The 109,924-nt window shown below is 54.8% G+C and carries 126 protein-coding genes, 3 tRNA genes and 1 pseudogene (2 of these 130 running past the window's edge); 32 read left to right on the forward strand and 98 right to left on the reverse strand.

Annotation, left to right across the window (positions count from 1 at the left end):
- On the reverse strand, window positions 1-723 hold the 5' portion of the coding sequence (aspS, locus tag RTN40_RS02485) for an aspartate--tRNA ligase (RefSeq protein ID WP_312209306.1). Its footprint begins 1,050 nt before the window's first position; only the first 723 of its 1,773 coding nucleotides appear in the window; the start codon lies at window positions 721-723; its stop codon lies beyond the left edge, outside the window.
- A gap of 266 nt (window positions 724-989) precedes the next feature.
- Here aspS and RTN40_RS02490 point away from each other — a divergent pair, with 266 nt between their 5' ends.
- Window positions 990-1,556: a hydrolase gene (locus tag RTN40_RS02490; protein ID WP_312227047.1), complete on the forward strand. Its 567-nt coding sequence runs from the start codon at window positions 990-992 to the stop codon at window positions 1,554-1,556.
- A pseudogene (locus tag RTN40_RS02495) lies at window positions 1,553-1,651 on the forward strand (hypothetical protein); the annotation flags it as partial. The gene RTN40_RS02490 and the pseudogene RTN40_RS02495, both read left to right, overlap by 4 nt.
- A 161-nt stretch (window positions 1,652-1,812) precedes the next feature.
- Here the strand turns inward: RTN40_RS02495 and RTN40_RS02500 are convergent.
- The 27 genes from RTN40_RS02500 to RTN40_RS02630 all read right to left on the reverse strand — a co-directional run bounded on the left by RTN40_RS02500 (window position 1,813) and on the right by RTN40_RS02630 (window position 23,557).
- Complete coding sequence (locus RTN40_RS02500) at window positions 1,813-2,118, reverse strand: hypothetical protein (protein ID WP_312227048.1); 306 nt, start codon at window positions 2,116-2,118, stop codon at window positions 1,813-1,815.
- A gap of 75 nt (window positions 2,119-2,193) precedes the next feature.
- On the reverse strand, window positions 2,194-3,543 hold the full coding sequence (locus tag RTN40_RS02505) for a phage tail protein (protein WP_312227049.1): 1,350 nt from the start codon (window positions 3,541-3,543) through the stop codon (window positions 2,194-2,196).
- Window positions 3,544-3,611: 68 nt separating this feature from the next.
- Window positions 3,612-4,580: a hypothetical protein gene (locus RTN40_RS02510; protein ID WP_312227050.1), complete on the reverse strand. Its 969-nt coding sequence runs from the start codon at window positions 4,578-4,580 to the stop codon at window positions 3,612-3,614.
- Window positions 4,580-8,386: a DUF1983 domain-containing protein gene (locus tag RTN40_RS02515; protein ID WP_312227051.1), complete on the reverse strand. Its 3,807-nt coding sequence runs from the start codon at window positions 8,384-8,386 to the stop codon at window positions 4,580-4,582. Before RTN40_RS02515 ends, RTN40_RS02510 begins: the two co-directional genes overlap by 1 nt.
- 51 nt (window positions 8,387-8,437) lie before the next feature.
- Entirely contained in the window at window positions 8,438-9,025 is a 588-nt protein-coding gene (locus RTN40_RS02520) for a tail assembly protein (RefSeq protein ID WP_312227052.1), read from the reverse strand.
- Window positions 9,025-9,735 (reverse strand): C40 family peptidase, encoded by a 711-nt coding sequence (locus RTN40_RS02525; RefSeq protein ID WP_312227053.1) that lies wholly within the window; start codon window positions 9,733-9,735, stop codon window positions 9,025-9,027. Before RTN40_RS02525 ends, RTN40_RS02520 begins: the two co-directional genes overlap by 1 nt.
- A 2-nt stretch (window positions 9,736-9,737) precedes the next feature.
- On the reverse strand, window positions 9,738-10,496 hold the full coding sequence (locus RTN40_RS02530; protein WP_312227054.1) for a phage minor tail protein L: 759 nt from the start codon (window positions 10,494-10,496) through the stop codon (window positions 9,738-9,740).
- Window positions 10,493-10,831, reverse strand: a complete 339-nt coding sequence (locus RTN40_RS02535; RefSeq protein ID WP_312227055.1) for a phage tail protein — start codon at window positions 10,829-10,831, stop codon at window positions 10,493-10,495. The genes RTN40_RS02530 and RTN40_RS02535 overlap by 4 nt, the downstream gene beginning before the upstream one ends.
- Before the next feature lie 2 nt (window positions 10,832-10,833).
- Window positions 10,834-13,290 (reverse strand): phage tail tape measure protein, encoded by a 2,457-nt coding sequence (locus tag RTN40_RS02540; protein ID WP_312227056.1) that lies wholly within the window; start codon window positions 13,288-13,290, stop codon window positions 10,834-10,836.
- 37 nt (window positions 13,291-13,327) lie between these two features.
- Window positions 13,328-13,792, reverse strand: coding sequence for a hypothetical protein (locus RTN40_RS02545; RefSeq protein WP_312227057.1), 465 nt, complete (start codon window positions 13,790-13,792; stop codon window positions 13,328-13,330).
- A 51-nt stretch (window positions 13,793-13,843) separates the two neighbouring features.
- Window positions 13,844-13,999, reverse strand: a complete 156-nt coding sequence (locus RTN40_RS02550) for a hypothetical protein (RefSeq protein ID WP_312227058.1) — start codon at window positions 13,997-13,999, stop codon at window positions 13,844-13,846.
- Between the two features lie 5 nt (window positions 14,000-14,004).
- On the reverse strand, window positions 14,005-14,493 hold the full coding sequence (locus tag RTN40_RS02555) for a phage tail assembly chaperone family protein, TAC (protein ID WP_312227059.1): 489 nt from the start codon (window positions 14,491-14,493) through the stop codon (window positions 14,005-14,007).
- Window positions 14,494-14,496: 3 nt separating this feature from the next.
- Entirely contained in the window at window positions 14,497-14,994 is a 498-nt protein-coding gene (locus tag RTN40_RS02560) for a phage tail tube protein (protein WP_312227060.1), read from the reverse strand.
- A gap of 47 nt (window positions 14,995-15,041) precedes the next feature.
- Complete coding sequence (locus RTN40_RS02565; protein WP_312227061.1) at window positions 15,042-15,407, reverse strand: DUF3168 domain-containing protein; 366 nt, start codon at window positions 15,405-15,407, stop codon at window positions 15,042-15,044.
- Entirely contained in the window at window positions 15,404-15,889 is a 486-nt protein-coding gene (locus tag RTN40_RS02570; protein WP_312227062.1) for an HK97-gp10 family putative phage morphogenesis protein, read from the reverse strand. Before RTN40_RS02570 ends, RTN40_RS02565 begins: the two co-directional genes overlap by 4 nt.
- On the reverse strand, window positions 15,882-16,214 hold the full coding sequence (locus RTN40_RS02575) for a phage head closure protein (protein ID WP_312227063.1): 333 nt from the start codon (window positions 16,212-16,214) through the stop codon (window positions 15,882-15,884). Before RTN40_RS02575 ends, RTN40_RS02570 begins: the two co-directional genes overlap by 8 nt.
- A gap of 2 nt (window positions 16,215-16,216) precedes the next feature.
- Complete coding sequence (locus RTN40_RS02580; protein WP_312227064.1) at window positions 16,217-16,396, reverse strand: hypothetical protein; 180 nt, start codon at window positions 16,394-16,396, stop codon at window positions 16,217-16,219.
- A 60-nt stretch (window positions 16,397-16,456) separates the two neighbouring features.
- Window positions 16,457-16,762, reverse strand: a complete 306-nt coding sequence (locus RTN40_RS02585; RefSeq protein ID WP_312227065.1) for a head-tail connector protein — start codon at window positions 16,760-16,762, stop codon at window positions 16,457-16,459.
- Complete coding sequence (locus tag RTN40_RS02590) at window positions 16,731-16,964, reverse strand: hypothetical protein (RefSeq protein WP_222890230.1); 234 nt, start codon at window positions 16,962-16,964, stop codon at window positions 16,731-16,733. The genes RTN40_RS02585 and RTN40_RS02590 overlap by 32 nt, the downstream gene beginning before the upstream one ends.
- 36 nt (window positions 16,965-17,000) lie before the next feature.
- On the reverse strand, window positions 17,001-18,164 hold the full coding sequence (locus RTN40_RS02595) for a phage major capsid protein (RefSeq protein ID WP_312227066.1): 1,164 nt from the start codon (window positions 18,162-18,164) through the stop codon (window positions 17,001-17,003).
- Between the two features lie 11 nt (window positions 18,165-18,175).
- Entirely contained in the window at window positions 18,176-18,844 is a 669-nt protein-coding gene (locus RTN40_RS02600; protein WP_312227208.1) for an HK97 family phage prohead protease, read from the reverse strand.
- 38 nt (window positions 18,845-18,882) lie between these two features.
- On the reverse strand, window positions 18,883-20,133 hold the full coding sequence (locus tag RTN40_RS02605; protein ID WP_312227067.1) for a phage portal protein: 1,251 nt from the start codon (window positions 20,131-20,133) through the stop codon (window positions 18,883-18,885).
- Between the two features lies 1 nt (window position 20,134).
- Window positions 20,135-21,667 (reverse strand): terminase TerL endonuclease subunit, encoded by a 1,533-nt coding sequence (locus RTN40_RS02610; protein ID WP_312227068.1) that lies wholly within the window; start codon window positions 21,665-21,667, stop codon window positions 20,135-20,137.
- Window positions 21,668-21,676: 9 nt separating this feature from the next.
- Entirely contained in the window at window positions 21,677-22,111 is a 435-nt protein-coding gene (locus RTN40_RS02615; RefSeq protein WP_222890225.1) for a hypothetical protein, read from the reverse strand.
- 120 nt (window positions 22,112-22,231) lie between these two features.
- Entirely contained in the window at window positions 22,232-22,441 is a 210-nt protein-coding gene (locus RTN40_RS02620) for a serine acetyltransferase (RefSeq protein WP_312227069.1), read from the reverse strand.
- 12 nt (window positions 22,442-22,453) lie between these two features.
- On the reverse strand, window positions 22,454-22,744 hold the full coding sequence (locus RTN40_RS02625; RefSeq protein WP_312227070.1) for an HNH endonuclease signature motif containing protein: 291 nt from the start codon (window positions 22,742-22,744) through the stop codon (window positions 22,454-22,456).
- 6 nt (window positions 22,745-22,750) lie between these two features.
- On the reverse strand, window positions 22,751-23,557 hold the full coding sequence (locus tag RTN40_RS02630; protein ID WP_312227071.1) for a DUF1983 domain-containing protein: 807 nt from the start codon (window positions 23,555-23,557) through the stop codon (window positions 22,751-22,753).
- Window positions 23,558-23,899: 342 nt separating this feature from the next.
- Between RTN40_RS02630 and RTN40_RS02635 the strand changes: the two genes are divergently transcribed.
- The 3 genes from RTN40_RS02635 (at window position 23,900) to RTN40_RS02640 (ending at window position 24,636) form a co-directional block, all read left to right on the forward strand.
- A complete protein-coding gene (locus RTN40_RS02635; RefSeq protein ID WP_409418505.1) occupies window positions 23,900-24,031 on the forward strand; it encodes a YnfU family zinc-binding protein in 132 nt (43 codons plus the stop codon).
- Between the two features lie 99 nt (window positions 24,032-24,130).
- The gene (locus tag RTN40_RS20980; RefSeq protein WP_409418497.1) at window positions 24,131-24,307 is read left to right on the forward strand and encodes a YnfU family zinc-binding protein; all 177 of its coding nucleotides are present in this window, start codon (window positions 24,131-24,133) and stop codon (window positions 24,305-24,307) included.
- A gap of 59 nt (window positions 24,308-24,366) precedes the next feature.
- Window positions 24,367-24,636, forward strand: a complete 270-nt coding sequence (locus RTN40_RS02640; protein WP_312227073.1) for a hypothetical protein — start codon at window positions 24,367-24,369, stop codon at window positions 24,634-24,636.
- A 107-nt stretch (window positions 24,637-24,743) separates the two neighbouring features.
- Here the strand turns inward: RTN40_RS02640 and RTN40_RS02645 are convergent, their stop codons facing one another.
- The 16 genes from RTN40_RS02645 to RTN40_RS02720 form a co-directional block, all read right to left on the reverse strand.
- On the reverse strand, window positions 24,744-24,980 hold the full coding sequence (locus tag RTN40_RS02645) for a hypothetical protein (protein WP_312227074.1): 237 nt from the start codon (window positions 24,978-24,980) through the stop codon (window positions 24,744-24,746).
- A gap of 344 nt (window positions 24,981-25,324) precedes the next feature.
- Window positions 25,325-25,690 (reverse strand): hypothetical protein, encoded by a 366-nt coding sequence (locus RTN40_RS02650; protein ID WP_312227075.1) that lies wholly within the window; start codon window positions 25,688-25,690, stop codon window positions 25,325-25,327.
- Entirely contained in the window at window positions 25,680-26,177 is a 498-nt protein-coding gene (locus tag RTN40_RS02655; protein WP_312227209.1) for a lysozyme, read from the reverse strand. Before RTN40_RS02655 ends, RTN40_RS02650 begins: the two co-directional genes overlap by 11 nt.
- A gap of 6 nt (window positions 26,178-26,183) precedes the next feature.
- A complete protein-coding gene (locus tag RTN40_RS02660; protein ID WP_282984726.1) occupies window positions 26,184-26,414 on the reverse strand; it encodes a class II holin family protein in 231 nt (76 codons plus the stop codon).
- Between the two features lie 122 nt (window positions 26,415-26,536).
- Complete coding sequence (locus RTN40_RS02665) at window positions 26,537-26,689, reverse strand: DUF3927 family protein (protein ID WP_312227076.1); 153 nt, start codon at window positions 26,687-26,689, stop codon at window positions 26,537-26,539.
- Window positions 26,689-27,117 carry a tellurite resistance TerB family protein gene (locus RTN40_RS02670; protein ID WP_222890592.1) on the reverse strand — a complete coding sequence of 143 codons (429 nt, stop codon included), beginning with the start codon at window positions 27,115-27,117 and terminating at the stop codon, window positions 26,689-26,691. Before RTN40_RS02670 ends, RTN40_RS02665 begins: the two co-directional genes overlap by 1 nt.
- 174 nt (window positions 27,118-27,291) lie before the next feature.
- Window positions 27,292-27,699 (reverse strand): type II toxin-antitoxin system HicB family antitoxin, encoded by a 408-nt coding sequence (locus RTN40_RS02675; protein ID WP_312227077.1) that lies wholly within the window; start codon window positions 27,697-27,699, stop codon window positions 27,292-27,294.
- Between the two features lie 48 nt (window positions 27,700-27,747).
- Window positions 27,748-27,924, reverse strand: a complete 177-nt coding sequence (locus RTN40_RS02680; protein ID WP_312227078.1) for a type II toxin-antitoxin system HicA family toxin — start codon at window positions 27,922-27,924, stop codon at window positions 27,748-27,750.
- Window positions 27,925-28,200: 276 nt separating this feature from the next.
- Complete coding sequence (locus RTN40_RS02685; RefSeq protein WP_312227079.1) at window positions 28,201-29,244, reverse strand: ParA family protein; 1,044 nt, start codon at window positions 29,242-29,244, stop codon at window positions 28,201-28,203.
- 221 nt (window positions 29,245-29,465) lie between these two features.
- Window positions 29,466-30,263 carry an antitermination protein gene (locus RTN40_RS02690; protein WP_312227080.1) on the reverse strand — a complete coding sequence of 266 codons (798 nt, stop codon included), beginning with the start codon at window positions 30,261-30,263 and terminating at the stop codon, window positions 29,466-29,468.
- Window positions 30,260-31,120 (reverse strand): helix-turn-helix domain-containing protein, encoded by an 861-nt coding sequence (locus RTN40_RS02695; RefSeq protein WP_312227081.1) that lies wholly within the window; start codon window positions 31,118-31,120, stop codon window positions 30,260-30,262. Before RTN40_RS02695 ends, RTN40_RS02690 begins: the two co-directional genes overlap by 4 nt.
- Window positions 31,120-32,052, reverse strand: coding sequence for a toprim domain-containing protein (locus RTN40_RS02700; RefSeq protein ID WP_312227210.1), 933 nt, complete (start codon window positions 32,050-32,052; stop codon window positions 31,120-31,122). The genes RTN40_RS02695 and RTN40_RS02700 overlap by 1 nt, the downstream gene beginning before the upstream one ends.
- Window positions 32,053-32,089: 37 nt before the next feature.
- Window positions 32,090-32,587 (reverse strand): HNH endonuclease, encoded by a 498-nt coding sequence (locus tag RTN40_RS02705; protein WP_312227082.1) that lies wholly within the window; start codon window positions 32,585-32,587, stop codon window positions 32,090-32,092.
- Window positions 32,584-34,194 (reverse strand): DEAD/DEAH box helicase, encoded by a 1,611-nt coding sequence (locus RTN40_RS02710; RefSeq protein WP_312227083.1) that lies wholly within the window; start codon window positions 34,192-34,194, stop codon window positions 32,584-32,586. The genes RTN40_RS02705 and RTN40_RS02710 overlap by 4 nt, the downstream gene beginning before the upstream one ends.
- Before the next feature lie 426 nt (window positions 34,195-34,620).
- The gene (locus tag RTN40_RS02715; protein WP_312227084.1) at window positions 34,621-34,917 is read right to left on the reverse strand and encodes a hypothetical protein; all 297 of its coding nucleotides are present in this window, start codon (window positions 34,915-34,917) and stop codon (window positions 34,621-34,623) included.
- The gene (locus RTN40_RS02720) at window positions 34,901-35,134 is read right to left on the reverse strand and encodes a helix-turn-helix transcriptional regulator (RefSeq protein ID WP_312227085.1); all 234 of its coding nucleotides are present in this window, start codon (window positions 35,132-35,134) and stop codon (window positions 34,901-34,903) included. Before RTN40_RS02720 ends, RTN40_RS02715 begins: the two co-directional genes overlap by 17 nt.
- A gap of 119 nt (window positions 35,135-35,253) precedes the next feature.
- Between RTN40_RS02720 and RTN40_RS02725 the strand changes: the two genes are divergently transcribed.
- The 13 genes from RTN40_RS02725 (at window position 35,254) to cmoB (ending at window position 43,224) form a co-directional block, all read left to right on the forward strand.
- Entirely contained in the window at window positions 35,254-35,943 is a 690-nt protein-coding gene (locus RTN40_RS02725) for a helix-turn-helix transcriptional regulator (protein WP_312227086.1), read from the forward strand.
- Between the two features lie 180 nt (window positions 35,944-36,123).
- On the forward strand, window positions 36,124-36,444 hold the full coding sequence (locus tag RTN40_RS02730; protein WP_312227087.1) for a hypothetical protein: 321 nt from the start codon (window positions 36,124-36,126) through the stop codon (window positions 36,442-36,444).
- Window positions 36,445-36,808: 364 nt separating this feature from the next.
- Window positions 36,809-37,033, forward strand: a complete 225-nt coding sequence (locus tag RTN40_RS02735) for a hypothetical protein (RefSeq protein WP_312227088.1) — start codon at window positions 36,809-36,811, stop codon at window positions 37,031-37,033.
- Window positions 37,034-37,411, forward strand: coding sequence for a hypothetical protein (locus tag RTN40_RS02740; protein WP_312227089.1), 378 nt, complete (start codon window positions 37,034-37,036; stop codon window positions 37,409-37,411). It abuts the gene before it with no gap.
- A complete protein-coding gene (locus RTN40_RS02745; protein ID WP_312227090.1) occupies window positions 37,395-37,970 on the forward strand; it encodes a hypothetical protein in 576 nt (191 codons plus the stop codon). The genes RTN40_RS02740 and RTN40_RS02745 overlap by 17 nt, the downstream gene beginning before the upstream one ends.
- A gap of 51 nt (window positions 37,971-38,021) precedes the next feature.
- Window positions 38,022-38,243 carry a hypothetical protein gene (locus RTN40_RS02750; RefSeq protein WP_312227091.1) on the forward strand — a complete coding sequence of 74 codons (222 nt, stop codon included), beginning with the start codon at window positions 38,022-38,024 and terminating at the stop codon, window positions 38,241-38,243.
- Window positions 38,236-38,448 (forward strand): hypothetical protein, encoded by a 213-nt coding sequence (locus RTN40_RS02755; RefSeq protein ID WP_312227092.1) that lies wholly within the window; start codon window positions 38,236-38,238, stop codon window positions 38,446-38,448. The genes RTN40_RS02750 and RTN40_RS02755 overlap by 8 nt, the downstream gene beginning before the upstream one ends.
- A gap of 210 nt (window positions 38,449-38,658) precedes the next feature.
- Window positions 38,659-38,904: an excisionase family protein gene (locus tag RTN40_RS02760; protein WP_312227211.1), complete on the forward strand. Its 246-nt coding sequence runs from the start codon at window positions 38,659-38,661 to the stop codon at window positions 38,902-38,904.
- Window positions 38,905-38,959: 55 nt separating this feature from the next.
- The gene (locus tag RTN40_RS02765) at window positions 38,960-40,273 is read left to right on the forward strand and encodes a site-specific integrase (protein ID WP_312227093.1); all 1,314 of its coding nucleotides are present in this window, start codon (window positions 38,960-38,962) and stop codon (window positions 40,271-40,273) included.
- Window positions 40,255-41,025: a DUF72 domain-containing protein gene (locus tag RTN40_RS02770; protein WP_312227212.1), complete on the forward strand. Its 771-nt coding sequence runs from the start codon at window positions 40,255-40,257 to the stop codon at window positions 41,023-41,025. Before RTN40_RS02765 ends, RTN40_RS02770 begins: the two co-directional genes overlap by 19 nt.
- A gap of 51 nt (window positions 41,026-41,076) precedes the next feature.
- Window positions 41,077-41,472, forward strand: coding sequence for an MAPEG family protein (locus tag RTN40_RS02775; protein ID WP_312227094.1), 396 nt, complete (start codon window positions 41,077-41,079; stop codon window positions 41,470-41,472).
- Window positions 41,473-41,512: 40 nt separating this feature from the next.
- Window positions 41,513-42,256: a carboxy-S-adenosyl-L-methionine synthase CmoA gene (gene cmoA, locus RTN40_RS02780; protein ID WP_312227095.1), complete on the forward strand. Its 744-nt coding sequence runs from the start codon at window positions 41,513-41,515 to the stop codon at window positions 42,254-42,256.
- Window positions 42,253-43,224, forward strand: coding sequence for a tRNA 5-methoxyuridine(34)/uridine 5-oxyacetic acid(34) synthase CmoB (cmoB, locus tag RTN40_RS02785; RefSeq protein ID WP_312227096.1), 972 nt, complete (start codon window positions 42,253-42,255; stop codon window positions 43,222-43,224). The genes cmoA and cmoB overlap by 4 nt, the downstream gene beginning before the upstream one ends.
- 123 nt (window positions 43,225-43,347) lie before the next feature.
- Here cmoB and cutC read toward each other — a convergent pair whose 3' ends face one another.
- Entirely contained in the window at window positions 43,348-44,094 is a 747-nt protein-coding gene (cutC, locus tag RTN40_RS02790) for a copper homeostasis protein CutC (RefSeq protein ID WP_312227097.1), read from the reverse strand.
- Between the two features lie 16 nt (window positions 44,095-44,110).
- On the reverse strand, window positions 44,111-44,677 hold the full coding sequence (locus RTN40_RS02795) for a VOC family protein (protein ID WP_312227098.1): 567 nt from the start codon (window positions 44,675-44,677) through the stop codon (window positions 44,111-44,113).
- A 245-nt stretch (window positions 44,678-44,922) separates the two neighbouring features.
- On the opposite strand from RTN40_RS02795, the gene argS reads away from it, so the two are divergent.
- The gene (gene argS, locus RTN40_RS02800; protein ID WP_312227099.1) at window positions 44,923-46,656 is read left to right on the forward strand and encodes an arginine--tRNA ligase; all 1,734 of its coding nucleotides are present in this window, start codon (window positions 44,923-44,925) and stop codon (window positions 46,654-46,656) included.
- A 47-nt stretch (window positions 46,657-46,703) separates the two neighbouring features.
- Here argS and RTN40_RS02805 read toward each other — a convergent pair whose 3' ends face one another.
- The 22 genes from RTN40_RS02805 to flhD form a co-directional block, all read right to left on the reverse strand.
- A complete protein-coding gene (locus RTN40_RS02805) occupies window positions 46,704-47,843 on the reverse strand; it encodes a glycoside hydrolase family 105 protein (protein ID WP_312227100.1) in 1,140 nt (379 codons plus the stop codon).
- Entirely contained in the window at window positions 47,844-49,430 is a 1,587-nt protein-coding gene (locus RTN40_RS02810) for an MFS transporter (protein WP_312209290.1), read from the reverse strand.
- Between the two features lie 242 nt (window positions 49,431-49,672).
- Window positions 49,673-50,056, reverse strand: a complete 384-nt coding sequence (locus RTN40_RS02815; protein WP_409418506.1) for a flagellar protein FlhE — start codon at window positions 50,054-50,056, stop codon at window positions 49,673-49,675.
- Between the two features lie 11 nt (window positions 50,057-50,067).
- Window positions 50,068-52,146, reverse strand: a complete 2,079-nt coding sequence (gene flhA, locus RTN40_RS02820) for a flagellar biosynthesis protein FlhA (RefSeq protein ID WP_312227102.1) — start codon at window positions 52,144-52,146, stop codon at window positions 50,068-50,070.
- Window positions 52,139-53,293 carry a flagellar biosynthesis protein FlhB gene (flhB, locus tag RTN40_RS02825; protein WP_312227103.1) on the reverse strand — a complete coding sequence of 385 codons (1,155 nt, stop codon included), beginning with the start codon at window positions 53,291-53,293 and terminating at the stop codon, window positions 52,139-52,141. Before flhB ends, flhA begins: the two co-directional genes overlap by 8 nt.
- A 145-nt stretch (window positions 53,294-53,438) precedes the next feature.
- Window positions 53,439-54,083, reverse strand: a complete 645-nt coding sequence (gene cheZ / locus RTN40_RS02830) for a protein phosphatase CheZ (protein WP_312227213.1) — start codon at window positions 54,081-54,083, stop codon at window positions 53,439-53,441.
- A gap of 13 nt (window positions 54,084-54,096) precedes the next feature.
- A complete protein-coding gene (cheY, locus tag RTN40_RS02835; RefSeq protein ID WP_312227104.1) occupies window positions 54,097-54,486 on the reverse strand; it encodes a chemotaxis response regulator CheY in 390 nt (129 codons plus the stop codon).
- Window positions 54,487-54,502: 16 nt separating this feature from the next.
- On the reverse strand, window positions 54,503-55,552 hold the full coding sequence (locus RTN40_RS02840; protein ID WP_312209280.1) for a chemotaxis response regulator protein-glutamate methylesterase: 1,050 nt from the start codon (window positions 55,550-55,552) through the stop codon (window positions 54,503-54,505).
- On the reverse strand, window positions 55,549-56,415 hold the full coding sequence (gene cheR / locus RTN40_RS02845; protein WP_312227105.1) for a protein-glutamate O-methyltransferase CheR: 867 nt from the start codon (window positions 56,413-56,415) through the stop codon (window positions 55,549-55,551). Before cheR ends, RTN40_RS02840 begins: the two co-directional genes overlap by 4 nt.
- A 19-nt stretch (window positions 56,416-56,434) precedes the next feature.
- The gene (tap, locus tag RTN40_RS02850; protein WP_312227106.1) at window positions 56,435-58,033 is read right to left on the reverse strand and encodes a methyl-accepting chemotaxis protein IV; all 1,599 of its coding nucleotides are present in this window, start codon (window positions 58,031-58,033) and stop codon (window positions 56,435-56,437) included.
- A gap of 42 nt (window positions 58,034-58,075) precedes the next feature.
- Complete coding sequence (gene tar, locus RTN40_RS02855; protein WP_312227107.1) at window positions 58,076-59,734, reverse strand: methyl-accepting chemotaxis protein II; 1,659 nt, start codon at window positions 59,732-59,734, stop codon at window positions 58,076-58,078.
- 98 nt (window positions 59,735-59,832) lie between these two features.
- The gene (locus tag RTN40_RS02860) at window positions 59,833-60,801 is read right to left on the reverse strand and encodes a spore coat U domain-containing protein (RefSeq protein WP_312227108.1); all 969 of its coding nucleotides are present in this window, start codon (window positions 60,799-60,801) and stop codon (window positions 59,833-59,835) included.
- The gene (locus tag RTN40_RS02865; protein WP_312227109.1) at window positions 60,801-63,185 is read right to left on the reverse strand and encodes a fimbria/pilus outer membrane usher protein; all 2,385 of its coding nucleotides are present in this window, start codon (window positions 63,183-63,185) and stop codon (window positions 60,801-60,803) included. The genes RTN40_RS02860 and RTN40_RS02865 overlap by 1 nt, the downstream gene beginning before the upstream one ends.
- Entirely contained in the window at window positions 63,161-63,922 is a 762-nt protein-coding gene (locus RTN40_RS02870; protein WP_409418498.1) for a molecular chaperone, read from the reverse strand. The genes RTN40_RS02865 and RTN40_RS02870 overlap by 25 nt, the downstream gene beginning before the upstream one ends.
- Before the next feature lie 21 nt (window positions 63,923-63,943).
- Window positions 63,944-64,453, reverse strand: coding sequence for a spore coat U domain-containing protein (locus RTN40_RS02875; protein WP_409418499.1), 510 nt, complete (start codon window positions 64,451-64,453; stop codon window positions 63,944-63,946).
- 55 nt (window positions 64,454-64,508) lie between these two features.
- Window positions 64,509-65,078, reverse strand: coding sequence for a spore coat protein U domain-containing protein (locus RTN40_RS02880; RefSeq protein WP_312209272.1), 570 nt, complete (start codon window positions 65,076-65,078; stop codon window positions 64,509-64,511).
- A 319-nt stretch (window positions 65,079-65,397) separates the two neighbouring features.
- Entirely contained in the window at window positions 65,398-65,901 is a 504-nt protein-coding gene (cheW, locus tag RTN40_RS02885; protein WP_268107556.1) for a chemotaxis protein CheW, read from the reverse strand.
- A gap of 21 nt (window positions 65,902-65,922) precedes the next feature.
- The gene (gene cheA, locus RTN40_RS02890) at window positions 65,923-67,959 is read right to left on the reverse strand and encodes a chemotaxis protein CheA (RefSeq protein ID WP_409418507.1); all 2,037 of its coding nucleotides are present in this window, start codon (window positions 67,957-67,959) and stop codon (window positions 65,923-65,925) included.
- 10 nt (window positions 67,960-67,969) lie between these two features.
- Window positions 67,970-68,899: a flagellar motor protein MotB gene (gene motB, locus RTN40_RS02895; protein WP_312227111.1), complete on the reverse strand. Its 930-nt coding sequence runs from the start codon at window positions 68,897-68,899 to the stop codon at window positions 67,970-67,972.
- Complete coding sequence (gene motA, locus RTN40_RS02900; protein ID WP_103819271.1) at window positions 68,896-69,783, reverse strand: flagellar motor stator protein MotA; 888 nt, start codon at window positions 69,781-69,783, stop codon at window positions 68,896-68,898. The genes motB and motA overlap by 4 nt, the downstream gene beginning before the upstream one ends.
- A 126-nt stretch (window positions 69,784-69,909) precedes the next feature.
- The gene (gene flhC, locus RTN40_RS02905) at window positions 69,910-70,488 is read right to left on the reverse strand and encodes a flagellar transcriptional regulator FlhC (protein ID WP_312227215.1); all 579 of its coding nucleotides are present in this window, start codon (window positions 70,486-70,488) and stop codon (window positions 69,910-69,912) included.
- Window positions 70,489-70,490: 2 nt separating this feature from the next.
- Complete coding sequence (gene flhD / locus RTN40_RS02910) at window positions 70,491-70,844, reverse strand: flagellar transcriptional regulator FlhD (RefSeq protein ID WP_312227112.1); 354 nt, start codon at window positions 70,842-70,844, stop codon at window positions 70,491-70,493.
- Between the two features lie 793 nt (window positions 70,845-71,637).
- On the opposite strand from flhD, the gene uspC reads away from it, so the two are divergent.
- Complete coding sequence (gene uspC / locus RTN40_RS02915) at window positions 71,638-72,066, forward strand: universal stress protein UspC (protein ID WP_312227113.1); 429 nt, start codon at window positions 71,638-71,640, stop codon at window positions 72,064-72,066.
- A 31-nt stretch (window positions 72,067-72,097) separates the two neighbouring features.
- On the opposite strand, the gene otsA is transcribed toward uspC, so the two are convergent.
- From otsA to RTN40_RS02945, 6 genes are all read right to left on the reverse strand, one after another.
- Window positions 72,098-73,522, reverse strand: coding sequence for an alpha,alpha-trehalose-phosphate synthase (otsA, locus tag RTN40_RS02920; protein ID WP_312227114.1), 1,425 nt, complete (start codon window positions 73,520-73,522; stop codon window positions 72,098-72,100).
- Window positions 73,497-74,303, reverse strand: a complete 807-nt coding sequence (otsB, locus tag RTN40_RS02925; RefSeq protein ID WP_312227115.1) for a trehalose-phosphatase — start codon at window positions 74,301-74,303, stop codon at window positions 73,497-73,499. The genes otsA and otsB overlap by 26 nt, the downstream gene beginning before the upstream one ends.
- A 182-nt stretch (window positions 74,304-74,485) precedes the next feature.
- Window positions 74,486-75,466 carry an L-arabinose ABC transporter permease AraH gene (gene araH, locus RTN40_RS02930; RefSeq protein ID WP_312227116.1) on the reverse strand — a complete coding sequence of 327 codons (981 nt, stop codon included), beginning with the start codon at window positions 75,464-75,466 and terminating at the stop codon, window positions 74,486-74,488.
- A gap of 14 nt (window positions 75,467-75,480) precedes the next feature.
- The gene (gene araG, locus RTN40_RS02935; RefSeq protein ID WP_312209259.1) at window positions 75,481-76,995 is read right to left on the reverse strand and encodes an L-arabinose ABC transporter ATP-binding protein AraG; all 1,515 of its coding nucleotides are present in this window, start codon (window positions 76,993-76,995) and stop codon (window positions 75,481-75,483) included.
- Between the two features lie 86 nt (window positions 76,996-77,081).
- Window positions 77,082-78,071, reverse strand: coding sequence for an arabinose ABC transporter substrate-binding protein (locus RTN40_RS02940; RefSeq protein ID WP_312227117.1), 990 nt, complete (start codon window positions 78,069-78,071; stop codon window positions 77,082-77,084).
- 330 nt (window positions 78,072-78,401) lie between these two features.
- Window positions 78,402-78,959 carry a DJ-1/PfpI family protein gene (locus tag RTN40_RS02945; protein ID WP_312227118.1) on the reverse strand — a complete coding sequence of 186 codons (558 nt, stop codon included), beginning with the start codon at window positions 78,957-78,959 and terminating at the stop codon, window positions 78,402-78,404.
- A gap of 208 nt (window positions 78,960-79,167) precedes the next feature.
- On the opposite strand from RTN40_RS02945, the gene RTN40_RS02950 reads away from it, so the two are divergent.
- A complete protein-coding gene (locus RTN40_RS02950; RefSeq protein WP_312227119.1) occupies window positions 79,168-79,671 on the forward strand; it encodes a non-heme ferritin-like protein in 504 nt (167 codons plus the stop codon).
- Between the two features lie 156 nt (window positions 79,672-79,827).
- On the opposite strand, the gene RTN40_RS02955 is transcribed toward RTN40_RS02950, so the two are convergent.
- Together RTN40_RS02955 and azuC are read right to left on the reverse strand one after the other, a co-directional pair.
- A complete protein-coding gene (locus tag RTN40_RS02955) occupies window positions 79,828-80,079 on the reverse strand; it encodes a DUF2766 family protein (protein ID WP_312227120.1) in 252 nt (83 codons plus the stop codon).
- A 66-nt stretch (window positions 80,080-80,145) separates the two neighbouring features.
- Window positions 80,146-80,229, reverse strand: a complete 84-nt coding sequence (gene azuC / locus RTN40_RS02960; protein WP_312227216.1) for a stress response protein AzuC — start codon at window positions 80,227-80,229, stop codon at window positions 80,146-80,148.
- Between the two features lie 215 nt (window positions 80,230-80,444).
- Here azuC and RTN40_RS02965 point away from each other — a divergent pair, with 215 nt between their 5' ends.
- The gene (locus RTN40_RS02965; protein WP_312227121.1) at window positions 80,445-81,866 is read left to right on the forward strand and encodes an MFS transporter; all 1,422 of its coding nucleotides are present in this window, start codon (window positions 80,445-80,447) and stop codon (window positions 81,864-81,866) included.
- 42 nt (window positions 81,867-81,908) lie between these two features.
- On the opposite strand, the gene RTN40_RS02970 is transcribed toward RTN40_RS02965, so the two are convergent.
- The gene (locus RTN40_RS02970; protein WP_312227122.1) at window positions 81,909-82,547 is read right to left on the reverse strand and encodes an RpiB/LacA/LacB family sugar-phosphate isomerase; all 639 of its coding nucleotides are present in this window, start codon (window positions 82,545-82,547) and stop codon (window positions 81,909-81,911) included.
- A gap of 258 nt (window positions 82,548-82,805) precedes the next feature.
- Between RTN40_RS02970 and yecR the strand changes: the two genes are divergently transcribed.
- The 3 genes from yecR to tyrP all read left to right on the forward strand — a co-directional run bounded on the left by yecR (window position 82,806) and on the right by tyrP (window position 85,250).
- Window positions 82,806-83,144: a YecR family lipoprotein gene (yecR, locus tag RTN40_RS02975; protein WP_312227123.1), complete on the forward strand. Its 339-nt coding sequence runs from the start codon at window positions 82,806-82,808 to the stop codon at window positions 83,142-83,144.
- Between the two features lie 196 nt (window positions 83,145-83,340).
- Complete coding sequence (gene ftnA, locus RTN40_RS02980; protein ID WP_312227124.1) at window positions 83,341-83,838, forward strand: non-heme ferritin; 498 nt, start codon at window positions 83,341-83,343, stop codon at window positions 83,836-83,838.
- 200 nt (window positions 83,839-84,038) lie between these two features.
- Complete coding sequence (tyrP, locus tag RTN40_RS02985) at window positions 84,039-85,250, forward strand: tyrosine transporter TyrP (protein WP_312227125.1); 1,212 nt, start codon at window positions 84,039-84,041, stop codon at window positions 85,248-85,250.
- 37 nt (window positions 85,251-85,287) lie between these two features.
- On the opposite strand, the gene RTN40_RS02990 is transcribed toward tyrP, so the two are convergent.
- The 10 genes from RTN40_RS02990 to uvrY form a co-directional block, all read right to left on the reverse strand.
- Complete coding sequence (locus RTN40_RS02990) at window positions 85,288-85,953, reverse strand: YecA family protein (protein ID WP_312227126.1); 666 nt, start codon at window positions 85,951-85,953, stop codon at window positions 85,288-85,290.
- A gap of 198 nt (window positions 85,954-86,151) precedes the next feature.
- The gene (locus RTN40_RS02995; protein ID WP_312227127.1) at window positions 86,152-86,769 is read right to left on the reverse strand and encodes a hypothetical protein; all 618 of its coding nucleotides are present in this window, start codon (window positions 86,767-86,769) and stop codon (window positions 86,152-86,154) included.
- The gene (locus tag RTN40_RS03000; protein WP_312227128.1) at window positions 86,762-88,648 is read right to left on the reverse strand and encodes a hypothetical protein; all 1,887 of its coding nucleotides are present in this window, start codon (window positions 88,646-88,648) and stop codon (window positions 86,762-86,764) included. Before RTN40_RS03000 ends, RTN40_RS02995 begins: the two co-directional genes overlap by 8 nt.
- Window positions 88,617-90,704, reverse strand: a complete 2,088-nt coding sequence (locus tag RTN40_RS03005) for a hypothetical protein (RefSeq protein WP_312227129.1) — start codon at window positions 90,702-90,704, stop codon at window positions 88,617-88,619. Before RTN40_RS03005 ends, RTN40_RS03000 begins: the two co-directional genes overlap by 32 nt.
- Before the next feature lie 305 nt (window positions 90,705-91,009).
- Window positions 91,010-91,096, reverse strand: a tRNA-Leu gene (locus RTN40_RS03010).
- Between the two features lie 12 nt (window positions 91,097-91,108).
- Window positions 91,109-91,182: transfer RNA gene (locus RTN40_RS03015), tRNA-Cys, on the reverse strand.
- Between the two features lie 64 nt (window positions 91,183-91,246).
- A tRNA-Gly gene (locus tag RTN40_RS03020) sits at window positions 91,247-91,322 on the reverse strand.
- 149 nt (window positions 91,323-91,471) lie between these two features.
- On the reverse strand, window positions 91,472-92,020 hold the full coding sequence (pgsA, locus tag RTN40_RS03025) for a CDP-diacylglycerol--glycerol-3-phosphate 3-phosphatidyltransferase (RefSeq protein ID WP_312227130.1): 549 nt from the start codon (window positions 92,018-92,020) through the stop codon (window positions 91,472-91,474).
- A gap of 57 nt (window positions 92,021-92,077) precedes the next feature.
- Window positions 92,078-93,910, reverse strand: coding sequence for an excinuclease ABC subunit UvrC (gene uvrC / locus RTN40_RS03030; RefSeq protein ID WP_312227131.1), 1,833 nt, complete (start codon window positions 93,908-93,910; stop codon window positions 92,078-92,080).
- A complete protein-coding gene (uvrY, locus tag RTN40_RS03035) occupies window positions 93,907-94,563 on the reverse strand; it encodes a UvrY/SirA/GacA family response regulator transcription factor (RefSeq protein WP_312227132.1) in 657 nt (218 codons plus the stop codon). Before uvrY ends, uvrC begins: the two co-directional genes overlap by 4 nt.
- Before the next feature lie 455 nt (window positions 94,564-95,018).
- Here uvrY and RTN40_RS03040 point away from each other — a divergent pair, with 455 nt between their 5' ends.
- The gene (locus tag RTN40_RS03040; protein WP_312227133.1) at window positions 95,019-95,243 is read left to right on the forward strand and encodes a DUF2594 family protein; all 225 of its coding nucleotides are present in this window, start codon (window positions 95,019-95,021) and stop codon (window positions 95,241-95,243) included.
- 62 nt (window positions 95,244-95,305) lie between these two features.
- Here RTN40_RS03040 and sdiA read toward each other — a convergent pair whose 3' ends face one another.
- The 8 genes from sdiA to RTN40_RS03080 form a co-directional block, all read right to left on the reverse strand.
- Window positions 95,306-96,028, reverse strand: a complete 723-nt coding sequence (gene sdiA, locus RTN40_RS03045; RefSeq protein ID WP_312227134.1) for a transcriptional regulator SdiA — start codon at window positions 96,026-96,028, stop codon at window positions 95,306-95,308.
- A 228-nt stretch (window positions 96,029-96,256) separates the two neighbouring features.
- Window positions 96,257-97,009 (reverse strand): L-cystine ABC transporter ATP-binding protein TcyN, encoded by a 753-nt coding sequence (tcyN, locus tag RTN40_RS03050; RefSeq protein ID WP_312227135.1) that lies wholly within the window; start codon window positions 97,007-97,009, stop codon window positions 96,257-96,259.
- Window positions 97,006-97,674: a cystine ABC transporter permease gene (gene tcyL, locus RTN40_RS03055; protein WP_103819249.1), complete on the reverse strand. Its 669-nt coding sequence runs from the start codon at window positions 97,672-97,674 to the stop codon at window positions 97,006-97,008. The genes tcyN and tcyL overlap by 4 nt, the downstream gene beginning before the upstream one ends.
- Window positions 97,675-97,695: 21 nt before the next feature.
- Window positions 97,696-98,682 (reverse strand): D-cysteine desulfhydrase, encoded by a 987-nt coding sequence (dcyD, locus tag RTN40_RS03060; protein ID WP_312227136.1) that lies wholly within the window; start codon window positions 98,680-98,682, stop codon window positions 97,696-97,698.
- 107 nt (window positions 98,683-98,789) lie between these two features.
- Complete coding sequence (gene tcyJ, locus RTN40_RS03065; RefSeq protein ID WP_312227137.1) at window positions 98,790-99,590, reverse strand: cystine ABC transporter substrate-binding protein; 801 nt, start codon at window positions 99,588-99,590, stop codon at window positions 98,790-98,792.
- Between the two features lie 89 nt (window positions 99,591-99,679).
- Entirely contained in the window at window positions 99,680-100,231 is a 552-nt protein-coding gene (gene fliZ / locus RTN40_RS03070) for a flagella biosynthesis regulatory protein FliZ (protein WP_312227138.1), read from the reverse strand.
- Window positions 100,232-100,289: 58 nt separating this feature from the next.
- Window positions 100,290-101,009 (reverse strand): RNA polymerase sigma factor FliA, encoded by a 720-nt coding sequence (locus tag RTN40_RS03075; RefSeq protein WP_312227139.1) that lies wholly within the window; start codon window positions 101,007-101,009, stop codon window positions 100,290-100,292.
- A gap of 160 nt (window positions 101,010-101,169) precedes the next feature.
- Window positions 101,170-102,252 (reverse strand): FliC/FljB family flagellin, encoded by a 1,083-nt coding sequence (locus tag RTN40_RS03080; RefSeq protein WP_312227140.1) that lies wholly within the window; start codon window positions 102,250-102,252, stop codon window positions 101,170-101,172.
- Window positions 102,253-102,492: 240 nt separating this feature from the next.
- Here RTN40_RS03080 and fliD point away from each other — a divergent pair, with 240 nt between their 5' ends.
- The 4 genes from fliD to amyA all read left to right on the forward strand — a co-directional run bounded on the left by fliD (window position 102,493) and on the right by amyA (window position 106,286).
- Window positions 102,493-103,905 (forward strand): flagellar filament capping protein FliD, encoded by a 1,413-nt coding sequence (gene fliD, locus RTN40_RS03085; protein WP_312227141.1) that lies wholly within the window; start codon window positions 102,493-102,495, stop codon window positions 103,903-103,905.
- A gap of 22 nt (window positions 103,906-103,927) precedes the next feature.
- The gene (gene fliS, locus RTN40_RS03090; RefSeq protein ID WP_312227142.1) at window positions 103,928-104,338 is read left to right on the forward strand and encodes a flagellar export chaperone FliS; all 411 of its coding nucleotides are present in this window, start codon (window positions 103,928-103,930) and stop codon (window positions 104,336-104,338) included.
- On the forward strand, window positions 104,338-104,697 hold the full coding sequence (gene fliT / locus RTN40_RS03095) for a flagella biosynthesis regulatory protein FliT (RefSeq protein ID WP_312227143.1): 360 nt from the start codon (window positions 104,338-104,340) through the stop codon (window positions 104,695-104,697). The genes fliS and fliT overlap by 1 nt, the downstream gene beginning before the upstream one ends.
- 101 nt (window positions 104,698-104,798) lie before the next feature.
- A complete protein-coding gene (gene amyA / locus RTN40_RS03100) occupies window positions 104,799-106,286 on the forward strand; it encodes an alpha-amylase (RefSeq protein WP_312227144.1) in 1,488 nt (495 codons plus the stop codon).
- A gap of 41 nt (window positions 106,287-106,327) precedes the next feature.
- Here amyA and yedD read toward each other — a convergent pair whose 3' ends face one another.
- Window positions 106,328-106,741: a lipoprotein YedD gene (yedD, locus tag RTN40_RS03105; RefSeq protein ID WP_312227145.1), complete on the reverse strand. Its 414-nt coding sequence runs from the start codon at window positions 106,739-106,741 to the stop codon at window positions 106,328-106,330.
- Between the two features lie 188 nt (window positions 106,742-106,929).
- Here yedD and yedE point away from each other — a divergent pair, with 188 nt between their 5' ends.
- Both yedE and yedF read left to right on the forward strand, forming a co-directional pair.
- On the forward strand, window positions 106,930-108,135 hold the full coding sequence (gene yedE, locus RTN40_RS03110) for a selenium metabolism membrane protein YedE/FdhT (RefSeq protein WP_312227146.1): 1,206 nt from the start codon (window positions 106,930-106,932) through the stop codon (window positions 108,133-108,135).
- The gene (gene yedF / locus RTN40_RS03115; protein WP_312227147.1) at window positions 108,132-108,365 is read left to right on the forward strand and encodes a sulfurtransferase-like selenium metabolism protein YedF; all 234 of its coding nucleotides are present in this window, start codon (window positions 108,132-108,134) and stop codon (window positions 108,363-108,365) included. Before yedE ends, yedF begins: the two co-directional genes overlap by 4 nt.
- Window positions 108,366-108,405: 40 nt before the next feature.
- Here yedF and lysM read toward each other — a convergent pair whose 3' ends face one another.
- Window positions 108,406-108,864: a peptidoglycan-binding protein LysM gene (lysM, locus tag RTN40_RS03120; protein ID WP_312209185.1), complete on the reverse strand. Its 459-nt coding sequence runs from the start codon at window positions 108,862-108,864 to the stop codon at window positions 108,406-108,408.
- A 179-nt stretch (window positions 108,865-109,043) separates the two neighbouring features.
- Window positions 109,044-109,924, reverse strand: the 3' portion of a protein-coding gene (locus RTN40_RS03125; RefSeq protein ID WP_312227148.1) for an acyltransferase. The gene runs 232 nt beyond the window's last position; only the last 881 of its 1,113 coding nucleotides appear in the window; its start codon lies off the right edge, out of view; its stop codon occupies window positions 109,044-109,046.

Consider the following 109,924-nt stretch of genomic DNA (forward strand, 5'->3'; position numbering starts at 1 on the left):
CGCGGTCATGAAGGAGGTCTCGACGTCGATCTGGGTAAATTCTGGCTGGCGATCCGCACGCAGATCTTCGTCACGGAAACACTTAACGATCTGATAGTAGCGGTCAAAGCCGGACATCATCAGCAGCTGCTTGAACAGCTGTGGAGACTGCGGCAGCGCGTAGAATTTGCCTTTGTGCACGCGGCTCGGAACCAGATAGTCACGCGCCCCTTCCGGGGTGGCCTTGGTCAGCATCGGGGTTTCGATGTCGAGGAAGCCGTGATCGTCCATAAAGCGGCGCACGAAGCTGGTGATCTTCGCACGGGTCTTCAGGCGGTTAGCCATCTCCGGGCGACGCAGATCCAGATAGCGGTACTTGAGACGCGCCTCTTCGGTGTTGACGTGGTTGGAGTCGAGCGGCAGCGAGTCTGAACGGTTAATGATGGTCAGATCGGAGGCCAGCACTTCAATCTCGCCGGTAGCCATATCGCTGTTGATGTTTTTATCGTCACGGCGGCGGACGGTACCGGTGACCTGGATGCAGAACTCATTACGCAGTTCAGAGGCCAGCTTTAACGCATCTGCGCGATCCGGATCGAAAAACACCTGCACGATACCTTCACGATCGCGCATATCGATAAAGATCAGGCTGCCGAGATCGCGGCGGCGGTTGACCCAACCACACAGAGTCACCTGCTGCCCCTCGTGGGACAGTCGAAGCTGTCCGCAATATTCTGTACGCATGAGATATCCCTTAACTTAGCCGCAGGCCGTTGGTCGCCTGCCTTGCAGCCACGACGACGCAGCGCGAGCTGAATGTCACAACTGGATGAAAAAAAGGGGGCTATTATACTGGAAATTCTTCCAGACGATAAGAGCCAGACCACGCAGACGGGCGATTGCTGCCCGCTAATTAGGGTCTCTCACAAAAATTAACAAAATTTGTGCCCCTGATTAACGCCTTTTACGCTTACTGTATGGGCAAAACGACGCAGATAACAGGAGCTAACATGCCAGAACTTAACGCGAAAACAACTGCCCTTGTGGTTATCGATCTTCAGGAGGGCATTCTGCCGTTTGCCGGTGGCCCGCATACGGCGGATGAGGTTGTCGATCGCGCTGCGCGGCTGGCGGAGAAGTTTCGTGCTAATGGCGCACCGGTAGTGATGGTACGCGTGGGCTGGTCGGCAGATTTCGCCGAGGCGCTCAAGCAGCCCGTGGATGCCCCCATCGGCGGTCACGCCCTGCCGCCAGAGTGGTGGCACTACCCGGTGGCGCTGGGCAAGCGCGAGGGCGATATCGAAGTGACCAAACGCCAGTGGGGCGCATTCTACGGCACCGATCTGGAGCTGCAGCTGCGCCGCCGTGGCATCGACACTATCGTACTGTGCGGTATTTCGACTAATATTGGCGTCGAGTCCACCGCCCGTAACGCGTGGGAGCTGGGCTTTAACCTCATTGTCGTCGAGGACGCCTGCAGCGCCGCCAGCAGCGACCAGCACGAGGGCAGCTTCACCCATATCTTCCCGCGCATTGGCCGGGTACGCAGCACTGAGGAGATCCTCTCCGCGCTATGATCTACATTGGCCTGCCGCAGTGGTCGCACCCGAAGTGGGTGCGCCTGGGCATCACCGATCTCGAAGCATACGCCCGCCACTTTAACTGCATGAAGCGGGAAATTTAAAAATCAATAAAGAACGCCCAAGAGCATGAGTTTTCTTTATTATTTCATAACGTTAAAACATGCATCATATGAAATTCATTAAAGTTCATATGAGCAAAAATGCCCCACCCATGCCCCAAAACAGTTTTGTTTGCCCCATGCATGCCCCATCACAACACCGGATTTTCGTCAGTGTAAACCCCCGCTCCGTTTAGATAAAACGTCACGACACCCAATACATTCACATCCTCCAGCGCAGAATTTTCAATGCTCTCACCATCTTCTGTGATAAGCACGCCATCCATTAACACAGCAAACTGTAGCTGGCCGAACGCCGCTACCAGCACGCGTGCGCCATCAAGCGGCGTAATATCAGGTTGAATAATGGCGTAACCGGCTGGGGTTTCCACTAAGCACGATCTTTGGTTAACCCCGCAGATTTCTTCTAGTTTTAATTTTGCTACCGGTGTGTACATTGTTATTCCCCCTTGTTTAATACTGTATACATAAACAGTAGTTTTAAAGAGGGGGTTAGATCAAGACGGCGCGGCCTATTGATTATCGGGATTAATACTTTGTTCCACGCTTTCAGCGTCTTTAATCACCTGCTCAGCCTGTTTTTTAATCACCGCTTCCTCTGCCGCCTTCATTTGCTGGTTGTAGACCGAATCAGCAGGCATTTCCAGGCGCAGATCAATCCAGCGGCCTTCCGGGATATCCATCGGTTCACCAGCAACGATCATTGCCGTATCGATATCGAAGCGGCGTTTAAAGACGGAGACGGTAATTACGCCATCGTCAGCAATATCGGTTTCGACAAAACACAGGCGGTTGCCGTTAGTGTCCTGCGGGATCTCGATGGTCCAGCCGTCGGAGTGAAGCCCCATAGCCCCCCTGACGCGATAAACGCCTGTCCCGACGCGTTCGGCCGTTACGCCCTGCGCCTCAAGGTTCACCGCAGCCACTCCCGCCACTGAGAAGTCGCCATCAGTAAATGTTGGCGGCATTACCTCCGGATTGCTGATGAGCCTGGCAATGGGCGACGCCTGCTTAATAAATCCATTTCCGTCTACGGTTGTGTTTCTCTGGTTCCAGATTTTATAAGTGGTGAGGTATGAGGCGCCATCTGACGCTCTAACTGGAATGCGGAAAGCCTGTAATGCGCTGTTAACGGCTATCTGCCAGGAAGCAGATGGAGCGGAGGAGTCACCCCATCCACGCACGGACAGAAGTCCGACATAATCGCCTGTAGCACCGTATTTAGACGCTGACTGAATGCCGCCTGACACCCCTCGCGGAAAGTTTTGTACGTCGTCATAACCAGCAATGCTGCGAAAGTCGGCATTGGTCTGCAACGCCACACCTACACCCGCTGTATCACCGTATGATGCAGTGTGGACGTTTCTTGTTGCCGAGTCTCCGAGTTCGAGGTTTTTGCGGGCGCCAGCAGCATTCGGCGAGCCGGTACCGCCCAGGGACATCGGCACCAGCCCATTCGAGTCTTTCTGAACCAGTGACTTTTGCGTGGGCACCGTGACCGACACACCATTGATGGTGATAGTCACGTTGCCTGTGCCGGTCATCACGTCAGCGAACCCGCTCATGTATGCCATGTACATATTGAGCGTTTCGGCAACATTAAGGGCAAGCCCGTCTACGCTCAGTGAATCACTGAGCAGAATCGCATAACGCGTGCCTGCCGGGATCGCCGGGTTAACAGCAGGCGTCACGGCCAGCTGCGTGGCGTTGTTGACCGCCGTGATCTGGAATACCTGCACCGGGCTGGTCATTGCGATGACGGTACAGCCGTTGCGGATCAGCGTGCCCGCTGCTGTGAAATTAGTGCCGGTACCGGTGAGCGTGCTGCCGTTGCCGGCGATCGTGCCAGTGGTGTAAATCATGTTGTCTCCGGGCAATAAAAAACCCGCTCGCGGCGGGTTCAGTGTGGAATGTGGAAATGGCGGGCGGACTACACCAGCCCGAGCGCATAGGGGTAATACTGATCGTAGATGCTGCAGTCGATAAGACCCACCCGGCCACTAATGGCCCACGGCTTGAATGCAGCGGCCTCGCTGGAAGAAATAATCCGGCTGGAATAGACTACCGCCGAGGACGCCTTCCAGACGCCATTAGAAACACCCGCGCTGGAGCAGTTCATGTTCAGGTAGCCGCCGTATTGTGGGTTCGATGGATCTTGTGGAATATAAATCCCCGAGGTGATGCCGGGAGTAACCGCCACCGGGGATCCCGATGTAACATCTCCCGCCAAAAGCCGCATGTTCAGCGGCAAGCAGTTGCTGTGCCACACCATAGCGCCGTCTCGGTAAAGGAAAAAGCCGTGCGTCGGGATGTTAACGAGGTAGTTCGAGAAGATGTACATCCGGCAGCCTGTCTGCGTCATGCCGCCCGTCTGCACGAACGAGAATCCGTAATTACCCCCTGCATTGTACTGCTGGTAAAAGGACGTCGGCATCCGTGCATCGCCGTCGCGCGCCCGGATAAACGTCACGATTTTCTGCCCCAGCGGGACTGATGAGGCGATGTTCTGGCTACCCGGCGGAACATCAATCACGCTCACCAGGCAAAACGGGGTAAAGTCAGGGGCAAGTTTAATTGTCCGATTGCCGTTGCCGTCGTAGGAATAAAGCGAAAATCCGTAATAATCCGACTCCCGCCCCGTATTGGGCGAGGCAAACACTACCATCCGGATCGGGGTCGCCACATTCCATGAAACGACATTCCCGGAAACAGTTACCTGATACGGGTTAGTAGTCGGCATCGCCTGGATAACCGACTCGATAAGCAGCGACGCCTGGTAGGTACATCCGGCCGGGTACGATTTGCTACCCGTGCCGGAAATATCCAGAACATCCATAACGTAGTTAACTGCCATTGAGTTTATGGCATCAAACGAAGTCCCCTGTATAAATGTCTGCATTACAGCCTCTGCCCCATCACTGCCGCCGGGCGTCCATACTGGTCATAAGAAACGAGCCGGTTATTGTCGAGCGTGAATCGACCCTGCCCTGCGTTAGCGCCATTGATCTGCACTGCTCCTGTCCTGAAGTTGATAGACATACCCGTCTGTGCTGGCACGAAATTAACTGAATCGATCGTCTCGGCCAGTTTGGCGCGCGTAATAGTCGCATCCCCAATGACGGTATCCCGGATGATTACCTGCCCGTTCTGAATAACGAACGGCAGCGTTACCGTGCTGCCTGCATAGCTCATCACTGCGAACCGGTCGGCAAGGAAAACCACCTGCGACTGCATGCCTGCAGGTGTGTTCTGCACACCCAGGCCCATGCCAGCGGCATACCGCACGCCGTTTGCATCCACACCTACCTTAACGCTGAGCATCGCATTCAGATTGTTGTTGATATCGGCAGTCGCCTGAGCGTTCGTCGTTACAGCTGCGCTGACGCCGCCAATGGAAGCCGTCAGGGAGGTGATCTGCGATGCTGTGGACTGCCGGTAATCAGCAAAGGTCTGGCTGACGCTGTTGATCGAGGCGACCGCCCCATCAACACGGGAGGATATCTGCACCAGTGACTGTGCAGTGGCTTCCCGGTCATTCGCTGCCACCGTATCGATGCGGTCAATCTGGGCGCTGTTGGCGGCGTTCACCGCCGTCAGGGTCCTCCGGGCGCTGACCTGCGCCAGCGTGTTCTGAATCAGCGCGATCGCCGTATTCTGCACGCCGCCGCTGGCCTCCGACGTCTGACCCTCGAGCTCATCGAACCGGGAGGCCGTGGCGCTGTCCAGCGTCGTGACCACCTGATCCAGCTCGGTGATAGCAGCAGTGTTCTTCGCAACCTCTTCGGTAGCGGCGTCGGCAGCTGATGCTGCAGCATCGGCCTTATCAGACGCAGTTTTCGTGGCCGCCGTCAGCTGGCTAACCGCCGTCGCCCGCGCCTCCTCCTCGGTAGCAATCGCCTCGCGCACCTCAGTGATGCCCGCGGCGTTCTCCTCCGTTGACGCCTCAAGACGGGTGACATCAGTAACCCGCGCTTCCGTCTCAGTGGCGATCACCTGACGCAGTTGCTCGAACTGCGCGGAGTTCTCGCCGTTCTGGACAGACTGTCGGAACGTCACCTCCGCGATAGCCAGTGCGTTCTTGATGACCCCCTCTGCGGTTTCCCGGTTTGCGCCGACGGCTGCAGCCAGCTGGTCGGCATTTTCGGCGATCGAGGCGGCCATGTCGGCCACGGTCTGGCTGGTTTCGACTGCGTTTTCGACGAGGTCTTTAAACAGATCTGTCTCTTTAATCTGCTCCAGAATGGCGTCGGTGATATCGGAGACGTCAATGCTCGCCTGACCGCGCACAAACTCGGTATAACCCGACTCATTACCGGTCTTGTCCACCAGCTGTGCGCGGTACCAGAAGATTTGCCCGGCCCGCAGCCCCATCTGCTGATATTTACGCGCCGGGTACGGGACGTCGGCCAGCAGCATCGCATCGTCTTCGGTCCCGGTCAGGCTGTACTGAATTTCCGTTTTCAGTGTATCGCCGGTGTTCTCAGAGAAACCCCAGTTAAGCTCGATGCCGAACACCACGTTATCCGACGCGGTTAAACCTACCGGCTTAGGTGGATTGCCCACTTTACCCGTCAGTGCCACCTCATCCGAGAAGCTCCAGACGCTCGATGCATCCATGGCATTGATGGCGCGCACGCGCACCAGGTAGCGCCCGGCGTAGATGCCCGGTACCTCAAAGCCCTGAGTGGAGGTGCGTGGCATGCTGACCCAGTTGCCGGAGTCTTTTCTCCACTCTGCCTCATACGCGATCGCTCCGGCGACAGAATCCCACGCCACGCGCATCGTGGTAACGGCGATCCCCTGGCTGACCTGCGAATAGCTGTCGATTGTGACATTGTCAGGCGGTGCCTGGACGCCCGGCGGAATGACGCTGATCGGACGCTCATCAAGACGGGCACCGTGATCCACGGCAAAGTAAAGGTCCGGGTTGTACGTCGTGCCGCTGACCGCCCAGGTGCCGTCGTTATTGTCGGTGACACCCGTCACGCGAAACAGCGCGATATACAGATCGTCAGCCTCGACCGCCCAACTGCTTTCCGCTTCCGGCGTCTCGCTCCAGGGGGTGGTGACCGTGACTGTATCGCCGTTAACCGCCTGAACCGTGCGCGCCTGCGCCTGGCCTGAAGGCAGATTAACGAAAAGGCGATCGCCGGGCTTTACGTCGGCCGTGCGGTCGAGCTTAACGTTGCGCCCGCTCACCGCGCTGATGCGGCCACCGATGATCCGCCCGGCCAGCTCGTTGGCGGCCACACCAATCACCTTGCCTACCGGCGGCACATCGAGACCGGTGGCGAACGTCACCACCTCACCCGCGCCATTCGTCAGCAATATCCAGCGCCCGTGGCGGTTGGCCTCTGACTGTCGATCGCACCCGATAGCTGTCAGTTCAATCTGCCGGTAGTCGTAACGCATTGCCAGATCGTTGTCGTAAACGGGTTCGGGCGTGGATTTGTAATGGTTTTTGGGATCATCCCAGTTAACCAGCGCGGTGGTGTAGCGCGTCGTTTCGCTGGGATCTGAAAAGGTAAATTTGCCGTCCACCACATTAGCGTGGTTGTAGATGTGCCAGGTGTCGTCCGGCATATCCGCCAGGACATACATGCGGTCGTCACCCCAGTACGTCATGCCCCGGAACCGCGCCGCCAGATCGCGCAATACCGTCCAGGCCTCGGCACGGTCCTGAATGTACACGTTACAGCGGTGGCGTGGTTCCATGCCGCCCCTGCCATCCGGGATCAGCTGATCGCAGTATTGCGCGATCCGGTACAGCTCCCAGCGGTCCAGCTGTTCAGAGCCAATTCGCTGACCCAGGCCAAAGCGCTCGCTCAGAACAATATCGTAAAAAATCCAGGCGGGGTTATCGGTCCAGGCCCATTTGAAAGAGCCCGTCCATGTTCCGCTGTAAGTGCGGGTCTCCGGATCATAGGTATCCGGCACCCGGATGATCCGCCCGCGCGGGCTGCATACTACCTGCGGGATGCCGTTCGGGAACTGCCGGGCATCAAATTCAACGTACAGCAGCGCGGTGTGAGGGTAGCGAAGCTTGGCATCGATGATCTCGGTAACCGCCTGCACTTTCATCGTATCAACGATGTTAATGCTCGTGGCGTCCGGAGAGATGCGTCGCACGCGCAGCTGCCAGCCGGTGGTGGACTTCGGCAGGTTTATGCGGTGGCTTCGCTCGTAGAGAGTCGTCACCTTGTCGTCCACAACACCATTAATCACCGTATCATATGCGCCGCCATCAACAGACAGATCAATGGCGTACTCCACGCGGGTTCCGACCTTATCACCGTTATCCTTCTGCCACAGCAGAGTCGCCCAGCCGACGCGGACGCGCACCGCTGACAGCTGCGTATTCGAAATCGCGCGAATGTAAGGCACAGCATTCTTCAGCTCATAGCCAACAGTCAGCTCATTCTCTACGCCGGGGAAGCCCTGAATGTAAGGCTGATCCTGCACGCCGGACCGGAACTCCCAGACCACGCCGGGGAAGTTCTCAGAGCCGTCGGCGTTCTGCAGCGGTGTGTAAGAGGTTCCGTCGCCAAAAAAAATCGTCTGGCCGGTCAGCCCGCCGGCAAACTCCCCCTCACCCAGGGCGATCAGCATTTTGGCACGGGCGATCGACTGGGCGCTGTCCGGAGACTCAACCGGGGTATGCCCCTTTTTGCTGCCACTCTTGCGGCCTTTGATTTTAATGGTCATATTGCGCCCATAAAAAAAGCCGCTCAGAGGCGGCCAGGGTAGTGAAAGAAGTTACTGTTGATCTTCGGTGTAAATACCTGCGGAAATAATGGCCCCACCAATGTCACGCTGGCCGTACAGCAGCGGTACCGGATTTCCTGCAGCTGTGGTGTTCACCGGCCCGCCGAAGGCGTAAGAGGGTTTGTTATCCGGATCCTCACGCGAGCGCAATCCGGCCACCTGAGGAGACAGCAACTGCACCACGCCGCCTACTGCCATTGAACCAGCAGCAACATAAAGCGCAGTTTGCGTGGCAGCAGCCCAGCCTATAGGGTTCCACCAGGTAAAGGCGGCAATAGCAGCAGCAGCCACGATCTGAAATACGCCCGCGCGCTTACTGCCCCGGATGAGAGGGATAATGCGCAGCTCATGACCGCCACTGCACATCCCGAACTCCTCCTCGCCGATATTGCGGCGGTTGCGGAAGATGACAAAATCCAGCCCCAGCGCCCGCGCCTCGCGCAGCCAGGCGTCAAAGCCATCAATGGTTGCGGAGAGCGCCCGGAATACTTCCCGCGAGGAGTCGAGCACCCGGTAATGTGTTCGTCCGAAGCGCTGCGCCATCGAGCCGCTGAGTTTGATCACGGTGCAGTTTTCCATTACATCAGCTCCTGGTGACGCACGATTTTGATGGTCCGGTCGAGGTAATAGCCGCCATACGGTACCCGCTGGCTCAGCTGGCCATACACGTGGTGCAGCAGCATGTTGCCTTCAAGCAGCACACCGGCATGGTTTGCCACAGGTGACCGGACCTGCATGATCACCACGTCACCCGGGCGCGGCGGCCCGCTGAACTCCCGGAAGCCGCACTCGTGCCAGTTATCCATGTACAGGTTCTCACCCTGCTCCCACCAGTGGCGCTCCACGCTGTAGTTGGGCAGCGTGATGCCATGCTCTGTGCGGAAATAATCCATCAGCAGAGACCAGCAGTCGGCGTGGCCCAGAACGAACTGCCTGCCGGTCAGCGGGCGATCGCCACGGGGCATAATGGTGCGGATATCACCTTCAGGCCATGACGCGATAACCCAGGGCACTTCGGTGGCATCACACATCAACATGTCGAGTTCGCTGGGCTGTGTGGTTGCGCCGTCGCCGGGGTGGCTGTGAACCACGGCAACCACCGTGCCCTGGTCCTCTGCTGCAGCATACTCCTCCGGCGCGATCTCAAACTGCTCGCCGGGCTCGGTGGCGCGGTTCTCACACGGGATGTATTTTTCAACCCGGCCCTTCTGGATAACCAGGCCGCAGCACTCAGAGGGGAAAGCTGATTCAGCGTGCGCCAGGATGGCGCTGATAGTTTTACTGCGCATGGTTAACTCCTCAGAAGGGACGCCCCCGGCATCCCGCCATAATCAAGCTCCTCGTTTTCGCCGAAGCGCGGCTTACAGCCGGTCGAAAGCAGGCCGGAACACACATCCTGCGCCGGGTCATCCACCGGGTTGCCGTCTTTATCGAACCAGCCGTTTTGCCCGGCGTAAGTGCAGCCGTTGCCTGTTTTGTACCAGCCCCGCATGCACCAGGTGCACAGCGGCTGGATCTGCCGCGTAGGGATCTGCTGGCCACGCAGCTCGGCGGGGCTGGACAGCTCAAACTCCACCGTTTCGTCATCACCGCCGGATTTGCGATCCACATAGAAGACCTGCCTGCGCTCCTCCAGTGGGTCGGCATCCGGGTTGCCCTGCGAAAAGTTACGGGCATCCAGATAGTGGGCAAAGGTGTCATGAATGATGACCTTCGCCCGGGCCATACCCTGGAACCGGCGGCACAGCGCGCCGATGGTTCCCTTGACGTTTGCCACGGTCAACTTTGGCCTGGCGCTCTGGCCGTCGCTGCTGAAGGCAAGCCCCTCAAGCTGGAACGGCCAGGCGCTGTACTCCAGACCCTGCCACCAGAGCGATTTCGGATCGAGGCGATTTTCATCGCCGCCTGCCGCCGCCAGCTCCGCCTCTGTATGAGGAATGTTCTCGTTGTGAAAGCGCAGGATGCCCGCGCCGAACGCCGAGCCGTCCACCTCCAGCAGCCTTACTTTCTCGCCGGGTTCCAGCTTCTGTACGTCAGATGAAATGCTCATGGGTGAAATGCCTGTGTGAAGGTGGTGCTAAGGGTGTAGAGGCCCGCACCATGGGTGACAATGTTGATGGACTCGGAACGGTAAAGCCCCATGGACTCAAGCGGAGGTTTCCACTGGAAAGACTTCCAGCCCGCGTGCCGCTCAAGAAAGGCTTTTATCTCCAGGATATAAGCCTCCTTTCCGGTAAAGCTCACGCTCCACTGCGGTGTCCTGGGGTTGATGCCATCGCCGGACACCTGGGCATATCCGTCGCCGAACTGCGCCTTGCGGGTCCGGAAACTGGTGTCGACTTGCGCGCCGACACGCGGGCACCAGGTAAAGGTTTCTGTGGCCAAGGTTAAACTCCGTTGATTGCGCGCCAGAGAGGTGTGCCGGGGCGGGTAGCTTCATCGTTGACCGTACGCACGATCGCATCTGTAAGCTGGCGGCCAGCGGCGCTGGCAATGCCCTGACTGGCTGGCTGCTGCGCCTGGGAATTGAAGTTGATGTCGCCGATGCTGACGGACAGGCCGCCGCCCTGCCCCTGGCCTGAATCCAGCGCCCGGACACCCAGAGAACCGTCGGCGGCTCGCGTCAGCGGCATGATCGCCTCCGGCCCGGCCTCGCCCATCAGGCCAGCGCCCTTAGCGAACGCGAACATGGTCGGGCTGTTGACAATACTGTTACTGAATTTGCTCAGATCTGCGGATTCGTACACTCCGCCTTTCGCGTTCAGCTTTACTCCCGCTGCTGCACTGGCGTATGAACCAGAAGGCGTGCTGCCGCCCGCTGCCGCTCCAAAGCTGAATAGCGAGCCGATGCTACTGACAGCATTTGCGACTGCCATATTGACCAGCACGGTCTGGATTGACTTCAGCACGCTGACGCTCCAGTCCTTCCAGGACGCCTCGTTATCGTTGAGCATATCGACAATATTGCTGGTAGCGCTGGACATCGCGCTCTGCATTGCGCTGGCAGCCTGAGAGGAGTAGTTCGTGGCGTCATCAACCCAGTTAGCCAGGCCGTCGCGCGCGCCGGTAACCCAGTCGGCGTCGAGCTGGTCTATCTGCTGGTAGTAGGATTCGTAATTACTGAGGCGCTCGGCCTGAGCCTTTTCGAGCTCACCCGTATAGCGGTCGTACTCACCCTGGTTCTTGATTTCACCCGTCAGGTAACGCAGCTGCAGATCAGCCCTTTTCTCGTTAAATTCCCGCTCGACGTCCAGCCGTTCACGCATACGATCCCGGGTCTTGTCGCCCAGGCCAGCACCAGCGATATCGGCATTGAGTGTGGCTGCGCTGTTGGCGTTCTCACGCTGCAGGTTAGCTACGAACTCCGCCACTTTGAGGTTATCTTCGTTCGCCTTTTTAACTGCATTAAGACGATCCACCTCTGTGGCCAGTTGCTCGAGGCGCTGGCGCTGCGTCGCGTTAATCCCCTCCAGCTTCCCGTCTGCGATATCAAATTGCAGCTTTTGTTGCTCTGTGACCTCAGCCGTTTTTTTGCCGGTGGTGTCAATAAGGGCTATCTGGCGAAGGTAGCTTTGCTCTGTAGTCTTGAAAGCGCCCTCAAGCTTTTTAGCTCCGGCGTCAACCGTTGTCTTGCCGTTTACCTCATTAACTCCAAGCGAAAATGAACCCTTTGGCGCTGTGGTTGCTTGAGTCGTGGGCGGGAGATTCACAGAATTTTTTTGTTTCGACAGATTTTCACGCTGCTCTATTAAGCCCTTTAGCTCTTCGCTCAAGGTTTTTACACTGTCATCCCCACCTGTTAGCCAGCCAAAGAAAGACTCGCCTTGCGAATAGAATCCGTTGCGCCCCGAAAGGTTTCTCTGAAGATATTCAATACGCTCATTTATCTGGTCGATATTTGACATATCGACGTTGCCGCCTAATGCGGCCATTCTATTTCCCGACGCTACAGCAAGCTTTCCAGCCTCAGATGCTGCCTTTGCCATCCATCCCGCTAGCCCAGCTATCTGGCTCACAAGAGAAGCCAGGCCTTGCAAAACTGAAGGATCTGTTAAGATATTCTTTACATCGCTGAGAGACTTATTTAATTGAGTTAGGTCTACTTTTGCGAGTCCACTTGAAATTTCAATTTTCAGCCCTTTAACTTGAGCATCTATATCTTGAAAAAGCTCGTTAACTTTCAGCAAGTCATTAATAGATTTTGCGTCAGGAGCAACGCCATAATCTTTAGCTTGTTGAATGAATGACCTTAATTTTTCATTATTATTATCAAAAAGCGGGAGTAGTTTTGATAAGTCATTACCAAGACTTTCAAGAATAGTTATCTTCCCGGCGTTAGTTGAGACTTTACTTAAAGCCTCACCAATAGCCAAAAGCTGTTTGTCTGGGGTGGTTTTGGATAACTTATCTGCTGACAAACCCAACGCATTTAGTGCATCAACAGCCTCGCCTGATTTATTAAGTACAGCATCACCAATTTTATCGCCAATATCTTTGAAAATATCAGCCATCTGGTCGCCAGATACCCCGGCTTTTTCTGCAGCAAACTGCCACGCAAGAAGCTCTTGGGTCGATACACGCAGAGATTTTGCCCAGCGATCAGTTTCAGTAATTTGATCAGAAGTGGATTTTAGCAAAACAATGCCAGCAGCGCTTGCCGCTACCGCCGCACCTGCCGCAGCGACACCTGCTGACGAAATTGCAGAACCGACAGCTTTAGCGTCTCCCTCTATTTGCTTGCGCCATTTCCCTGATGAGCGCTCGGCCTTTTCCATTCCCGCAACAAAGCCGCCCACCTTAGCTATTAGATCTATCGTGAGGGTGCCAAGAGATTTACTAGCCATTTTTTCTCCAAAAAAAACCCCGCAAAGCGGGGCTCATTTAGCTATTTTGTTTTAGCCTATCCTCTAATTGTCTCCTAAAATCCTTTTGCAACTCAACAGGCAAAGAACTTAACCATTTGTCAATAAGAGGTCTATTCATCAGCATGATATCTGAAACACTACTCTTGCTATATTTCCCTAAAAGCATGAGTGTTACCCTATCAATGGCTAAAATATCAAGGCGATCACCACTATCATCATGGATAACAAAATATTCTGCATCGATACGATCTAGCTCTGTGAAATCTACTACAGGCACAGGCCTCTTCCTTTTCAATGCTGAGACTATCAGGCCACCTAAGAATAAAAAACCTGCGATTATTACAAGATTCTGCCTCAGAGAAAGCAGCCCGAAGTTAACAACATTTGTGCCATCTCCAACAGGTACAGTCACATCCATTAACAGGGCATATAAACCAAGTAACACGCCAATTAACGAAAGAAGCCAGCCAAAATTTTTCATTGCGAGATCTCCATCTATGAAGATCTAAATGTATCACAAATATTAACCCGCTTAGCTCCAAGCCTTCATGGCATTTTCCAGAGAGAGGGGCGCTTCGGGTATATGTGGAGCAAAATCACTGAGACGGAATGCCGGGGCATCCTTGCCTTTGTTGACGTTAGCCAGCACGGAAGAGATCAGCGCAGCGCCCCACTCCGTCCGCATCATCGGGTTCAGGCTTCCGTATCGTTCCCGGTATTTCGCCCAGAGCTGAGACTCTTTGAAGCTGATCGCTTCCCGCGCTTCGGCGATGGTTCTTCCGCCGATGCCGTTGAGGACGAGTTCGCACCAGAACTCATCTTCGGCGCTGAGCTGGTACTCTTTCCCAGATCGTTAACCTCCTGGATAGCGAGTAGCAGAGCGATAGTAAGCGGGCCATCCAGCGCGCCACGCTCCGGATCCGCTTCGCCGGTAATATCCGCCGGGCTAAATACCGGATGCCCGGCTTCGTCGCAGATAGAGGCAGCGATACGCCCGGCCACGCCATCCACCCGTCCATTAGCGGCCATAACGTCGGTCATTGCCGAGTGGTACCCCATCGGTCGCACATAGGTTGTCGCCTTGTGCTCTTTGCCGTCTTTGTCTTTCCAGGAAATTTCTTTCTCAACCGGGCGCCCGGTAAAGGCCCCCGACTGCTTCAGTGCATCAAGTGTCAGCTTCATGCTTTAGGCGCTCGCTTTTGGTACCCAGACGGCAGAGCCGGAACGCTGGATAGAGGCGGAAGTGGAAACAACCGTGTTGGCTGCAAAATCAAACGGGAAATCTGACACATAGCCCTTAAACACGAACCAGGTGCGGCTGTCGGGCAGTGCCAGTCCGTCTACCGCCCCGCTCGTGCTACCGGCGGCGGCCGTCGGTGTGGCCTCACCGTCAGACCAGCCGATTGCGAAGGTCAGATCCTGATCGGCCTCCTCATCAGAAATCGACAGGTTATAGAGCATGATATGGCTGGCATTTTTAGGGTCAGCGTTCAACGTGAGCGATGCCGCGCCGGGTGTACGCAGACCGCGCTTATAGGTGCGATCGTTGCGCTCTGAAAGACAGGTGTCTTCAATCTGGTCGGCCGGGTTGCTGCCTGGCGAGAAGGCCGTAATACATTCCACTTCACTCACTGCGCCATTGGCGAGCACAAAGAGCTGCGTGCCTTGAGTTAATACAGACATTGGTTATCTCCGGTCATAAAAAAACCGGCTCAGGGCCGGTGAGATGGTTATCGCTTTACTATCCAGTCCACGTCGAACGAATAGCGGTAGCGTCTGGTTTGAGGGTCTTTTTCCTGCCCGCCCCAGCGCGTGATATATGCATGTGGCTCTATAGCGTCTCGTAGCGCGGCGGCAACAGCGATCACTTCGTCCACGGTGTCCGCATACGCATCAACCTGCAGCGTGAAAGAATCTACGTCAGGGCGCTGGGCCAGGTAGTTCTCCGGAGAGCCGGTGACGTTCTGCCACACCACGTAGGGATAGACCACGTTGTCGTCCTGCTGGCCGAACGGATAGAGGCGCAGCGTTTCGCCGCCCAGCAGTGCCACCACCGACGGGCTGGCAGCGCAGACAGTAAATATTGGGGCGATCATGGAGGTATCCCCTTTTTCGCCGCGCGCTTGATGGCGCGGTCGATAGCCTTTTCGTATTCAGTGGCGAACACGGTCACCACCTCGCCGGTGCTGCTCTCCGCCGCCGGGCGCATAAACGGCTGCGCCCGCACGTTCTCGGTACCGAACTCAATCAGTCGCCAGTGTGGTGTCGGCGCATTCTCACCGAGATCAGGATTTTTTTTCAGGACTGCGCCGTGAAGAACGCCGATCCGAAAACCCAGATTGCCGGTGGTTTTGAAGAGGCGGCCATTCCAGCGCATAGCCACGTTCGCAGCTATGCTTCGTCCGGTGTGCGGATCATCGATACGGCTGGCGTTTGACTTTGCTTTTTCGACAATCACGTTACCGGCGCGCCGAAGTGCTGCCCGTCCGCCACGACGACGCAGATCGTCACTGACGGAAGATAATTTCCCCAGCAACGCTTCGACACCGATGATGCTGAAATCAATACCGTCAGCCATCGTTAACCCCCCGGGAGCATGGCAGTGTCAGATATTCCCGCCCGCTTTTGTCGTCTTCCAGCACGCCCTGAATATCGTAAACGCGGCCACGATAAAGAATGCGGTGCTTATCCGTGACATCATCTCGCCAGCGGATAGTGATCCGCGTGGTTACCTCACTCTGCCCCGCCTGCGCGGCCACAAAATCGCGCGCAGACAAGTCGGTAACGTTAGCCCACAGTTCGGCCTGGTCAGCCCACCCATTAACCACCGCGCCGGTAACCGGGCTCTGCGTTTTAACAGGCCTCTGCAGCGTGATTCGTTTATTGAGCTTCCCCGCCTGCATGATCACCCCCTGGGCTTGCCGCTGAGGTAAGTATGCTGTGGAAGTTCAGCGTCACTCTCTTCCACTACCGTTGACTGATAGATCACCGCCGTCAGGGCCTCGTTTGACTCCGCCAGTCGGTTCATTGCTGCTGTCTGGGCCGCCATTGCTGCCAGCAGCTGTTTTACCTGTTGATCGTTCATAGGCGATCCTCATCCACTTTTTAAGCCATTCACGCCGGGCGGCGCATCCGGAGCAGGCCATCAGTGCCACCGACGGTGCTGTATCAGCAACGCCTCAACGCCCAGCGGCGTTTCCGCCAGATTCTGCGACGCGGCTTCGCGGTTCGCATACCAGTGACCGATGAGAAGCAACATCGCCGCCCAAATGCCGGAAGTAAAAAGAACCTCTCGGGGAAGCTCTTTATCTTCCACTGGAGGCGTCAGTACCTCCACCAGCGCACCGTCGCAGAAATGCTCAACATAATCGACGGCAGCTGAGGCGTATGCGGCTATAAGCGTATCTTCGGCGTCGCTGTCAACCCTGAGATGCGCCTTTATCTGCGCCATCTGCTCCGCGCTTATTTCCACCTTTACCCCCGGTTTTCGGTTTTTCGGGATCTGGCGTCTCTGCCTTTTCAGGCTCAACTTCTTCGGCCAGAAGCATTTTCACCAGCGCTTCGCCAATTTCCTTTTTCACTGTTCGTGTTTCGCCCTGCGAAACGTTGCCGAGGTGATAATGCGAGAACATACGGAGAGCTTTAATTTTCATGCGGTAAACGCGGCCATTGCTGACCGCGCCCTCGTGTTATGCGCCAGAAGAAATGGTCATGCTGCCGGTTACGATCGCCGCCGGACGATAGTGAGCCAGTGCCAGGCGTTCTTCGCACAGGATGGTCAGCATGTTTTTAACAAAGTTATCGCGATCCTGGTTGCTGATCTCGATGGTGGCATCCATACGATCCCATACCTGCGAGGCCAGACCGAACGCACCGACGGTAAACGAGCCAGCCGCCTGGGCCGTAGTGGAAACCACCGGCAGCCCCCACAGCACTTTCGAGGCGAACGCCTGCGGGCCACCAAGGATATAGTTGCCGTTGGCATCCTTCAGCAGCGCAATGCGGTGCCAGTCGCGCGGGTTCAGAATGATACCGTCAGCTTCGAACTCGCTCAGCGACACCTGGTAGATAGCGTGGGCGAGAATATCTGCGCCGTTGTCACCATCCGCGTTCAGTTCCGTCTCATAGTCGGTGCCCACGGCATTCAGGCCCAGCAGGTTATCGCCGGTACCATCGCCGTTCAGCATCTGGTTTTCTTCCACCAGTGCCAGGCCGTACATCATGCGGGAGTTGATGTAGGACTGAAGCGCCGGCGCATCATCCATGATCTGGCGGGACGCCTGCATCCAGTGCGCGATGGTTTTCACGTTCGCCGTTTCTTTGGTGAAGGTGATGTTACTTTCCGGCTTCAGCGCACCTTCAGCCACCGGGGCCGCGGCGTTGGTGAAGATGTTTTCACGAACGTATTCCAGGGCGTTACTGGTGATTCGCCCCTGCGCCAGCAGGTCGCGGACAGTCAGGCGGCGCAGGCCCGGCGTCAGAATGCCCGGCACCTGCTGCGGCTGCACCAGCGCACCGGCAGAGGCAGCACCCGAACCGAGTGCCTTATCAAAGCTGGTTACTTTCGCTTTGGCACGGTCACCGTTCCAGTTTTTGATGAGATCTTCTGACACACGTTCAGAGAAAGACTTCTTCGCGGTCTGGTCAGGCGCATTACCTGCGAGTTTTTGCTCAAGATCGAAGAAACGCTGGCCGAGCGATTTCACTTCGTTCTGGGCTTTGGTCAGGTTTTCCTGAAGCTCTTTATTGATCTGCCCGTTCTCCTGAATGGACTTACGCTGCTCCTCGATGAGTTCCTTCACTTCTTTCTGTGAATTCTCGATCGCTTTTTCCAGTACAGATAATTCAGACATGTGGTGCTCCGTTAATTGTTCCGCAGGTTAGCGGCAAATGAGGTAATGCGCTGTGCCAGCGCGTCAATGTCGCCGCTACCGGACTCACTCCGGCCTGCGGACTTCACGCGGGCGATAAACGCCTGCGCTTCAGCACGCGTCAGGCCGACTGAATCCCTCAGCCAGGCCTCCGCGTCACGAATGGATTTGATGCCGTCGATACTTTTCATGGCGGTAACGCCCGCCAGTTCGTTGGCCGGGAAAGTGCAGACGCTGATTTCCCGCAGATAAGAGATGTTTTTGAAAATGAGGCCAGTGGTACCGACGCTGTAATCATCTGGCCCGACAGAGAACCCCACCGACATGCCTTCGACAGTGCCGTGCTGCATCGCAGCTTTAAGATCTTCAGAGATGCTCAGGCCGGGTGTGAGCTGCCCGCGTACAAACAGCCCCTTCTCGTCTTCATGCATGGCATCCCACTTGCCGACGGGGATAGCGCGCGTCTGATGGTTAAAGAACATCGCCACCTTTCGGCTCTGGTTAGCGACCACGCCAGCGAACGCACCTGGCAAAATGATGTCTCCATCCGAGTCGGTGTTATTGAATACCGAGGCGTACCCCTCAAACGTTCCCTTACTGCCGTCGCCGGTAAACTTAATTTCGGTCTGGTCGAACGCCAGCGTTTTGTGAATATCAGGCATCATGGCCCCCATAAAAATTAAGCCCCGTCAGTGCGGGGCTATTTGTTTGTTCCGAGATCGGTAATGGGTACGTTCTGCGACTGGCGCGTCGCCACATCACCGCCAGGCAATGGCGGAAGGTTATCCAGTCGCCGCACCTCGTTAACGGTCCGGATCCCGGTGTTGACCATCGTTTGCATGAAGGTGGCGCGGCTCGCTGAATCCCCACGAAGCAGGCCGTCGAGGTTGTGCTCGGCGTGCAGCCTGCCCTGATCGGACTCTTTCACCAGCCAGCGCTCGATGCTGTATTCCCAGCGATCGAGATAGGGTTTCAGTGTGTACTGGAGAAAGCCGAGGTTCTGCTGCTCAATACCGCTGCCCCATGATGTTGTTTTTTCAACATCACCCACCAGGTGCGGAGGAACACCGTAAAATCGCGCCAGTTCTGCCACCTGAAACTTGCGGGCCTCAAGCATCTGCGCGTCCTGCGGCGAGATGCCAATAGGCTGCGTGGTGAATCCGCTCTCAAGGATCCAGAGGCGTTTTCTCACCGGGCCGCCGGCAATCTCCTTAAAGTTTTCCTCCAGCTGCCCGCGCTGCTCTTTAGTCAGTACCTTGCCGTCAGTCATCAGGATTTGCGGCGACTTCGCGCCGTTGGCGAAGAACTCCCGCTGGTTATCTTCCATAGCGATCGCCACGCCAGCAGATTTGGCGCTGAACGCCAGCGGCGACAAGCCGACCAGCCCGTTAAAGCCGAAGCCCTTCAGGTGGAATATCTCTTTAGGCTTAAAGTCCACATACTCACTGTCGCGCCGGTACCGGTAGATGACATTCCTTCCATCAATCCGGACATCCATGTTTGCGCTCATCAACGGCAGCATGCTGATGACATCGCCGACGCTGTTTCGCTCTACATGCGCGTAGGCGTTGCCGTAGGCGCAGAGCTGCATTGTCATCGCCTCGCGAAACTCCAGCGCAGTCATGAAGTTGTTGGGCCGGAAGCGGAGCAGCTTCGCCAGTGGGTTTTTGTTATCGACCTTCTTACGCTGATCGTCGATGGTTTCAAAAACGTCCAGCGGCAACGATGCTGTTACGGTGGAGATGAGCCTGATACAAGCCCATACGGTGCTGATCGACATGTTGCGCTCATCGCTCACCACCGATTCCCCGACAGTGCCGTGAGCCGATGTGCCCGCCATCTGCGAGCCGTTGTCCGGTGTGACCAGGCGGCCACCGGTAAGAATAGAGGCCATGCGCGCCCAGAATGGCGAACGTGTCCGCAGGTCAATGCTGTAGTCGGTTTCTGCCATGCTAGATGCTCAAAAAGTTGTAGATGAAATCGTTAACGTCGCCCTGATCCTCCACCTCATCACTGGTCTGCGCGCCGACAGACATCGCCAGCGCTACCATGCCGTCGATGCGCCCGCTGGCTTTGCCTTTCACAAATTTGCGGTTGCCGGCGGGGTCGGTGATGACGGTGGCGTTTTTGGCGCACATTTCGAGAATGGGGTGATTGCCGTGCTTCAGCTGCCCGCCGAGGAGTCTGGCCTCAAGTTCCCGGAGCGCCGGTGACATCGAGACAAAGCCCTGGCCGAACTCCACAAACCGCTCGAGCTCCGCCTCGGTAAACCCGGCATCTATCAGATGTGGGCGAAGGAAGCGCATGTTGTAGCGGTCGAACGCCAGCGCCCGGACGTTACAGGTGTCGAAAACGCGCCGCAGCTCGCGGGCGATGAAGGCGTATTCGATGGCCTTGCCCGGGGTTGTGTTAAGAAAGCCCTGCTTCGCCCAGATGTCGTAGGGAACGCGATCGTTGCGCGCCTTGTCGGCCAGCCCCTCTTCGGGCAGCCAGAACGTGCAGTGCACATCGCCCTGCGTTGTATTCAGCACCAGGGCGGTCAGATCCGACACGCTGGAAAGGTCGAGGCCACCCCACACAGTTTTACCCGTGAGATCGTCAGGCTCTTCCTTGTTCATGTGCCAGACGGTCTGGCTGACAAACGGGCTTTTAGCTTCAACCCTGCGGTTAAGCACCAGGTTCTCGAACTCAGCCTGGCGCGAAGGCAGGCGCTTGGCGCTGGCGGCCATGTCCAGCACTTCTTTCTGGTTCATGAACACGTCAAATGCCGGGTTCGCCAGCCTGATGGCCTCAACCGAAAACGGGTCGATATCTTCCGGCGCAGTCTGGAGACGGACCACCGTTCTCGGGTCAGCACCGGTCAGGCCGTCATCAATCAGCAGGCTCAGCAGGTCACTCGCGTCAGGGGCCTGGGTGCTGATGATCACCGAAATGGGGTTATCCTGAGCGGCGGTGGCAGTCTCCAGCGCCTCATAAAGTGCATCTCGCGGCCCGCGTACCTGCCCCAGTTCGTCGTGGGCAACGAATCGCGGCGAGAAACCGTATGCCGTTGTGGCTTCGGCGCTCAGCGCGCGGTAGTACGAACCCAGCTCCGGGCAGTGAATCTCTTTCGCTGAATCCTTAATTGCGACGTATTGCATCAGCACCGGGTTCATCCGGCACATCTTTGAGGCAAGGTTAAACAGAATGGCGGCCTGATCGCGGGATCGCGCAGCGGAATACAGCTGCGAGTTCGGCGCGGCCTCCGGCCCTACCAGGTAGAGCAGCATCAGCATGGCGGTTTCAACGGTTTTGGCGTTCTTCCGCCCGCGGCTGATGATCGCCCGGCGTGTGCCGTGCGGGTTGTCGAAGATGGCCCTGAAGTCGTCCTTCATGAACTCAGCCATTTTCAGGGGCTGACCGACGAACTTACCTTCAGGGATGACGATATTTCTTTCGCACCAGAGGATATTCCTCTCAGCTCTTGTCAGAGTTTTTTTAGCCATCAAAGAGCCTTAATCAATTTCCCAGGGCTTTTTCTCCCGAGCCAGATTGTTGTTAGCACGGCCAACCGTTTTGGGATCGGCAGTGGCCTGCCGGGTGATCCGCAGACGTGTCGCAAGAGAGGATGCCGATCGCACTTCGCGCTCGCGCATCGTAAGCAGCCTGTCGTAGCGCTTCAGCCCATCGTCACGGGCCAGCCACTCCAGCTCGAACTCCTCGATCTGCGTGGTGAGCAGCCGGGCCTGCACCACATGGCGGCAGTACATCTCCAGCATATCGCGGTGCGTTTCGGTGAAAGAGCTGGCCGGGTTGTCATTGACCAGCCGGACCCAGACGTTGATCTCCGGATCGCTCAGGTGAATGGACGGCTGTAGCCTGCTTTCAGCCAGTGCTGGCAGCGAGACAGCAGACGTCGCAGCCAGAGACTTTCTGCCTCGCTGTGCCATCGCGTTTTTCCTTTTTTTCTGGACGTTTTTAAAAATAAAACTGGGAGCGCGGTCTTTACCGGCCAGGTGTCAGAGTTTTACCCTCCCCCCTGCCTCGCTCCTATCAAACGAGAATGATTATCATTTTTCGATAATCTGCAGGTTTTCGCGGGCCAGGCTGGCGGGTTCCAGCCGTTTGCCAACACCGAGAGGGATGGTCAGAGTGATCACTGGCAGCGTCTTGCCCGCCTCATGATGGAGGCTCATAGCGGTGACTGACTTGAAGCAGATGCCATCAATGCTCAGTTCAACTAAATCACCTTCCCGGTATTCAATCTTCAGATCTTGCATCACATGCTCCTGTTACCAGATCACTCGGCCCTCTTCATCAAACTCGGTCACCGTCCCGCCGTTCTCCATGCGCTGCTTGACGGAGTCGTGGCAGCGTTTGCATAAACTTTGTAAATTTTCCGGATCGTGAAAGAGGGTCTCATCGCCTTTATGCGGCTTAACATGGTCCACCACAGCTGCTGACACCACCTGATTACGCTTCAGGTGAAACTCGCACAAGGGCTGCTTCTGCAGCTGGTGATAACGCAGGCGGTACCATCGCTTGGTGTTGTAGAGATTGTGCCAGGGAGAATTGGAGGCCATACAAAATCAGCTTCGTTCAATGATCGGCATCAGTAATGCCAGGTGGCGAGCCAGGGCTAAAGTCTGCCCAGTCTCTGCTGCGGCTCTCGTTAGTTCTGTCGCCTTTTTGCTCGCCTCGATTCGGCTACATCCTACGTAGTCTTCACGGGTCGGGACTTCTTTGATCCGTCGATACAGCAGGCCGCCGGGCTTCAGTGCGTTGCGCATGGCCTCGGTCACAGCCTGATTAATATTCAGCTGCATGGTGACCTGCGCAGAAGCCTGAGCGTCCTGCGATGTCAGCAGCGCCTTAAACAGATCGCTCTCACGTACAGCATCAATAACAGCTTCGCGCATATCGTCAGAGAGGCGGGTCTTTACATTATGTTCATTGATAAGCGTTGGGCCAGTAACGGCGAACCGATCCGCTTTAAATTCAACCTGCTTCTTACCATCTTCAACAGCAGCACCCATACCAGCAGCGTAACGGTGGCCGTTCTCGTCGGTGTTTACCTTCGTTGACCAGTTGGCTGTCGCGTCCACCAGCCTTTGTTCTTCTAGCGGGTTGATACGTCCAATACGTGCACTAACTGAGCCATCCTCACGATAAGCCGTGAACTCACCGGCTGAGATATTCACCCATCCGCCTGTCTTAGTGCGCTTGTCCTTCACGCTCAGCAGGCCAGGAAAATATTCAGGGTAACCGGTAACTTTAATGCGGCGGCCTTTGAGGTTGTACTCAGCAGAGCCAGCAGGGCTTTTGATGATCATGCCGTTGTCGGTCAGAACGACACGCATGCCAAGCATCGCCTGCTGCGGCGATAAGTATTTCATTCGGGTTTCCTTTTAGATGTGAGCCTGTCGCACAGGACAGCCGCCCGAGAGAAGCGGATCCCCAGGCTCACGGCTGAAAGACTCTCTTTGGTGCGCGTGCGAGGCGCATAAAAAAAGCCATCAGCGGATGCCAGTGGCTTGCTAATTAAGCATTGAAGAAAGGTTTTCTCACCCAAATGTTTAAGCGCCTTTCGGAAGTGCGAAACCTCGTACAGACCGTTTCACCTTACGAAAAGCATAACTGAACAATAAGTGAGCAAATAAAAGTCAGGAGGGATACAATGATTACCCACACATTTATAGAGTAAATTTATGACTATTTTCGATGACCTAAAAATGTACATGGATAAGCCAGTTAAAGTTAACTGTCCACACTGCTCTTACGCAATGGAACAAAAAAGTAGCAAAATCCGTAAGAACATTACCTGTATATGCCCGAAATGTGGGCACTTCTTTCTCCCCGAGGAACGGTAAGTCCCCTGAAAACCTTCTTGTGAGATTTTACCCCCCTCATTTAGCTATAAGTTGTTGGTAGCTTGTACCTTCCTGTCCAAAAGTTTGGAGTAGCATACCGTGTCGTACACCAGCGGACTTAGAAAGCTCAAAGAGCGCCCCGTACATGTCACCTGTCCCAGGTGCTCTCAGATCGCAGACCAGAAAGCAGGAAAAATGCGTAAAGATTTATCTCTTGAATGCCCGTATTGCGGTCTGGATTTCTTACCATCTGAATGTAAATGCATTGGAGGATAAGCCGCTCTTCCTTCAAACAAACTTTTAGTAACCAGAACACTTTGAGATAGAAGGCAATCATGAAAAATACTACAGACGTAATGCTCACATGTGGCATTATTGAGAGCCGTTTTCAGGGAGAATCTTCACATCCGATTTGCATTCATCGGGTCGCTTTTAATAACGGTAAATTCGCATTAATTCGCAGTGTGAGTAATATTTGCTTTGCAAATGGCTCAGTTCTTAAGCGCAGCAGTCAGGGCTGGTTTTCGGAGAGCAAACCAGAAAAGTTGCTGCCTTTTGAGTACATCAGTGAACAAGAGTCGATAAGAAGATTCAGAGAAGGTTAATTATATATATGTTTCTAATGTCATTTGTTACCTTCTCAAAGAAACGTTATTTAAATTTACTCTCGATACAGGCATATATTCAGCAATAAAAAACCGCCCGCAGGCGGTCAGTCTTCTTTCATAATAGCAGGCCTGATATTGCAGCTCCGCAGCTGGTAATCGCTATGCTCGGCCCTGAGCTCAATATCGATTTCATCAAAGAACCGGTCATAGAGCTGGTGGGCTGGCTCGTTCTGCAGCGCCTGAATGAAGTGAGTGCCATGCCCGAGAGATATAGTCTTTGTTGAGAACCGGAACTCTACCTGCCAGACGACCACCTTGTTAGGATCTACAGGCTGTTTCATATCCCCTCCGCTCCAATATTTGCAGTCAGGATAGGCCACTAAAGGGACAATGAATACGATACCGACGTCAGTTTTTGAGCCCTGACACACTTTACTTGTACGGCTTAAAAGGCTTTCCAGCTAACTCTCACAGCAAAAATCCCTAAAATCAGCACACTTAGTATCGTAACGATTGTGCACTTGCACTCCCTCAGAAGCATTATGGGTTTCCTGTTTCTGAGGGCTTTTTTTATTTTACTGCATTATACCAGGCCTGCCAGCGGTACTTATCCAGTCGCAGCTGGCGGAGGCATTCCGCCGTCTCAGTATCCGCCTGCAGGTCTGCGTCGCTGTCTGCGCCAGCATCACTTGCCCTGCATGGGGGCTGCATCAAATCCGCTGATGGAGTTGGCAGCGTTGATAGCGCGTTGCCGCAGCCGGACAGACTCATCATCAAAAACACAAACGGTACGATTCGGGTCCTGGACATATTTCACCACGTCGCGGGTTATGGTTCGGTAGATGATTCGGCCTTCGTCGCTGGCCTGCGCGGCCTTCTGCTCAACAGGCTGAATGGCCTTCTCAGCTTTGGCGCGCTTACCGGCGGCCAGGGCGTTGATGTGGTCAGCGTGGGCGTACCAGCCATTCCGGCACCGTAGCTCGCCATAGCCAATACCAAGCAGCATGACCACGAGAGCGATCATCAGGATCGTTCGAATGCTAAAGGTCATTCTTCCCCTCCGCCAGGCACAAGCTGCGCTCCATTTCGCGCCGGTTCTGGAGGCCTTTCCACTTCATGCCACCAGCGTAAACCCAGCGGCGCATCTCTTCGCACGCTCCGGCATGGTCGCCTTTGTTCAGCTTGCGCAGCAGCGTTGATTTCGAGAACGCGTCAGAGCCAACGTTAAAGACGAAGCTGTAGAGCGCGGCGCGCTGATACTCGTTCAGCGGCGCTTTGACCAGACTATCAACCGTCTTCTTGGCTGGCTGTAAGTCTTTCCATAGCAGGTTGTCACACTCGCGATCGGTGTAGGTCTTCCCTTTCACGATATCCCGGCCTGTATGGCCATCGCAGACGGTCCATACTCCGGCTACGTCTTTATAGGCTTCGTACTTCCGCCCCTCTACGCCGTCTTTGCCGCCGAGGAATACTGTGGCGATCGCCAGCGCACCAGCACCAGCTACACCGATGAGTTTTTTGCGCAGGCTGCTGGTCATTGGCATTTAATCATCTCCGACTTTGACTGCGGGGCCGTACTTCTCCAGCGCTTTGACCTGGGCGTTCGTCACCTTGCGCTTGAAGTACCAGTTAACCAGCCCGGTGATGATGATCCCGGCAATACCCGCCAGCACACCGATCGCGCTCCACTCATCAGGGCTGAACTTTGTCAGGATCCCGTTAACGATTGTGCCGCCAGAAGTGCCCAGGGCGACGCCGGTTACAAGTTTGCTCATATGGGTCATTCTCTCACCTCCGATAGGGTCGGGGTGCTGTGTTGTAGTTGAAGTCATGGCCACCAGCTGGCGGCTAAAATGCACTCTGTAAAAGACGCCCGTCGGACGCCTTTAGAAGAGTGTTATTTCGTTTTCTTTAGCAGCGGCCAGAGCAGAGCTACAACGCCAGCCACCAGCACGCCGTCGGCCAGGATCGACATCAACTTGCTGGTAAAGTCGATGGCGATCACCAGAAACAGCAATACACCAGCAGCAGCCCAGCGAAGCCGGGCCATTACAGGTGGTTTTCCAGACGCAGGCCGAGGGCGCTGGCGATCTCTTCCAGTACCTTGCGCTCTTCCGGCTCTACTTCGCCGTCAGCTTCCGCAATGGCTACTGCCACGTCGAGAACGTCTTCCGCCTCGCGCGTGTCGTGCTTAACGTCTTCAATCTCACGCAGCGCCGCGCGGCGGCCAATCTTGAAGTTAGTGTCCAGCTGACCGACAATCGTCGCGCTGATGGCGTTGATTTCAGAGGTGAACGCCGCCAGCGATGGCTGGTTACGCAGCACCTGTTCGATCTTCGCTTTCTCTGACGCTTCGCATTCGCCGTCGGCGTATGCCACCAGGTAAGCAGCGTTTACCACCGCCTGAGCCAGATCACGCTTTTCGAACTTCTTGATGTCGCTTACTGCCTTACGTGCTTTTTTACCGAAACCGAACATAGTGACTTTCCTTTTAGGGGGTGAGCCAGCGCTCAGGATGGTCAGCCCACAGAGACGGTCACACCGACCATCACTCTGGCTCACCTCTGAAAGGCTCTGTGGTTGAAGCGCCGAGCGTGGCGCGGGAAATAAAAAAGGCCCGCCGAAGCGAGCCTATGGGATAGTGAATTACTTTTACGCGGCGTGTAGTTCGAGGGATTTACCCAGCGCCGCGAGCGCTTTCTGTATGGTGTCTATTTTGGTCGAGTGATGCAGATCGAGGATGCGGGTCACCTCCTGCGGGCGCGTGTCGATCATGCGAGCCAGTTCGGCGTTACTCACACCGCTCTGAACTACCGCATTGAGCAGCAGCACTTTGGCCGCCACGCTGGCGGGCACCTCCACGAACGCTTCACCCTGGCCGGATGGCGGCGGGATCTCGCGCCGGTCTTCAAAGTAAAAGTCCAGCGCTGTTACCAGAGCGTCCTGCGCCATCGCTAACGCTTCCTCTCTGGTATCGCCGCCGGTCATTGCTTCCGGGATATCTGGAAACAACACCGCGCACCCTGTTTCATCACAATCGAACGTTACTGGATATCGCATATCTGATAAGTGAACCGCCGCAAGTACCAGCCCCGAAGGGCTGGATTTTTATTTCAGGCCGAGTTGCTTGAGAATTACTTTTCTCAGTGGCTCCGGTATCTCTTTACCCGGATGCCTCGGCATTACCGTTTGCTTGCCCTGGTAGAAGAGTTTTAAGTGGTTAGTACCTTCTTTAAACTCTACCCCCTGAGTGGCAAGCCAACGCTTGAACTCGCTTTGCTTCACTTCCTCCTCCTGTCTGTTTAACTTGAAACAATTATAAACATTTTTGTTTATACAGACAAGAGATTTATAAACTTTTTTGTTTATGTGCGCAGGCACAAAAAAGCCCGCAACATGGCGAGCTTTTTGGAGTTAATTATCTGTAGGCGATATACTCCATAATTTGAAGTTTACACGACACTTTCGGACAAAATCAAGCTTTGATATTGAAAAGTTAAATCCAGAGGAGCAAATAATTAAAGGGTGATATAAAAAACCCGGCGCGGTGGCCGGGATGTTTTAAAGAATGCTTGCGAGATACCTTAGTTGTTTCTGATATCGCGTAACAGATTGGTTAACCTGTAATCGCTTGCCTTCACTTACAGTGTGGAATCTACCAACCTTAAGCTGAGAAATTGGGATGCCCTCGGCACCACTAATTTGACCGCTGGAAACGAAATCATCGGTTACAACAAAAGCTTTGCTTACGTCTTCATCGGCAAATAGATGCTTATATTTATCCGCAATCTTAACAGCTCGCTCGATATACATTTGAGATGCTTTGCCTGGTGTTGATGACAGTTTGCTTTTAGATCCAGCCATCGTCATAACAATTGCTGCAACTTTAGGTGAGGATAAACCTCCGGCGCGGCTATTCCACATTTGGAAGTCTTTATCAGTACGTGACAGCATATCCAGTGTCAAATTAAGGGATTCAATAGAATGCTCGTCAACTCGAACAGGGATGATTAGTGCTTCAGCAGCGCACCACGCAAGGTGCGTCCCACCTGCATAAAACGGGCTCGTATCCATTAAGAGAATTTCGCATTTTTTCTCAATGGCCTCCTCTTTCATGATCGAATGAAGGGAGGTAAGAAGCGTAGCGACGGCTCTTGGCTCTCCTCGCGATAAGGCCACCTGAAGTTGTTGATACATGCTTGATGGGAAAGCAAATAGCTCAGGATCTCCAGGAATTGCATAGCATGCCTTGCCACCTTTAAAATCTTCAATGTAGTTGCTGACGCGGTAAGAAATGTCGTCTGGCTTCTCACCAAATGCAGGGCCTAACATCCGTGGAGTTAAAGCGTGGGCAACGGTAACTTTGGCATTCGCACCCTTCAGGATCGTTTCCGTCAAGTTACATTGAGGGCAAAGGTCAGCAACAAGAACTGAATTGATACGAGAAATCTCGTATGCCAAGTTGAAAGTCATCGTAGATTTACCGACACCTCCCCTAAGATTGGATACAGCATAGCTTTTAAAACGTGGTCCACCTGTTGCGACATAGCCATGTTCTACAACCTGAGCATAGCGGGTAAGCACATCATCTACCAAACTTGACATAATCATCTCCTCATATCGACAACTGGTATTTAATCACCACAAAAGTGCAGGATCAACAAAAAAGTGCAGGTTTTGAAAATAAGTGCAGGAGTAACATCAAAATGCAGGTTTGTATTTATAGTGCAGGAGTTATGGGTTTTTGCAGGAGATTTTGGTATAGCGATCAAAAAAGGCCGCATTCCTGCGACCTCGCGTCAATCAAACGTATCTGACGGCCGCTTTTAGCTCTCATTCTGATGGAGGGTTGTTACTTTCTGAAAAACAGTGTCTGCTTGGTGCTCCTCCTGCCAGCATTTATCGACAAGAACTGCAAGAAAGGGCTTCCAGTTGCGGGTCCATGTCCTCACATGCAGCTTCGGCAGACGCCTCAGAATCGCTTTGTGCGCAGCGGTCGAGGGTACGGACGAGAAGCCATTTCCAGAACAACGCTCACAGGTTTTGAATACGGGCGCGCCGTTTGCCTTCGTTGCTACACGGTCGAGCACTTCGCCTTTCCCGCCACAGCGGCACCGTGCGTGGATCACGCCCTTTCCCCCGCACGTTGCGCAGGTGTGCTTCACCAGCTCATGCTTAATCTTCGGGGCTACCACCCCCGCACCGTCAACATCAACAATGCCGGGATGCTTGATCACATCCTCATAGCTTGACGTCAATCCGGTACCGCTGCAGCTGTGACACGTCACGCTGGTGGCAGCCGAACGGGCATACTCAGCGAAAGCAAATTGCGCCAGCAGCTGCATGCACCAGCCGAACTCGCCACCAGCTGCTTTGCGCACATTCTTCGGGGCTGCTTCCATCGCGTGCCGCGCGAGTGCCTGAACCGCCAGCTGCTCATCCGTTTTGCTGATCCCGGCCTTGCCGAAGTATGCCGCCAGACCGAACCGGGCACGGCTGCTGGTGGTGCCGATGGCTGCCATGATATCTGTGCCGGTGATGCGATCCGGCGAAGTGCCCTTCACGCTGTCGCTGATGTGCATGCCCTGGGGGCTGAAATGTTTGAGTGATGCTTCCAGCTTCATTCTTCACACTCCCCTACCAGATTGAGGATGATCGCCGCGCCGCCACTTTCCATATATTCGGTTCTCTCGTTAGCCAGCAGCCAGATGCAGACCTCAACAGCTTCAGCTCGCGTTACCGGCTTGATGGAGGACAGCAATTTCTCCAGGTGCTTTTCACGGTCATAAACAGAGCTGTGGTGCTCCGAGTAGCCGTATTCGTGTCCCAGCTCACGCGCTGCGCAATCACGCTCACGATAAAGCCAGTCCCAGTAAACAAGTTCACGCACCACATCAGAAAGTGTGTGGGGCTCCGGCAAAACGTCACAGTAACCGCCCACCAGCGCGCCCCGCTGGTCGTCAATTTCGAAAATGCGATGACCGCTGATGTGCCCGGCTTCCATTTCTTCGGCAGTCCAACCGAAGTCGCACCCTTCAACGTATTTCGGCGACGTTTTCATAATCCGCTCTGCCTCAACATCTTCCAGCGCCGCTTCGTAGCTGCCGAACGTCGCGCGCACTCCTGCCGCTTTCTTAATGTTCTCCCGTGCGATCTCGATAGCTCTCGCCGGGTTATCCATGCCGATAGTTGCGAATGCAGCCATGAACGGATCAGGGCGTTTCGCCAGCAGGTGGCGGGAATATCGCTTCTCAGCCTCCTTCGGCGTGATCGTAATTTTCTCCAGCGCAGCTTCGGCTGCGTCCAGATGTGCAGGTTCGTTCATCCGGATGACCTCCAGCACCCAGAGATAGGCGTCTGTCTGCTTATCGCCGGTAATTTTCCGTTGCTCAGGCAGTGGCTTGATGTTCGCCAGGGTGGTGCTGTGCGCTGCCGTCGGGATGGTGAAGAGTGCTTTATGTTTGATATTGTCTGTACGCATTACGCCGCCGCCTTTTTCTTGTAAAAAACCAGTTCACGAACCTGATCGCCGTTCATGAGCATGTCGTTGAAGTCCCCGTTATCGGGGTAGTAAATGCTGATTCTTTCCAGGTCATTTTTTGCGAGCAGATTGGCATGCGCGCATTCCAGCGCAGCCGCTAATCCCGTCGCGCTGTTAATGTCACGATCTGCAAAGATGATGAAATTCTTCACGCCGGCCGGCACCCGGAATTTCTTCATGAATCCGCTGTTGATGGTTGCCCAGGTGTTCACCTTGTAAATCTGGTGCGCTGATAGCGCTGTCTCTATCCCTTCAGCGATACCCAGCGTGCTGGCCACCGGAAACATTCGGATAGCCACAGAGCGGGCGTGATCCAGATAGTTATCCTCCTGCAGGGACTTGAGGCGCTTGGCACTGGTCCCGATATCTGCCTTCCTGGCCCCGTCCAGCAGTGTCTGATGGAGGTAGCAGAGCTCACCTTTGTCGTCGGTTGCCAGTGAGTAAAGCGACTGGAAAACCAGACCGTTATGGCGCTGCTTATCGTTGAAGCGGATAGCTTCTGCTGGCAGCTGGTAAACTCCGCGCGCGTTCAGGTACTGGGCGCCGGAAGTGCCACGCAGAGCGGTAAGCTTCGAGAACTTGCTGAGCACCCTGTTACGCAGACTGCCTGCGCTGCTGGTGGCTGGTATCTTCAACCGAGTAAAGGTGTTGCCAATCAGCTCATCAATTTCACGGCAAACCTCATTGAATGGTTTACCCTGAGTTTCGGTCACCAGCTTAATCCCGTCGCCGCTGCCGCATTTGCAGATCCAGGTGCCAGCACCATCACGGTCATCGATGCGGAATTTACCGATGGATTCACACAGTGGGCATTTCCCCTTAAAGTGGTTTTTCCCGGTGATCGGCGGCAGGCCGTAATGCTCAAAAATCATGGCCCACTGGCCCTTTGCTGCTTGTGCAGTTTTGAGATTAGTTCTCACGATAAAACCTCAAATCAAAGTTGTTCTTAACAAAATCTTCACGTGCGCTGATGGCCGCCGTTAAATCATTAAACCGGCCGAGGAAGAAACGCTTACCATTGCAGTTAGCTTGAGCGATCCATTTACAACTTTTATCACTCCAGTAAACGCCCTTAACCCCGCTCTTGTTATCCGCCCGTAATTTGGCATTAATAGCGTTCTGCTGAGGGTCACACTCGCGCAAGTTCTCCCAGCGGTTGTCATCGCGTTTACCATTCTCATGGTCTATAAATTCGGGCATTCTTCCCGTCATATACAGCCATGCCAATCGGTGGGCTTTATATCGCTTTCTCTTAATCAAAATATTCACATATCCGTGCGTGCATGTGGTCCCGGCAACATCACCAGCATTGACGCAATAGCTGGGCTTGATGAGCCAGGTAAACACACCCGTTTCTGCTGAGTAATGGAAGAGGCGTTTTAATTCCGCCTGACTTAAGCGCTTCATACTCGTTTCCCTAACTGCTGTCTGATGTCGCTAATCACTTTCTGTGCCTGATGAATTGACGCGGGAGCCTCCGATTTGTGAGCCTCTTCCATGCGTCTGGACTTACCCTTCGCAAAAGCAATCTGCTTGTGCTTGATAAAGTTCGAAACCGTGGGGGTAATATCCATCGGATAGTCGCTCAGTCCGCGTGGCCACTCCCCGAAACGTTCATGGAACGTGTGCTTACACCAGCCGTCGCTTACCGGTTTTTTACCCAAGGATTCGCGCTGCTTCTGGTAAAACTTGATCTGACTCCACCAGGCTTGCTTCTCGGCCTTCGTGGGCTGCGGCTTGTCCTTACCCAACTTTTTGAGCTTGCGCCCGGTGTCGGTTTCGATGTCCTCGCCTGCCAGCGGCTTATGTCCGCATTTCGGGCAGACGTAGACGCCAGCCGGTTTCATGTAGTGGCATTGTGAGCATTCGTGCGGCAGCTTCTCTTCGCGTTCCTCAGCTGCGCGGCGTGCGCTTTCCTCCATGCCGTCAGATTTACCGGGGAGATCGTCATACTCGATAGAATCCGGATAACCCAGGCGGTGAACGGTACCGCTATGATCAAAGATGAGGCAGGACTCTTTTCCCGGGGCGGTGCGAAGGCCGCGTCCCAGCGCCTGCAGCCAGCGAATTTCGCTTTTGGTTGGCCTGGCGTAGATGATGCAGCGAACGTCGCTGTCGAACCCGGCCACCAGCACGCCTACGCTGACGATGATTTTCGTAGCGCCTGTTTCGAAGCGGTGGATGATGGTCTGGCGTTCGTCGACCGGGGTATCAGCGGTCATTACCTCGGCATTTACGCCAGCCTGATTAAACTGGATGGTAAGAAAATTGGCGTGGGCTACATTAACGCAGAACGCGATCGTCGGCAGGTCATGGCCATTCTCCAGCCAGTTCTGGACGATATCGCCGACCAGCGTCGAGCCGCACATGATCTCGGCCAGCTGGGCTTCGTTATAGTCGGTACCGAACTCCATTGATGATGCTGATTTCACGCCTTTCAGATCCGGCTTAGTGGGCGCGTAAAACTCGTATTTACTCAAATCACCGCGCTGGATCAGCTCGCCGATAGTGGTCGGTTTGATGAGCCGGTCATAGTAATTACCCAGGAACGGTGAGAACGGTGTGCCCGACAAACCAATAACCTTCACTCCGCTGGCGCGCAGCCGTTCAATGTCCTGCAGGATGCGTTTTTTACGCAGGTGCGCTTCGTCGATAATCAGCAGATCGATGTCTTCCGGGAAAACGCGACGGATCAGCGTGTCAGCACTGGCAATCTGGATTTTCAGAGACGGATCGTGATTCGGATGATCCGCCCAGATATAGCCAATCTCATCACCCGGCAAGCCATATTCCACAAAGCGGCTGGCTGTCTGCTCAATCAAGATGGTGTACGGCGCGCAAAACAGAACACGCATGCCACGGCTGACGAACCCGGCAACGATGAAGGCAGCCAGTCCTGTTTTACCGCTACCGGTTGGCGAGTACACCATGAAGGTGTCGTGTGCCTTCCAGTCACGGCGCAACATGTTCAGCGCGCGATCCTGTGCAAAGTTCGGTGTGATAGTCAGCTGCATTGTGCTGCCCCCGCGGTAATGAGATAATAATTTTGTGATGTGGTGTTCATGGATACCTCTTCACATGGCTGGCAGCCTCCCCTAAGGTTGCCAGCCTCCTTTCTGAATCAGCTCCCCTGAAAAGCACTCTTCCAGGAAGAACCTTCCACAATTCTCTGCGCCTTCAGCTTGTGTACTACCTTGCTGGTACTGGCGGCTTTTTTGGTTTAGCCCTTAAGACAGGGATCTACCTAACCTATGGATCTCTCCTGTTGGAAAAGGCCCTATTCCTACCCCTACACCCAATCCCCCCTTACCCCCCTTTCCCTCTTCCCCATAAAAACGTACTATTTCCCTAGTACATATGAGGAATCGGGTAAGGCGTTTTGCAGCCTGATCAGGCACCTTCAAGCCTGTTGTGTTCGGGTACCTTTAAACCCGAATTAATCAGGAGTGCTGTTGCGCTCCTGCCAGGGGTGGTTCGGCGGTATACCCCTGCAAAGCCCTGCCCTGGTTCTTCACAAAAAGTCGGAGCCGGGTATTTGCTTCATGCCTGGCCCGGTTTTCCTGTCGGAAACTTACGGGCTCAGCGTCTAAGGCTTCCTGATAGACCGCTGCATATCGTTGAACTGCTTTTTGCCTAGCCGTTGGTGTTAGGATCAGCAGCTGCTGCTTAATCCACTCTGAATCTGCCTGGCTAAACCTTTCAGGCATAACCAGGCCATCATTACGGGTGATTTCCATCAGCACAGAACCTTTCGGGATAGAGGATCTGAATCTCGGTTAATTCCGCGCTGAACAATCTGGCCAGCTTCTCTGCAACTTCGGGAGATGGCCTCTGTATACCTCGCTCCATTCGACTAAGATTACCGGGGTCGCACTTGATGGATGATGCAACCTCCTGAATGGTCATCTTTGCTTTGAGGCGAGCTTTGCGTAGCGGTGTAGTTAACATGCGCATTACTCCATATGTGTTTCAGACATAATATGCGCATAAAACATATTATGCAAGCAAGGTTGTGTAAGGTGCAAAATTATGTATAAAATACAAATTAAATAACATTTGGCGGGGATGCTGTTATGAACGTAGGGCAACGCATTAGAGAGCTGCGAAAAGCAAAAAAAATGACAATCAATCAGCTGGCCACCCTGACTGACTGGGATGTGGGTAACATCTCACGGCTAGAACGCGGCATGCAGGGCTATAGTGAAGCCAGCCTCAAAAAAATTGCTAAGGCATTAGAAGTTCCGCTATCAGAGCTATTCTCTTTCCCGGACAAAAACGATACTGTAGATAAATACAGTATTGATTCACTTCCGTCGGAAAGGAGAAGTGACGTGTATCGAGTTGATGTAATGGATGTTTCGGCAAGCGCGGGCACAGGAAACTCAGTCAAGGACTTTATCGAAGTCGTAAGCTCAATAGAGTACGTGACAGAAGAGGCCAGAAACCTCTTTGGGCATCGGCCAGCGAATCAGGTCAAGCTCATTAACGTTCGCGGCGATAGCATGCAGGGAACAATCGAGCCTGGAGATCTGATTTTCGTTGATGTAGCCGTGAATCACTTTGACGGTGATGGGATCTATGTTTTTAATTTTAGCGGCGATCTCTTCGTTAAACGCCTCCAAAAAATCAAAAGCCAATTACACGTGCTGTCCGACAATCCCCAGTACAGAGAATGGCTGATTACCGATGAAGAGATGGACATGCTTCATGTTTGCGGAAAGGTGCTACTAAGCCAATCGCAGCAATTCCGCCGCCACGCATAACAGCTGATCCCCGACACTTGAAAGAGCCTAACGGCTCTTTTTTTTGTGCATAAAACAAACTTTTTAATGACTACAAAACAGATGGTTAGCACTTTTGTATGTTTGTAAAACATAAATATGTTTGACAGACATTTTTAGCGATCGTATGCTTATTTCATCGCTAAACAGTGGAGCCAGAAAATGACCAGCAAGCCAACAACCGAAAAATTTTATCAGTTAGTAGATATCAAAGACTTTTGTTACAGCAAAGATTGCTCTGATATTAATTATGGTGAAATTGCATCTGATTGTGACACCAAAACTATTTCCATCCTTGAGGCAATTAATCATATCAGCTTAAGTATTTTTAATCTTTCTGAAGAAGATGAAATAACTAAAGAGAAATTAGGCAATCTTTCCTGTGTAATTGCGGATCTTGCTGAGCTTGGCATTGCCACTAATAAAATATCTCAAACAGCCGCCTATCTTTCAGGTGTACAGGACGGCAATAATGTCGCATGAAATAAGTCTAGACCAGGCTGCTGCACGCGCACATCAAGCGGAGATAATCTGCCGCATGATGGAATCTTACCCTGACAAAATGGCCGAATCCGAAGTGTTAGCTATTGCCTCTCTGCTGAGGCGCTTGACAGGTGACGTCAGCGCTTGGCTCATCGAAGAGCAAGCCTCTAAAAAATAGCTATCTAATAATCGCAAATATTACCATTAATTAATTACAGCTTTATCGTTGGGGAAAAACACACCCATATATAAGGTAAGCATCATGATAAATAAATCAGCTTTTATAACCGCTCGTTTGTTATGTGACGCCGGTTATTGGGATGTTGCGATACTTTTCCTAAGAAAAGCATACGGGAGATAAACCATGTCTATTAAAGAAAGACAGGATATTCAGGAAGTGAATATAAAGGCAGAGCAACTCAATTTCCTTATGCAAACCATGCACGCCCATCATAAGGATTTTGATACATTCCAGCTCAACGCCCTTTTGGGTATGGCTTATGACCTTGCCGGAGCAGTTTATTCGTGGACTGAGGAAGAAGAAAAAATAGTGCTGGCGAATGAAGACGAAAAGAGAAGGGTAATTTAGATGGCTAAATTAATCGAAACTTATCGCCGCCGAATTATTAAATCAGCTCTACAACGCCACATTCGAAAGACAGGCAGCTCTTGTATCGTCATTAGTCAGCCAAAGGGTGAGATCAAAACTCTGGAATTAACTGAGTTTCTTCTCGATGGACTGATGAGCCGTTTCGAAAAGCAGGTGCTGAGCGAGCTTGGGAATGTTGAAGGGGTAAAAGCAGTCAGGGGGATCTATTGCAGCGCCGTAGACGTAAACGGCCGCGGTGAGTTCCTTACGGAAAGCGGTAAAGAGTTAATCGACGAGCTTATTTTAGAGCTGGTCGATTTTGCTAAAAAGCATAAACCAGAAGTAGTGGAGGTGAAGTCTGATGAATCAACAAATTAACCCCGAACCGACATCAACCGGTATCCGTTTTGGGAACCGAGTAATTGGATATTCTGCGGCCATTCGCCAGCTCGATAACGGTCACTATGACAGCCGAATCCCGGACGGCATGGATATTCTGGCATGCATTATGGAAGCGGTAGAAAACTGCTGGATTAGCCTGAGGATCGAGAAAGAAATCATTCTTTGGCGCTGGTTACTGGTCGCTGTCTTCATTACCGAAGAACAGGAAAAAAACGGAACCATTGAAATTGCCAATGACCAGGGCGGCTTCGATACCGCTGTGATCTTTTCCGGTAAGTACGGCGCAATCAGCGTCTATCCAGCACCGGAGCGGTTCACGATCGCAAACCACGTTGAAGGCTGCGCCATCCAAAAATATGGCCTTAAGACTGGGCAGCAGCTGGCGCTACGCATGTATCAGGACATGCTCGTGACTGACCATGAGCGTGGTTTTCGACTCTCTGAGCTGGGTCGGGAAGGTTTCGACCTTTTGCACAACAACTTTATTGAACAAATTCAGACCGAAGGTATGCCAGGCATGCCCGTTATGCACTGAGGAGAAAACTCGTGAACACAGTAACGATCAACAACATGGCGGAGGGTCAGCATGTTACTTCAGCAAAAGGTTAATTCGGGTGGCCGCCCGGTTCTGAATATCGATCTGCATGTTCTGCCTGACTTCACTGGCCGCGTCGTTCTTTATATCGAAAACGGGCAGGTGATGTGCGATCGGCGGCTTACAGATGATGAGCTTGTTTGCACTGCAGAGACTTTTATGCAAATGGCCCAGGAAATGGTACTGCGTATTGAGGAGCGTTCCAATGGCTAATGTGAATTACTCGACTGAGCACGGCCCTATAGGGATCGTGCTGACCATTGAGAACGGAAAGGTTATCCACACCCGACCGGTTCAAAACGGAGAGATTACAGCTTCTCTTGAAGAATTTTTATGGATAGCAAGACATGCCGGTTATGAGGTAATTCCGCCAAAGGGAGGAAAGGATAATGACCCTGACAGCGATAAAAATTCCTGAGTGGGTACATTCGAAAGCAGTGCATGTGCTGCTTCAGTTCAGGGCCAGGCGAATCTATCCTAGCCGAATGCACGGATCAGGAAATCTCAGCTTGAAGGTTAATCGGCGCTGGCGCCTTTTATCCCGGGACGATGGTAAAAGCTGGGAGTTAATGAGTCACGAACGCTATAGCAAAGTGAAGGACAGAAAATGAATACATTCACTCAAAAGATGCGTGAAACGCCAGATGTAATCCTGCTCACTCCCAACGATTGGGTTTGTGAAAGTGTTCTAATCGCGGTTACCGGCCTTAAGCCAGGAACTATCCTCCGGGCCAGAAAGGAGTGCTGGATGGTTGGCCGGGAGTATCTTCACGTTTCTCCTGATGGGACCCCTAAGCCGTCCAGTGAGTGCATGTATAACCGTAAGGCGGTAGACGCCTGGGTAGCCTCGATGAAAAATAAACAACCGGGGTGATTTGGTGCCATGAAAAAGGTACTCTCACATTGCTCTTGGGCGTCTGGAGGAATCAATGGGTAAAGTAATATATCCAACAGGCGTCGAAAACCACGGCGGTTCGTTGCGCATCTGGTTTAGTTACAAAGGTAAGCGTGTCAGGGAAAGCCTCGGTGTCCCTGACACCATGAAGAACAGGAAGATTGCCGGGGAACTGCGAACATCGGTATGTTTCGCAATCCGCACAGGGACATTCGACTATGCGGCACAGTTTCCCGAATCACCTCACCTCAAAACTTTTGGGGTAAGTAAGAAAGAAATTACAGTGAAAGAACTTGAAGAAAAGTGGCTGGATCTGAAAAAGATGGAAATTTCTTCGAATGCACTCAATCGCTATGAGTCGGTCGTAAGAAATGTTATTCCACGGATCGGTGGGGGCAGGCTGGCATCCTCGGTGACTAAAGAAGAATTACTGTACGTCAGGAAAGATTTGCTGACCGGGAATCAGGCCCGATTGAAAGGTAAGGATCTGACCAAAGGCCGAAGCGTTGTTACGGTAAATTATTACATGACAACGATCGCCGGAATGTTTCAGTTTGCTGCTGATCACGGCTACTTAGAGGCGAATCCGTTTGAAGGTATTAAGCCGCTGAAGAAAGCCAGGGTAGAGCCAGATCCGCTTACTCGTGACGAATTTATCCGTCTAATTGATGCATGCCGGCATCAACAGACAAAAAACCTGTGGTCACTGGCAGTGTACACAGGGGTGCGTCACGGGGAGCTGCTCTCCCTGGCCTGGGAGGATATCGATCTTAAAGCGGGAACAATAACAGTACGCCGCAATTATACGAAACTAGGCGAGTTCACTCTACCAAAAACTGAGGCCAGCACGAACAGAGTGATTCACCTGATAGAACCCGCGGTTAGCGTCCTGAGAAACCAGGCTGAAATGACAAGGCTGGGCAAGCAGCACCACATCGATGTTCAGTTGCGCGAGTATGGCCGAACCGAGCGGCATGACTGTACCTTTGTCTTCAACCCTCAGTTAGTCAGGCGCAGTGAGCAGGTGGGTTTTGTTTATAAGGTCGATTCGATAGGTGACTCCTGGGACTCGGCGGTTAAGCGGGCAGGCATTAGGCACAGGAAAGCCTATCAGTCTCGCCATACGTACGCATGCTGGTCATTGTCAGCTGGAGCTAACCCCAGCTTCATTGCCAGCCAGATGGGCCACGCTAGCGCACAGATGGTGTTCAATGTGTACGGAGCGTGGATGGCTGACAGTAGCTCAGAGCAAATAGCGATGCTCAATCAGAAACTGGCCGCCTTTGCCCCATCAATGCCCCATAGCCTACAGGGGAGCAATGGGGCACTATTAAAATCAGTCAGTTAGTTAACGTTACCCTTCATGTTAACTGCGTGGAGGGTAATACCACGCTGTATGCCCTGCCGAAGGCCGATATCGTGGCGCGCTGGTACGCCCAGACCAGCGACAGCTTTCGCTTCTGCTTTAAGTTCCCGGCGACCATCTCCCACCAGGCGCGGCTGCGCCAGTGCGGCGATCTCACCGAAGAGTTTTTTAGCCGCATGGCCCCTCTGGCGGAACGGATTGGCCAGTACTGGCTTCAGCTGCCCGCCTCGTTTGGCCCTCAGGATCTTCCCGCACTATGGGCTTTCCTCGACGGCCTGCCCGAAGCGTTCAGCTACGGGGTAGAGGTACGCCATCCTGAGTTTTTTGCCAAGGGCGAAGCGGAAACGCAGCTCAACCGGGGGCTACATACGCGCGGCGTCAACCGCGTGATCCTCGACAGCCGTCCGGTGCACAGCGCCCTTCCCCGCAGCGAAGCGGTGATTGAAGCCCAGCGCAAGAAGCCCGTGGTGCCGGTTCACGCGGTGGTCACGGCGCTGAACCCAATGGTGCGCTTTATCGGCAGTGACGACATGACGCAGAACAGCGCCCTGTTCGCCGTCTGGCTGGAGAAGCTGGCCCAGTGGGAGCAGAACACGACCCCCTATCTTTTCCTGCATACGCCGGATATTGCCGAGGCGCCGGTGCTGGTTGATACCCTGTGGCCAGCGCTGCAGCGCGCCGTGCCGTCCGTTGGCCCTGCGCCATCAATTCCGCAACAAACTTCTCTTTTCTGAAGCAGGCGCTATCATAGAGGCGTACCCTTTCCGGGCTTAAATGGAGTTTCTATGGTAAGCGCGCTGTATGCCGTGCTGGGTGTCCTGCTGCTGATTAAGTTCTCTTTTGACGTTGTGCGCCTGCGCATGCAGTATCGGGTGTCGATGGGTGACGGTGGCTTTAGTGAGCTACAGACCGCCATCCGCATTCACGGCAACGCAGTAGAGTATCTTCCCGGCGGTCTGATCCTGCTGCTGTTTATGGAGATGAACGGGGCAGAAACCTGGATGGTGCATGTTTGCGGGCTGCTGCTGATCGTTGGTCGCCTGATGCACTACTACGGTTTGCATCACCAGCTGATGCGCTGGCGGCGTTCTGGCATGAGCGCGACCTGGTGTTCGCTGGTGCTAATGGTGCTGGCAAACCTCTGGTACATGCCCTGGGAGTTGGTTTTCTCTGTGCATTAGCGCACAATACGCCACTTTTGTTTTCTCGGATTTTTACGTTATGTCTCACCGCGACACGCTTTTCTCTGCGCCTATCGCCAGCCTGGGTGACTGGACATTCGATGAACGGGTAGCCGAAGTCTTCCCGGACATGATCCAACGCTCCGTTCCCGGCTACTCCAACATTATCTCCATGATCGGCATGCTGGCGGAGCGTTTCGTGCAGCCCGCCACCCAGGTCTACGATCTGGGCTGCTCGCTGGGCGCGGCCACGCTCTCTGTACGCCGTAATATCGCCCATCCGGACTGTAAAATTATTGCCGTTGATAACTCTCCGGCGATGGTGGAACGCTGCCGCCGCCATATTGACGCCTATAAAGCGCCAACGCCGGTTGAGGTCATTGAGGGCGATATTCGTCATATCCGCATTGAAAACGCGTCGCTGGTGGTGCTGAACTTTACCCTGCAATTTATTGAGCCAGCTGAACGCCAGGCGCTGCTGGACAACATCTATCAGGGCCTGAATCCGGGCGGCGCGCTGGTGCTCTCCGAAAAGTTCAGCTTTGAGGATGCCACCACGGGCGAGCTGCTGTTTAACATGCACCACGATTTCAAACGTGCCAACGGCTACAGCGAGCTGGAGATCAGCCAAAAGCGCAGCATGCTGGAGAACGTAATGCTCACCGACTCCGTGGAGACGCACAAGGCCCGCCTGCGCCAGGCCGGGTTTGAGCATAGCGAACTCTGGTTCCAGTGCTTTAACTTTGGTTCGCTGGTGGCACTGAAAGCAGGAGCGTCGGCATGATCGAGTTCGGTAACCTCTATCAGCAGATTGCTAAAGGCACGCTCGCTCACTGGCTGGAGACCCTTCCCGCGCAGATCGCTACCTGGCAACGCGGCGCTTTGCACGGTCAGTTTAAGCAGTGGACCAACGCGGTAGAGTTTCTGCCGGAGATGCAGCCGTACCGCCTCGATCTGCTGCACAGCGTGACGGCGGAGAGCGAAACTCCGCTCAGTCCAGGCCAGATCAAGCGCATCGATACGCTGCTGCGTAACCTGATGCCGTGGCGCAAGGGACCGTTCTCGCTCTATGGCGTCAACATCGATACCGAGTGGCGTTCCGACTGGAAGTGGGATCGCGTCCTGCCGCACCTCTCAGACCTGACCGGGCGCACGATCCTCGACGTGGGCTGCGGCAGCGGCTATCACCTGTGGCGAATGGTGGGCGCAGGTGCACAGCTGGCGGTAGGTATCGACCCGACCCAACTGTTCCTCTGCCAGTTCGAGGCGGTGCGCAAGCTGCTGGGCGGCGATCAGCGGGCGCACCTCCTGCCGCTGGGCATTGAGCAGCTTCCGGCGCTGAACGCGTTTGACACGGTCTTCTCGATGGGCGTGCTCTATCATCGCCGCTCGCCGCTGGAGCACCTGTGGCAGCTTAAAGATCAGCTGGTGAGCGAAGGCGAGCTGGTGCTGGAGACGCTGGTAGTGGAAGGCGATGAACGCACGGTGCTGATCCCCGGCGACCGCTATGCCCAGATGCGCAACGTCTACTTTATCCCCTCCGCGCTGGCACTGAAAAACTGGCTGGAGAAGTGTGGTTTTGTTGATGTACGTATCGTTGACGTCTGCCAGACCACCACCGAGGAGCAGCGCCGTACCGACTGGATGATCACCGAGTCGCTGGCGGAGTTCCTCGATCCAAACGACTCCAGCAAGACGATTGAGGGCTACCCGGCCCCGCTGCGTGCGGTATTGATCGCGAAGAAGCCGTAACGTGGTAGCCAACACAGTTGCAGTTTGAAATAGGCAGGAAAAAAAATGGCCCCTGTTGAAATGGCAGGGGCCTGGTACAAAGCAAGCATCATATTGGGCGACATGATGTGCGGTAAAAAAGGGTCAGAACACACGATGACGGGTCATCATCGCTTTCATTTCCGCTACAATTTCACCGTCTACGCAGTAGCGTAGATACTCATCCGACAGCGCGTCGGATGACATCGACAATCCCTGTTGACGGTAACGCATGGGTGAAGGCGTCCACATTCCTGCAGAGCTGTGCACCTCCTCTACCCCTGCGTCCAAAAACAGCTGCAGGTTGCTGGTTCTAACACCAGCACCAGCCATAATGATTGGAGCACCGGATCGTGCTTTTAGTTCCGTAATTAATGAAAGTCCTTTCTCCGCTGACGCCTTTTGCCCCGAAGTCAGGATGCGTGACACGCCCAAATCGGCTAGTTTATCAACGGCTTCCTGAGGCTTAATGCACATATCAAAAGCGCGATGAAAAGTGACTGCCATCCCCTCTGCGGCCTGCATAATTTGTCGCATTCGGGGCACATCGACCTTGCCGTCCTCATCCAGCACGCCGATAACCAGGCCCGGAAAGCCAAGCGCTTTGATCAGCCTGACGTCATCCAGCATGGCGCTAAACTCATCGTCGGTGTAGCAGAAGTCGCCCCCGCGCGGACGAATAATCGGATGCACGGGAATCGTCACCGTCTCGCGTACCAGCCGCAGAACGCCGTGGGAGGGCGTCAGTCCACCCTCTTTCGGCGCCGCACAAAGCTCGATGCGATCCGCCCCGTTGAGCTGGGCGGTTTCGGCGCTTGCCTGGCTATAACAGCAGATCTCCAGCAGAGCCATTTTTGCCTCCTCTGTTCTACGCGTCGCTTTCGCTCGCGACGATCTCCTCGATGGACCAGGGATGAAATTTCACCGTTACCGTGCCATCGGTCACGGCAAGGGTTGGGTTGGGCAGGCGTTCGTGCTCACCTTTAGGCGAGCTGGTTTTAATGGCAATGCCCGACTGGCGTAGCCCCTCATCCGCCAGCAGCGCCAGCGCCCGGGCGTTAAGGGTCTCCGGCTCGCCGGGCAGGACGATCTCAATATGTTCCCAGCCTTCGTGCGGATAGCGTTTTTCGCCCGGCCACGGCAGCTCCACTACCGTAAAGGACCAGTGCGCCACCTTAACCGGCTGATGCAGCTTAAACAGGCAGATCGGCCGGCCATTAATGATGTTCTCTGAAAGGAGCGTGCCGCACTGCTTAAAGCCGCGACGCCAGCGTTCAGCGGTCGTATTCTGGTGGCAGCGCAGCGAAATGTGATCCGCCTCCAGAGGGGCAATATCCAGCCCCAGCCGGGTGGCAAGTTCTGTTAACGCTTTCGTAAAGCGCGGGAGATCCGCAGAAATATCATGCAATTCGTCAATGGTCTGCCAGTCAGCCATGGTCAACGCCCTCGTTTATCGCAAAGCCGCTAATTTACCCTGTTGTTGAACGCACACCAAACGGCGATTACCCCGTCCAGCAAATGAATGATTATTCACGATTAGCTTGCCGGTTATTTGCGCAAAACCCGCGTCCCGACAGGGCTGACGACAGCAGGCAATTGCAGTATACTCCCGCCTTTACTTATCAACACCCGGACGCGGGCGGCTTTTTGCGCGCTGCGTCGTTAACGTAAGGTATCCCGGTGAATATTCAGGCACTTCTCTCAGAAAAGATTAGTCAGGCACTGATTGCCGCAGGTGCGCCTGCGGATTGCGAGCCGCAGGTTCGTCAGTCAGCAAAAGTACAGTTTGGCGACTACCAGGCCAATGGCGTGATGGCGGTTGCAAAAAAACTGGGTATGCCTCCGCGACAGGTTGCTGAGCAGGTCCTGACTCACCTCGATCTCAACGGCATCGCCAGCAAGGTAGAGATCGCCGGCCCTGGCTTTATCAATATCTTCCTCGATCCGGCATTTCTGGCCGACCAGGTAAACCAGGCTCTGACATCCGATCGTTTGGGCCTCTCCCGCCCGGAGCCGCAGACCATCGTGGTTGATTACTCTGCCCCGAACGTGGCGAAAGAGATGCACGTCGGCCATCTGCGCTCAACCATCATTGGCGACGCCTCCGTGCGTACCCTCGAACTGCTGGGCCACAAGGTGATCCGCGCCAACCACGTTGGCGACTGGGGCACCCAGTTTGGGATGCTGATTGCATTCCTGGAGCTTAAGCAGCAGGAGAACGCAGGCGAGATGGCGCTGGCGGACCTCGAAGCGTTCTATCGTGAAGCGAAAAAGCACTACGACGAAGATGAAGCCTTTGCCGAGCGCGCCCGTGGCTACGTAGTGAAACTGCAGGGCGGGGACGAGTACTGCCGTCAGATGTGGCGCAAGCTGGTGGATATCACCATGGCGCAGAACCAGGTCAACTACGATCGCCTGAACGTGACCCTGACCAGCAAGGACGTGATGGGTGAAAGCCTCTATAACCCGATGCTGCCGGGCATCGTCGCCGATCTGAAAGCCAAAGGGCTGGCGGTGGAGAGCGAAGGCGCAACCGTGGTCTTCCTCGACGAGTACAAAAATAAAGAGGGTGAGCCGATGGGCGTTATCATCCAGAAAAAGGATGGCGGCTACCTCTACACTACCACCGATATCGCCTGCGCCAAGTACCGCTTTGAGACGCTGCATGCCGACCGCGTGCTCTACTACATCGACTCCCGCCAGCACCAGCATCTGATGCAGGCGTGGACCATCGTGCGTAAAGCGGGCTACGTGCCGGAGAGCGTGCCGCTGGAGCACCATATGTTCGGCATGATGCTGGGCAAAGACGGCAAGCCGTTCAAAACCCGTGCCGGCGGTACGGTGAAGCTCTCCGACCTGCTGGACGAGGCGCTGGAGCGCGCCCGCCGTCTGGTCGCCGAGAAGAACCCGGATATGCCTGCCGACGAGCTGGAAAAGTTGGCCAATGCAGTAGGTATCGGCGCGGTGAAGTATGCGGATCTCTCCAAAAACCGCACCACCGACTATATCTTCGACTGGGATAACATGCTGGCCTTTGAGGGCAATACCGCGCCGTACATGCAGTATGCCTACACCCGCGTGCTCTCCGTGTTCCGTAAAGCGGAGATTGACGAGAGCGTGCTGGCTAATGCCAACGTGGTCATCACCGAAGATCGCGAGGCCCAGCTGGCGGCGCGCCTGCTGCAATTTGAAGAGACCCTGAACGTGGTTGCTCGTGAAGGCACGCCACACGTGATGTGCAGCTACCTCTACGATCTGGCGGGCCTGTTCTCCGGCTTCTACGAGCACTGCCCGATCCTGAGCGCCGAGAGCGACGAGACGCGCCTGAGCCGTCTGAAGCTGGCGCAGCTGACGGCGAAAACGCTGAAGATGGGTCTGGATACCCTCGGGATCCAGACCGTCGAGCGCATGTAAGCATCGATGTAAAACAGAAAACCCGGCAAATGCCGGGTTTTTTTATATCAGAAATACTTCCGCAAATACTCGGTCAAACACAAGATTGCCATCGCCTGGCCATACGGCATGGAGGTAAGCGGAATATTGCGGTAGAAATCCAGGTTCGATCCCATTCCAGTCCCGAAGGAGGTTTGCAGCAGCTCCCCTTCCGGCGAAATATTATTCACGATCCCCTTAATCGCTTTATCCGCTACCTCAGCATATTCCGGCCCGACGTAGCGTTTGCGCACCGCTTTCAAAATGCCGTAGGCGAACCCGGCGGTGGCCGAGGCCTCCAGATAGGAGTGCGGATCGTCGAGCAGGGTGTGCCACAGGCCGCTGTCGTCCTGGCATTTCGCCAGGGCGGCGATCTGCGCATTCAGCACCTGCACCAGGTAGCGGCGAACGGCGTTGTTTTCCGGTAAATCCACCAGCTCAAGGAAGTCCGGGATCACAATGGTCAGCCAGCTGTTGCCTCGCGCCCAGCGCGCCTGAGCAAAGTTGTGGTTACCCTCGTAGCTCCAGCCGTGGAACCAGAGACCGGTCTCCCGGTCCATCAGGTTCTGCACGTGCAGCAGGAACTGATAGACCGCCTCTTCGACATACTCCGGGCGATTGAGCAGCTTGCCGATTTTCGCCAAAGGCAGCACGGTCATCATCAGCGTATCGTCCCACATCTGCTGGTGGTTCTCTTCCGCCAGCGTGATGTGCTGCATCCCGCCGTGCTCGGTGCGCGGCATCTCGTTCATCGCCCACTCGGCCCAGCTCTCAAGCCACGGCAGGTATGACGGATTGCGGGTCTCCTCATAGCGGTATGCCAGGGTCAGGAACGGTGCCATGGTGTTGACGTTCTTAGTGGTTGCCCCCTCGGCAAAGCGATCCGCGAACCAGCTATCAATGATCTCACGCATCGTCTCATCGCCGGTCTGGCGATAATAGTGATACATGCCGTACAGCCCCACACCGTGCGTCCACTCCCAGCCCGCCCAGCCTTTGGTATCAATGACGCGCCCGTCGTCTAGTCGCAGTAAAAACTCACCGGATACATCCTGAATATTGACCAGGTTATGGGTCACCTTCTGGATCAGTGCCTTCAGCTCATCCCGGGCAATAAAGCGCGCCGGCTGGCAGAGTAAAGGGCTATGTTTGACAGGATAAACAATCATTTACTTAACCTCTTGCGTATTAAATTCATGGCCGGGGCGATCCTTCAGCGACGGCGCGGCTGGCTTGTTACGATTCAGATAGCCGATATTGTTGTTGCCCCACAGCGACTCGTAAGGCATCCCCGCTAGCATCTCGACGGTGGCCCGCGCCTGCGGGGTGACGGTTTCCGGCATCACGCGGCCAGACTGGCGCATTTTGGCCGTCTCTTCCCGCAGCACGCTGTGGGTTTTCAGGTTCAGCTTAAAGCGCAGCGACACCAGGAAGCCGCAGAGCAGCACCGCCACCGTACCGAAGCAGAGGATCATCAGAATGGTGTGGCTGACGGACTCCGGCTGCGTTTTCTGTCCGGAGACGAAGCCAGAAGCTTGCATCACGATCCCCACCAGCATCACCGCCCCGGCCTGGGAGGCTTTACGGGTCAGGGTCATGATGCCTGCGAAGATCCCTTCCCGGCGCTGACCGGTGATCACCTCATCCACATCGGAGATGTAGGTGTAGGTGTTCCACGGCACGTAGTTGATGCCCCCGCGACCCAGCCCGGCAACGGCGGAGACCAACAGCAGCAGGGAATAGATATCGCTCAGGCCTGCGTAGTAGAGCACGGCGTAGGAGATAGAGCTTAAACCAAACAGCGTCACCACCATCCGGTAGGAGGGCGCGGGTCCAAAGCGGATGCAGAGCGGGATCATGGCGATGACCGCAATGAACTGGAAGATGGCCATGGTACCGAGCAGGTTAGAGGCCAGCGACGCCTCCTGCATCAGGACGAAGACAACGTAGTAGGTAAAGACGGCGTTGAAGACGTCCTGGGCAATATAGCCCCCGAGGTACATGCCCAGATGCTGGCGGAAGATTTTGATGCGCAGGGTAGAGCTGAGTTCGACAAACAGACGGTTCATACTCTGTCGGAAGGTCAGGTGCTTCTTCTCCTCTTCCGCACGCAGGGCGGCTTCTGTCCACTCCTCACGCGGGCGCTCCCAGGTGAAGAACCAGACGAAGGTCAGCATCAGGGCGCAGAGCACCGAGAAGACCAGGCTGGCGTAGAAGAAGGAGACCGGGTTGTCTTTACCAAAGTGGGTGAGCAGGATCCCCGGCAGGAACGAGGCGAGGATCGCTGACATCTGCGCCATGCCAATACGCGCCCCGGAGAACTTGGTCTTCTGTTTGAAGTCGTCGGTCATCTCTGGTACCAGCGTCTCATACGGGACGAGGATCATGGTGTAGACGATATCGAACAGCAGATAGGTGAGCAGGTAGTACCAGAAGCCCATGTCGCCAACCCACATAATGGAGTAGCTAAAGACGCACGGGATGCCGAGCATGATAAAGAACTTACGACGGCCAAAGCGTTTGCCCAGCCAGGTCGAACCAAAGTTATCGGTTAAGAAACCCATTAGCGGGCTGACGACCGCATCCAGCACCCTTGCGGTAGCAAAGATAAAGGTGGCCTCGATAGGCGTTAAACCACAAAACGTTGTGTAGAAGTAGAGGAGCCACGCAGCGGTCAACGCTGTCGTCCCGGCCCCCAAAAAGTCACCGGATCCGTAGGCGAGATAGTTCGCCAGTCCAATTTTACGTGTTTTCATTGCCGCCAACCCTTTTTGTTTTGGGAGTACTTACACGGCTAAAGTAAGAGGATGCGTTCAGATAAACCTTTCTGTTTCTGCCACTGCGCCGACGCGATTGGCAAAAATACAAAGAGTCTCACTACGTGTGTCACTGATTTATAAAACAGTGTTTCTTTTGCATCAAAAGGCGGGGTCAAAAATTGAGAGCCAGCCATCATAATCCCGTTGCAAAGGGTGATGACTGGCGAAGAATGAAGCGGTTAGCGATAGTTTACGATAACCTCATTGCGGCTGACCTTCAGGGCTGGCAGCAGGCGTCCGCCGCCGGGCACTTCCCAGATAAAGCGCAGCGGCTCGGCGGCAGAAATGCCGCTGAAGGCGTGAGTCGTGCCGCTCTTTCCGTCCAGCTCCGTACAGCGGATCTGCGAGCAGAGACGCACCCGCAGCCCGGCCGGCGTCGGGCCATTAAGCTTATAGCGCCACGCCACTAGCGTCATCTGCCCAGAAACGGGCTGGGAGGAGACCAGCGGTCGGGACGACATCGACTCCCCACGATGGTTAAGGGTGATGCCGATGCTGCTCGCCTGCCAGGCACCCTCACCTGTCGCGTGAGCCAGCAGGGGTAGCGCCAGCAGAAGTCCGATTACTCTACGCACTATTTACCTCCAATAGTGGCGGTCATGCGGATATTGCGGTTATCCGACAGCTCCATATTGGAGAGCACCACCAGCTGGGTCAGGCTGCGGCGCAGGAAGCGCGACAGCAGCGGACGCAGGGCATGATTCACCAGCAGCACCGGCGGCGCGCCAAGCATCTCCTGGCGGGCCAGCGCCTCCTGGGTCTGAGCCAGCAGGCGATCCGCCAGCCCCGGCTCCAGGCCGCCGCCGCCCTGTAGCGCCTGTAACAGCAGACGCTCAAGCGGCGTATCCAGACCGATCACCTGCACTTCACCGTTGCCCGGGAACCACTGCTGAGTGATTGCCCTGCCCAGCGCCACGCGTACCACCGCGGTCAGCTCATGCGGATCGCTCTGGATCGGCGCATGCTCGGCCAGGGTCTCCAGAATGGTGCGCATATCACGAATCGGCACCTTCTCATCCAGCAGGTTCTGCAATACCTTGTGCAGAGTGGTAAGGGTGACCACGCCCGGAACCAGATCTTCGGTAAGCTTCGGCATCTCCTGGCTCACGCGATCCAGCAGCTGCTGCGCCTCCTGACGGCCAAACAGCTCGGAGGCGAACTGGCCAATCAGGTGGTTAAGATGGGTTGCCACCACGGTGCTGGCCTCGACCACGGTATAGCCCTGGATCTGCGCCTGCTCTTTCAGGGCGCTTTCGATCCAGATCGCCGCCAGACCAAAGGCCGGATCTACCGTCTGCTCGCCGGGCAACGTGCCCGCTGCCGTGCCGGGGTTAATCGCCAGCCAGCGGCCCGGATAGGCCTCGCCGCTGCCAATCTCTACACCCTTCATCAGAATACGGTAGCGCGCCGGGGGCAGATCCATATTGTCGCGGATGTGCACTACCGGCGGCAGGAAGCCCATATCCTGGGCAAATTTCTTACGGATGCTGCGGATACGCCCGAGCAGCTCGCCATCCTGCTGGAAATCCACCATCGGGATCAGGCGGTAACCCACCTCCATGCCGAGGGAGTCCTCGAGCTGAACGTCGTTCCAGGTGGCCTCTACCGCCTGGTTGTTCTCCGGCATCTTGACTGGCGCAGCCTCAACCGGGGCTTTCTGTTCACGCCCACGCAGCCACCAGGCAAGGCCCAGCAGCCCGGCGGTAAAGAGCAGGAAGACAAAGTTTGGCATGCCTGGCACTAGCCCCAGCAGGCCCAGCACGCCGGCGCTCAGCAGCATCACGCGCGGGTTGCTAAACAGCTGACCCACCATCTGCTGGCCAACGTCCTGATCGGTCGCTACGCGGGTCACAATGACGCCCGCAGCGGTGGAGATCACCAGCGCCGGGATCTGCGCGACCAGCCCGTCACCGATGGTCAGCAGGGTATAGCTCTCTGCTGCATGGCCCATGTCCATGCCATGCTGTAAAACCCCCACCAGCAGGCCGCCGACGACGTTGATCACCATGATCAGGATGCCCGCGATGGCATCGCCACGCACAAACTTACTCGCACCGTCCATGGAGCCATAGAAGTCGGCCTCCTGAGTCACTTCCGAGCGGCGTTTTTTGGCTTCGTCTTCGCCAATCAGACCGGCGTTAAGGTCGGCGTCGATCGCCATCTGCTTGCCCGGCATCCCATCGAGGACAAAGCGCGCGCCTACTTCTGCGATACGCCCGGCACCCTTGGTGATAACCATAAAGTTGATGATGACGAGGATGACAAACACCACGATGCCGATGGCAAAGTTACCACCAACGAGGAAGTGGCCGAAGGCTTCAACCACCTTCCCCGCCGCCGCGCCGCCGGTGTGCCCTTCCATCAGGATGATACGGGTGGAGGCGACGTTCAGCGCCAGCCGCAGCAGGGTAGTAAACAGCAGAATGGTCGGGAACGCGGCGAACTCCAGCGTGCGCTGGGTGAACATCGCCACCAGCAGCACCATGATGGAGAGCGCGATATTAAAGGTAAACAGCAGATCGAGGATGAACGCCGGCAGCGGCAGCACCATCATCGACAGGATAAGCAGAATCAGTATCGGCCCGGCAAGAATCTGCCATTGACCTGATTTCATGTTGCCAGGCAGGCGCAACATCGTCACCAGATTATTCATCAGTGTCCTTCTCGTCGTTCATAAAATCCAGTGCGTCAGGCACCGGAAGATTGGCGGGTTTCACCGGCGCTTGCCCACCAGCGAGCTTCCAGCGTTTGAGCTGCCATACCCAGGCCAGCACTTCAGCTACAGCTGCATACAGCTGACCTGGGATCTGCTGGCCGACATCGGCATGGCGGTAGAGCGCACGCGCCAGCGGCGGCGCTTCCAGCAGAGGAATACGGTTTTCAGCGGCAATTTCACGAATGCGCAGCGCCACCAGTCCGGCACCTTTCGCCAGCACCTTCGGCGCACTCATTTTGTTCTCATCGTAAAGCAGCGCCACGGAATAGTGCGTCGGGTTGGTGACCACTACGTTAGCCTTCGGCACGTCCGCCATCATGCGGCGGCGGGCGGCGGCGCGCTGCATCTGGCGGATACGCCCTTTCACGTGCGGATCGCCTTCGCTCTGCTTATGTTCGTCGCGAATATCCTGGCGGGACATGCGCAGCTTTTTGATATGGGTGTAGATCTGCCAGATTACGTCAAAGCCGACCATTGGGATAATGCCCAGCACCACCAGCAGCACGCAAAGGCCCACCAGGTTAAGGGCGTTACTCATCGCCGTCAGCGGCGACTCGCTCATCAGCCGCATCATATCCGGCCATTTGTGGGTCAAGTAAAGCCCTGCCACGCTGCCCATCAGCACAGCCTTCAGCACCGCTTTAACCAACTCCGCGCCAACCTGCGCAGAAAACAGCCGCTTCAGGCCACTGAGCGGGTTGAGCTTGGAGAACTGGAACTGCAGCGACTTGCCGCTAAATACCAGCCCGCCCAGCAGGATCGGGGCGATTAGCGCCACCAGCACCACGCCGGTAATAAGCGGCAGCAGCGCGATCATCGCCTCTTTGATCAGCAGGATGGTCTGGCCGAGGATCAGATGGGGATCGTTGACGATACCGTGGTCGAAGCGGAGACCGGATGAGAGCAGTCCCGCCAGCCGACGGGCGAGCGACTCCCCTCCAATCCAGATCACGCAGATGCCGACCACCAGGATTAGGAGCGATGTAAGCTCTTTGGAACGGGGAACCTGCCCCTCCTCACGCGCCTTCTCTAGTCGGTGGGGTGTGGGGGCCTCTGTTTTGTCCTCGTTGTCTTCTTCAGCCACGATAGATACTCGCGATACATTTCGTCACGGGTATCATGCCAGACGCCTGAAGAGACAATGGGACAATAAGCTCGCTTTAACACGGCTTTTTTACAGTTTAGGCATAATCCCCGCCCCCCTTTACTAGCAGAGGCAGGGCTTGTTATCAGAACCCGAGACTGTCCAGCAGGTCGTCTACCTGGTCCTGGCTGGCTACGACACCCGCTTTGGTGGTATCGAGCTGCGGCCCGTTGAGCAGGCTTTCGTTCTCGCGCTTCGGACGCGCGGACGGCTCCGGCATATTGTCCAGCAGCACCATCAGCAGCTGACGCTCAATCTCCTGAATCACATCCATCATGCGTTTGATCACCTGACCGGTAAGATCCTGGAAATCCTGCGCCATCATGATGTCCAACAGTTGAGCATTGGTGAAGCTGGTATGGCCCGGCACGTCACCAAGGTACTGGCGAGTGTCTTTGACCAGCTCTTTGGCGTCTGTCAGCTCAATTGGATTCTCAAACCATGCGTCCCAGCGCTTGCTCAGCGATTTAGCGCCGCTTTCCATCGCGTCCTGATGCGGCTGAGATGCTTCAACGCTGTTTAGCGCACGCTCGGCTGCCTGGGCAGTCATCTGCACCACGTAGTCCAGACGATCGCGGGCATCGGGGATCGCTTCCGCCGCTTCGGCAATCGCCTGATCAAGACCAAGCTCACGCAGGCTGTCGCGCAGCATACGCGTCAGGCTGCCGATACGAGCGATAATGTCTCCGGGTGTGTGCTCATCCGAAGGTTTAATTTGCGGTTGCATCATCATCATCCGGTCCTTACATGCCGAGTTTCTCGAAGATCTTACCGAGTTTTTCTTCCAGGGTTGCAGCCGTAAACGGCTTCACCACGTAACCACTTGCACCCGCCTGCGCGGCCGCAATGATGTTCTCTTTCTTCGCTTCTGCGGTCACCATCAGCACCGGCAGCGAAGCCATGGCGCTATTGGCGCGAATGGTCTTCAATAGCTCCAGGCCGTCCATGTTCGGCATGTTCCAGTCGGAGATAACGAAGCCAAAGCCACCCGCCTGGAGCTTGTTCAGCGCGTCTACGCCGTCCTCTGCCTCTTCTACGTTATTGAAACCCAGCTCTTTCAGCAGGTTGCGTACAATGCGACGCATGGTGGAAAAGTCATCCACAACCAGAAACTTGAGCTCTTTGTCCGCCATAAAACTACACTCCTCATTAAATACGTATTGCCTGTCCGGCACTGATTTTCGCCAGCATCTGCTGGCTTACCTGACTAAGATCGACCACTTCGCTCACGCCACCCATATTGATAGCTTCGCGCGGCATGCCGAACACCACACAACTTGCTTCATTTTGCGCAATCGTCCAGGCACCCGCCTGGTGCATTGCTAACATGCCGGCCGCGCCATCGTTACCCATGCCGGTGAGGATCACCCCCACGGCGTTGCGCCCCGCATGTTTTGCGACCGAATGAAACAGTACATCTACCGCCGGACGATGCCGGTTAACCGGCGGTCCGTCGTGAATTTTGATCTGATAGTTTGCCCCGCTGCGCGCCAGCTCCATGTGCTTATCGCCAGGGGCGATATAGGCATGCCCCGGCAGCACGCGCTCGCCGTCCTCAGCCTCTTTTACGCTGATCTGGCAGAGCTTGTTTAACCGCTCGGCAAAGGAGCGGGTAAAGCCCGGCGGCATATGCTGGGTGATAAGAATACCCGGACTGGAGAGCGGCAATGGCTGGAGTACATGACGAATTGCCTCTGTTCCGCCGGTGGAAGCGCCGATCGCCAGCAGCTTTTCCGAACTCAATAGCGGCCCGGCTTTCAGGGTCGCCGGGGCAGAGACCGGATTATGCGCCGCCAGTCTGGCTCGCGATGCGGTACGCACCTTCTCGGCAATCATTTCGCTGTAGGCAAGCATTCCCTCACGGATCCCCAGTTGCGGCTTGGTGACAAAGTCAATCGCCCCCAGCTCCAGCGCGCGCAAGGTAACCTCAGAGCCTTTTCCGGTCAGGGAGGAGACCATCACCACCGGCATCGGCCGCAGGCGCATCAGCTTCTCAAGGAAGTCGAGGCCGTCCATGCGCGGCATTTCGACATCCAGCGTCAGGACATCCGGATTGTATTTTTTGATCAAATCCCGCGCGACCAGCGGATCCGGCGCGGTAGCCACCATCTCCATATCACTGTGGCTGTTGATAATCTCCGTCATGATCTGGCGCATCAGCGCTGAATCATCAACAGACAGTACCCTGATTTTACTCATGCTTTATCCTTACTCAGCGCATAAACGGTCTGCCCACGCAGGGTAAACTCGCGCACAAGGTTGCTGAAATTCTCCGAATGCCCGGCGAACAGCAGTCCGTCAGGCTTAAGCATTGGGGCAAAGCGACGCAAAATGTCCTGCTGCGTCGTTTTATCAAAATAGATCATGACGTTACGACAGAAGATGGCATCGAACGGTCCCGGCACCTGGTACTGCTTATCCAGCAGGTTGAGCGACTGGAAGTCCACGAAGTTCGCCAGCTCCTGACGTACCCGCACCAGCCCGGCATGAGGCCCGGTACCGCGCATAAAGTAGCGCTGCAGCTGCTGGGGGGAGAGCGTTTTCAGCTCATCCAGGCGGTAGATGCCGCTGCGGGCTTTCTCCAGCACCTCGGTGTCGATATCGCTGGCGATCACCTTCCAGCGCCCCGGCACCAGGCCCAGCGCATCCGCCAGAGTAATGGCGAGCGAGTAAGGCTCTTCACCGGTGGACGCGGCGGCGCTCCAGACCCGGTACTCACCGCTGTGCTTACGGGCGTGATCGGCCAGCACCGGGAAGTGATGGGCTTCACGGAAGAAGGCGGTCAGGTTAGTGGTCAGCGAGTTAATAAACGCCTGCCACTCAGCGCTGCTCTGGTTCGCCTCCAGCATGCTCAGGTAGCGACCAAAATCATCTAGCCCCAGCGTGCGCAGGCGGCGAACCAGCCTGTTGTAGACCATGTCTCGCTTATGGTCAGCCAGCACGATCCCCGCACGCTGGTAAATCAATTGACATATCCGACGGAAATGCGCGTCGGACAGCGCAAGGCGCTGAGGGAACTGCATAGTTAATGACGTTTGCCCGTTGGGCAGTGGTGATGTCATAGCGCCTTCTCAATTACTTTCAGGATAATGCCGGCACGGCCCTGGGGGGTGCCACTTCGGGTTGACCGATTTGCTCATCTAACGTAAATACCGCAACCTGGGACGTGAGACGGTCCGCCTGGTGCGCTAACTGTTCGGTTGCCGCAGCGGCCTCCTCGACGAGAGAGGCGTTCTGCTGCGTAACCTGATCCATCTGGCTGACCGCCAGCGCGACCTGCTCAATACCCCGGCGCTGTTCATCAGAGGCGGACGCAATTTCGCCCATAATGTCATTGACCTGGGTTACGGAACGGACGATGTCCGTCATGGTTTGCGCTGCCGTATCAACCAGCTCAGAGCCTTGCTGCACGCGGGCAACCGAATCTTCAATTAATCCTTTGATCTCTTTCGCCGCCTGCGCGCTGCGGCTGGCAAGATTGCGCACCTCACCGGCTACTACCGCAAAGCCGCGCCCCTGCTCGCCAGCCCGGGCAGCCTCAACGGCGGCGTTCAGCGCCAGGATATTGGTCTGGAAGGCAATGCCGTCGATCACGCTAATGATGTCGCCAATCTTTTGCGAGCTGGTGGCAATCTCATGCATGGTGTCAGCCACCCGCGAAGTCTGCTCCCCGCCTTTTCTTGCCGTCTCTGCCGCACCGTGAGAGAGCACCGATGCCTGACGGGCGTTGTCGGCGTTTTGGCCTACCGTCGCGGTGAGCTGCTCCATGCTGGCGGCGGTTTCGGCCAGCGAGGCCGCCTGCTGCTCGGTGCGCGCTGAGAGATCGTTATTGCCCGCCGCAATTTCTGAGATGCCGGTGTGCATCGACACGCTACCTTCGCGCACGTTAGCTACCGTGGTGCGCAGCGCGCTCTGCATCTTTTGCAGGCTGGCAAAGATGGCCGAGATTTCATTGCGGCCATAGACCGCAATAGGCCGCGCCAGGTCGCCTCCGGCAATGCTGTCAAAATGACTGCTGATAATCGCCAGCGGCTGCACAATCATTCTGCGCGACCAGAACAGCCCCGCTGAGATCAGCCCCGCCGCCAGAATTAACACGGTGATAAAGGTGGCCGCCGACATGTGGTAGTTGGTGCGGCTACCTGCAGTCGCGGTCACCACAAAACGATCGATATAGTGCTGCCAGCCGGTAAAGGCCGCCTCAAACGCATCCTGGGACTGCTGCACCGGCGCGGTCATAAAATCGGAGAGCTGGTTATTCGTAAGCCAGGTCGCCTGATGCTCTAAATCGCTCATCCAGGTGCTGTAGGTGGTCTTCGCCTGCTCTTTGAGCTTCTCCCCTTCCGGTGAGATCGCCTCGATTGACTCAAACTCTTTGAGCTGGACGGTGGCAAGCTGCAAATTGCTGCGCGCGGAGTTCATCAGCCCTTTGATATCATCCGGCGGATAGCTTAAGGCGGTCAGCGTGCCGGCCTTGTTCAGAGAGGTGCTGGTCTGCAATAAAACGGCGCGCATCTGGGCCAGCGTGTTGCGCTGGTGGTTGCTCTTTTCAACCTGCTCCAGATGCTGAAAACCATCGCGGAAGGCCCAAAAAGAGAGGCCGTTGCTGCCCACCAGCAACAGACCGCAAACAATCAGTAAGATAAACAGTGTGGTCGAGATACGAATACGATTAAACATCTACGCTCCCATCAGGCGGCTAACGCCGCAATATCAATACGATCAAAAAGTTTCCCAGTTATCATCCTGTCCGGTACTGAGCTGACTACCGGCCGGGGCGGAAACGAACTTCCTCCCCTGCGGGCGGCGCTGCGCCGGGTTTTCAGGGACGGCGGCAAGGCGGAAAGCAGAGACCGCCTGCGTGAGTCGACTGGCCTGTTCTTCTAATGCTGCGGCCGCGGCCGCAGACTCTTCTACCAGCGACGCGTTCTGCTGTGTCACTCTGTCCATCTCCGATACCGCCAGCGCCACCTGGTCGATGCCCTTGCTCTGCTCATCAGAGGCAGAGGCAATCTCGCCCATAATGTCGGTCACACGGGTCACTGCGTTGACGATATCGTTCATGGTCTCCCCGGCGCTCTCCACCAGCACCGAACCGGTATCGACGCGCGAGACGGAATCTTCAATTAATCCTTTGATCTCTTTGGCTGCGTTGGCGCTACGGCTGGCGAGATTACGTACCTCACCCGCAACGACGGCAAAGCCACGCCCCTGCTCGCCCGCACGGGCAGCCTCTACGGCGGCGTTGAGCGCCAGAATATTGGTCTGGAAAGCAATGCTGTCGATCACGCTGGTGATGTCAGCGATTTTTTTCGAGCTGGCGGCGATGTCGTGCATGGTTTTCACCACGCCGTCTACCACCTTGCCCCCACGTCCGGCAGTCTCGGAAGCGCTAAGCGCCAGCTGAGAGGCCTGACGGGCGTTGTCAGCGTTCTGCTTCACGGTGGCGGTGAGCTGCTCCATGCTGGCGGCAGTCTGCTCCAGCGCGGAGGCCTGCTGCTCGGTCCGGGAAGAGAGATCGTTGTTACCGGCGGCAATTTCGCTGGTTCCGCTGTAGATGGCATCCGACCCTTTGCGCACGTTGCTGACGGTATCGATCAGCGAGCGCTGCATATGTTCAACGCTGTCCGCCAGCTCGGTAATTTCGTTTTTACCGTTAATGACCAGCGTCTGAGTGAGGTCGCCGCTGGCAATTTCACGAATGTGACGGATCACATTAGCCAGCGGATTAAGCAGGATATGACGAATGCCGTACCACACCGCAGCCAGCACAATGACCAGCGCCAGGGCGAGGATCGCCATCTGCCACTGGGCGAAACGGTAGTCGTGCGTGCTCTGGGTAAAGGCGTCGTGATACAGCTCGCTGCTAAGCTGGGCGTACTGCCCGAGCGCGTCACCCATTGCATTCTGCATTCCCTGGGTCGGCTGGGCAAAGAAGGCGTCCATATTGCCGCTCTCCAGGAACTGAATCAGCTCCGTAAGCGCGGCGCTGTAGGCCCGGTATTTCTCATCAAGCTGCTGGCTCACCTGTGCCATGGCAGGCACCGGCGGCAACGCTTTGTATGCGTCGTAGTGTTGCGCCGCATCGGCGAGCGAAGCATGGGCGCTCTTCAGCAGGTCGGTTTTGGCGCTGCTCTGCTGATTGGTCGGATCCATCATCATTCGGGCTGACGAACGGCTGAGGTTGATGCGCGTCTGTAACATCAGCTCCCAGGTTTTGGTCAGCTCGGTCTGCTGCTGGCGAAGATCGTTAGCGTCAGCAAAGCTCTGCTGATTCTGTTTCAGCGACGAAAACAGAAGCCCACCTGATACCAGCTGTAGAAGTGCGAAAACCACCAGCACCATCATCAGCATTGTGACAACGCGGATACGGTTCAACATGCAACACCTTATTGATGACTTATTAACGGTGTTATCGGCATGTGTGGTGGGAACTTTACATTTGCGAAAGGGAAATAATCCGCTACGCCCCTGACTGATTAAAAGGCGATATCCACTACCACCGTATCGCTGTAGGTTCCGGCCGGAGGCGTCGCCTGGTTAGTTAATACCCGCGCCGTATAGTTATAGGTACGCACCAGGCCGTTGGCGCTGAGCAGTGACGAGGCGCTGCTGGCCCAGCGCTCGGTGCCGCTGCTGCCCCAGCGCTCGCTGGTGCTGCCTTTATAGATCTCATAGCTCAGCCGATTATTGCCGGAGGCCATTCTGCGCACGTTGCCGCTGGCGTTGCTGCCGTTGTTGATCCCCACGCTGTAGACGCTGCCTTTGGTGCAGGTCACCGCGACACCCTGCGACACGGCGGGGAAGTCTTTGACCAGCGGCGCGCTGCCGAAGTTGACGTTTGGCGCGGTGATGGTGATGCAGTCGTTAGTGATATTAATGGTTGCCGTAACGGCGACGGGCACGGTGCCGGTTTGCCATGACCCGCAGCCGCCAAGCAGGCCCAGCGAGCAGATGTTATAGGTGACGTTGAGATTAAAGGTGGCCTGGTACTGGCCCGCCGCGACGGTCTGCCCGGAGAGGGTGCGAAAATAGATTGGCAGGGCAATACGCCGGGTACTAAGCAGATCGAGCAGCGCGTTTCCGCTCCAGACGTAGCTTCCGCCAATCAGTGCCTCGCTGTTATTATTGCATCCTGCGGCACCGCACAGCCGCACCGGGATGGTATCGGTGCTGGCAGGGTTATCAACCCGGCGCATGATCGCCCGGTTACTGACCGCGGCGCTGGCGCTGGTTAGCCGCATGGTTATTGAGTTACCCGTTAACAGATTGAGCAGAACGGCATCGCACTGAACCGTCAGGTTGCCGCTGATCTCCTGCTCGGTGCTGTTAAGCGCAAACGAGGTGACGGTACCAAAGACGCCGTTGGTCGGCGTCACGGTGCAGGCTGACCACGCCAGCGGGCTGGCTCCCATCAGCAGCAGAAAAAGTAGAATAGCGCGGCGCATCAGCGTCTCTCCTCACAGGTAAGCGGCCCGTAGGTCTGTAATTTATGTTCGGGGTTCGCGCCAATTGTCAGCTGAACGTCGCAGGTGCGGTTATCGGGCGTGGTCACCCGCAGAGCATTCACATCACTAAGATTTTCCAGGAAGGCGATGCCGTCATAGCCCACCGGCGTCGGCGATCGGCCTTCCCGGTAGACCTGGCTGCCCACCGGCAGCGCCTGCCCCTGGCCATCATGCAGGATCACGCTGGCAACCCGCTCCTGCTCCATCGGAAACTCCACCAGATAGCCGCTCTGGCGGCGCAGAGCAATCCGCTTCTCGGTCTCTTTCAGGCGCGTATCGGCCGGCAGGTTAAGAGTGTTGATGCTGTAGCTGGCGGGATAGTAGGCAGAGACGCCGCTAACCAGCAGATACCCTTTGTCGTTAGTCCTGCCTACCGGCTGGTTCTCATAGCTGACCGGCACGTCGGCATTGCCGCCGGTGCTAACGACCACGAAGGCATCGTTGATTTTGTTAGCCGCAAAAACCTGGCCGTCCATCAGCACCAGCGAACCCAGCGCCTCGCCCCACCAGGTCATCATCCCGCGCTCGCCGTAGCCGCCTCCCTGCAATTCAACGCTGTTATTGCGCCAGCCCAGCGTCGCCTGCTGATAGTTGTCCGACTGCGGCTGGCGAGCAAAGGCCATATTCCAGCCGAAACCGCCGTCGGTAGGCATGGCGTGGTTATAGTTGATGCGCTGGCTGGTGCCCGCATCCGGCGTTCTCTCCACGCTGATTGCCGCACTATCCCGTTCGCCTATGGGGATCTGCAGCGACATGGCGAAGGTCCAGTCGTCCCGCTGCTTATCATGGCTGGCCGCCAGGTAGAGGCTGCTGCTGCCCCACAGGTTTCGGCTCCAGGAGAGGTTCAGCAGCTCGGTCTTCTGGTTATCAAAACTGCGTACGCCAATCCACGCCGCACCGACGTTGCCATAGTCGCCCATGTTAAAGGTCAGCGAATACTGATCGGTATTGCGGCTAAGCGTCGCCAGCGGCTGGCGATCGTCGTCGTAAACGATGGTCTGATCGTAAAGAGCCAGGTTGCCAAACCCGCGCTCACGGCGAGTGTGCTGGGTGGCGATGCTGAAGGTGCTGGTGCTGTACTGGTATCCCCAGTTGAGCTGATTGCCGCTGTTGCCGCGCATCCGGCTCTCCGTCCACGACGAGTTAACAACGCCGAACTGGCCCAGCTTTACCACCGCGCCCGCGCCGCCAAGGGCCAGCTCTTCAGCAGCTTCGCCGTGGCCTTCAAAGGTGAAGTAGTCCGTCACCCCATAGCGCAGGGAGCCGCTGCCCGCCGCCGGACCGTAGTTGAAATCGTCAATGCCGTAGTTACGTCGCAGGCTGCCGAGGGTGATTGCCCCATCGGTGATGCCGCTTTTCAGCACATCGCTGGAGACGTAAAACGGCAGCGTGGTGCTAACCTGCCGTCCTAGCGCGTCGGTGGTAACCAGCACCGCATCCCCTGCGCCGTTGATGTAGGGCAGGTTGGTCAGCGTAAAGGGACCGGGCTGGAGCTGGGTGGATCCGGCCCGGTAGCCGTTGATAAAGACGTCTACCGCCGTAGGTACCGCCGCCTCTCCCGTAAAAGCGGGCAGCGGCCAGGTGACCAGATCGGGGCGCAGGGAGAAGTCGCGCCCGTAGCGGATCCCCCCCATCCGCACGCTGCTGCTCCAGCTCAGCGAGTCAGAGATGACGTCCCCCAGCTGCCACTCGGTGGCATTCTCCTCGTTGGTAAACAGTAGCGTCGTGTCGTAGCGGGTATAGCCCTCGTTTTGTCCGGCGGTGCCGGAGAGATACTCCCGCAGCGTACCGGTTGAAGAGAAGACCGCGTTGCTGTCGAAGTAGCGAAACTCATGCCACAGAGAGGCCTGGCTACCGGCATGTTCGGTGCTGCTGGTATAGAAGTCATAGTTTACCAGTGCGCCCCGACCATAGTGCGGCTTCGCACGCGCCCTTTCGCCGTTGAAAGAGGTGGCGCGGTCCGCTACCCACTCCCGGGGAACGAACAGCAGCAGCCGCTGGCGGTTGCTGTCATATTCGGTCCGTACATCAGGCAGGGTCGAGAGATCAACGTCGCCTGCGGGCAGGTGCTCAGCAGGCAGTCCGGCCCGCTGCAGATCAAGGCTGGCGACAATATAGCGTCCCTGCTGCTGGGTGACCGGCACGACCAGATCGGTATCGTAGTGGTTGACCACCAGCGAGAGGTGAAAGACTGCCTGGGCGTTGATCGCCTGCGCATCCGGCGGCGGCGGCAGGGCATCATCCCCCTCCTCTGCCAGCGCATCCGTCACTCCCCCCAGCAGCACCATCAGCGGCAGGATCAGTTTGCGGGAGACGACTGCCATTGCGTATCCCTGGCATTAATCGTCGCCGTCATGGTAGTCGGATTGCTAAGACCTGAGGGGAGCGGCCAGCTACGCGCCCCGCCCGGCAGCACGTATCCCAGCAGGCCATCCGCCATCTGCCGGCGCTGGCTGCCCTGCTGCACGCTAACCTGGCTCAGGCGCACGTGTACATCGCTACGGTTGCGCACCTCCAGCGCCGGTTTGCCCCCCTCGCGGATCACCCGCCAGCTTAAATCGCGGGTGTTAACCAGAGCATGGTTTGCCCCCTCGGTGGTGGTCGCCACACCCTGGCCATAGACAAAGAGCGGAATCGAGTAGCGCATCTGAATTTTCAGGCCAATCTGCGGCGAATTGCCGTTAGCGGGCTGGGGGATCTCATCCACGATGATCCGGTAGCCTTGCTCTATGCCTGCTGGCACCTGAGTCTGCTTGATCAGACGAATAAGCTGCTTGCCACCTTTATCAATGCGCACAATGGGCGGGCTGGCGACGACATCCTGCTGGGCCTGGTAGCGCTCGTGTCCTCCCTCCTGGGTCCAGCGCATAATGCGTACCTGCATGGTGGTTGGCGTATCGCCCTGATTCTGGATCCACAGCTCCGTTGCGTTAGCATCGGCGGCCAGCCAGGGATCGATCGGCCAAAGTAAGATGGTTGCGGCGCCCTGCGCCTGCTGCGTCATGCCCGTCAGCGCCAGCAGGGCTACTGCTATTAGGCTCCGGCCCATAATGGTTTTCATGATCCTTCTCCCTGTATGACCTTACCAGGACAACGTTACGGTCAATTGATCGGTATAATTTCCTGCGGGACTAAACCCCGTGAGCTGCGCCGCGCCAAACAGCGTCAGCGCGATATTATTGCTATCGCTATAGGTGATCGACCAGGCCTGATTCACGCCCACTTCCGTATTAGCCGCCAGCGTACTGCTGCGATAGAGCCGATAAGGCACCCGATCCGTGCCCCCGCTGCGCTGCATATTGCGCACGGTGCCATAGTGCAGACCACCGTTAATGCTCATGCTTAACGCCACACCGGGGGTACAGGCGAGAGAGAGCGCGCTGTTAGGGACAAAACTGGTGGTGACCTGACCGCTTGCCACGCCGCTGCGGGAGCCAAAATCCAGGGTTCCCAACAGGCCATTGCTGCCGCTGGCTACCGAGCACCCTGCCGCAATCGTTGCCCCAACCTGAAACGACTGGGTGCTGACCGTCAGCGCGGCGGCGGTCCCTGCCCATCCCAGCATTCCCAACCCAAAGACGATGCACAGCATGCTTCGGCCTGGCGCCGGGAGAGTGGCGGCTCCCTCAGGTTTCATTGCGCTGGCGTCAGTAGATCACGCTCACGTTAATTGTATCGGTATAGGTACCGGGAACGACGGTCACGCTGTTGCCACCGCCCTGGATGCGGCCAAAGAGGGTGTAGTTATTCACCCCGCCAGCGGTCGAGGCGACGGGCAGCGGCGCGTCATTGGCGATGATGTTACTGAAGCCGCTGTCGCTGTAGAGGCTGTAGGCCACCCCCTGCGTTGCATTAGTGGTGTTAACCAGATAGCGCGCTGGCGTACCCGGTGTGCCGATCACCGTGGCAGGCGCCGTGGTATTGGTGGTGCCGGTGATCTGTACGGTGTAGGTATCGGTGGTGCACTGGATAGCGAAGCTGTTACCACCGTTAGCCCCGGTGAGCTGGGTTGTCAGCTCGGAGAATGTCGCGGGATGGGTACCAAAGTCCAGAGAGCCAAAGTTGATGCCGCTCTGGTTTGGGGAGCCGTTAATCAGGCAGCCGTTGGTTAAGGTCAACGTCGCGTTGATGGTCCCACTGCTGGTTACCGCATGGGCAGAGTGTCCGGCCAGTGCCAGCGCACCGCTTGCCAAAACGAGGAGGATTTTTCTGTTCATGTTGTCGCCTCTGTTAAAAAGCAGGATTAACAGAAATTTAGCTTACGGGGTTGCAAAGAACCACCCTGTAAAGCCCTGCTCAAACCATCGGCGTATTGACATAAAATTGCATTATCTTTCAATGTATTAACATTGTTAACAGCTCGTAACAAAGCGAAACGTGAATGATATATTCATTATCGCGTGATCTACTTCACAATATATTGTCTGCTGTTACATTCGCAGTTTAAGCAAAACTTAAATGTTATTAATGAGTAATAAGGAAGGGGCGTGAAAAGCGGTTAAAAAACGCTCCCGGAGGCGGGAGCGTTGAGGGGTATCAGGCAACGTGAGCCGCTGCGCTGTCCAGCAGGGCCATCTCTTCGCTGTTAAGCAGCTTCTCAATGTTCACCAGGATCAGCATCCGGTCACCCAGCGCGCCGAGGCCGGTGAGATATTCCGTTGACAGGGTCACAGCAAACTCTGGGGCCGGGCGGATCTGATCCGCTGCCAGCGACAGCACGTCAGAGACGCCATCTACCACGATCCCCACCACGCGCTGGCCCAGGTTGAGCACGATCACCACGGTATTATCGTTATACTCCACGTCCTGTTGGCTGAATTTAACCCGCAGATCGACGATGGGTACAATCACACCGCGCAGGTTGGTCACACCTTTAATAAAATCCGGGGTGTTAGCAATACGGGTTACCTGATCGTAACCGCGGATCTCCTGCACTTTCAGGATATCGATGCCATACTCTTCATCGCCTAAAGTGAATACCAGGAACTCCTGACCCGATGGCTCACCAGCCAGTTTCGTTACATTACTCATACCGGTCATATTTTTACCTTTTTAACTAAATCAGGCGGCTGTGTTCGCCACACGTTGCTCACGGTTTAATCCCTGTAACGCCGAAACATCGACGATCAGCGCCACGCTGCCATCGCCAAGGATGGTTGCAGCGGAGATGCCCGGCACCTTGCGGTAGTTGCTCTCGAGGTTCTTCACCACAACCTGGTGCTGACCAATCAACTGATCCACCAGCAGCGCATAGCGACGGCCTGCGCTCTGTAGGATCACCACAATGCCTGTCGTTGCCTCAGTTTTCGCGCCATCGACGTCAAAGACTTTCCACAGCTCAACCAGCGGCAGATACTCGCCGCGCACTTCCAGCACGCGCTCGCCCCCCGCCAGCGGATGCAGATCCTCTTCACGCGGCTGCAGCGACTCCATCACCGCATTCAGCGGCAGGATAAAGACTTCGTCCGCAACTTTCACCGACATACCGTCAAGGATCGCCAGCGTCAGCGGCAGCAGGATCCGGATCGTCGTGCCCGCCCCCTGCTTCGACTGGATCTCAACGTGGCCGCCCATCTCCTGGATGTTACGTTTCACCACGTCCATACCCACGCCGCGGCCGGAGACGTCCGTTACCTGCTCTGCCGTGGAGAAACCCGGGGCAAAAATCAGCATGCCGACCTCTTCGTCGGTCATGTTTTCATTTACCGCCATCCCCTGTGACATCGCCTTCGCCAGGATACGCTCGCGGTTGAGACCTGCGCCGTCGTCGATCACTTCGATGCAGATATTGCCGCCCTGATGCTCCGCAGAGAGGGTCAGGTTACCTACCGGCGATTTTCCGGCAGCGACACGGGTATCCGGCAGCTCAATACCGTGGTCCAGGCTGTTACGCACCAGGTGGGTTAACGGATCGATAATGCGCTCGATCAGGCTCTTATCCAGCTCGGTAGAGCTGCCCAGCAGCGTTAGCTCGATCTGCTTGTTGAGCTTGCTCGCCAGGTCGCGCACCAGGCGCGGGAAGCGGCTGAAGACGTACTCCATCGGCATCATACGGATGGACATCACCGACTCCTGCAGATCGCGGGCATTACGCTGCAGCTGGCCCATGCTGGTGATCAGGTCGCCGTGATTGACCGGATCCAGCTCGTTGGAGCGCTGAGCCAGCATTGACTGAGTGATCACCAGTTCGCCCACAAGGTTGATGAGCTGGTCAACTTTCTCAACGGCAACGCGGATGCTGGTAGACTCGCTTGCGCGGGCTGGCTTTTCTGCACGCTCCTGACGGGCAGCAGGCTGCTCACGCGGCGCGCTTTGTGCAACCGGAGCCGCAGCTACCGGCTGGGCCACCGCAGCCGGAGCGGCTGGTGCTGCCTCGCTGGCCGAAGCTGGCGCGGGTACATCGGCAAAGCTAATCTGATCCGGCTCGATGACGAAGCAGAGCACGGCAACCAGGTCGTCTTCGCCCACGCCGCCTTCCAGCGTCGCGCTCAGCGAATCCGCGCCTTTTACCACGTCGCTGAGCGTCGCCAGGTTTTTCAGCTCATCTTCCAGCAGGTTGACTTCGCTCTCTTTCAGACGAGACAGGACAATGCGCAGTTTGCCATCATTGGCTGTCGCTGGTGCGGCGACGGGTGCAGCATCAGCGACGGCCTGGGCATTATCTACAACGGTCAGCTTTGCCCCACCGGTCGCAGCGGCAGGCACTTCGCCTTTCGCTTCCAGCGCCAGCTGTCGCAGCGCATTGCAGATATATTCAAAGCTGGCGGCATCCGGCTCTTGCGAGCTTTTATAGGCGTCGAGCTGTTCCTGCATAATATCTTTGGTTTCCAAAAACAGGTTGATAATATCGGTGTTGAGTTGCATCTCTCCGCGCCGGGCCTCATCCAGCAGGTTTTCCATCAGGTGCGTGGTCTCCTGCAAAATGGTGAAGCCAAACGTGCCAGCACCGCCTTTTATGGAGTGGGCTGCACGAAAGATGGCGTTGAGCTGCTCTGAATCCGGCGCTTCCGGCACCAGATCCAGCAGGTGTTGCTCCATGTCGGCCAACAGCTCGTCAGCTTCATCAAAAAATGTCTGATAAAAATCGCTAATATCCATGCTCACGCTATCACCTCGGATCGGGTTGTGGCGATGTGGGAACGGTCGCCTGGGGCTGCGCCCCCGGCTGTTGTAATACACTTACCGGCTCGTTTTGGCTTTCGGCGTTTTCGTGCAGAATTGCCTGTTCTGCTTGTTTATTCAGCACTAAGAGACTAATGCGGCGGTTAATGGCGTCATTCGCCCCTTTGTCGTTCAGGCGCATGGTGGCAGCCATGCCGACCACACGCAGCACTTTGCCGTCGTCCAGCCCGCCCGCGACCAGCTCTCGCCGTGAGGCGTTAGCACGATCGGCAGAAAGCTCCCAGTTACTGTAGCCACGCTCGCCGTTGGCGTACGGGAAGTCATCGGTATGGCCCGAAAGGCTAATACGGTTGGGAATGTTGTTCAGCACCGGCGCAATAGCGCGCAAAATATCGCGCATATAGGGTTCAACCTCGGCGCTGCCGGTTTTAAACATCGGCCGGTTCTGGCTGTCGATAATCTGGATGCGTAGCCCCTCCTGAACCAGATCGATCTTCAGGTGCGGACGCAGGGCGCGCAGCTTCGGATCGGCCTCGATCAGCTGGTCGAGGTCGCCGCGCAGCTTGCTCAGGCGAGACTGCTCCATCTTCTGGCGCAGCTCCTCCACGTTGGGCTGGCGCTGCACCTCCCCTTTCTGCTGGGTGACGTCATCGCCGCCGCCCGGAATTGGGCTGTCGCTGTTGGAGATACGCGGACCGCCTGCGATAGAGGTTGCCAGCGGGGTGCGGAAATACTCCGCAATCTGGATCAGCTCTTTCGGACTGGAGATAGAGATCAGCCACATCACGAGGAAGAACGCCATCATTGCCGTCATAAAGTCGGCGTAGGCAATCTTCCAGGATCCGTGCGAGCCGCCCCCGTGCCCCTTATGCTTGCGCCGTTTTACAACGACAATAGGATGGGCCTGGTTTTTCATGCGTCCTCAGTCGTGGTCTGCTGGTTTGGATTACGTACCGCGCGGACATGCTCATCCAACTCCATAAAGGATGGACGCTCGCTGGAGTAGAGCGTTTTACGGCCAAACTCAACGGCAATCGGAGGCGCGTAGCCGTTCAGGTTGGAGAGCAGCGTGATCTTGACGCACTGCATCATCTTGGTGGTTTCCGCACTCTTCTGGCGCAGTACGGTAGCCAGCGGCGAGATAAAGCCGTAGGCCAGCAGAATACCGAGGAAGGTTCCTACCATCGCGTGGGCGATCAGCGCCCCCAGCTCAGCCGCTGGGCGATCCGCCGAGGCCAGGGCATGAACCACCCCCATAACCGCCGCCACGATACCAAACGCTGGCAGCGAGTCGCCCACCATGGCCAGGCTATTCGCGGGTACTTCGGCTTCGCTTTCGTGGGTCTCGATCTCTTCGTCCATCAACGCTTCAATTTCAAAGGTGTTCATGTTGCCGCTGATGATCAGACGCAGATAGTCGACGATAAACTCGAGCATCACCGGATCGGCAAGGATCCGCGGATAGTTAGCAAAAATTTCGCTCTCTTTTGGATTTTCAATATCGCGCTCAAGGGAGAACATCCCCTGCTGGCGCGACTTGGCCATCAGGCGATAGAGCAGCGCCAGAAGATCCATATAGACAGCTTTTGTGTATTTGGAGCGACGAAACAGCAAGGGGAGCGCCTTAAGCGTTCCTTTAATGGCTTTGCCGTTATTACCCACAATAAACGCACCCACGCCCGCGCCGCCGATAATAATCAGCTCAGCCGGTTGATAAAGTGCCCCAAGGTGTCCGCCGGTCATCATGTAACCGCCAAAGACTGTACCGAGAACAACAAGGTAACCTAATAAGATCAGCACGACATCATCCTTCCGCTGTTGACTAAGGCAAGGAAAAACAGTTTTGGGGCGAAAAACCCGACGGGGAGGCAAAAAAAAGCAGCGGTAATTGCTTACCGCTGCTGGAGTGTTACCCACGCCGTTAAGTTAAACAGCCTGTTTGATCTGTTCATCCAGCAGTTGTGGAATAATATCGGCAGCTTCCAGGGAAAGTTTACGTCTTTTTACGGCCCTGGACGGCGGCTGGCATAAACTGCAGGCAAAACTGCCAGCAGGCTGGTGAGCATGGGTAATAAAATTGCCGCCGCAGCAGTTACAGCTTGAAAGTTCCAGCATGCCGCTCTCGACGAAACGCACTAACGTCCAGGCACGGGTCAGGGCTAACAGCGGTCCCTCTTCCGGCTGCGGACACTGTTCCAGATAGAGTCGATACGCTTTAATTACTGCATCAACACCGCTGCAGAGTCCTGTTTTCAGTAAAAACTGCCAGGCGTTGCAGAACATTGAGGCATGAATATTCTGTTCCCACGTCATAAACCAGTCGGTTGAAAAAGGGAGCATCCCTTTCGGCGGCGGGCTACCACGAAGTTCTTTATAGAGTTTGATGAGGCGGCCACGGCTGAGCTGCGTTTCACTTTCCAACATTTGCAAACGCGCGCCCAGCGTAATCAGCTCCATAGCGAGTTGAATATCACGCGCTTCCTGGACAATGCTCTTCTCGGTCATCATTAAGCCCTTTTTTTCCGGGACGGCGCGTCAGCACCCTGATTGCTCTCATTAAGCAGGCGCGTCGAGAGCAAAATACCGGTATGAATCTGCTGCAGGTCATCCACGCGGGACTCCTGAGTCAGACGGGTGATAGTCTGATGATTATCAAAACGGAACTGGCAGATCAGCTGATTGGTTTCAGCTAATTTTACCATCTGCGGCAGCGTTAATTCACCCATGGTTGAGGCCATCTCTTCGCTAATGCCCAGGCGGAACATGGCGGAGGCTTTGTCCTGACTAATTAAACGCTGTGCCAGCAGTAAATATGACAAGTTGATGTCATAAATATGTTTCAGCAACTCGGATGTATGCATTTTTCCCATCCAGAATAACCAACTAGTATCTTATGCGGCCAGGCCGCACCCCGTGATGTCGCCGGGAAAAAAACCCGGTATTAAAAAAGATAAGGCGAAATGCATCGTTTGAATTTTGTTGTTTAACGTGACGGCGATCGCATTGCTGTGCCACCTCTCTCCGTTACGCTTTCAATCAATTCTTACAATTAACTAAGATTTTTCTTAAAGCGACGCAACTGTACTCGTGACCCGTAGGACATACAATTGGCTGCTGGGAGAAATTTAAAAATAATGTGATCTACGTCACATAATTTACGTGAATATTATAAATAAATCCATACTTTCGACTTAGTGATTGTTCGTTTTTTGTACTATTGTGCCTCTTTTCTATTCCTTTTCGACGAATAGTCATGCAGTTTTATGTGTTAACTGATAACCAGTCATCAGACCTCTGACTTTATGCTCGCGTGAGGGATATAATCGCCATAGCAAAATCAGGGTCATAAAAAAATTTATATATTTATCAATACATTGAAGCCTGGCTAAACTTACCTTGTAAACGTGTAAAATGATTGCAAATTTGTTAACAGCTTACGAAATGCAGTATCTGAAGCACCATAATCTTTGTGAAATTTACGTTAAGTGTTTAAATTTGATTAACATATCAGAGAAAGGCACGATTCCACGCGATGGAATAATTAATGAATATTTATGATAATGTTCACAGCTCAGTCACATTTTTCTGGTTGCAAATTTTGTAAAAACAAGGTAAAGATACGTCAAGGGTTCATGCTCAGTGAAGGAGTGAGATATGAGCTATTCCCACCTGCTGGTTGCGGTTGCCGTTAACCCAGAAAGCCATCTGCTGCTCAAAAAAGCGGTCTCTATTGCCCGCCCATCCTATGCACGTATTAGCCTGCTTACCTTAGCTAACGATCCCGAGATGTATAATCAGTTTGCCGCGCCAATGATGGAGAATTTGCGCGACCTGATGCAGGAGGAGACCCAGCAATTTTTACAGGCGTTAATTGCACAGGCGGATTATCCCATTACGCAAACAATAATTGCCTCGGGTGAGCTGAGTGAAAATATCCTGCATTTTTGCGAACGTGAAGGCGTCGATCTGGTTATTTACGGTAACCATAATCAGCATTTTTTTTCGCGGGCGGCCTGTTCGGCTAAAAGCGTGGTGGGGTCGAGTAAAGTGGACGTGCTGCTGGTCTCGCTTAACGAGAAATAGCGCCCCCGCTACAGCGGGAGCGCCAAAATTATTAAGCCAGTTTAGGGAAAGTCGCCACGTTGTCTTGCAGACGACTCTCTGCACTACGGGGCGCTATGCGCTTTAAATCGGCAATAAACCTCTCCTGCCAGCGGTGAATATCATTTTTCCTGATCACATCCATCATGTCGGCATGGCGGGAGATACGTTCCGCCAGCGGCATGGTTAAGGCCCGGTTCATAGCGTTAGCCACATCGTCACGATCGTATGGGTTTACGATCAGCGCCGAGGTTAACTCGTTGGCCGCACCGGCAAACTTAGAGAGCACCAGTACGCCAGGGTTAGCCGGATCCTGCGCCGCGACATACTCTTTGGCAACGAGATTCATCCCGTCACGCAGCGGCGTCACCAGGCCGACATCGGCGTAGCGGAAGACCTTCATCAGCAGCTTGCGATCGAAGTGCTGGTTAAGGTAGTAAAGTGGCGTCCAGCCTAGCTGGCCATATTTACCATTAATACGTCCAGCTTCAGTCTCCAGCTGATGACGAATATCCTGGTAGGCCTGAACCTCGCCGCGTGAGGTAGGTGCAATCTGCGTATAGCGGATTTTACCGTGGTGCTGCGGGAACTTCTCCAGCAGAGTTTCATAGGCATGGAAACGTTCCGGCAGGCCCTTAGAGTAGTCCAGCCGCTCGACGGAGAAGATGTTTTTCACATTTTTCAGCTCGGATTTGAGCTGTGCCAGCTTGGGCGGCAGCGGGCCAGACGCCTGCTGAGCAATCTCTTCCGGCTCAATCCCGATAGGATAGACTTCGGTGCGGAAGGTTTTGCCCCATGCGGTGTGGGTTTTATCGCCCCGGGCGGTCAGCCGCGTCTGGCTGGAGAGGCTATCCAGGAACGACACCCGGTCGCTCTCGGTCTGGAATCCCAGCAGATCGTAGTCGCACAGCTGCTCCAGCAGCTCGGCATGCGGCGGCAGCGCGTTGAAAATCTCCGGGGTTGGGAATGGAATATGCAGGAAAAAGCCAATCTGGTTGTTTACACCACGCTGGCGTAGCTCGTTGGCAAACGGCAGAAGGTGGTAATCGTGGATCCAGAGAATATCGTCTTCTTCAAGCAGCGGCACCAGCTTGTCCGCCAGCAGTGCGTTCACGCGCTGATAGCCCTCCCAAGCCTCGCGCTGGAACTTCACTAAATCAAGACGGTAGTGGAAAGCCGGCCACAGCACGGCATTAGAAAACTGGCTGTAGTACTCATCATAATCCTGCTCGCTGAGGTTAAACGAGGCCCAGGTAATGTTGCCGCGGGTCACTTTCTTTAGCGGCTTATCTTCATTACCAATTTCACCACTCCAGCCAAACCAGAGTCCGCCGGTTCCTTTCAGTGCACCCATAATGCCGACGGCCAGCCCACCGGCGCTCGATTTCTTATCATCCGGCGGTGCGATACGATTAGATACTACGACTAAGCGACTCATAGCCATCTCTCCTGTTAGTTAGCGCCATCTCTTCTTGTTGTTGGTGGTCAATGATATTTGCAAGCCATTGATGAACGTCCGCTACGCTCTCCAGCCGGTATTGCGCCTGCGTCGCGCCAATACCCACCTTTACGGATACGCCATCAAGGCGATTCACAACCTTGAAGCCTGCCTCGTCAGTGAGGTCGTCTCCCAGGAAAACAGGTTTGCGCCCACAAAAAGGCGGTTCCTGCATGAATGCGTCAACTGCTGCTCCTTTATTGATACCACGCGGTTTCAGCTCTACCACGCATTTACCGGGCTGCAGGGCTAAATTCGGATATTTCTCCTCCATTTCCTTTGCCAGAGTAAAAATAGCCTCTTCATGATGAACGGCCTGGCGATAGTGCAGCGCAAACGCCATCCCCTTCGCCTCCAGTTCAGTCCCCTCCAGACGATCGAGGGCCGCAATCAGCTCCAGCTCCATCTGTTTAACCTGATCGGCTGGCAAGGCGATCTCATGGGTTTTCCCCTGATAGTCACGCCGCTGGGCACCGTGCACCCCGGCAAGGGGAAAATGCAGCGGTGAAGCGATGGCATCCAGCTCTTTCATAGAACGGCCCGATACCAGCGCCACTGCGCCCTGATTCATTTCGGCCAGACGTTTGAGCAGGGTTATGACCCCGGCGGGAATAAAGACCTGATCGGGACGAGGTTTGATTTCGGCGAGGGTTCCGTCGAGGTCAAAGAAGTAAGCATAGTTTGCGGAAAGTACAGGCGGTACAGCTAACTGGTCAGCCACCCTGGTATCCTCCTTTCTGGTTTCGATGCCGCGTTCACGACCATCTCTCGTTATCATTAGCCATGTAAGTATAGACAGTGTCACGCTCCTCGCCATCTTAAAGCAAAGAAACCAGCCGCAATTGCGGCTGGTCGAGAGGTAAAAACGATTAAAAAAGAGGCGCTTTGGCACGTCGCTAGCGATCAGACGGTACGTTTGGCCTTCTGTTTGTAGCGGTCAAAGATGACTGCCGCCAGCAGGATCAGACCGCGTACAACGTACTGCGAGAAAGGAGAGATATTCAGCAGGTTCATGGCATTCTCGACGGTACCGAGAATGAGGATCCCCGCCACCACGTAAGAGATTTTACCAATCCCGCCCTTCAGGGAGACCCCGCCGAGCACGCAGGCGGAGATGACGATCAGCTCATAGCCAATGGAGGTCATTGGCTGGCCGCTGGTCATACGCGACGCCAGAATGATCCCGGCCGCAGCCGATACCAGTCCGGAGAGCACAAAGATAATGATCTTTGTGCGCACTACCGGTACACCCGCCAGGCGAGCCGCCTCCTCGTTACCGCCAATCGCCAACGTATTGCGGCCAAAGGTGGTTCTGTTAAGTAAAAAACCAAACACGATCAGGCAGGCCACGGTCAGCCAGATGGGCGCAGGCAGGCCAAACCAGTTGGTGTAGCCGAGGGTAAAGAAGCGCTCGTCTTCAATACCTACTGCTTTACCATCGGAGATGATATAGGCCAGACCGCGTACGATCTGCATCGTCGCAAGGGTAGTGATCAGGGCATTGATCTTCAGCTTTGCAATGACGAAGCCGTTAACCAGGCCGCTCAATACGCCGAGCATCAGGCCTGCAAAGACGCCGATCCACAGACTCTCGGTCATGTTGATCACCACCGCAGCAGTGACGCCCGCACAGGCAATGACCGAGGCCACCGAGAGGTCAAAATCGCCGGAGGCCAGGCAGAAGAGCATACCGCAGGCCACCATGCCCGACATCGAGATGGCGAGTCCCAGCCCCTTCATATTGACGAAGCTGGCAAAGTTAGGCACAAACAGGGCGCAGCCGATAAACAGTACGGCGAAGACCACCAGCATGCCGTAGTGATCCCAGATGCGTCCCAAACTGAACGGCGACTTTCCTGCGCCAGAGCTTGTTACTGATGACATGATACTCTCCTCACTCAGGCGACGGCCTGGCTCACTTTAGGCATGGCAAGGCTAAGTGCCTGTTTCTCGTCTGCTTCGCCGTGCAGTAGCTCACCGGCGATCTCCCCTTCCCGCATCACCAGAATGCGATCGGCGACGCCGAGCACTTCCGGCAGGTCGCTGGAGGCAAACAGTACCGCTACGCCACGAGAGGCCAGGGCGTAGATAACGTTGTAGATCTCATGCTTCGCACCCACGTCGATGCCGCGCGTTGGCTCATCAAGCAAAATCACCTTCATCTCCTCTGACAGCCAGCGGCCAAGAATGGCCTTTTGCTGGTTGCCGCCGGAGAGATTCATAATCAGCTGCTCAGCGCCGGGCGTTTTGATATTGAGAGAGCGAATATGATGGTCGGCGTTTTCCACCTCCCAGCCGTCGTTGATCAGGCATCCGGCGCGAACCGACTTGCGTCGGGCGCTGATGTTGATGTTGTCACGCACGGAGTGGACGGGAATGATGCCTTCGGCCTTGCGATCCTCGGGACAGAGCATCATCCCGGCGCGAATGGCGTGGGCTGGCTTTTGAATATCCAGCGGCTTGCCGTCAATGATCAGCTGGCCCGCCGTAATGCGCGTGCCGCCGAACAGCCCTTTCATTAGCTCGCTGCGCCCGGCCCCTACCAGCCCGAACAGGCCGACAATCTCACCACGTCTCACCGAAAAGCTAACGGGATGACGTACGCCGGGCGCTTTCACCGACTCGAGGCGCAGCATCTCTGCACCATACTCCCGTGGCTGCCAGCCATAGATGTCCCCGAGATCGCGACCAACCATCGCCTGCACCAGCGAGTCATGGTTAACCTGCTGCATGTCATCAAAGGTGCGCACGTAGCGCCCATCCTTAAAGACGGTAATGGCATCGCTGAGGGCAAAAATCTCCTCCATGCGGTGGGAAACGTAGAGGATCACCCGTCCCTCGTTACGCAGCTCGCGGATCACCCGAAACAGGTTGTCGATCTCCCGCGCCGAGAGCGAACTGGTAGGTTCATCGAAGGCGATCACTTTTGCATTGCGCGCCAGCGCCTTGGCAATCTCAACCATCTGCCACTGGCCAATGGAGAGATACTTCAACGGCGTCTGCGGATCGATATCCAGCCCAAGATGCTCCAGCTGGAGACGGGCCTCATAATTAAGCAGCGAGCGATTCACCAGCCCGCCCTTCTGGGGCAGCTGGCCGAGATAGATATTCTCCGCGACGGTCATCTCCGGAACCAGATGCAGCTCCTGGTAGATGATTGCCACCCCGGCATTCAGCGCGGCGGTGGTGTCAGCAAAGCTGACCTCCTGGCCCTGCAGCACCAGCGTTCCGCCAGTGGGCGCGTAGTTACCGCTCAGGATCTTTAACAGCGTGGATTTACCCGCGCCGTTCTCCCCCATCAGGGCGTGCACCTGGCCGGCATAGCAGTCGAAGCTGATGTCGCTCAGGGCCTTTACGCCGGGGAAGGTTTTGCTAATACCACGGAAAGAGAGATATGGAGTTGACTGTTGCATAACGTCTCCGTGACGCATTGATGGTACGACTGGCCCTTCACCCCGCGCTAAAAGCGAATAATGAAGGGCGCAACCAACGGCGAGAATTACTTCACGCCTAGCCCTTTCTTCGCTAACTCATCTTTGAAGTTGTCGCGGGTGATCAGCACCACGTCGGTAACCGCAGTGAACTTGGGCGGCTCAACGCCTTTTTCCACCCAGTTGTAGAGCATTTCACTGGTTTTATAGCCGTGAACGTCCGGGCTTGGCAGCAGCGAGCCGTAGAAGCCAGTACCCTGGGCTTTGGACAGTTCGCTTACGGCATCAACGCCATTGATGCCGATACCAATCACGTCAGCAGCTTTAAAGCCCTGCCCTTCGGTAGCACGCACGCCACCCAGCACGGTGTTATCGTTCATGCCGACCACCAGCCAGTGTTTCACTTCTGGATGCTGAACCAGCAGGGAGTTACCGGCATCGAACGCGCCGGGAATATCGTTTGATTTAGTCGGAACCTTATAGATCTGTTTTTCCGGGAAGCCCGCGGCTTTCAGGGCATCCATCGAGCCAGAGGTGCGGCGACGGGCAGTATCCAGTTCATCGGCGGTGATGGCCATAACGCCGGTCTCTTTCACATCCCAGCCGCGTTTTTGCATCTCTTTATACAGCTCCTGCCCCTGGCGCGCGCCAATCTCGCTGGCGGCCATCATCACCAGCGGCACGCTCTCCATCGGCTGCCCCTTGGCGTTGACGAACTGATCGTCCACGGCAATGACCTTCATGTCATAGCCGCGCGCTTTAGCAACAATCGCCGAGCCAAGTTTGGGATCCGGGGTACAGATTACGAAGCCTTTCGCCCCGCTGGCGGCCAGGCTATCGATGGCGTTCAGCGTCTTTTCACCGTCCGGTACGGCAATTTTAATGACTTCAAAACCTAAATCTTTACCTGCCTTATCGGCAAATTTCCACTCGGTCTGGAACCACGGCTCTTCCGGCTGCTTGACCAGAAAACCGAGCTTCATATTTTCGGCGATAGCGGATTGTGACATAACGGCAGCTAAACCAATTGCCGCCAGCGCTTTAGTGAATTTGTGCATGGTTAACTCCAGCTTTAACACTTTTTTATGTAGGGAATGAGAGTTTATTAGCTGTCTAATCAGCCTTAAAACAAGGCATTAGCACACGACTATCAGGAGATGCTATTGCTGAGGTGTAGTTTTAGCGGGAAATTAATCCTCCATAGGAGAGCGCCATCACACCGCAGAATTACAGTAAAAGCGTGCATAAATTCAGCGAATATCTTCATAAGAATTGGCGTATTTGTCAGACAAATCCATGGAGGTATAGCAGGATTGTCCATCAGGCCAGCCAGCTAATCCTTGTGGCCTGAATGGAAGGTCTTCGCGTTGAGGGAGCAGAGCGGGCAGCTATAGCGGATAGTAGATGTGATCCGCGTGGTCGCGCACTGGCGTATCGTCTCCTAAAAGGCGCGTCGAGATGGCAAAGGCAAAATCAAATACCCGACCTAATCCTTTACCGCTGATCAGGTTGCTGTCCTCGACCACAGCAGCATCGACATAGTGACCGTCGGTTACGGCTTCATGCAGATCCCCGGAGCAGACGTAGCGCCGCCCTTTCAGCAGGCCGTTGCCCCCCAGCACTCGGGCGGCTGCCGAGCAGATAGGACAGATCAGCTTTTCCGCCTCGTCATGGCGGGTCACGAAGGCAATGACCTCTGCGCTAGCGGCGAGGTTAACACTTCCCTCCGGCCCGCCGGGCAGTACCACGGCATCGTAGAGCGTCTCCAGCCGTTCGCTCAGTGTCGCATCAGCCACCATAGGAATAGCGTGGTAGCTCACCACGGCACGGGATGTAGCGCAGGCCAACGTTTCGACCTCAATATGTAAGCGGCGCAGTATATCAATAGTCACGATGGCCTCCGCCTCTTCAAAACCGGGGGCCAGCAGCACAGCAACTCGTTTCATCTCCAACTCCTTAATATTTAACGATACCGTCGCAATAAACATTCACCAGTAAATGTAACTAACTATTTTTATTGAGATTATTCTTTTTCATCGCCAGAAAGTGTCTGCTGGATCACATTTGTTAGATCAATAAATCTTTACGATCGCTGTGTCGAAGCAGTACGGCTGGCATTAACCGCAGCCCCATCCAGGACAGAAGGAGGTCATTATGGCGACTCTCGGCATGGCACAAAAACTCAACTCGCAGGTTAACCTTGAGTTTCAGGCATCCAACCTCTGCCTCTCATTAAGTGAATGGTGTTCACAGCATAATCTACCGGGTTCGGCGACGTTTTTGCGCACCCAGGCGCAGGAGAAGGTCAATCTTACAATGCGCGTGTTCGATTTTATGAAGCGCGCCGGTGCCTACCCTATTCTGAAAGCTCGGGAAAATCCTCATCAAGATTACAATTCGTTAGAGGAGCTATTTCAGAAGGCGCTTGAAGAGTACAACGTGCGGTGTGAAATGCTGACGCAGCTGAGCGAAGAGGCGAAAGCAGTGAAGGATGAGAAAACGCTTAACTTTTTGCGCGAGCTGGAAAAAGCGGAGCAGCAGGATGGTCTGCTGCTGCAGCTGTTAATCAGTGAGATTCATCGTTCGCTACGCGAAGGGAAAAATATTGCCCAGACCGATCGCGCCCTGCTTAACGTGGTGAACTGCCGCAGGCACTAATATTTTTTCACCCTAACCTTATCGGCGGGAGGCCCCTCCCGCCACCCTGCCCCAGCCACTGAGCATTCACGCTGGCTCAGCGCTGCTGCCGCCCAAGAAAACATCTGTTTGAAAATACCAAAACAAAGGTTTACTTTATTTGCCTGTATTTACGCTTTAGTGCGTCTCTTCCTGCGGCGTAAATTTCAGCTCTATTAAGGCAATGGCTTTCTGAATTGCACGCCGGGTGACCGGGTCTGCCGCTGCCGGATGCGTCGCAAAGTCGATGGTTTTAAGCTGGTTAGCCATCTTCTCACGCACCTCAACCGGCGCGATGACGTCAATGACGTCGAGGATCTGTTTGATCACCAGCTGGCAGGCGACGACATCGGACACCAGTTCCTGATCGGCGCTAAGATTTTGAGACATAGGTTTCTCCTGAGTTACAGAAACAAAAAAACCTGCCGCAGCAGGTTTTTTATCACAGCAACTTTATTAGAACATAGCGCCCGGCGGTACGTCTTTAAAAGTCTTGCAGTAGGTTTCAAAAATGTTTTTCAGGATCTTGCGCAATTTCATGTTTTGCTCCGGCTATTTTGTTATGCAGGTGTTACTTATCTATGGAGCGTATAATATGACTTGCATCACAAAAATCAACCACTTTGTGATGAATATCACACCAACTTATCACCGATTATTTTAGTTTTGTAAAAGAAATCGCTGACTAATCCATAGGTTACGACGGTTTCATTTTTTTTAATTATTATAATTTTTTTTGAAATGGCAGACCGATAATGAGTGAAAACACCCTCCCGGAGAAGACGCGGGGCATCTCCCCCGCCGCACTGCTGGTGGCCGGGGCCTTTTTTATGGAGTTTCTCGACGGGACGGTGATAGCGACAGCCCTGCCGGATATGGCCCGGAGCTTTGGTGTCGAGGCGGTGGCGTTAAACATAGGCATTAGCGCCTATCTGATCACCCTTGCGGTACTGATCCCGGCCAGCGGCTGGATAGCCGATCGCTTCGGCGCGCGTAAGGTCTTCACCGCCGCGCTGGCAATCTTCACCCTTGCCTCGGTGTTTTGTGGCCTATCCACCAGCGTGGAGATGTTTGTTGCCATGCGCATTCTGCAAGGGATGGGCGGCGCGCTGATGGTCCCTGTCGGCAGGCTGGCGGTGTTACGCACCACACCCAAACATCTGCTGATCACCGCCATCGCCACACTCACCTGGCCCGCGCTGGTTGCGCCTATCATCGGCCCGCCGCTAGGGGGCTTTATTACCCGCTACGCCGACTGGCGCTGGATCTTCTTTATCAACGTGCCCATTGGCTTGCTGGCTATCGCCCTGGCGCTGCGCATCATTCCCGATATTCGCGATGACGAGCGCCGACCGTTCGACATTATGGGCTTTCTCTCAACTTCAGTGGCCATGGTGAGCCTGGTGTGCGCCATGGAGATGCTGGGGGGTGAACAGCAGCAGGGTATGTGGACGCTGGGCCTGCTGGCGCTGGGTACGATAACGCTGGTCTATGCGCTGCGCCATTTTCAGCGCGCGCGCTGGCCGATGATCCGCCTTGATGCTATGCAGGTGCCCACCTTTCGCGTCACCATGTACGGCGGGTCGCTGTTTCGCGCCTCCATCAGCGCCGTGCCTTTTTTGCTGCCGCTGATGTTTCAGGTCGGGTTTGGCATGGATCCGTTCCATGCCGGACTGCTGGTGCTGGCAGTTTTTGTGGGTAATCTGACCATCAAGCCAGCCACCACGCCGCTGATCCGCTGGCTCGGCTTTAAAAAGCTGCTGCTGATTAACGGCGCGCTGAACGTGCTGGCTCTGCTGGCCTGCGCCCTTATTACGCCGACGACGCCGGTCTGGGTGATTTTTGTAGTGCTCTACCTTGGCGGGGTCTTTCGCTCGGTACAGTTTACCGGCGTCAGCACGCTGGCCTTCGCCGACGTCCCCTCCGCGCAGATGAGCTACGCCAATACCCTGTTCAGCACCGCTACACAACTGGCGGTCGGGCTGGGTATCACGCTAGGCGCCATCGGGATCCGTCTTGGCGAGAAAGCCAGCGACTGGCTGGCGCTGGACGGCGTGCCCGGCATCAGCTTTCGGCTGGCCTTTGTCTTTATCGCGCTGATCTGTCTGGTGGGGATGGCCGATACGTTCAGGCTGGCTAAGAATGCAGGCAGCGCGGTATCAACCAGGAAACGTTAACGAATTGCCGGGTCAGCCTAGCGCTGCCCGGCGCACGGAGAGTTATGCAAGCACTTCGCGAACAAACGCTTCGATCTCTTTATCCTGGCAGTGTTCAAAGAAGCACTGCTGGAAACGCGGGCCGGAGACGGCGGTTTTCACCAGCTCAGGATCGATTGCGCGCAGGGTGTCAAGATAGTTATCTTTTACCACTGCCGCTTTCACCTGATTAAGGATCCCGGCGTTGCGCACCTGCGGCTCTTTACGCTCAGGCGGGTAGCCTTCGCCTTTGCGACCGGTAAAGGCTTTTTCAAAGATAAAGCGGACGTTCAGCTCTGCACCCCAGCCGAAGCCTTTGGCGAACGGCAGCGACAGCGCATTGCCGTTATTGATTTGGGCAAACAGGAAGGCATCGGCAGGATCGATACAGTAGCCGCAGTTCACGCCTGGGTGGATGTTCAGCGACATCAGCGCGCCCTGGCCGGTACCACAGCCGGCAACCACAAAATCAACCGCCTTTGAGTTCAGCAGAATGCTGGCCATAATGCCCAGATGGATATAGGTCAGGTGGTGGTCGTTCTCATCGCTCATCCCGACGTTGAAAACCGGAAAACCTTTCTCGTCAGCGACGGTTTTCAGCTCGTTGAGGATGGTGGCGTTTTTGGCAGCCTGGCTATTTTCCATCATCAGTGCAATTTTCATTCTCTCTTCTCCTGAAAGCGTTGCGGGGGATCCCGTCATAAAGGGCTAATCAGGATAAACCTTACTACCTGACAAACATACTTTCAAATTTAGTGAAAAATGGTTTTAAAAATTTGAGATGCGGTCACAGTTTTACTTCCATAGGGTTCTTCTCTTTACCGTTGCGATTAGAGAAGTAAGAATCTTTGGCTATTCCGGGCATTGCCGAACAAGGCAGCCTGTAGGATGAGATCATCGAAACTGAATCAGAGCGTTTGCATGAAGAGACTCCTCCTTGCCGCTTCGTTGATGCTGCTTGCCGGATGCACCATCACGAAGGAACCTGAAGTCACCGACGTTAACCCGGCCACAGGTCTGGTGCGACTGCATTTTAACGAGGCGATGTTGCAGACAGCACGCTATGACGACTATACCACCCAGGGAACGGCTAATCGCCAGTGTCAGCAGATAGGCTATGCCACCGCCATTGCTTTCGGCCAGCCGGTTAAAACCTGTAGCGTGATAAGCGGATCGCTGTGCCTGAACGAAACCGTCACGATTCAATACCAGTGCCAGGGACGCGCCGTCAGCTATACCCCGGCGGGCGTCTACTATTAATTCGATAAGCCAGCGCTACGGCGCTGGTAAATAATAAGAACAACGATTCTCATTTATATATTAAATAAGCGCCAATGCGTGTTATTCCCATTCGTATTTTTAAAAAGAACTTTTTTATTTTACCTTTTGCAAATAATTTAATAACAAATTATAGTGGCGGCACGTAATTCTTCCCCGCCTGTTATGGAATAACACCATGCTTAAACATGAAATGATTGAACAGCTCAACGAGCAGATGAATCTTGAACTTTACTCCTCTTTGCTTTATCAGCAGATGAGCGCCTGGTGTAGCTATAACAGCTTTGAAGGTGCCGCTGCGTTTCTGCGTCGCCATGCGCAGGAGGAGATGACCCACATGCAGCGCCTGTTTGACTACCTGACCGATACCGGCAGCCTGCCGCGCATTAATACCGTTCCGACGCCATTCGCTGAGTATGCCTCGCTGGATGAACTGTTTCGCGCCACCTACGAGCATGAACAGCTAATAAGTCGCCAGATTAATGCCCTGGCCCATTTCGCAATGACCAACCAGGATTATCCGACCTTTAATTTCCTGCAATGGTATGTGGCCGAGCAGCACGAAGAAGAGAAGTTATTCAAATCAGTTATCGATAAGCTTTCGCTGGCCGGTAAAAGTGGCGAAGGACTCTATTTCATTGATAAAGAGCTTTCCACTCTCGACGTACAAAACTAATTATTCGGGCGGTGCCATGCACCGCCTTAATTAACTCTGATTTACCTTAGCTATTAATTTTTTACCCCGCACATAATATACCCTCTAAAAAAACGTATCATTATCTTTACAGTGCTTGTAACGGTGGTTTGACGTCGACGCTGTTTTGCCTTACTCTGCGCCGCACAATTTTGGTGCGCAGTTCAGGTGTAAAAAGAAGCGTGAAAAACAGGACTTTTGGCAGTATGTTTATCGTTGCCGGGACCACGATTGGTGCCGGTATGCTGGCGATGCCGCTGGCCGCCGCGGGCGTTGGTTTTGGCGTAACGCTGGCGTTACTATTTTGCCTGTGGGGGCTGATGTGCTACACCGCCCTGCTGCTGCTGGAGGTCTACCAGCACGTTCCGGCCGATACCGGTCTCGGGACGTTGGCCCGCCGTTACCTTGGACGCTATGGACAATGGGCCACCGGGTTTAGCATGCTGTTTTTGATGTATGCCCTGACGGCGGCCTACATGAGCGGCGCGGGGGAGCTTCTGGCCTCCAGCCTGAGTGAGTGGCTGAGCCTCTCCGTATCCCCCACCACCGGCGTCCTGCTGTTTACCCTGGTCGCTGGCGGCGTAGTCTGCATCGGCACCGCGCTGGTGGATCTTTTCAACCGTTTTCTATTTAGCGCCAAGCTGATCTTCCTCATCGTAATGCTGGCCCTGCTGATGCCGCACGTGCATAAGGTAAATCTCCTGACGCTGCCGCTTGAGAAGGGACTGGCGCTCTCGGCTATCCCGGTGATTTTTACCTCATTTGGTTTTCACGGCAGCGTGCCGAGCATCGTTAGCTACATGAACGGCAACGTGCAGAAGCTGCGCTGGGTATTTATTACCGGCAGCGCTATTCCGCTGGTGGCCTATATCTTCTGGCAGCTGGCAACCCTGGGCAGCATCGACTCTACGACCTTCTTTGGCCTGATGGCTAACAGCGCCGGGCTTAACGGCCTGTTGCAGGCGCTGCGCGACGTCGTCGCCTCGCCGCACGTAGAGCTGGCGGTGCACCTGTTTGCCGATCTGGCATTGGCAACCTCGTTTCTGGGGGTGACTCTGGGCCTATTTGACTACCTGGCCGATCTCTTCAACCGTCGCAACAACGCAGCGGGCAGGCTACAGACCGGGGCAATTACCTTCTTGCCGCCGCTGGCCTTTGCCCTCTTCTATCCGCGTGGTTTTGTCATGGCGCTGGGGTATGCGGGCGTGGCGCTGGCCGTGCTGGCGCTGCTGATCCCTTCTCTGCTGGCATGGCAGAGCCGCAAGCACACGCCACCGACGGGATACCGCGTTCGGGGCGGTAAACCAGCTCTGCTGCTGGTGCTCTTCTGCGGCGTAGCGGTAATTGCGATTCAGTGTGGTATTGCAGCGGGACTGCTGCCAGAGGTGGGTTAACAAAAAGGGCGCACGATACGGTGCGCCCTTGCAGTTATCAGTGCAGACAGCACTGCTTGTATTTTTTACCGCTGCCGCACGGGCAGGGATCGTTACGTCCTACCTTATCCCCGTTGACGATCGGCTGTTTTACCGCACGCTCCTGCTGATTGTCAGCCCAGTAGTCAAACAGCGCCAACGCAGCAGGTTTCAACGCCTCGACGCTCGCCTCGAAGGCCTCCGGAGTCATCTCTTCCACGCGAGTAAAGTTCTCTTCTTTGCCATGCAGGGCAATGGCCTCCAGCGCAGGCTGTAACGACGCGGGCAGCGAGGACCAGTCGCTGAGCGACACGCCGCGCATATAGCCGAAGCACCACTCTTCAACGATGCTGAGATCCTGGCCTTCAATGGTGCGGGTGCCAAACAGCGGCTCAAACTGTTCCGGATAATCGGCAAGACGCTCGGCAATATCATTCATATGCTGGAACGAGAGCATCATAAAACGCTCCATCTCTTTCTCAGATGACCAGCGTGGTACGTGATTCGCCCCACCCCAGATGGCTACCAGCCACTCGCTTGGCTCAATCTCCGTCGGCGCGCTCAGCACTGCGGTAAGCAGGCCGTCCAGCTCCGCGACATCGACAATCGACGCATCGTTACTGTACTTTGCCAGCACGTCGTCCAGCCACTCCAGCTCTTGCTCATTCAGCGGTCCGGTTTTCATAGTTTACTACCTCAGTTTGGGGCGGGCGCATATGATAGACCATAGCAGATCGCAGAACAAACAAACCAGGAAGCAAGAAAGAGGCTTATTGCAGATAAGCAAAGGATTTTTACTGAATAAAAGTCTACCTCTTTTGATTTAGCCGATGATAGATATTCTGCCGTCTTTTCACCTGTTTCCTTCGACGAGTACAGGCAATCAAATATGCTGCAAAATAAATAGCGCGGCCACGCTTATAAGGATAAGCGTATTCAAAACCGTAAATCCAGCGGCCAGCTTGCCCCAGCGGCGGTTTATCTGTAACTCCGTACGCTGTTTATACTCTAAAGTCAGTAGCTGCTGATGTAGCGCCCCGGTCTCTTCCATGAGTAGTGTTAGCGTTACGTTTTGCGTCTGGAGTTCAGCGCTCTGCTGGAGCAGTTGTTCCAGGATGCGGTGCAGTTGCTGGATCTGCTCCTGATGATGCTTACTGCTCTGCTGCTGGAGGATGTCATGCTGAGCGGCGGTATGTGTTTTGTTCTCCGCCAGACTACTCAGTAAAGTACGACAAAGCGTTTGGGTATCATCGTTGGCATCAGTAAGTTCTCGGGTCTGCTCATCAAGCTTGTCGGAAAGTGTCTCAAGCGGCCCATTCAGTTTTTTAAAATCAGCGGTTAGTTTCCGCTCGAGATTAAAGAGCTTAGTATTACTGTCGTCGAGACTCTCTTTCTGCACGTCCAGTTCACGTCGCAAATGCGCCAAAAAAAGATCCTCTACCAGCTGATCCAGTAACTTTTCGTCGTTGGCCGTTTCGGCTACAGCGAGATTTTTATTCAACTTTAATGCTCTCTTCATCTAAGGATTTTACGTAATCAAAATCGTTGTTTAACGCTTTATACATCAGCAGCCAGGCGAGGCGCTCACTGCGGGAGATATGCGGGCTTTTAACGTTACGCTCGATCTCTTGCGCCCGGTTATTTTTTGCCAAAAGAATAACGCTCAGAAATTTTTTACTCTCACGATGCCGTTGAGAATAGTCCGCTAACGATACGTCAAACTCCTGTTTGCGTTGGACGAGCCGTGACTGCATACGCGCCATTTTTCTCAACAGCTCCTCAACGATATGCACCAGCCGACCAGCAGTACGCTCAGCCTTATTAATATTTTTGTTCAGGGCATACTCTTCGGCATCGAACTTAACCATAATACGTGCGTGAAAAAGCGCCGTTAAGCAATTGGCGTCTTTGCGGCATGCCTCATTAATCTCATTCTGATCTTCCCGGCGTGTTTTATCGAGAAAATAGGTATCAAACCAGTAGCCATTCAGTCTGGTTAAGACCCGGTCAAGATTAGACATTTCAGGCACCCTTTCAAGGGGGAGCTGGTAAGTCTCCAGCAGTTCACCCCAGTGTTTGCTGTATGTTTCACGACATTCACAAATCTGAGACTTAAGAGCATCGAGAGACGGCGATGCGTAGTGCGCAATAATCGAAGACGCGCTCGAGTATTCATGAAAATCTTTATTTAACGCATCGTCACGCTTATGCATTAGCGCTTGCTGCTTTGCTTTTAGATTCTGAAGATTAGCGTTATTACGACCCACCCGCTTCTCATACATATCGACACACTCTTCTAAATCCAAGAGTTGCTGACGCAGCGACGCTTTTTCCTTTTCGTAATGCTCCTTTTCAACCTCTATCTGCTGCTGAATAATATGCGGCAGCGCGTAGCCCGTGCGTAAGCGTGAAAGCGGGTTGGTCGCATGGTGCAAAGAGTCGAGCAAATCCTGCAACACGTCCTTTCGCAAATCACGGCACTGGCGGGTAAAGTCGTCGTTTCCAGCATTGATGGCTAACCAGGTGTGGCCGCACTCGACGGGATAGATCAGTTCGCTGATATTTTCAGGCAGGCCCAGCTCCATAGTATTGATTTGTTCTAGCAAAAACGTCCGCATGGCTTTTTTATCAAAACGCTTCTGCTTGATAAGACGCTGGAGTGTGGCATCAGAATAGGCCCTGGTCAGGACAATCTTATAGCGGTGACGTTGCCAGTGCCAGTCGTTCAGCAGAGCATTGTCCAGCTCTTCCGGCTTCAGGAAGGCCAATGAATCGGCCTTGCCGGTTAACAGAACGACGTCAGCAGAGGCCAGATAGCGGCTGGCAAGCTTATTGACATAATACTGCTCGTTGGCATTAGTTGAATGCGTGCCCGGTAAATCCCGTATCAGCAGCTGAGCGCTGCTCTGCTGCTGAGGATCGAAAAAACGGCGCGGCAGGAAAACATCCACGCTATCAAATTCCCTCATCCCCTGCTCGACCTGCTGACGGAAGCTGGCAAAGATAGCCTTCGCCTCCTCGTCGTTAAACCGGGTTGCGCCGTTCTCACGATGGCTGAAATACCAGAAGTCGTCTTTCGCCATGCGGTAGCGGTAGGTTCGGGCCGTGGACATGGTACCCAAATCCTGTTCGCCGCGTAGCAAGGTATTAAGCTCGGTGAAGCGATCGTCACGAATGCCCAGCAGCGTCAGAATCAATGAGGTTTTACCCGCCTGAGCGGGTCCGTATAAGATCACTGAAACCTGCCTGCTGGCATTGTTTGTCGTCTGGATTAGCCGCTGGGCGTCAAACTTTTGCAGGAAATCAACAAAACTCTTTTCCGCCCACCGATAACGTTCCTGGCTAAGATCAGCCCAGGATTTTTCGGACGTGAGTTTCATACAGTTTTGCTTCCTTTTGGGCGGCCGCCAGTTTCTTAATAGCGAGCGTTAACGCGCTGCGATTTGCCAGAGCATCCGTTTCGCCAAACATTTGCTTCAGGTTGTATGCAATATGCTCGCGCAGCTCACCAATCCTATCCTGATAATTGCCGATTACGGTTTGTTCGTTATGGAACGACAGCTCTTCCATCCCACGACGAATGTAGTAAATCTGCGCTTTATCGCTGTCACGAATCACCCCCGTGAGTTGATAGATGCCATAGGCCACGCTAGCAACCAGCGCTGCTTTACCTATAAGCGCCAGCGGAGTGAATCCCCCCTCGCTATTTGGCGTACTTTTACCGTCTACCGTTCCATCTGCCGCATCAGCACCCAAAAAGGCCATCATCGCTGTTTTTATAGGGTGATATTGCTCGCTGCTGGAAAATAGCGCATCAAAAATTTGTTTAGGTTGGATCTCTTCTGCCAATTGCGTTGTACAGGCTGGGTCGAACTGGATGGCCAGTTTAGTGCGAGCGCTCTCCAGCATCAGCGCAGGCATAATCTCTAGCGCCGCGGTGAGATTTTTAGGTGGCGCAATCTGATGCTCTTTGCCCGGTTTTTTAAGCAGCGTGCGCACGCCCGTTATCAGCTCAGGCTCCATTGGCAAATACTGTGTTTGCTTATCCTGAACGAGGTACCCCATTCTCCCGGCTGCGGTGGTCGGCAATAGCTGCTGGTCTTCAACGATAGGCAACAGCCCCTGAGCACGCAGCGCCCGGGTATTCACAGACGTGAGTGCCTTAAAGTTGTGCTCATGGATGCTAACGTCGCTATACGATCTGTTCCAGGCATCGATGATACGTTGGCTACGTTCGTCATCCACTTCCAGACCTCTGAAAGAGAGACGGCGGGCCAAAATTTTAAGGTTATTTTGAAAGCCGACCTCTTCGCTTTTATAGCTCTCTTCACAATACTTAAGTGCATCGGTGAAGTGCTGGCGAGTCTGCTTTTTGATCGCGGCGCGTAATTTTTGCTCATAAGCCGCGGCGGATTCGTCAAAGCTGTCGAGGATCTCATCCACTATAGACTCGCGATGCTGCTGCTTCTCCGCCAAGAGTTTCAAATTATCGATAATTTCGACGACATTTTCGTGAATAAGCTTCATGAAATTATCCAGCGCAATCGCTTCAGATGCGGCGCTGTTGGTAAGCTTACTGGTCACAGTGGCACGCAGTGCATCCACCCAGATATCACTGTTACCAGAACCTGTCGCTACGATATCCTCTTTTTTCATCCCCGCATTGGGGAAAACACGCTCAGCGGCACTGGTTTTGAGCTGGTCGATTTCATGCTCAGTGAGCAACTCTGTCTTGCTGATGACCACTACCGGGCCGCGTTCACTGAAGTTATCTCGTAAATCTTGCAGCACGCCAGATTTGCTGTCATTTGCTAATAGCGAGGCGTCGGTCACGAATATGACGCCACGAGCGTTAACCAGTACGTGGCGCATCATATCTTGCCAGAGATAGTTTTTACTGGTCGTTAATTCATAGCCCGGCAGCAGCGCCCAGGTGATTTGTTCATCGATGAAGGAACTTTTTCTGCTGATCAGCAGCTTAGGATAGAGCAGCTTAAAGCCTGCTTTTTCATAATGACGAATGCTGTTCCAGTCGCGAAGCAGACTCTGAAGCTGCTCTCCACCTTCGCCTTTTTGCGACTCCATTTCACCTGTTTCAAGATTGAGACACTGATAGATCACCTGCGGGAAGTCGGCGGGATCGCCATCCACCTGTTCGATAAAAAGCGGCACTTGTTCGCCACGACCCGGATTGGGGTCTAACCACTCATCATCAATACCGAGAATCTCTTTCGCCAGGGTAGTTTTGCCCGCCCCCTGCATACCGGCGATGGCGTAGATGGACTCCTGCTGTAGAAGTATCGTCAACTCAACCTGACGCAAAATATCAGTGATGTAATCGATATTTTCTTTTTTTTCATTGTTTTCAACAGAGAGTGTCAACGCAGTCAGTAGCGCACCACGAAGATTATGCAAGGTGTTGATATTAATTGACATGAGGAGGTCTTCCCGATGGTTAGTATGCCCTATCACGACACGCTTTCATTTCGACCCTCCCTGGCATCTCGCTGGGTCATCAACCCATTGCAGTTAGCCTGCCCGACATCAGAAATTTACCTTAAGGAACAGTATGATAAGAAGAAAATCGTGATAGGTTCCGGCGCTAATAATGCCATGAAATTGATATTAATAGGAATGTGGTATGACTATTAAAAACAGTAGGTAAATCGCAGGCACAAAAAAACCACCCGGAGGTGGTTTGACGACACTGCTTATTGCTTTGATTATTCTTGTCTTTCCCATGGTACCCGGAGCGGGACTTGAACCCGCACAGCCTTACAGCCGAGGGATTTTAAATCCCTTGTGTCTACCGATTTCACCATCCGGGCTCGGGAGGAAAGTGGAGGCGCGTTCCGGAGTCGAACCGGACTAGACGGATTTGCAATCCGCTACATAACCGCTTTGCTAACGCGCCTTAAATCTTTGTCTTTCGACCTGCACCCGCACTATGCATTGTCACAGTACCGATGCTTTAAATTTGGAGCGGGAAACGAGACTCGAACTCGCGACCCCGACCTTGGCAAGGTCGTGCTCTACCAACTGAGCTATTCCCGCTTATCAGGCGATTATGCTAATCACTTGATTTTACTCTCATCTGGCAAGCTGTGCCGCCGTCTGATGCGATGCATTCTACTTACCTGACGCACTGAGTCAACGATATTTTTTAAAACCAGGAGCGTTTGCTGAAAATTAAGCCGAAACGATCACTGTTCCAGCAGATCGCCCCGCGCCGCGTTTAAATACTGGAACATGGACCACAGGGTCAGCACCGCAGCAACCCACAACAGGCCAATTCCCGCCCACTCTACCCAGGCGTTTGGCCGCCAAAGCATCCATACCAGCGAAGTCATCTGCGCGGTGGTTTTCACTTTTCCAATCCATGATACCGCCACGCTGCTGCGCTTGCCCAGCTCCGCCATCCACTCACGCAGGGCGGAGATGATGATCTCACGAGCGATCATGGTGGCGGCAGGCAGCGTGACCCACCAGGTGTGGTAGTGTTCGGCCACCAGCACCATGGCGATGGCCACCATCACCTTATCCGCCACCGGGTCGAGGAATGCCCCGAAACGGGTGCTCTGGTTCCAGCGGCGGGCCAGATAACCATCAAACCAGTCGGTTACCGCAGCAACGAGAAAAATCAGTGCACATGCGAAAGGAGCCCAGACCACCGGCAGATAAAACGCCACCACAAAGAACGGGATCAGGATGACACGAAAAAGCGTGAGCAACGTTGGGATATTGTATCGCATAGTGGCAGGTAACTGTCTGTTGTCAGTAAAAATTAGCCCTATGTTGCTACAGAGCCTTCAATGTTTCAACGAGTAGAAGATCTTTTCTGCCAGCCCCTGCGAAATACCCGGCACTTTTGCGATGTCCTCAACGCTGGCGTTGAGCAAACCCTGCAATCCACCCATGTATTTCAGCAGCATCTGGCGGCGCTTCGGTCCGACCCCTTCAATGGTCTCCAGCGTACTGGTATTTTTGACCTTGGCGCGTTTTTTACGGTGCCCGCTAATAGCGTGATTGTGGGACTCGTCGCGAATATGCTGGATCACATGCAGCGCCGGTGAGTCCGGCGGCAGATTAAAACCCTCGCCTTCCGGTTCGAAAAACAGCGTCTCCAGCCCCGCCTTACGATCGGTGCCCTTCGCCACCCCTAGCAGCAGCGGATGGTGCTTATCCCAGGAAACATCCAGCTCGGCAAAGACCGCCTTCGCCTGACCCAACTGCCCCTTGCCGCCGTCGATCAAGATCACGTCCGGCACCTTACTCTCTTCAATGTCTTTACCGTAGCGACGGCGAAGCACCTGATTCATCGCCGCATAGTCATCGCCTGGGGTAATACCGGTAATATTGTACCGGCGGTACTCCGCACGCAACGGCCCGTTGGCGTCAAACACTACGCAGGAGGCTACTGTCTGTTCGCCCATGGTATGGCTGATGTCAAAACACTCCATACGCCTCACCGCCGGCAGCTTCAGCAGCGTAGCCAGTGCTACCAGACGCTGGCTCACCGTTGACTGCTGGGAGAGCTTAGTGCTGAGCGCCGTCGCGGCATTGGTGCGAGCCAGCTTCAGGTAGCGCGCCCGGTCACCGCGCGGTTTGGTCTGCACGTTGACGCGGCGGCCCGCCAGCTCGGAGAGAGAATCTGCGAGCAGGGTTTTGTCGCTCAGATCGAAGTCGAGCAGGATCTCCCCTGGCAGGGTGCGCATTTGGCTGCCCTGCAGGTAGAACTGACCGACAAAGGTCTCTACCACTTCACCAAGCTCGGTACCACCGGGCACTTTCGGGAAGTAGCTGCGGCTGCCCAGCACCTTGCCCTGGCGGATAAACAGCACGTGCACGCAGGCCATCCCGGCATCGAACGAGACGCCAATGACGTCTAAATCGTCCCCGGTGTTAGAGACAAACTGCTTCTCCGTCACGCGGCGCACGGCCTGAATCTGATCGCGAATACGCGCCGCCTCTTCAAAGTCCAGATCGCGGCTGGCCTTCTCCATCCGTTCGATCAGCAGGTTCAGGACCTGATCGTCCTTGCCCGCCAGGAACAGGCGGACGTAGTTTACCTGCTGGGCATACTCCTCTTCGCTTACCAGCCCCTCGACGCAAGGCCCAAGGCAGCGGCCAATCTGATATTGCAGACAGGGGCGGGAGCGGTTGCGGTAGACGCTGTTTTCACACTGGCGAATAGGGAAGATCTTCTGCAGCAGCGCCAGCGTCTCCCGTACCGCGTAGCCGTTAGGGAACGGCCCGAAGTACTCCCCTTTCGCATGCTTAGCGCCTCGGTGCGTCGCCAGACGCGGATGGGTATCGCCGCTAAGAAAAATGAACGGGTAAGACTTATCGTCGCGCAGCAGCACGTTGTACCGGGGCTGGTACAGCTTGATATAGTTGTGCTCAAGCAGCAGCGCTTCCGTCTCCGTATGGGTTACCGTCACGTCGATCTGCTGAATCTGGGACACCAGCGCTTCGGTTTTTCGTGAGGCAAGGTTGCTACGGAAGTAGCTGGACAGGCGCTTCTTGAGATCTTTGGCTTTACCGACGTAGATAACAGTACCGCCGGCGTCATACATGCGGTAGACACCGGGTTTACTGGTAACCGTACTCAGAAAGGCTTTTGAATCAAAAACATCACTCACTGACTTGTTAACGTCTCCGCATTACACAGACCATGACGAATGGCCAGGTGGGTCAGCTCTACGTCGCCGTGAATGTTCAGTTTACTGAACATGCGATAGCGATAGCTGTTCACCGTCTTCGGGCTGAGATTCAACTGCTCGGAAATCTCATTCACCTTTTGGCCTTTGGTTATCATCAGCATAATCTGCAATTCGCGTTCAGACAAACTGGCAAAGGGAGATTCGGTTTTCTCTGGCTCAATCTGGCTGAGCGCCATCTGCTGGGCAATGTCTGAGGCAATATAACGCTGGCCGGCATAAACGGCGCGAATAGCGTTTACCATCTCTTTCGGGGCGGCCCCCTTGCTGAGATAGCCTGAGGCACCTGCCTGCATCACTTTGGCAGGCAGCGGATTTTCAGTGTGGACGGTCAGCATAATCACTCTGGTATCAGCCATGGATCGCGCAATTTTACGCGTTGCCTCCAGGCCACCAATACCGGGCATGTTCATATCCATCAGCACCACATCCACAGGATGGGCGCGGCACCATTTTACGGCATCTTCGCCGCAACAGACCTCGCCGGAAACTTTTATGCCTTTAATATCTTCCAGAATGCGTCGTATCCCTGCGCGCACCAGCTCGTGGTCATCAACAAGAAGAACGTTGATCAAAGCAAATCTCCAAAAAGGGATAACGCGACTGACAGTAAAGTCGCTCTATATTAGCGTTATTTTGGCAAAAACTAAAAGATTAATTGCAATGTGTACGATTTCGTTCGCAATTCTGGAAATAAAGCTGTACAAAACGTGGAAAGAACCCCGTCTCGCTTGCCTTTAAAACAGGTGTTTTAAATACCATTTTTCAGGCGGTTATCGGCATAAATATTATTTCACTGCTGTAAGCAGGCCATTTTTCTTTGTAACAATAATTAACGCCTTTTATACCTCTTTTAAACATATACTCGACGTTATAAATTAGAGCAAATCGTAATAACAACCTATTTACGTGTAGAGTTGTATGGTGAACAAAAAACAAGCAGTGCTATTTTCTGCAGAGCTTGTGCTATACTCCGCCGCCTTCACATTCATGGGCGCATACAGGCGCTGTAACCTATCGAGGAAAATAGATGAGCACTCCTGACTTCTCTACTGCGGAAAACAACCAACAACTGGCTCAGGAGGTCTCCTGCCTGAAAGCGATGGTCACCCTGATGCTGCAGGCACTGGGCCAGGCGGACGCGGGCCGAATTATTCTGAAAATGGAGCGGCAGATCGCCCAGATGGAAGACGAGGCGCAGGCTGATGTGTTCGCCAATACGGTTAAGCAGATTAAACAAGCCTACCGTCAGTGAGCGTGACCGGCTGGCAGAGTGTCAGCCGGTAATGCGTTCGGCACGCGAAACGCAGGCAGCGTTCATATAAATCCGGTCGCCGCCGCGTAGCACGCAATCTGCGTTTTATTCGGTGCGTTGAACTTCTTCTGCATGTTTTTCTGGTGAAAATTCACCGTATTTTCTGAAATCGACAGAATCATGGCGATCTCCGCCGAGGTCTTTCCTTCCGCCGTCCACTTCAAAATTTCGCACTCGCGCTTGCTGAACTTCATCTCCGGCGACATCACGATCTCATTCTCAAGACGTGAGAGCGTTATCAGGCTCAACTGCACCAGCAGTTGTAAAGAGAGTTCAACCTCATCAGCACTCAGGCTTTTGCCATGTACGACGGTTTTTGATACCGACAGAAAACCGTTGGCACGGTTAGGCAGCATCAGACACTGGGTATACCCCTTACGAAGCCCATGGTCGCGGGCGCCATCCCACAGCGGCTGCGCATCCTGAAACAGGCGGTCGCTCCAGGGCAGATGGCCCTGCATAAAATTCTCCGCCTTGAGCACCGGGTCAATCGCAAAGTAATTTTCTGCATAGTAGTGGTTTATCCAGTCTTCCGGATAGGATGTTTGAAGGAAAATTTTGGGTCGCGTGAACGGCACCGGATGGCGCACACACAGCGAGTAGTAGTCAAATTCTAGCCGCTGCGTCTGATGTTCCAGCTCTTTATAAACCTCATCTGCTGTCGTCATCTCATTAAAACGCCGCAGCAGCTCCCTTCGCCATGTGAAAAAATCAATCTCCTGCATACTGACCGCTAAAACCCCGTTCGTTATATATTTATTATGAATGTATAAAACTATCACATAAATCTTATTTATAGATCCAAATTATCCCACTCCGGGGAAATTAACTGAACTTATATGCCAACCGAATGAAGATAAACGGAAGAAATGGCGGATCGTTAGCAGGGCGTTTTAACTGATGTGCCGCAGCGCCCACCGCAGGGTAAAGCCGGTGAGCGCATTAGCAGAGCGTTACTGCATGAGGAATTTTTCCAGGAACTGTCGTGTTCGCGGCTGCTGGGGGTGAGTAAACAGCGATTTGGCTGGTCCCTGCTCCACTATCTTTCCTTGATCCATAAAGATGGCACGATCGGCTACGTCGCGGGCGAAGCTCATCTCATGGGTCACAATCACCATGGTGCGTTTCTCCTGCGCCAGCTGGCGAATGGTGTTCAGCACCTCCCCCACCAGCTCGGGATCCAGCGCCGAGGTTGGTTCATCAAAAAGGATGACATCCGGGCGCATCGCCAGCGCACGGGCGATAGCCACACGCTGCTGCTGCCCGCCGGAGAGGCGTTTCGGATAGCTGGTCTCTTTGCCGGTTAAGCCCACTTTCGCCAGCAGCTCCCGGGCGCGTGCTTCGGCCTCGGCTTTCGCTTCGCCCTTCACAATCACGGGTCCCTCAATAATATTTTCCAGTACGGTGCGATGAGGAAAAAGATTAAAGCTCTGGAATACAAAGCCAACGTGCTGGCGCAGCTGGCGGATCTGCCCTTTCTGCTGGCTTAGCGCCCGCGCCGTATCGATGGTGATGGTGCCAACGCGGATGCTGCCGCTCTCTGGGTGCTCCAGCAGATTAATGCTGCGCAGCAGCGTCGTTTTCCCGGAGCCGCTGGGACCGATGATCGCCACCACCTCCCCCTCGTTGACCTCTAAATCAATGCCGTGCAGCACCGTCTGGCCGTGAAACTTCTTCACCAGGTTTTTCACTTCAATCGCACTCATTTCGGATCGCGCTCCTGACGGTTAAGCTGATTTTCAAAATAGTTCTGCAACGCGGAGAGTACCGTGGCCATCACCCAGTAGATCAGGGAGGCGGCGAGGTACATGGTAAAGACCTCCAGCGTCCGGGAGGTGATCAGCTGCGCCTGGCGGAACAGCTCTGGCACCTGAATGGTCGCTGCCAGCGAGGTATCTTTTACCAGGCTAATGAAGCTGTTGCTCAGCGGCGGCAACGCCACCCTCGCCGCCTGGGGCAGAATGGCGCGGCGCAGGGTTTGCCACGGCGTCATGCCGATACTGGCCGCGGCCTCCCACTGACCTTTATCAATTGAGGAGATAGCAGCCCGCAGCGTTTCCGAGGTGTAGGCTGCGGTATTAAGCGACAGGCCGATCATCGCCGCCGGAATCGGATCCAGCTCGATACCAAACTGCGGCAGACCGTAGTAGATCATAAACAGCTGCGCGATCAGCGGCGTACCGCGAAATATGGAGATATAGAAGCGTGCCAGCCAGCGTACCGGCGCGATGGCCGACATCCGCATCAGCGCCAGCACAAAGCCGAGCAGCAGGCCAAAGAACATCCCGCCGATACTGAGCTGTAACGTAAATACCGCACCCCGCAGCAGGTACGGCAAAGACTCTATCACCAGTTGTATACTCTCTTGCATTATGGTTTTTCTGCCTGATGGTTAAACGTGAGGATGATAGGCAAAGAGCGCAGGCGCGCCGCCGGTATGGATAAACAGGATCGGCCCATGATCTTTGAAACGGTTCTGGCTGATACCATCGATCAGCCCGGCCATGGCCTTACCGGTATAGACCGGATCCAGCAGAATACCTTCGAGGCGGGCCAGCAGCTTGATGGCCTCCATCCCCTCCTCGTTTGGCGTACCGTAGCCGGGAGCGAAGTAGTCATCCCAGAGAGTAATGTCAGCCCTCGCCTCCACGTCCAGCTCACGTGCCACCGCCTGCTGAAGCGTGACCACTTTCGGTTTCTGCTCGTCACGTTTGCGTGAGACGGTAACGCCAATTAGCTCCGCCTCCGGCATCAGCTGCTCAAGGCCTACCGCCAGCCCGGCATGGGTTCCAGCGCTGCCAGAGGCCACCACGATCGACGATAGCTCTACCGCCCCTTCACACTGCTGGGCGATCTCCAGCGCACTCTCGACGTAGCCCAGCGCCCCCAGCGCGTTGGAGCCACCGACCGGAATAACGTAGGGACGAAAACCCTGGGCTTCGATCCGCGTCGCCAGCTCACTCAACTGCGCAACCGGATCGGTCAGAGCGTCGCACATCTCAATTTGGGCATTGAAGAGATCCAGCAGCAGCCGGTTGCCGTTAGTAAGATAGTTCTCTGCCCGCGTGGCAATAGGATTCTCCAGCAGCGCCACGCAGTGCAGGCCGAGCTTTGCCGCCACGGCGGCGGTCTGGCGCACATGGTTTGACTGAATCGCCCCGGCGGTGATCAGCGTGTCGGCCCCCTCCCGCAGCGCATCGGCGGCGAGAAATTCCAGCTTGCGCAGCTTGTTACCCCCCAGCGCCATCGGCGTCACGTCGTCACGTTTGATGTAGATTTCACGTCCCAGATAGTCAGAAAAGCGCGGCAAATACTCCAGCGGCGTGGGCGCGCCAATAAATTCGAGGCGCGGAAAGCGGGTCAGGTTTTGCAAAGACATAGGGCCTCCGGTGGCCAATAGTAAACGTGCGTGCTGTTAATTATGTACCTTTAGCGGCAGAAATAAAAAAGGCGCTTAAATAAGCGCCTTTTTATCGCCGGTGAACCTTACTTCGTCACGTCAGCACCGAACCATTTTTCCGACAGCGCTTTCAGGCTGCCATCCTTCTGCATGGCGGCAATGGCGTCATCAACCGCTTTCAGCAGGTCTTCATTACCTTTACGCAGCGCCACACCCGCCTCCTGACGGGAGAACGGTTCACCCGCAACCGCCAGCGTATCTTTGGTCTTTTTCACCAGATCCAGCGCCGCCAGACGATCCACCAGAATGGCATCGATACGGCCTACGCGCAGATCCTGGTATTTAGTCGGGTCATCATCATAGGTACGGATATCCACGCCCTGCACGTTCTGGCGCAGCCACTCTTCATAGTTAGTACCCAGACCGACACCGACCTTTTTACCTTTCAGCTCGGCAGCGGTTTTGATCCCGCTCTCGTTGCCCTTTTTCACCAGCGCCTGGATACCGGAGACGGTGTAAGGGGTAGAGAAGTCATACTTTTTCTTACGCTCGTCGGAGATAGTGACCTGGTTGATCACCACGTCGATGCGTTTGGAATCCAGCGAGGCCAGCATCCCGTCCCACTTGGTGGGCTTCAGCGAGGCTTTAACGCCGAGGTGTTTTGCCAGTTCGTTTGCAAACTCCACTTCAAAACCGGTGAGCTTGCCGTCATCGCCCTGATAGCTGAACGGCGGATACGTTCCTTCCAACCCTACCAGCAGCGTACCGCGCTCTTTGACTTTATTCAGCAGGCCTTCATCAGCGAAGGATTTCGCGCTTACGCCTGCCATCAGCGCAACAGCCATCACACCCATCAGCGCCTGACGACCCAAAAGTGCTAATTTCATAGTTACCCCGAATATGATAATAGATTGCAGGTAGTGTAAGGTGCTGACCCACAAGGTACAAACACCTGTACGCTACATATTATTCACTTTTAATATATATCAGAAGTTGCGCCGGAGGCGATTTTCTGACTGGTCATAAAGTGCGACTGGGCTTTGAATTGCGCATACTTGCGCAGGGCGATCCGGTAATTATTGGTGCTGGTGGTAGGCAGCCACGGCTCCAGAACTTCATCCAGAAAACCGTCTTCAAGCTGGTCGGGGGTAATACGGTGGGCGGCCAGATGATTGCCGAGGCGGCGCAGGCGTACAACATACTCACGCACCGTGCCGTGGCTCATCTCGGTTTGCTCAAACAGATACTGTTTAAAGCCGATAATATCAAAAAAGTCGCTCTGCTCTTTGCAGTGCAGATCGCCGCAGAAACGGCACAGGGCGACCCACTCTTTCTGCTCCTGCTCCCAGCCTGCGTCGTCCAGAAGCGTGTCGAGGCGCGAGATAGCAATTTTGTTGACGATTTCGCCCCGGCGCACCAGCGTGATGCGGTCGAGTAGCTTATGGCAATGGGCGCAATGCGTCTGGCTGTGTTTAAAGTCTTTCAGATAGCGGCTTAGTGGCCGTCTTTTTACTTGCAGCACCGTCATGATAACTCCTGGTTGTCAATACGTTGTGCGACATCGTTCAGGCAGCACGCATTGCTGCCTATAACTTACCCAGTTTGGTACGTAAGCGTTTTATGGCCTGGCTATGAAGCTGGCTGACCCGCGACTCTCCGACGTCCAGCACCGCGCCGATCTCTTTGAGATTCAGCTCTTCCTGGTAGTAGAGCGTCAATACCAGTTGCTCACGCTCCGGCAAGGCTTCGATCGCCTCCATCACGCGATGACGAAGATTGCTCTCCAGCAGCTGATGTAACGGGTTCTCCCGCTGGTGATCGTCAGTCACCAGCTCAATGCTATCGCCATGCTCTTCCCGCCACTCGTCGTAGGAGAAGAGTTGGCTATTATTGGTGTCGAGCAACATCTGACGATACTCTTCTACAGAAATATTGAGCCGCTGCGCAACTTCGGTTTCCGTTGCGTTACGACCTAACTCCTGCTCCAGCTGGCCCATTGCCTGCGCCGCTTCGCGGGCATTACGCCGGACGCTGCGTGGCACCCAGTCGCGGCTGCGCAGCTCGTCCAGCATCGCCCCACGAATACGCTGTACTGCGTAAGTGGTAAATGCCGTTCCTTGCAGAGCGTCGTACCGGTCAACTGCATTCAATAACCCGATACCGCCCGCCTGTAGCAGATCGTCCAGTTCCACACTCGCCGGCAAGCGCACCTGCAGGCGCAATGCTTCGTGACGCACTAGCGGTACATAACGTTGCCACAGCGAGTGTTTATCCATTACACCTTCAGCGGTATACATTGAATTCACGATAAACAGCCCTGCGTTAAATGAGTTATCGGCATGATTATCCGATTCTGGAGGGGTTTTAATCGGATGAATAGTGGGTGAAATGGGGGGTTATTTAGAGTTATAGATGAACAGGCATAAAAAAACCCCGCCGGAGCGGGGTTTAGGCAAGCGGTGCGAATTAACGCAGCAGGGACAGCATGGTCTGCGGAACCTGGTTGGCCTGCGCCAGTACGGAAGAGCCAGCCTGCTGCAGGATCTGCGCGCGGGACATGTTGGACACTTCGGTCGCGTAGTCGGAGTCCTGAATACGGCTGCGAGCAGAAGATAGGTTGCTCACGGTGTTGTTCAGGTTGGTGATGGTGGATTCGAAACGGTTCTGGGAAGCACCCAGCAGGCTACGCTGAGAATCTACGGATTTAATAGCTTCGTCGATATCTGCCAGCGGCGTGCTGCCATCAGCTTTACCGTCGGCGCCGACTTTACCTTTTAATACGTCAAAACCTTCGGCTGCAACAGTACGGGCATTACCATTTACCGCTTCGTTTGCATCGGTAGATGCTTTCAGTGCATCATCGTAATCAGTTTGTGCAGTTGCAAGTGCTTGTTTTTTAGTATCGTCGGTAGGAGCTGCTTCAAAATCTTTTTTAGCTGTATCAACAGCATCTTTAGCATCTTTCAGATCTTCTGTCGTGGTAAATGCGTAGGTGTTGATAGATTCAGAAGAAGTATTGTCTGAACCAGCAGTCGCCAAGTTCCAGCCAGCGCTTGAGCTGATAGCAATGCTGATCTGCTCGTTGTCTTTCGAACCTACCTGGAAATCATAGTTGGTTTTGTCCGCTGTACGGTTATCCAGAACTTTAATACCGTTAAAGTCAGTCTGTTTGGTTACGCGGTTAATCTCTTCCATACGCTGGTTAACTTCAGACTGGATAGAGTCAATGTCGGAAGCAGAGTTAGAGCTGTTCTGCGCCTGAACGGTCAGGTCACGTACACGCTGCAGGTTGTTGTTGATCTCGGACAGCGCGCCTTCAGCGGTCTGTGCCAGAGAGATACCGTCGTTGGCGTTACGGGCAGCAACGTTCAGGCCGTTGATGTTGGAGGTGAAGCGGTTAGCGATCGCCTGGCCAGCAGCGTCGTCTTTCGCGCTGTTGATACGCAGACCGGAAGAGAGGCGCTCGATAGCAGTGCCCAGAGAGGACTGAGATTTAGTCAGGTTGTTCTGAGTCGTCAGCGACAGGGTGTTAGTATTGATAACAGCCATGATTGAATTCCTTTAAAAAGTTGTCTGAGTCAGGCATCTGCCTACGGCTTTCTCGCCGTTGATGTGATTATCGACCGCCCTCGCATAACCTTTAGAAAAAATATTCGCTTTTTTAAAAGCGCAAACTGCCTGGTTTTTCCCCGCTTTATTTCGCCATTGTTTTTTGTAAAACACTCTAATCTTTTTGCTGTCGCTGCCGATAGTGCATCCAGTGATTGTCTTAAATTGAGGGATGTTATTATGGCAACAGTAAGTTCGCTCGGCGCGGGCACCAGCATGAGTTCATCGCTGAGTACGTTATATGATGGGCTGGAGTCTTCAGAACAGACCCGGTTAACGCCTATTACACAGCAGCAATCGTCATATAAAGCCAAACTTACCGCCTGGGGCGTGGTGCAGACATCGTTGACCAAGCTGCAGACAGCAGCGGACGCGTTAAAAGATACCTCAGCCATCGCTTCGGCCAAGGTCTCCAGCACCAATACCGCGTTCAGCGCGACGCTGGCCAACAGCGCTACGGCGGGAACCTACTCCGTAGAGGTCACCCAGCTAGCCACCTCGCAGTCGCTGCTCAGCCCGAAAGCAAGCAGTAAAGATACCGACCTCGGCGACAGCAGCCTCAGCTCGCGAACAATCACTATCACCCAGCCAGGCCAGGACGATCCGCTGACGGTAACGCTGGCCAGCGATAAAACCAGCCTTGCGGACGTTCGCGATGCGATCAACGCCAAACAGGGCAGCGTCACCGCCAGCATCATTAAAGCAGATGATGACAGCTACTACCTGGCGCTAACCTCACGTGACAGCGGCACGGCCAACGCAATGACCATCAGCACTGACGACAGCAAGCTGGCGAAGTACATCAGCTATGACGCGACTGACAGTTCGAAGAGCACGATGACCCAGCAGGTGGCGGCGAAGGATGCTATTGTTGACATTAATGGCATCACCATCACCCGCAGCAGCAACACCATTACCGATGCGCCAGAGGGCGTGACCCTGTCGCTGACCAAAACCAACGTCGGCAGTCCGGAGACGCTGTCGGTAGTAAAAGATAATGCCCCAATGACGGCGGCGATTCAGGCCTACGTTGATGCCTATAACTCGCTGCAGACCACCATCAGCAACCAGACCAAATATACGTCAGTAGACCAAGGCAGCGACAGTCAGAGCACCTCAAACGGGGATCTGCTCGGCGACGGCACCCTGCGTAATATCCAGACGCGCCTGCGCTCTCTGCTCTCCACTACTCAGGGAAGTGGAGCTATCTCTACCCTGTCGCAGATGGGCATTACCCAGGATCTCAGCGGCAAGCTAACCGTGGACAGCACTAAGCTGAACAAAGCGCTGAACGAATCTCCGACCGACGTGCTGACCTTTCTCTCCGGCGACGGTAAAACCACCGGTTTTGCCACCCAGGCTAGCAGCCAGCTAGAGGATATTCTGGGCACCGACGGCACGCTGAAAAGCGCCACGGACGGGATAAATAAAACCCTGAAGCGGCTTTCAGATAAGTACGACCAGGTAAACGATCAGATTACCGCGACGATGGCACGTTACAAGGCGCAGTTTACTAGCCTGAGCACGCTGATGTCGTCCCTGGACTCCACGGCCAGCTACCTGACCCAGCAGTTCAATGCCATAAACAGCTAATGAGTAATGATTGAGGTTTGACATGTATACAAAATCGGGAACACAGGCTTATGCCCAGGTCGGCGTTGAAAGCGCCGTTCTGAGTGCCAGCCCACATCAGCTGGTGGTCCTGCTGTTTGATGGCGCGTTAAGCGCCATGAAAAAAGCAGCCATCCTGATCGATCAGGGAGACATTCCCGGTAAAGGCCAGGCGTTGTCAAAAGCCGTCAACATCATCACCAATGGCTTACGCGCAGGGCTTAACCACGACGTCGGTGGTGACCTTGCGTCAAACCTGGACAGCCTTTATGACTATATGACACGGCGTCTACTCCATGCCAATCTGCATAACGATCTTGCCGCCATTGATGAGGTCATGACCCTACTGACCAACATCGCAGATGCCTGGAAAGAGATTGGTCCCAACAATCAAAATGCACGAGACACCTACTAATGGAAGCCGATTTCGGGTTGCTTCACCACTATCAGCAGCTGCTGCTGACTAGCAATATGATGCTCAGCCTCGCGAAAGAGGGGCGTTGGGATGAGTTGATCCAGCATGAGCTGAGTTATATTTCCGCCGTAGAAAAACTGACCCAGCTTCAGGATACGGCAGATACCGCGGCAACTATTCAGGGGCTGCTCCGCCCCCTGTTAAAGCAGATCCTCGATAACGAAGTGGAGCTTAAAACGCTGCTGCACATGCGCATGGAAGAACTACGCACCCTGGTCGGGCAAACATCCCGCCAGCACAACCTGAATTCAACCTATGGACGTCTCTCTGGTAATATCCTTTTTCCAAGCGAGCTGTGAAATCTGCCGCCTGCAAGCGGGTGATATTTTTTAACGCCCCCACCCGCTTCGTTCTCTAATTTTCATCCATACTTCAAGTTCCTTACTCTGGAGCATGGTCGATGAAAAACCCCACCTTATTGCAATGCTTTCACTGGTACTATCCGGAAGGCGGTAAACTCTGGCCGGAAGTGGCCGAGCGTGCGTCTGGTTTTAATGATATTGGCATTAACATGGTCTGGCTACCGCCCGCTTATAAAGCGGCAACGGGAGGCTACTCCGTCGGCTATGACACCTACGATCTCTTCGATCTGGGCGAGTTCGATCAAAAAGGCACGATCCCTACTAAATACGGCGATAAAGCCCAGCTGCTGGCGGCTATCGGCGCGCTGAAGGAGAACGGCATCGCCGTGCTGCTTGACGTGGTGGTGAACCATAAGATGGGGGCCGATGAGAAAGAGTCAATCTGTGTTAACCGGGTAAATGAGCACGATCGTACCCAGATCGACGACGAGGAGATCGCCTGCGAAGCCTGGACGCGCTACACCTTCCCCGCCCGTAAGGGAAAATATTCAAAATTTATCTGGGACCACAAGTGCTTTAGCGGTGTCGATCATATCGAAAATCCCGATGAAGACGGCATCTTTAAAATCATTAACGATTACACCGGTGACGGCTGGAACGATCAGGTGGACGAAGAGCTGGGTAACTTTGACTATCTGATGGGATCCAACATCGACTTTCGCAACCGGGCGGTAACGGAGGAGATCAAATACTGGGCACGCTGGGTGATGGAGCAGACTCAGTGCGATGGCTTCCGCCTCGACGCGGTGAAGCACATTCCGGCCTGGTTCTATAAAGAGTGGATCGCCCACGTGCAGGAGGTCGCCCCGAAGCCGCTATTTATCGTTGCCGAATACTGGTCACACGAGGTGGATCGCCTGCAGCAGTATATCGATCAGGTCGATGGCAATACGATGCTGTTTGATGCCCCGCTGCAGATGAAGTTTCATCAGGCATCGCTGCAGGGCCGCGACTATGACATGAGCCAGATCTTTACCGGTACGCTGGTAGAAGCCGATCCCTTCCATGCGGTAACGGTAGTGACTAACCACGATACCCAACCGCTACAGGCGCTGGAGGCACCGGTAGAGGCCTGGTTCAAGCCGCTGGCCTACGCTCTGATCCTGCTGCGGGAAAACGGTGTCCCGTCAGTGTTTTATCCGGATCTCTATGGTGCAAGCTATGACGATACCGGCGGCGACGGTGAAACCTACCATATCGACATGCCGATTATCGAGCAGCTCGATCAGCTGATTCTGGCCCGCCAGCGTTTCGCTCACGGCGTGCAGACTTTGTGGTTCGATCACCCTAACTGCATCGCCTTTAGCCGGAGCGGAACCGAGGAAGATCCAGGCTGCGTTGTCGTGCTCTCCAACGGCGATGAGGGTGAAAAGACCCTGGAGCTGGGGGAAAACTACGGCAATAAGATGTGGCGCGACTATCTGGGCAACCGTGAAGAGACCGTAACCACCGACGAAAACGGTACCGGCACCTTTACCTGCAACGGCGGCAGCGTCAGCGTCTGGGTACTGGAAGAGGTGTTATAACAGAAGACGCTGAGTGAGGCTCCTCACTCAGCGTCATTACCTTACGGCAGCGGCGTTGGCAGCGGGCTTTTCGCCAGCGCCTCAGCACACTCGGCGGTCGGGCGCTCAACCCGCTTCAGGGTCATTCCCGCATACTCAAGCATTGCCCCTTCCCGCTCAAGGGAGTAAACCTCTACCTTCTGCGTCACGTTATAAAAATCGTCCCCGCGCAGCGTCAGCTTGCCCGGAAGGGCAATTACCCGCTGCCACTGACGGCAGTCCAGGGTATCACCAGCAGGCGTCACGACCAGGCTGGCTATCGCCTCGGGGCTGACCAGTTTGCTTTGCGGCCCGGCGGATTGCCAGTACCCGGCCAGACCCGCAGGTGCCGGGTGTTTTACCACCTCGTTATAGTTATCAATCTGTGCACAGCCGGTCAGTGCCAGCAGTGCGCTAAAAATCGCTACTTTTTTCATCTAATATCCTGCCTGCGAAGAAAAAATTATTCTGGCATTAAAGCGCCATGCCCGCCAGCGATAACCATTGCGAGTTTAATTGATCTACGCCGTATAAATGCCATTTACCGCTGGGCAAATGTACCGTTCCGTGTAGGATTGCGGTTCCGCTTTATACGATAAACCTTCTGAGTTCAGAGGCTATTACCATGTCCTGGCAACACTTTAAGCAGCGCTGGCTGATCACCTTTTGGGCACCCCTGCCCGCCGTTATCGCCGCTGGCATTCTCTCAACCTACTATTTTGGTATCACTGGCACCTTCTGGGCCGTCACCGGTGAATTTACCCGCTGGGGCGGTCAGCTCTTACAGCTAATGGGCGTTCATACGGAAACCTGGGGCTATTACAAGCTGATCCACCTGGAGGGCACGCCGCTGACCCGCATTGATGGCATGATGATTATCGGCATGTTTGGCGGCTGTTTCGCCGCCGCGCTGTGGGCAAACAATGTCAAATTACGCATGCCCCGCAGCCGGATCCGTATTATGCAGGCCGTCGTTGGCGGCATTATTGCCGGGTTCGGCGCACGGCTGGCAATGGGCTGCAACCTGGCGGCGTTCTTCACCGGTATTCCGCAGTTTTCGCTTCACGCCTGGTTCTTCGCGCTGGCCACGGCAGTCGGCAGCTGGTTTGGGGCGCGCTTTACCCTCCTGCCCCTGTTCCGCATCCCGGTCAAAATGCAAAAGGTCTCTGCCGCCTCGCCGCTAACGCAAAAGCCCGTGCAGGCGCGCCGCCGCTTTCGCCTCGGCATGCTGGTGTTTGCAGGCATGCTGGGCTGGGCGCTGCTGACGGCGATGGATCAGCCGAAGCTGGGCCTCGCTATGCTGTTCGGCGTCGGCTTTGGCCTGCTGATTGAGCGGGCGCAGATCTGCTTCACTTCTGCCTTCCGGGATATGTGGATCACCGGCCGCACCCATATGGCAAAGGCCATCATTCTTGGCATGGCGGTCAGCGCCATCGGCATTTTCAGCTATGTCCAGCTGGGCGTGGAAGGGAAAATTATGTGGGCTGGCCCGAACGCCGTGATCGGCGGCCTGCTCTTTGGCTTCGGCATCGTGCTGGCGGGTGGATGCGAAACCGGCTGGATGTATCGCGCCGTAGAGGGCCAAGTGCACTACTGGTGGGTGGGGCTGGGTAATGTTATCGGTTCGACGCTGCTGGCCTACTTCTGGGATGACCTGGCGCCAACCCTGGCTACCGGGTGGGATAAGGTGAACCTGCTGAACACCTTTGGCCCGCTGGGTGGATTGTTAGTAACCTACGGCCTGCTGCTTGTCGCCCTGCTGCTGATCGTGGCTTGGGAAAAACATTTCTTCAAGCGTGCCGCAACCCTGGCGGTGAAGGAAGCAATATGAAAACGATCGTACCGGACTACCGACTGGATATGGTGGGGGAGCCATGCCCCTACCCTGCTGTTGCCACGCTGGAGGCGATGCCGCAGCTGAACAAAGGTGAAATTCTGGAGGTGGTGAGCGACTGCCCACAATCGATTAATAATATTCCGCTGGATGCGCGCAACCATGGCTATACCGTGCTGGATATCCAGCAGGATGGACCGACGATTCGCTATTTGATTCAGAGGTAGATGCGCACGCCGGGCAGCAGTAGCCCGGCGTATGGCTGGATTACTGCGGAATACGCAGCACCTGGCCCGGATAGATTTTTTCCGGGCTTTTCAGCATCGGTTTATTCGCTTCAAAGATCTTATTGTACTGGTTAGCGTCGCCGTATACCTGTTTGGAGATGGCGCTCAGCGTGTCACCGGATTTCACGGTGTAGAACTGGCTCTCTTTTGCAGTGGTATCTGCGGCAGGCGCGGCCTTAACGTTGTCGGCTACGCTGGCGATACCGGAGATGTTACCTACCGCAACCAGAATCTTCTCTTTAGCTTCCTGGCTCAGGCCTTCACCGGTTACAGTGGCCTGACCGTCAGCAACCTGCACGTTAACCTTATCCGCGTCCGGGATACCCGTTTTACTCAGATGCTCCTGCACCTTTTTCGCCTGATCTTCCTTATCATCATGCCCGGAAACGGCATCCCACAGCTTTTCACCTGCTTCTTTTACAAAATTGAAAAGACCCATTTTCAGCTCCTTACCGTTAAGTTAAGACTCTGAAAGTGTAGCAGAGACCAGCGGAAGCGGCTGACGTAAGCATAATTTAAGGAAGTTCTGACTATAGCGGCCTGGTCATGAAAAAGCAGCGCAAAACCTTGCATCTAAATCACCTAAAAATTTTAGGGCCTTATTCTCTTTTATCGTATTTATTTATTTTGCGTAGTCAGTACAAATTTCATTTTGACTTTGTCCCAGCCAGACCTGATGGCTCGGTTGGCTGGCATCTCAATGAACTTGAATGAAAGAACAGAAACAACGATGGCCACTGCCAGGCTGGAGGCCGTATATATCAGTATGGAGGTAACGCTGCCCTTGTCAGGCTGCATGATTTCTATCATTTTTGACACAATCATCCAGTGGAACATATAAAAAGAAAATGACGCCTCGCCAAGCAGGATCAAATATTTGTTTGCAAGGATGCGAGAAATGATGCCGCCATTAAAGGCGAATGCAATAACGATGGATGCCATGCAAGGAATGAACAGAACGTCATAGGCATAATTTGTGTTCGATAGGTGATTTGACGAAACGTAAACTGTTAGCGCCAAAAAGAGCAGCGACCCCACTTCCATTGTACTGCATACGCTCGCTTTTAGCGTGACTGGCTTAGCAAGGAATGCTCTGCATATGATGATACCCAGGATGAAATCGGTAATTCTGAACAGCGGATTTATATAATATAGCCAGTGCAGAGAAATATTTGCCGGAGGGTTATTAAGAAAATAGATATTAACCGCTTGTACGGCAACAAATATCGCTGTCAGGTATCTTGTTTTGCATTTAACAAGCAGACAAAAGCAAAGGTAGAAGAACATTTCGCATGAAATGCTCCATGATACTGGATTAAATGAAAAATAATAAGCTGAATCTGGAATAAATGATTGCAGTAATAGCACGTTGTATGCCAACGCCTCTTTATTAGTCGCATCAAAATTCTGGATATAACCAAATAAATAAAGCACACAAATCAAAGAGACGACATGCACCGGGAATAGCCGCGCCAGCCTGTAAACTATAAAATCTTTGT

The sequence above is a fragment of the Pseudescherichia sp. genome (assembly GCF_031987975.1).
In the GTDB taxonomy this organism is placed as follows: domain Bacteria; phylum Pseudomonadota; class Gammaproteobacteria; order Enterobacterales; family Enterobacteriaceae; genus Pseudescherichia.

What these genes read in the sequence shown, in the direction of transcription:
- RTN40_RS02490 (WP_312227047.1), top strand. Translation starts at nt 990, where the DNA reads ATGCCAGAACTTAACGCGAAAACAACTGCCCTTGTGGTTATCGATCTT.
- RTN40_RS02500 (WP_312227048.1), bottom strand. Translation starts at nt 2,118, where the DNA reads ATGTACACACCGGTAGCAAAATTAAAACTAGAAGAAATCTGCGGGGTT.
- RTN40_RS02505 (WP_312227049.1), bottom strand. Translation starts at nt 3,543, where the DNA reads ATGATTTACACCACTGGCACGATCGCCGGCAACGGCAGCACGCTCACC.
- RTN40_RS02510 (WP_312227050.1), bottom strand. Translation starts at nt 4,580, where the DNA reads ATGCAGACATTTATACAGGGGACTTCGTTTGATGCCATAAACTCAATG.
- RTN40_RS02515 (WP_312227051.1), bottom strand. Translation starts at nt 8,386, where the DNA reads ATGACCATTAAAATCAAAGGCCGCAAGAGTGGCAGCAAAAAGGGGCAT.
- RTN40_RS02520 (WP_312227052.1), bottom strand. Translation starts at nt 9,025, where the DNA reads ATGGAAAACTGCACCGTGATCAAACTCAGCGGCTCGATGGCGCAGCGC.
- RTN40_RS02525 (WP_312227053.1), bottom strand. Translation starts at nt 9,735, where the DNA reads ATGCGCAGTAAAACTATCAGCGCCATCCTGGCGCACGCTGAATCAGCT.
- RTN40_RS02530 (WP_312227054.1), bottom strand. Translation starts at nt 10,496, where the DNA reads ATGAGCATTTCATCTGACGTACAGAAGCTGGAACCCGGCGAGAAAGTA.
- RTN40_RS02540 (WP_312227056.1), bottom strand. Translation starts at nt 13,290, where the DNA reads ATGGCTAGTAAATCTCTTGGCACCCTCACGATAGATCTAATAGCTAAG.
- RTN40_RS02545 (WP_312227057.1), bottom strand. Translation starts at nt 13,792, where the DNA reads ATGAAAAATTTTGGCTGGCTTCTTTCGTTAATTGGCGTGTTACTTGGT.
- RTN40_RS02550 (WP_312227058.1), bottom strand. Translation starts at nt 13,999, where the DNA reads ATGATGCGGACGGAGTGGGGCGCTGCGCTGATCTCTTCCGTGCTGGCT.
- RTN40_RS02555 (WP_312227059.1), bottom strand. Translation starts at nt 14,493, where the DNA reads ATGAAGCTGACACTTGATGCACTGAAGCAGTCGGGGGCCTTTACCGGG.
- RTN40_RS02560 (WP_312227060.1), bottom strand. Translation starts at nt 14,994, where the DNA reads ATGTCTGTATTAACTCAAGGCACGCAGCTCTTTGTGCTCGCCAATGGC.
- RTN40_RS02565 (WP_312227061.1), bottom strand. Translation starts at nt 15,407, where the DNA reads ATGATCGCCCCAATATTTACTGTCTGCGCTGCCAGCCCGTCGGTGGTG.
- RTN40_RS02570 (WP_312227062.1), bottom strand. Translation starts at nt 15,889, where the DNA reads ATGGCTGACGGTATTGATTTCAGCATCATCGGTGTCGAAGCGTTGCTG.
- RTN40_RS02575 (WP_312227063.1), bottom strand. Translation starts at nt 16,214, where the DNA reads ATGCAGGCGGGGAAGCTCAATAAACGAATCACGCTGCAGAGGCCTGTT.
- RTN40_RS02580 (WP_312227064.1), bottom strand. Translation starts at nt 16,396, where the DNA reads ATGAACGATCAACAGGTAAAACAGCTGCTGGCAGCAATGGCGGCCCAG.
- RTN40_RS02585 (WP_312227065.1), bottom strand. Translation starts at nt 16,762, where the DNA reads ATGGCGCAGATAAAGGCGCATCTCAGGGTTGACAGCGACGCCGAAGAT.
- RTN40_RS02590 (WP_222890230.1), bottom strand. Translation starts at nt 16,964, where the DNA reads ATGAAAATTAAAGCTCTCCGTATGTTCTCGCATTATCACCTCGGCAAC.
- RTN40_RS02595 (WP_312227066.1), bottom strand. Translation starts at nt 18,164, where the DNA reads ATGTCTGAATTATCTGTACTGGAAAAAGCGATCGAGAATTCACAGAAA.
- RTN40_RS02600 (WP_312227208.1), bottom strand. Translation starts at nt 18,844, where the DNA reads ATGCCTGATATTCACAAAACGCTGGCGTTCGACCAGACCGAAATTAAG.
- RTN40_RS02605 (WP_312227067.1), bottom strand. Translation starts at nt 20,133, where the DNA reads ATGGCAGAAACCGACTACAGCATTGACCTGCGGACACGTTCGCCATTC.
- RTN40_RS02610 (WP_312227068.1), bottom strand. Translation starts at nt 21,667, where the DNA reads ATGGCTAAAAAAACTCTGACAAGAGCTGAGAGGAATATCCTCTGGTGC.
- RTN40_RS02615 (WP_222890225.1), bottom strand. Translation starts at nt 22,111, where the DNA reads ATGGCACAGCGAGGCAGAAAGTCTCTGGCTGCGACGTCTGCTGTCTCG.
- RTN40_RS02620 (WP_312227069.1), bottom strand. Translation starts at nt 22,441, where the DNA reads ATGCAAGATCTGAAGATTGAATACCGGGAAGGTGATTTAGTTGAACTG.
- RTN40_RS02625 (WP_312227070.1), bottom strand. Translation starts at nt 22,744, where the DNA reads ATGGCCTCCAATTCTCCCTGGCACAATCTCTACAACACCAAGCGATGG.
- RTN40_RS02630 (WP_312227071.1), bottom strand. Translation starts at nt 23,557, where the DNA reads ATGAAATACTTATCGCCGCAGCAGGCGATGCTTGGCATGCGTGTCGTT.
- RTN40_RS02635 (WP_409418505.1), top strand. Translation starts at nt 23,900, where the DNA reads ATGGATAAGCCAGTTAAAGTTAACTGTCCACACTGCTCTTACGCAATG.
- RTN40_RS02640 (WP_312227073.1), top strand. Translation starts at nt 24,367, where the DNA reads ATGAAAAATACTACAGACGTAATGCTCACATGTGGCATTATTGAGAGC.
- RTN40_RS02645 (WP_312227074.1), bottom strand. Translation starts at nt 24,980, where the DNA reads ATGAAACAGCCTGTAGATCCTAACAAGGTGGTCGTCTGGCAGGTAGAG.
- RTN40_RS02650 (WP_312227075.1), bottom strand. Translation starts at nt 25,690, where the DNA reads ATGACCTTTAGCATTCGAACGATCCTGATGATCGCTCTCGTGGTCATG.
- RTN40_RS02655 (WP_312227209.1), bottom strand. Translation starts at nt 26,177, where the DNA reads ATGACCAGCAGCCTGCGCAAAAAACTCATCGGTGTAGCTGGTGCTGGT.
- RTN40_RS02660 (WP_282984726.1), bottom strand. Translation starts at nt 26,414, where the DNA reads ATGAGCAAACTTGTAACCGGCGTCGCCCTGGGCACTTCTGGCGGCACA.
- RTN40_RS02665 (WP_312227076.1), bottom strand. Translation starts at nt 26,689, where the DNA reads ATGGCCCGGCTTCGCTGGGCTGCTGCTGGTGTATTGCTGTTTCTGGTG.
- RTN40_RS02670 (WP_222890592.1), bottom strand. Translation starts at nt 27,117, where the DNA reads ATGTTCGGTTTCGGTAAAAAAGCACGTAAGGCAGTAAGCGACATCAAG.
- RTN40_RS02675 (WP_312227077.1), bottom strand. Translation starts at nt 27,699, where the DNA reads ATGCGATATCCAGTAACGTTCGATTGTGATGAAACAGGGTGCGCGGTG.
- RTN40_RS02685 (WP_312227079.1), bottom strand. Translation starts at nt 29,244, where the DNA reads ATGTCAAGTTTGGTAGATGATGTGCTTACCCGCTATGCTCAGGTTGTA.
- RTN40_RS02690 (WP_312227080.1), bottom strand. Translation starts at nt 30,263, where the DNA reads ATGAAGCTGGAAGCATCACTCAAACATTTCAGCCCCCAGGGCATGCAC.
- RTN40_RS02695 (WP_312227081.1), bottom strand. Translation starts at nt 31,120, where the DNA reads ATGCGTACAGACAATATCAAACATAAAGCACTCTTCACCATCCCGACG.
- RTN40_RS02700 (WP_312227210.1), bottom strand. Translation starts at nt 32,052, where the DNA reads ATGATTTTTGAGCATTACGGCCTGCCGCCGATCACCGGGAAAAACCAC.
- RTN40_RS02705 (WP_312227082.1), bottom strand. Translation starts at nt 32,587, where the DNA reads ATGAAGCGCTTAAGTCAGGCGGAATTAAAACGCCTCTTCCATTACTCA.
- RTN40_RS02710 (WP_312227083.1), bottom strand. Translation starts at nt 34,194, where the DNA reads ATGCAGCTGACTATCACACCGAACTTTGCACAGGATCGCGCGCTGAAC.
- RTN40_RS02715 (WP_312227084.1), bottom strand. Translation starts at nt 34,917, where the DNA reads ATGGAAATCACCCGTAATGATGGCCTGGTTATGCCTGAAAGGTTTAGC.
- RTN40_RS02720 (WP_312227085.1), bottom strand. Translation starts at nt 35,134, where the DNA reads ATGCGCATGTTAACTACACCGCTACGCAAAGCTCGCCTCAAAGCAAAG.
- RTN40_RS02725 (WP_312227086.1), top strand. Translation starts at nt 35,254, where the DNA reads ATGAACGTAGGGCAACGCATTAGAGAGCTGCGAAAAGCAAAAAAAATG.
- RTN40_RS02730 (WP_312227087.1), top strand. Translation starts at nt 36,124, where the DNA reads ATGACCAGCAAGCCAACAACCGAAAAATTTTATCAGTTAGTAGATATC.
- RTN40_RS02735 (WP_312227088.1), top strand. Translation starts at nt 36,809, where the DNA reads ATGTCTATTAAAGAAAGACAGGATATTCAGGAAGTGAATATAAAGGCA.
- RTN40_RS02740 (WP_312227089.1), top strand. Translation starts at nt 37,034, where the DNA reads ATGGCTAAATTAATCGAAACTTATCGCCGCCGAATTATTAAATCAGCT.
- RTN40_RS02745 (WP_312227090.1), top strand. Translation starts at nt 37,395, where the DNA reads ATGAATCAACAAATTAACCCCGAACCGACATCAACCGGTATCCGTTTT.
- RTN40_RS02750 (WP_312227091.1), top strand. Translation starts at nt 38,022, where the DNA reads ATGTTACTTCAGCAAAAGGTTAATTCGGGTGGCCGCCCGGTTCTGAAT.
- RTN40_RS02755 (WP_312227092.1), top strand. Translation starts at nt 38,236, where the DNA reads ATGGCTAATGTGAATTACTCGACTGAGCACGGCCCTATAGGGATCGTG.
- RTN40_RS02760 (WP_312227211.1), top strand. Translation starts at nt 38,659, where the DNA reads ATGCGTGAAACGCCAGATGTAATCCTGCTCACTCCCAACGATTGGGTT.
- RTN40_RS02765 (WP_312227093.1), top strand. Translation starts at nt 38,960, where the DNA reads ATGGGTAAAGTAATATATCCAACAGGCGTCGAAAACCACGGCGGTTCG.
- RTN40_RS02775 (WP_312227094.1), top strand. Translation starts at nt 41,077, where the DNA reads ATGGTAAGCGCGCTGTATGCCGTGCTGGGTGTCCTGCTGCTGATTAAG.
- cmoA (WP_312227095.1), top strand. Translation starts at nt 41,513, where the DNA reads ATGTCTCACCGCGACACGCTTTTCTCTGCGCCTATCGCCAGCCTGGGT.
- cmoB (WP_312227096.1), top strand. Translation starts at nt 42,253, where the DNA reads ATGATCGAGTTCGGTAACCTCTATCAGCAGATTGCTAAAGGCACGCTC.
- cutC (WP_312227097.1), bottom strand. Translation starts at nt 44,094, where the DNA reads ATGGCTCTGCTGGAGATCTGCTGTTATAGCCAGGCAAGCGCCGAAACC.
- RTN40_RS02795 (WP_312227098.1), bottom strand. Translation starts at nt 44,677, where the DNA reads ATGGCTGACTGGCAGACCATTGACGAATTGCATGATATTTCTGCGGAT.
- RTN40_RS02805 (WP_312227100.1), bottom strand. Translation starts at nt 47,843, where the DNA reads ATGATTGTTTATCCTGTCAAACATAGCCCTTTACTCTGCCAGCCGGCG.
- RTN40_RS02810 (WP_312209290.1), bottom strand. Translation starts at nt 49,430, where the DNA reads ATGAAAACACGTAAAATTGGACTGGCGAACTATCTCGCCTACGGATCC.
- flhA (WP_312227102.1), bottom strand. Translation starts at nt 52,146, where the DNA reads ATGAATAATCTGGTGACGATGTTGCGCCTGCCTGGCAACATGAAATCA.
- cheZ (WP_312227213.1), bottom strand. Translation starts at nt 54,083, where the DNA reads ATGATGCAACCGCAAATTAAACCTTCGGATGAGCACACACCCGGAGAC.
- cheY (WP_312227104.1), bottom strand. Translation starts at nt 54,486, where the DNA reads ATGGCGGACAAAGAGCTCAAGTTTCTGGTTGTGGATGACTTTTCCACC.
- RTN40_RS02840 (WP_312209280.1), bottom strand. Translation starts at nt 55,552, where the DNA reads ATGAGTAAAATCAGGGTACTGTCTGTTGATGATTCAGCGCTGATGCGC.
- cheR (WP_312227105.1), bottom strand. Translation starts at nt 56,415, where the DNA reads ATGACATCACCACTGCCCAACGGGCAAACGTCATTAACTATGCAGTTC.
- tap (WP_312227106.1), bottom strand. Translation starts at nt 58,033, where the DNA reads ATGTTTAATCGTATTCGTATCTCGACCACACTGTTTATCTTACTGATT.
- tar (WP_312227107.1), bottom strand. Translation starts at nt 59,734, where the DNA reads ATGTTGAACCGTATCCGCGTTGTCACAATGCTGATGATGGTGCTGGTG.
- RTN40_RS02860 (WP_312227108.1), bottom strand. Translation starts at nt 60,801, where the DNA reads ATGCGCCGCGCTATTCTACTTTTTCTGCTGCTGATGGGAGCCAGCCCG.
- RTN40_RS02865 (WP_312227109.1), bottom strand. Translation starts at nt 63,185, where the DNA reads ATGGCAGTCGTCTCCCGCAAACTGATCCTGCCGCTGATGGTGCTGCTG.
- RTN40_RS02870 (WP_409418498.1), bottom strand. Translation starts at nt 63,922, where the DNA reads ATGAAAACCATTATGGGCCGGAGCCTAATAGCAGTAGCCCTGCTGGCG.
- RTN40_RS02875 (WP_409418499.1), bottom strand. Translation starts at nt 64,453, where the DNA reads ATGCTGTGCATCGTCTTTGGGTTGGGAATGCTGGGATGGGCAGGGACC.
- RTN40_RS02880 (WP_312209272.1), bottom strand. Translation starts at nt 65,078, where the DNA reads ATGAACAGAAAAATCCTCCTCGTTTTGGCAAGCGGTGCGCTGGCACTG.
- cheW (WP_268107556.1), bottom strand. Translation starts at nt 65,901, where the DNA reads ATGACCGGTATGAGTAATGTAACGAAACTGGCTGGTGAGCCATCGGGT.
- cheA (WP_409418507.1), bottom strand. Translation starts at nt 67,959, where the DNA reads ATGGATATTAGCGATTTTTATCAGACATTTTTTGATGAAGCTGACGAG.
- motB (WP_312227111.1), bottom strand. Translation starts at nt 68,899, where the DNA reads ATGAAAAACCAGGCCCATCCTATTGTCGTTGTAAAACGGCGCAAGCAT.
- flhC (WP_312227215.1), bottom strand. Translation starts at nt 70,488, where the DNA reads ATGACCGAGAAGAGCATTGTCCAGGAAGCGCGTGATATTCAACTCGCT.
- flhD (WP_312227112.1), bottom strand. Translation starts at nt 70,844, where the DNA reads ATGCATACATCCGAGTTGCTGAAACATATTTATGACATCAACTTGTCA.
- uspC (WP_312227113.1), top strand. Translation starts at nt 71,638, where the DNA reads ATGAGCTATTCCCACCTGCTGGTTGCGGTTGCCGTTAACCCAGAAAGC.
- otsA (WP_312227114.1), bottom strand. Translation starts at nt 73,522, where the DNA reads ATGAGTCGCTTAGTCGTAGTATCTAATCGTATCGCACCGCCGGATGAT.
- araH (WP_312227116.1), bottom strand. Translation starts at nt 75,466, where the DNA reads ATGTCATCAGTAACAAGCTCTGGCGCAGGAAAGTCGCCGTTCAGTTTG.
- araG (WP_312209259.1), bottom strand. Translation starts at nt 76,995, where the DNA reads ATGCAACAGTCAACTCCATATCTCTCTTTCCGTGGTATTAGCAAAACC.
- RTN40_RS02940 (WP_312227117.1), bottom strand. Translation starts at nt 78,071, where the DNA reads ATGCACAAATTCACTAAAGCGCTGGCGGCAATTGGTTTAGCTGCCGTT.
- RTN40_RS02945 (WP_312227118.1), bottom strand. Translation starts at nt 78,959, where the DNA reads ATGAAACGAGTTGCTGTGCTGCTGGCCCCCGGTTTTGAAGAGGCGGAG.
- RTN40_RS02950 (WP_312227119.1), top strand. Translation starts at nt 79,168, where the DNA reads ATGGCGACTCTCGGCATGGCACAAAAACTCAACTCGCAGGTTAACCTT.
- RTN40_RS02955 (WP_312227120.1), bottom strand. Translation starts at nt 80,079, where the DNA reads ATGTCTCAAAATCTTAGCGCCGATCAGGAACTGGTGTCCGATGTCGTC.
- azuC (WP_312227216.1), bottom strand. Translation starts at nt 80,229, where the DNA reads ATGAAATTGCGCAAGATCCTGAAAAACATTTTTGAAACCTACTGCAAG.
- RTN40_RS02965 (WP_312227121.1), top strand. Translation starts at nt 80,445, where the DNA reads ATGAGTGAAAACACCCTCCCGGAGAAGACGCGGGGCATCTCCCCCGCC.
- RTN40_RS02970 (WP_312227122.1), bottom strand. Translation starts at nt 82,547, where the DNA reads ATGAAAATTGCACTGATGATGGAAAATAGCCAGGCTGCCAAAAACGCC.
- yecR (WP_312227123.1), top strand. Translation starts at nt 82,806, where the DNA reads ATGAAGAGACTCCTCCTTGCCGCTTCGTTGATGCTGCTTGCCGGATGC.
- ftnA (WP_312227124.1), top strand. Translation starts at nt 83,341, where the DNA reads ATGCTTAAACATGAAATGATTGAACAGCTCAACGAGCAGATGAATCTT.
- RTN40_RS02990 (WP_312227126.1), bottom strand. Translation starts at nt 85,953, where the DNA reads ATGAAAACCGGACCGCTGAATGAGCAAGAGCTGGAGTGGCTGGACGAC.
- RTN40_RS03000 (WP_312227128.1), bottom strand. Translation starts at nt 88,648, where the DNA reads ATGAAACTCACGTCCGAAAAATCCTGGGCTGATCTTAGCCAGGAACGT.
- RTN40_RS03005 (WP_312227129.1), bottom strand. Translation starts at nt 90,704, where the DNA reads ATGTCAATTAATATCAACACCTTGCATAATCTTCGTGGTGCGCTACTG.
- pgsA (WP_312227130.1), bottom strand. Translation starts at nt 92,020, where the DNA reads ATGCGATACAATATCCCAACGTTGCTCACGCTTTTTCGTGTCATCCTG.
- RTN40_RS03040 (WP_312227133.1), top strand. Translation starts at nt 95,019, where the DNA reads ATGAGCACTCCTGACTTCTCTACTGCGGAAAACAACCAACAACTGGCT.
- sdiA (WP_312227134.1), bottom strand. Translation starts at nt 96,028, where the DNA reads ATGCAGGAGATTGATTTTTTCACATGGCGAAGGGAGCTGCTGCGGCGT.
- tcyN (WP_312227135.1), bottom strand. Translation starts at nt 97,009, where the DNA reads ATGAGTGCGATTGAAGTGAAAAACCTGGTGAAGAAGTTTCACGGCCAG.
- tcyL (WP_103819249.1), bottom strand. Translation starts at nt 97,674, where the DNA reads ATGCAAGAGAGTATACAACTGGTGATAGAGTCTTTGCCGTACCTGCTG.
- dcyD (WP_312227136.1), bottom strand. Translation starts at nt 98,682, where the DNA reads ATGTCTTTGCAAAACCTGACCCGCTTTCCGCGCCTCGAATTTATTGGC.
- tcyJ (WP_312227137.1), bottom strand. Translation starts at nt 99,590, where the DNA reads ATGAAATTAGCACTTTTGGGTCGTCAGGCGCTGATGGGTGTGATGGCT.
- fliZ (WP_312227138.1), bottom strand. Translation starts at nt 100,231, where the DNA reads ATGACGGTGCTGCAAGTAAAAAGACGGCCACTAAGCCGCTATCTGAAA.
- RTN40_RS03080 (WP_312227140.1), bottom strand. Translation starts at nt 102,252, where the DNA reads ATGGCTGTTATCAATACTAACACCCTGTCGCTGACGACTCAGAACAAC.
- fliD (WP_312227141.1), top strand. Translation starts at nt 102,493, where the DNA reads ATGGCAACAGTAAGTTCGCTCGGCGCGGGCACCAGCATGAGTTCATCG.
- fliS (WP_312227142.1), top strand. Translation starts at nt 103,928, where the DNA reads ATGTATACAAAATCGGGAACACAGGCTTATGCCCAGGTCGGCGTTGAA.
- fliT (WP_312227143.1), top strand. Translation starts at nt 104,338, where the DNA reads ATGGAAGCCGATTTCGGGTTGCTTCACCACTATCAGCAGCTGCTGCTG.
- amyA (WP_312227144.1), top strand. Translation starts at nt 104,799, where the DNA reads ATGAAAAACCCCACCTTATTGCAATGCTTTCACTGGTACTATCCGGAA.
- yedD (WP_312227145.1), bottom strand. Translation starts at nt 106,741, where the DNA reads ATGAAAAAAGTAGCGATTTTTAGCGCACTGCTGGCACTGACCGGCTGT.
- yedE (WP_312227146.1), top strand. Translation starts at nt 106,930, where the DNA reads ATGTCCTGGCAACACTTTAAGCAGCGCTGGCTGATCACCTTTTGGGCA.
- yedF (WP_312227147.1), top strand. Translation starts at nt 108,132, where the DNA reads ATGAAAACGATCGTACCGGACTACCGACTGGATATGGTGGGGGAGCCA.
- lysM (WP_312209185.1), bottom strand. Translation starts at nt 108,864, where the DNA reads ATGGGTCTTTTCAATTTTGTAAAAGAAGCAGGTGAAAAGCTGTGGGAT.